This is a genomic window from Pseudomonas sp. 2957, assembly GCF_031456345.1.
GTDB lineage: Bacteria > Pseudomonadota > Gammaproteobacteria > Pseudomonadales > Pseudomonadaceae > Aquipseudomonas > Aquipseudomonas siliginis.
Genome location: NZ_JAVDUL010000004.1, coordinates 287523 through 401494 on the forward strand (window position 1 = coordinate 287523; position 113972 = coordinate 401494).

General features: G+C 59.4%; 103 protein-coding genes and 2 pseudogenes (1 of these 105 only partly in view). 62 read left to right on the forward strand and 43 right to left on the reverse strand.

Annotated elements, in window-relative coordinates; all coding sequences use genetic code 11:
* Positions 1-35 precede the first annotated feature (35 nt).
* Positions 36-311 carry an HU family DNA-binding protein gene (locus tag J2Y39_RS15930; protein WP_003213368.1) on the forward strand — a complete coding sequence of 92 codons (276 nt, stop codon included), beginning with the start codon at positions 36-38 and terminating at the stop codon, positions 309-311.
* 103 nt (positions 312-414) lie between these two features.
* On the opposite strand, the pseudogene J2Y39_RS15935 reads toward J2Y39_RS15930, so the two are convergent.
* The 6 genes and pseudogenes from J2Y39_RS15935 to tssI form a co-directional block, all read right to left on the reverse strand.
* Positions 415-576 (reverse strand): annotated as a pseudogene (locus J2Y39_RS15935) (phosphatidate cytidylyltransferase); the annotation flags it as partial.
* 44 nt (positions 577-620) lie between these two features.
* Positions 621-1241 carry a hypothetical protein gene (locus J2Y39_RS15940; RefSeq protein WP_130910094.1) on the reverse strand — a complete coding sequence of 207 codons (621 nt, stop codon included), beginning with the start codon at positions 1239-1241 and terminating at the stop codon, positions 621-623.
* Positions 1242-1267: 26 nt separating this feature from the next.
* Positions 1268-3598 (reverse strand): lipase family protein, encoded by a 2331-nt coding sequence (locus J2Y39_RS15945; RefSeq protein WP_310218719.1) that lies wholly within the window; start codon positions 3596-3598, stop codon positions 1268-1270.
* Positions 3595-4380 carry a hypothetical protein gene (locus tag J2Y39_RS15950; RefSeq protein ID WP_310218722.1) on the reverse strand — a complete coding sequence of 262 codons (786 nt, stop codon included), beginning with the start codon at positions 4378-4380 and terminating at the stop codon, positions 3595-3597. The genes J2Y39_RS15945 and J2Y39_RS15950 overlap by 4 nt, the downstream gene beginning before the upstream one ends.
* Positions 4377-5225 carry a DUF4123 domain-containing protein gene (locus tag J2Y39_RS15955; protein ID WP_310218724.1) on the reverse strand — a complete coding sequence of 283 codons (849 nt, stop codon included), beginning with the start codon at positions 5223-5225 and terminating at the stop codon, positions 4377-4379. Before J2Y39_RS15955 ends, J2Y39_RS15950 begins: the two co-directional genes overlap by 4 nt.
* Positions 5222-7246: a type VI secretion system tip protein TssI/VgrG gene (gene tssI / locus J2Y39_RS15960; protein ID WP_310218725.1), complete on the reverse strand. Its 2025-nt coding sequence runs from the start codon at positions 7244-7246 to the stop codon at positions 5222-5224. The genes J2Y39_RS15955 and tssI overlap by 4 nt, the downstream gene beginning before the upstream one ends.
* Before the next feature lie 698 nt (positions 7247-7944).
* On the opposite strand from tssI, the gene tssA reads away from it, so the two are divergent.
* From tssA to J2Y39_RS16120, 32 genes are all read left to right on the forward strand, one after another.
* Entirely contained in the window at positions 7945-9507 is a 1563-nt protein-coding gene (gene tssA / locus J2Y39_RS15965) for a type VI secretion system protein TssA (protein ID WP_056790892.1), read from the forward strand.
* A 32-nt stretch (positions 9508-9539) separates the two neighbouring features.
* Positions 9540-10043, forward strand: a complete 504-nt coding sequence (tssB, locus tag J2Y39_RS15970) for a type VI secretion system contractile sheath small subunit (protein ID WP_016772498.1) — start codon at positions 9540-9542, stop codon at positions 10041-10043.
* Between the two features lie 28 nt (positions 10044-10071).
* Complete coding sequence (tssC, locus tag J2Y39_RS15975) at positions 10072-11547, forward strand: type VI secretion system contractile sheath large subunit (RefSeq protein WP_016772499.1); 1476 nt, start codon at positions 10072-10074, stop codon at positions 11545-11547.
* A gap of 9 nt (positions 11548-11556) precedes the next feature.
* Positions 11557-11964 (forward strand): type VI secretion system baseplate subunit TssE, encoded by a 408-nt coding sequence (tssE, locus tag J2Y39_RS15980; RefSeq protein ID WP_007920274.1) that lies wholly within the window; start codon positions 11557-11559, stop codon positions 11962-11964.
* An 11-nt stretch (positions 11965-11975) separates the two neighbouring features.
* A complete protein-coding gene (locus J2Y39_RS15985) occupies positions 11976-12482 on the forward strand; it encodes a PAAR domain-containing protein (protein ID WP_056790890.1) in 507 nt (168 codons plus the stop codon).
* 4 nt (positions 12483-12486) lie between these two features.
* On the forward strand, positions 12487-13338 hold the full coding sequence (locus J2Y39_RS15990) for a hypothetical protein (RefSeq protein WP_095181221.1): 852 nt from the start codon (positions 12487-12489) through the stop codon (positions 13336-13338).
* Positions 13335-13712, forward strand: a complete 378-nt coding sequence (locus tag J2Y39_RS15995) for a hypothetical protein (protein ID WP_056790885.1) — start codon at positions 13335-13337, stop codon at positions 13710-13712. The genes J2Y39_RS15990 and J2Y39_RS15995 overlap by 4 nt, the downstream gene beginning before the upstream one ends.
* Before the next feature lie 79 nt (positions 13713-13791).
* A complete protein-coding gene (tssF, locus tag J2Y39_RS16000; RefSeq protein WP_056790882.1) occupies positions 13792-15579 on the forward strand; it encodes a type VI secretion system baseplate subunit TssF in 1788 nt (595 codons plus the stop codon).
* Positions 15543-16550: a type VI secretion system baseplate subunit TssG gene (gene tssG, locus J2Y39_RS16005; protein WP_056790879.1), complete on the forward strand. Its 1008-nt coding sequence runs from the start codon at positions 15543-15545 to the stop codon at positions 16548-16550. Before tssF ends, tssG begins: the two co-directional genes overlap by 37 nt.
* An 11-nt stretch (positions 16551-16561) precedes the next feature.
* The gene (gene tssH / locus J2Y39_RS16010; protein ID WP_024014823.1) at positions 16562-19219 is read left to right on the forward strand and encodes a type VI secretion system ATPase TssH; all 2658 of its coding nucleotides are present in this window, start codon (positions 16562-16564) and stop codon (positions 19217-19219) included.
* Between the two features lie 10 nt (positions 19220-19229).
* Positions 19230-20750 carry a sigma-54-dependent Fis family transcriptional regulator gene (locus J2Y39_RS16015; RefSeq protein ID WP_039757340.1) on the forward strand — a complete coding sequence of 507 codons (1521 nt, stop codon included), beginning with the start codon at positions 19230-19232 and terminating at the stop codon, positions 20748-20750.
* Positions 20751-21047: 297 nt separating this feature from the next.
* Positions 21048-21188: a hypothetical protein gene (locus J2Y39_RS16020; RefSeq protein WP_003229566.1), complete on the forward strand. Its 141-nt coding sequence runs from the start codon at positions 21048-21050 to the stop codon at positions 21186-21188.
* Positions 21189-21206: 18 nt separating this feature from the next.
* Positions 21207-22403: a type VI secretion system-associated FHA domain protein TagH gene (gene tagH / locus J2Y39_RS16025; protein ID WP_056790868.1), complete on the forward strand. Its 1197-nt coding sequence runs from the start codon at positions 21207-21209 to the stop codon at positions 22401-22403.
* A 5-nt stretch (positions 22404-22408) separates the two neighbouring features.
* Positions 22409-22909 carry a type VI secretion system lipoprotein TssJ gene (gene tssJ / locus J2Y39_RS16030; protein WP_016772509.1) on the forward strand — a complete coding sequence of 167 codons (501 nt, stop codon included), beginning with the start codon at positions 22409-22411 and terminating at the stop codon, positions 22907-22909.
* Positions 22910-22911: 2 nt separating this feature from the next.
* A complete protein-coding gene (tssK, locus tag J2Y39_RS16035) occupies positions 22912-24243 on the forward strand; it encodes a type VI secretion system baseplate subunit TssK (protein WP_256807612.1) in 1332 nt (443 codons plus the stop codon).
* A gap of 5 nt (positions 24244-24248) precedes the next feature.
* Complete coding sequence (icmH, locus tag J2Y39_RS16040) at positions 24249-25124, forward strand: type IVB secretion system protein IcmH/DotU (protein WP_016772511.1); 876 nt, start codon at positions 24249-24251, stop codon at positions 25122-25124.
* Between the two features lie 14 nt (positions 25125-25138).
* Positions 25139-28678 (forward strand): type VI secretion system membrane subunit TssM, encoded by a 3540-nt coding sequence (tssM, locus tag J2Y39_RS16045; protein ID WP_056790861.1) that lies wholly within the window; start codon positions 25139-25141, stop codon positions 28676-28678.
* Positions 28678-29406 (forward strand): PP2C family serine/threonine-protein phosphatase, encoded by a 729-nt coding sequence (locus tag J2Y39_RS16050; RefSeq protein ID WP_041476618.1) that lies wholly within the window; start codon positions 28678-28680, stop codon positions 29404-29406. Before tssM ends, J2Y39_RS16050 begins: the two co-directional genes overlap by 1 nt.
* Positions 29403-30404, forward strand: coding sequence for a serine/threonine-protein kinase (locus J2Y39_RS16055; RefSeq protein ID WP_310218734.1), 1002 nt, complete (start codon positions 29403-29405; stop codon positions 30402-30404). The genes J2Y39_RS16050 and J2Y39_RS16055 overlap by 4 nt, the downstream gene beginning before the upstream one ends.
* Positions 30405-30432: 28 nt before the next feature.
* Complete coding sequence (locus tag J2Y39_RS16060; RefSeq protein WP_310218736.1) at positions 30433-32469, forward strand: type VI secretion system tip protein VgrG; 2037 nt, start codon at positions 30433-30435, stop codon at positions 32467-32469.
* A gap of 5 nt (positions 32470-32474) precedes the next feature.
* The gene (locus J2Y39_RS16065) at positions 32475-33494 is read left to right on the forward strand and encodes a tetratricopeptide repeat protein (protein WP_236167779.1); all 1020 of its coding nucleotides are present in this window, start codon (positions 32475-32477) and stop codon (positions 33492-33494) included.
* 18 nt (positions 33495-33512) lie between these two features.
* Entirely contained in the window at positions 33513-36662 is a 3150-nt protein-coding gene (locus J2Y39_RS16070; RefSeq protein WP_310218738.1) for a hypothetical protein, read from the forward strand.
* Positions 36637-37218, forward strand: a complete 582-nt coding sequence (locus J2Y39_RS16075; protein ID WP_136493193.1) for a hypothetical protein — start codon at positions 36637-36639, stop codon at positions 37216-37218. Before J2Y39_RS16070 ends, J2Y39_RS16075 begins: the two co-directional genes overlap by 26 nt.
* Positions 37219-37676: 458 nt before the next feature.
* Entirely contained in the window at positions 37677-39071 is a 1395-nt protein-coding gene (locus tag J2Y39_RS16080) for a TIGR01777 family oxidoreductase (protein ID WP_310218740.1), read from the forward strand.
* Positions 39072-39080: 9 nt separating this feature from the next.
* On the forward strand, positions 39081-41531 hold the full coding sequence (locus J2Y39_RS16085; protein ID WP_310218742.1) for an alpha/beta fold hydrolase: 2451 nt from the start codon (positions 39081-39083) through the stop codon (positions 41529-41531).
* Positions 41528-42256 (forward strand): hypothetical protein, encoded by a 729-nt coding sequence (locus tag J2Y39_RS16090; protein ID WP_150637142.1) that lies wholly within the window; start codon positions 41528-41530, stop codon positions 42254-42256. The genes J2Y39_RS16085 and J2Y39_RS16090 overlap by 4 nt, the downstream gene beginning before the upstream one ends.
* Positions 42257-42344: 88 nt before the next feature.
* Positions 42345-42800 (forward strand): hypothetical protein, encoded by a 456-nt coding sequence (locus J2Y39_RS16095; RefSeq protein ID WP_191636995.1) that lies wholly within the window; start codon positions 42345-42347, stop codon positions 42798-42800.
* Between the two features lie 4 nt (positions 42801-42804).
* Entirely contained in the window at positions 42805-43668 is an 864-nt protein-coding gene (locus tag J2Y39_RS16100) for a type IV pilus biogenesis/stability protein PilW (protein WP_150637138.1), read from the forward strand.
* Between the two features lie 2 nt (positions 43669-43670).
* A complete protein-coding gene (locus J2Y39_RS16105) occupies positions 43671-44429 on the forward strand; it encodes a lysozyme inhibitor LprI family protein (RefSeq protein WP_310218744.1) in 759 nt (252 codons plus the stop codon).
* 58 nt (positions 44430-44487) lie between these two features.
* Positions 44488-45576 (forward strand): tetratricopeptide repeat protein, encoded by a 1089-nt coding sequence (locus J2Y39_RS16110; protein ID WP_310218746.1) that lies wholly within the window; start codon positions 44488-44490, stop codon positions 45574-45576.
* Positions 45573-46172, forward strand: a complete 600-nt coding sequence (locus J2Y39_RS16115) for a lysozyme inhibitor LprI family protein (protein WP_122880295.1) — start codon at positions 45573-45575, stop codon at positions 46170-46172. Before J2Y39_RS16110 ends, J2Y39_RS16115 begins: the two co-directional genes overlap by 4 nt.
* A 146-nt stretch (positions 46173-46318) precedes the next feature.
* A complete protein-coding gene (locus tag J2Y39_RS16120; RefSeq protein WP_163012154.1) occupies positions 46319-46480 on the forward strand; it encodes a hypothetical protein in 162 nt (53 codons plus the stop codon).
* Between the two features lie 116 nt (positions 46481-46596).
* Here J2Y39_RS16120 and J2Y39_RS16125 read toward each other — a convergent pair whose 3' ends face one another.
* Positions 46597-46968: a DUF6124 family protein gene (locus tag J2Y39_RS16125; RefSeq protein WP_252868473.1), complete on the reverse strand. Its 372-nt coding sequence runs from the start codon at positions 46966-46968 to the stop codon at positions 46597-46599.
* A 584-nt stretch (positions 46969-47552) separates the two neighbouring features.
* Here J2Y39_RS16125 and J2Y39_RS16130 point away from each other — a divergent pair.
* Both J2Y39_RS16130 and J2Y39_RS16135 read left to right on the forward strand, forming a co-directional pair.
* The gene (locus J2Y39_RS16130; RefSeq protein WP_056790828.1) at positions 47553-47936 is read left to right on the forward strand and encodes a hypothetical protein; all 384 of its coding nucleotides are present in this window, start codon (positions 47553-47555) and stop codon (positions 47934-47936) included.
* A 188-nt stretch (positions 47937-48124) separates the two neighbouring features.
* Complete coding sequence (locus J2Y39_RS16135; protein ID WP_310218749.1) at positions 48125-50689, forward strand: hypothetical protein; 2565 nt, start codon at positions 48125-48127, stop codon at positions 50687-50689.
* 88 nt (positions 50690-50777) lie between these two features.
* Here the strand turns inward: J2Y39_RS16135 and J2Y39_RS16140 are convergent, their stop codons facing one another.
* The 6 genes from J2Y39_RS16140 to exbB form a co-directional block, all read right to left on the reverse strand.
* The gene (locus J2Y39_RS16140) at positions 50778-52178 is read right to left on the reverse strand and encodes an HDOD domain-containing protein (RefSeq protein WP_310218751.1); all 1401 of its coding nucleotides are present in this window, start codon (positions 52176-52178) and stop codon (positions 50778-50780) included.
* Positions 52179-52257: 79 nt separating this feature from the next.
* Positions 52258-54333: an ATP-dependent DNA helicase RecG gene (recG, locus tag J2Y39_RS16145; RefSeq protein ID WP_024014806.1), complete on the reverse strand. Its 2076-nt coding sequence runs from the start codon at positions 54331-54333 to the stop codon at positions 52258-52260.
* A gap of 9 nt (positions 54334-54342) precedes the next feature.
* Positions 54343-55272, reverse strand: coding sequence for a hydrogen peroxide-inducible genes activator (locus J2Y39_RS16150; protein ID WP_024014805.1), 930 nt, complete (start codon positions 55270-55272; stop codon positions 54343-54345).
* A gap of 216 nt (positions 55273-55488) precedes the next feature.
* Positions 55489-56235: an energy transducer TonB gene (locus J2Y39_RS16155; protein WP_042608108.1), complete on the reverse strand. Its 747-nt coding sequence runs from the start codon at positions 56233-56235 to the stop codon at positions 55489-55491.
* Positions 56232-56660, reverse strand: a complete 429-nt coding sequence (gene exbD, locus J2Y39_RS16160; RefSeq protein ID WP_016772535.1) for a TonB system transport protein ExbD — start codon at positions 56658-56660, stop codon at positions 56232-56234. Before exbD ends, J2Y39_RS16155 begins: the two co-directional genes overlap by 4 nt.
* A gap of 6 nt (positions 56661-56666) precedes the next feature.
* Positions 56667-57620, reverse strand: a complete 954-nt coding sequence (gene exbB / locus J2Y39_RS16165; RefSeq protein WP_041476629.1) for a tonB-system energizer ExbB — start codon at positions 57618-57620, stop codon at positions 56667-56669.
* A 188-nt stretch (positions 57621-57808) separates the two neighbouring features.
* On the opposite strand from exbB, the gene J2Y39_RS16170 reads away from it, so the two are divergent.
* Positions 57809-58666: an SDR family oxidoreductase gene (locus tag J2Y39_RS16170; protein ID WP_310218753.1), complete on the forward strand. Its 858-nt coding sequence runs from the start codon at positions 57809-57811 to the stop codon at positions 58664-58666.
* Positions 58667-58806: 140 nt separating this feature from the next.
* Here the strand turns inward: J2Y39_RS16170 and J2Y39_RS16175 are convergent, their stop codons facing one another.
* The 6 genes from J2Y39_RS16175 to J2Y39_RS16200 form a co-directional block, all read right to left on the reverse strand.
* Positions 58807-59547: a hypothetical protein gene (locus J2Y39_RS16175; RefSeq protein ID WP_016772538.1), complete on the reverse strand. Its 741-nt coding sequence runs from the start codon at positions 59545-59547 to the stop codon at positions 58807-58809.
* A gap of 65 nt (positions 59548-59612) precedes the next feature.
* Positions 59613-59993 carry a RidA family protein gene (locus J2Y39_RS16180; RefSeq protein WP_310218755.1) on the reverse strand — a complete coding sequence of 127 codons (381 nt, stop codon included), beginning with the start codon at positions 59991-59993 and terminating at the stop codon, positions 59613-59615.
* A gap of 24 nt (positions 59994-60017) precedes the next feature.
* Positions 60018-62123, reverse strand: a complete 2106-nt coding sequence (gene spoT / locus J2Y39_RS16185) for a bifunctional GTP diphosphokinase/guanosine-3',5'-bis pyrophosphate 3'-pyrophosphohydrolase (RefSeq protein ID WP_007920338.1) — start codon at positions 62121-62123, stop codon at positions 60018-60020.
* A 57-nt stretch (positions 62124-62180) separates the two neighbouring features.
* Positions 62181-62444 carry a DNA-directed RNA polymerase subunit omega gene (gene rpoZ / locus J2Y39_RS16190; protein WP_008030604.1) on the reverse strand — a complete coding sequence of 88 codons (264 nt, stop codon included), beginning with the start codon at positions 62442-62444 and terminating at the stop codon, positions 62181-62183.
* A 168-nt stretch (positions 62445-62612) separates the two neighbouring features.
* Positions 62613-63233 (reverse strand): guanylate kinase, encoded by a 621-nt coding sequence (gene gmk / locus J2Y39_RS16195; protein WP_039757364.1) that lies wholly within the window; start codon positions 63231-63233, stop codon positions 62613-62615.
* A 12-nt stretch (positions 63234-63245) separates the two neighbouring features.
* Complete coding sequence (locus J2Y39_RS16200; protein WP_016770639.1) at positions 63246-64109, reverse strand: YicC/YloC family endoribonuclease; 864 nt, start codon at positions 64107-64109, stop codon at positions 63246-63248.
* Positions 64110-64377: 268 nt separating this feature from the next.
* Between J2Y39_RS16200 and rph the strand changes: the two genes are divergently transcribed.
* The 3 genes from rph (at position 64378) to gltS (ending at position 67073) form a co-directional block, all read left to right on the forward strand.
* On the forward strand, positions 64378-65100 hold the full coding sequence (gene rph, locus J2Y39_RS16205) for a ribonuclease PH (protein WP_027610407.1): 723 nt from the start codon (positions 64378-64380) through the stop codon (positions 65098-65100).
* 25 nt (positions 65101-65125) lie between these two features.
* The gene (locus J2Y39_RS16210) at positions 65126-65494 is read left to right on the forward strand and encodes a DUF4870 domain-containing protein (RefSeq protein WP_016772541.1); all 369 of its coding nucleotides are present in this window, start codon (positions 65126-65128) and stop codon (positions 65492-65494) included.
* Between the two features lie 370 nt (positions 65495-65864).
* Positions 65865-67073: a sodium/glutamate symporter gene (gene gltS, locus J2Y39_RS16215; protein WP_056791569.1), complete on the forward strand. Its 1209-nt coding sequence runs from the start codon at positions 65865-65867 to the stop codon at positions 67071-67073.
* 68 nt (positions 67074-67141) lie between these two features.
* Here the strand turns inward: gltS and J2Y39_RS16220 are convergent, their stop codons facing one another.
* Positions 67142-67921 carry an exodeoxyribonuclease III gene (locus J2Y39_RS16220; protein ID WP_016772543.1) on the reverse strand — a complete coding sequence of 260 codons (780 nt, stop codon included), beginning with the start codon at positions 67919-67921 and terminating at the stop codon, positions 67142-67144.
* An 82-nt stretch (positions 67922-68003) separates the two neighbouring features.
* Here J2Y39_RS16220 and pyrE point away from each other — a divergent pair, with 82 nt between their 5' ends.
* Positions 68004-68648, forward strand: coding sequence for an orotate phosphoribosyltransferase (gene pyrE, locus J2Y39_RS16225; protein ID WP_056791572.1), 645 nt, complete (start codon positions 68004-68006; stop codon positions 68646-68648).
* Between the two features lie 102 nt (positions 68649-68750).
* Here pyrE and J2Y39_RS16230 read toward each other — a convergent pair whose 3' ends face one another.
* From J2Y39_RS16230 to coaBC, 7 genes and pseudogenes are all read right to left on the reverse strand, one after another.
* Complete coding sequence (locus J2Y39_RS16230) at positions 68751-69143, reverse strand: hypothetical protein (RefSeq protein ID WP_310218758.1); 393 nt, start codon at positions 69141-69143, stop codon at positions 68751-68753.
* Positions 69130-69702, reverse strand: a complete 573-nt coding sequence (locus J2Y39_RS16235; protein WP_056791578.1) for a hypothetical protein — start codon at positions 69700-69702, stop codon at positions 69130-69132. The genes J2Y39_RS16230 and J2Y39_RS16235 overlap by 14 nt, the downstream gene beginning before the upstream one ends.
* A 15-nt stretch (positions 69703-69717) precedes the next feature.
* Entirely contained in the window at positions 69718-69930 is a 213-nt protein-coding gene (locus J2Y39_RS16240; RefSeq protein WP_056791581.1) for a hypothetical protein, read from the reverse strand.
* A 196-nt stretch (positions 69931-70126) separates the two neighbouring features.
* The gene (argB, locus tag J2Y39_RS16245) at positions 70127-71032 is read right to left on the reverse strand and encodes an acetylglutamate kinase (protein ID WP_016772548.1); all 906 of its coding nucleotides are present in this window, start codon (positions 71030-71032) and stop codon (positions 70127-70129) included.
* Between the two features lie 17 nt (positions 71033-71049).
* Positions 71050-72453: pseudogene (locus tag J2Y39_RS16250) on the reverse strand (phosphomannomutase/phosphoglucomutase); the annotation flags it as partial.
* Between the two features lie 302 nt (positions 72454-72755).
* Positions 72756-73211: a dUTP diphosphatase gene (dut, locus tag J2Y39_RS16255; RefSeq protein ID WP_041476635.1), complete on the reverse strand. Its 456-nt coding sequence runs from the start codon at positions 73209-73211 to the stop codon at positions 72756-72758.
* Between the two features lie 5 nt (positions 73212-73216).
* Positions 73217-74425: a bifunctional phosphopantothenoylcysteine decarboxylase/phosphopantothenate--cysteine ligase CoaBC gene (coaBC, locus tag J2Y39_RS16260; protein WP_016772551.1), complete on the reverse strand. Its 1209-nt coding sequence runs from the start codon at positions 74423-74425 to the stop codon at positions 73217-73219.
* Positions 74426-74558: 133 nt separating this feature from the next.
* On the opposite strand from coaBC, the gene radC reads away from it, so the two are divergent.
* Positions 74559-75233 carry a RadC family protein gene (gene radC / locus J2Y39_RS16265; RefSeq protein ID WP_056791587.1) on the forward strand — a complete coding sequence of 225 codons (675 nt, stop codon included), beginning with the start codon at positions 74559-74561 and terminating at the stop codon, positions 75231-75233.
* 145 nt (positions 75234-75378) lie between these two features.
* Here radC and J2Y39_RS16270 read toward each other — a convergent pair whose 3' ends face one another.
* On the reverse strand, positions 75379-76965 hold the full coding sequence (locus J2Y39_RS16270) for an ABC transporter substrate-binding protein (protein WP_056791590.1): 1587 nt from the start codon (positions 76963-76965) through the stop codon (positions 75379-75381).
* 446 nt (positions 76966-77411) lie between these two features.
* On the opposite strand from J2Y39_RS16270, the gene rpmB reads away from it, so the two are divergent.
* Positions 77412-77645, forward strand: a complete 234-nt coding sequence (gene rpmB, locus J2Y39_RS16275) for a 50S ribosomal protein L28 (RefSeq protein ID WP_007920377.1) — start codon at positions 77412-77414, stop codon at positions 77643-77645.
* 11 nt (positions 77646-77656) lie between these two features.
* The gene (gene rpmG / locus J2Y39_RS16280) at positions 77657-77812 is read left to right on the forward strand and encodes a 50S ribosomal protein L33 (protein ID WP_016772554.1); all 156 of its coding nucleotides are present in this window, start codon (positions 77657-77659) and stop codon (positions 77810-77812) included.
* A 203-nt stretch (positions 77813-78015) separates the two neighbouring features.
* On the opposite strand, the gene J2Y39_RS16285 is transcribed toward rpmG, so the two are convergent.
* Positions 78016-78378, reverse strand: a complete 363-nt coding sequence (locus J2Y39_RS16285) for a cupin domain-containing protein (protein ID WP_150742913.1) — start codon at positions 78376-78378, stop codon at positions 78016-78018.
* A 236-nt stretch (positions 78379-78614) separates the two neighbouring features.
* Here J2Y39_RS16285 and J2Y39_RS16290 point away from each other — a divergent pair, with 236 nt between their 5' ends.
* Positions 78615-80108, forward strand: coding sequence for an aldehyde dehydrogenase (locus J2Y39_RS16290; protein ID WP_310218759.1), 1494 nt, complete (start codon positions 78615-78617; stop codon positions 80106-80108).
* A 260-nt stretch (positions 80109-80368) separates the two neighbouring features.
* Entirely contained in the window at positions 80369-81511 is a 1143-nt protein-coding gene (locus J2Y39_RS16295; protein WP_041476639.1) for an MFS transporter, read from the forward strand.
* A gap of 87 nt (positions 81512-81598) precedes the next feature.
* On the opposite strand, the gene J2Y39_RS16300 is transcribed toward J2Y39_RS16295, so the two are convergent.
* On the reverse strand, positions 81599-83167 hold the full coding sequence (locus tag J2Y39_RS16300) for a phospholipase D family protein (RefSeq protein ID WP_150742914.1): 1569 nt from the start codon (positions 83165-83167) through the stop codon (positions 81599-81601).
* Between the two features lie 61 nt (positions 83168-83228).
* Entirely contained in the window at positions 83229-84650 is a 1422-nt protein-coding gene (locus J2Y39_RS16305) for a PLP-dependent aminotransferase family protein (protein ID WP_041476641.1), read from the reverse strand.
* A 175-nt stretch (positions 84651-84825) separates the two neighbouring features.
* Here J2Y39_RS16305 and J2Y39_RS16310 point away from each other — a divergent pair, with 175 nt between their 5' ends.
* Positions 84826-85068 (forward strand): DUF1127 domain-containing protein, encoded by a 243-nt coding sequence (locus J2Y39_RS16310; protein ID WP_150637114.1) that lies wholly within the window; start codon positions 84826-84828, stop codon positions 85066-85068.
* Positions 85069-85115: 47 nt separating this feature from the next.
* Here the strand turns inward: J2Y39_RS16310 and J2Y39_RS16315 are convergent, their stop codons facing one another.
* Complete coding sequence (locus tag J2Y39_RS16315) at positions 85116-86426, reverse strand: FAD-binding oxidoreductase (RefSeq protein ID WP_310218761.1); 1311 nt, start codon at positions 86424-86426, stop codon at positions 85116-85118.
* Between the two features lie 146 nt (positions 86427-86572).
* Between J2Y39_RS16315 and J2Y39_RS16320 the strand changes: the two genes are divergently transcribed.
* Positions 86573-86926 carry a YkgJ family cysteine cluster protein gene (locus tag J2Y39_RS16320; RefSeq protein WP_041476668.1) on the forward strand — a complete coding sequence of 118 codons (354 nt, stop codon included), beginning with the start codon at positions 86573-86575 and terminating at the stop codon, positions 86924-86926.
* 120 nt (positions 86927-87046) lie between these two features.
* Here J2Y39_RS16320 and J2Y39_RS16325 read toward each other — a convergent pair whose 3' ends face one another.
* Positions 87047-87535 carry an Lrp/AsnC ligand binding domain-containing protein gene (locus J2Y39_RS16325; protein ID WP_010465173.1) on the reverse strand — a complete coding sequence of 163 codons (489 nt, stop codon included), beginning with the start codon at positions 87533-87535 and terminating at the stop codon, positions 87047-87049.
* Positions 87536-87688: 153 nt separating this feature from the next.
* On the opposite strand from J2Y39_RS16325, the gene dadA reads away from it, so the two are divergent.
* The 6 genes from dadA to J2Y39_RS16355 all read left to right on the forward strand — a co-directional run bounded on the left by dadA (position 87689) and on the right by J2Y39_RS16355 (position 93810).
* Positions 87689-88993, forward strand: coding sequence for a D-amino acid dehydrogenase (dadA, locus tag J2Y39_RS16330; protein WP_056791607.1), 1305 nt, complete (start codon positions 87689-87691; stop codon positions 88991-88993).
* On the forward strand, positions 88965-89318 hold the full coding sequence (locus tag J2Y39_RS16335) for a RidA family protein (RefSeq protein WP_041476645.1): 354 nt from the start codon (positions 88965-88967) through the stop codon (positions 89316-89318). The genes dadA and J2Y39_RS16335 overlap by 29 nt, the downstream gene beginning before the upstream one ends.
* A gap of 93 nt (positions 89319-89411) precedes the next feature.
* On the forward strand, positions 89412-90485 hold the full coding sequence (alr, locus tag J2Y39_RS16340) for an alanine racemase (RefSeq protein ID WP_252877104.1): 1074 nt from the start codon (positions 89412-89414) through the stop codon (positions 90483-90485).
* Between the two features lie 88 nt (positions 90486-90573).
* Positions 90574-91122 (forward strand): cupin domain-containing protein, encoded by a 549-nt coding sequence (locus J2Y39_RS16345; protein ID WP_016772566.1) that lies wholly within the window; start codon positions 90574-90576, stop codon positions 91120-91122.
* A gap of 181 nt (positions 91123-91303) precedes the next feature.
* Positions 91304-91717: a cytochrome c5 family protein gene (locus J2Y39_RS16350; protein ID WP_039757383.1), complete on the forward strand. Its 414-nt coding sequence runs from the start codon at positions 91304-91306 to the stop codon at positions 91715-91717.
* Positions 91718-91887: 170 nt separating this feature from the next.
* A complete protein-coding gene (locus J2Y39_RS16355) occupies positions 91888-93810 on the forward strand; it encodes an acetyl-CoA hydrolase/transferase C-terminal domain-containing protein (RefSeq protein WP_310218767.1) in 1923 nt (640 codons plus the stop codon).
* Positions 93811-93941: 131 nt separating this feature from the next.
* Here the strand turns inward: J2Y39_RS16355 and J2Y39_RS16360 are convergent, their stop codons facing one another.
* Together J2Y39_RS16360 and rep are read right to left on the reverse strand one after the other, a co-directional pair.
* Positions 93942-94514: a xanthine phosphoribosyltransferase gene (locus J2Y39_RS16360; RefSeq protein WP_016772573.1), complete on the reverse strand. Its 573-nt coding sequence runs from the start codon at positions 94512-94514 to the stop codon at positions 93942-93944.
* 57 nt (positions 94515-94571) lie between these two features.
* Positions 94572-96581, reverse strand: a complete 2010-nt coding sequence (rep, locus tag J2Y39_RS16365) for a DNA helicase Rep (RefSeq protein ID WP_016772574.1) — start codon at positions 96579-96581, stop codon at positions 94572-94574.
* Between the two features lie 272 nt (positions 96582-96853).
* Between rep and J2Y39_RS16370 the strand changes: the two genes are divergently transcribed.
* Positions 96854-98527: a bifunctional diguanylate cyclase/phosphodiesterase gene (locus tag J2Y39_RS16370; protein WP_041476648.1), complete on the forward strand. Its 1674-nt coding sequence runs from the start codon at positions 96854-96856 to the stop codon at positions 98525-98527.
* 128 nt (positions 98528-98655) lie between these two features.
* On the opposite strand, the gene J2Y39_RS16375 is transcribed toward J2Y39_RS16370, so the two are convergent.
* A complete protein-coding gene (locus J2Y39_RS16375) occupies positions 98656-100050 on the reverse strand; it encodes a NorM family multidrug efflux MATE transporter (protein WP_252877102.1) in 1395 nt (464 codons plus the stop codon).
* 160 nt (positions 100051-100210) lie between these two features.
* Between J2Y39_RS16375 and J2Y39_RS16380 the strand changes: the two genes are divergently transcribed.
* From J2Y39_RS16380 to J2Y39_RS16390, 3 genes are all read left to right on the forward strand, one after another.
* Positions 100211-101131: a LysR substrate-binding domain-containing protein gene (locus J2Y39_RS16380; protein WP_024014781.1), complete on the forward strand. Its 921-nt coding sequence runs from the start codon at positions 100211-100213 to the stop codon at positions 101129-101131.
* Between the two features lie 188 nt (positions 101132-101319).
* Positions 101320-103296, forward strand: coding sequence for a methyl-accepting chemotaxis protein (locus J2Y39_RS16385; RefSeq protein WP_016772578.1), 1977 nt, complete (start codon positions 101320-101322; stop codon positions 103294-103296).
* 195 nt (positions 103297-103491) lie between these two features.
* Entirely contained in the window at positions 103492-104706 is a 1215-nt protein-coding gene (locus tag J2Y39_RS16390) for an aldose 1-epimerase family protein (RefSeq protein WP_310218769.1), read from the forward strand.
* Here J2Y39_RS16390 and J2Y39_RS16395 read toward each other — a convergent pair.
* Both J2Y39_RS16395 and J2Y39_RS16400 read right to left on the reverse strand, forming a co-directional pair.
* Positions 104703-106196, reverse strand: a complete 1494-nt coding sequence (locus J2Y39_RS16395; RefSeq protein ID WP_095181251.1) for a YifB family Mg chelatase-like AAA ATPase — start codon at positions 106194-106196, stop codon at positions 104703-104705. The genes J2Y39_RS16390 and J2Y39_RS16395 overlap by 4 nt on opposite strands.
* A gap of 383 nt (positions 106197-106579) precedes the next feature.
* Positions 106580-107044, reverse strand: a complete 465-nt coding sequence (locus J2Y39_RS16400; protein ID WP_082530345.1) for a hypothetical protein — start codon at positions 107042-107044, stop codon at positions 106580-106582.
* Positions 107045-107352: 308 nt separating this feature from the next.
* Between J2Y39_RS16400 and J2Y39_RS16405 the strand changes: the two genes are divergently transcribed.
* Positions 107353-107565, forward strand: a complete 213-nt coding sequence (locus tag J2Y39_RS16405) for a HigA family addiction module antitoxin (protein ID WP_258707337.1) — start codon at positions 107353-107355, stop codon at positions 107563-107565.
* Positions 107566-107777: 212 nt separating this feature from the next.
* On the opposite strand, the gene J2Y39_RS16410 is transcribed toward J2Y39_RS16405, so the two are convergent.
* A complete protein-coding gene (locus J2Y39_RS16410; protein WP_008086041.1) occupies positions 107778-108038 on the reverse strand; it encodes an accessory factor UbiK family protein in 261 nt (86 codons plus the stop codon).
* A gap of 394 nt (positions 108039-108432) precedes the next feature.
* On the opposite strand from J2Y39_RS16410, the gene glnK reads away from it, so the two are divergent.
* The 4 genes from glnK (at position 108433) to sutA (ending at position 111215) form a co-directional block, all read left to right on the forward strand.
* On the forward strand, positions 108433-108771 hold the full coding sequence (glnK, locus tag J2Y39_RS16415; protein ID WP_002555808.1) for a P-II family nitrogen regulator: 339 nt from the start codon (positions 108433-108435) through the stop codon (positions 108769-108771).
* Between the two features lie 37 nt (positions 108772-108808).
* Positions 108809-110146: an ammonium transporter gene (locus J2Y39_RS16420; protein WP_041476939.1), complete on the forward strand. Its 1338-nt coding sequence runs from the start codon at positions 108809-108811 to the stop codon at positions 110144-110146.
* A gap of 215 nt (positions 110147-110361) precedes the next feature.
* Positions 110362-110787 carry a secondary thiamine-phosphate synthase enzyme YjbQ gene (locus tag J2Y39_RS16425; RefSeq protein ID WP_110644492.1) on the forward strand — a complete coding sequence of 142 codons (426 nt, stop codon included), beginning with the start codon at positions 110362-110364 and terminating at the stop codon, positions 110785-110787.
* A 101-nt stretch (positions 110788-110888) separates the two neighbouring features.
* Positions 110889-111215 (forward strand): transcriptional regulator SutA, encoded by a 327-nt coding sequence (sutA, locus tag J2Y39_RS16430; protein WP_056791627.1) that lies wholly within the window; start codon positions 110889-110891, stop codon positions 111213-111215.
* A 190-nt stretch (positions 111216-111405) separates the two neighbouring features.
* On the opposite strand, the gene J2Y39_RS16440 is transcribed toward sutA, so the two are convergent.
* The 4 genes in view from J2Y39_RS16440 to dapF are tightly spaced (at most 13 nt apart) and all read right to left on the reverse strand, a layout consistent with a single transcriptional unit that may run on beyond the window.
* Complete coding sequence (locus J2Y39_RS16440; RefSeq protein WP_310218776.1) at positions 111406-112113, reverse strand: HAD-IA family hydrolase; 708 nt, start codon at positions 112111-112113, stop codon at positions 111406-111408.
* Positions 112110-113009 carry a tyrosine recombinase XerC gene (xerC, locus tag J2Y39_RS16445; RefSeq protein ID WP_095181255.1) on the reverse strand — a complete coding sequence of 300 codons (900 nt, stop codon included), beginning with the start codon at positions 113007-113009 and terminating at the stop codon, positions 112110-112112. Before xerC ends, J2Y39_RS16440 begins: the two co-directional genes overlap by 4 nt.
* A gap of 2 nt (positions 113010-113011) precedes the next feature.
* Positions 113012-113737: a DUF484 family protein gene (locus J2Y39_RS16450; RefSeq protein ID WP_041476935.1), complete on the reverse strand. Its 726-nt coding sequence runs from the start codon at positions 113735-113737 to the stop codon at positions 113012-113014.
* Between the two features lie 13 nt (positions 113738-113750).
* Positions 113751-113972, reverse strand: the 3' end of a protein-coding gene (dapF, locus tag J2Y39_RS16455) for a diaminopimelate epimerase (RefSeq protein WP_056791632.1). Its footprint extends 609 nt past the window's final position; only the last 222 of its 831 coding nucleotides appear in the window; its start codon lies beyond the right edge, outside the window — the gene reads right to left on this strand; it ends in the stop codon at positions 113751-113753.

Here is a 113972-nt window from a genome sequence, read left to right on the forward strand (position 1 = left end):
CATAACAACAAAAAACCGTCAAAGGGGCTTCACTAATGCGTAAACCAGAACTCGCCGCTGCAATCGCCGAAAAGGCAGACCTGACCAAAGAACAGGCCAATCGCGTCCTCAACGCCGTCCTCGAAGAAATCACCGGCGCCCTGCACCGCAAGGACAGCGTGACGCTGGTCGGCTTCGGCACCTTCCTGCAACGCCACCGCGGCGCCCGCACCGGCAAAAACCCGCAGACCGGCGAACCGGTCAAGATCAAGGCCAGCAACACCGTGGCGTTCAAGCCAGGCAAATCGTTGAAGGACAGCGTCAATCCTTGATGGCGGCGTGCTCCCCTGAATGACGGGGAGTACCGCAAATGAAAAATGGGCACACCGATTGCGGTCGGGTGCCCATTTTTTGTGGTTGGAGCATTCGTCTAGATCAGACGGAGAAGAAGTAACGCGTCAGGTGAAAGAAGAGCGGTGCCGCGAAGCATGTCGAGTCCATCCAATCGAGGATTCCGCCGTGACCTTTGATCATTGTGCCCCAGTCCTTCGCGCTCAGACTGCGTTTGATAGCGGACATGACCAAGCTGTCTAGCCAGCTTGCGGCAGTCATTGGGACTTAACCGTCGGGCAGCACGCCGACTACTCGGTCATCCGAACTGTTAATCGCAATGGCTTATCCTGGAATTGCTCAATTCGTAGCCTGCCCAAAATTTCATCGTTCGTACTCTGCCCTTTGCATACCAATTCATATTTGAAGACTTTACTTAACCGGGAGTCCGCATATTTACACTCGACTGAAAGCAAGTTCTCGTTCGACCCATGCTCGTCCAGTGGTTCATCTGCCAAGTCATTAATATGTATCCAGACGGCGCTTAAGCCAAGTTTCTCTGGATCCTCAGTCATGTCCATGATCCAGATCTTGATTTCGCTGAGGAGCGTGAGACAGCCCCCAATGCTGGGAAGTAATTTGACGTTGAACTTGGCGGTCTGCGCAGTGGGTTGCCAAGGTTGTTTAAATTTTTTGACTCCAAGGTTGGGGTCTCTTGCGTAGTTTTCTGGCGCGTAACAGTAATATGGGGAAAACGGCTGATAGTACGCTTCGGCGGTGACGCTAAAATTCGCAGGGATGTCCATGTTCAGTGTTGCCGAACTGGAGAACGAGTTGCATCCAGTTCCAAATATTATGAAGCTGGCCAATAACAAAGCGCGGATCGAGTGCGTTGCAGTGGCGAAGTTTAACTTGGGGGACAACGAGAGCATCGGTACTTCCTTGTTGACTGATTAAGTTAAATGAACGAATCAATATCCAGCTGAAACGGCTCGCCAACCGCATGCCCTCCGGTCATCGCGGCGATAGCGGCGTCGTGGTCTTCAGCGGCTGGCGGGATCATCGCCAGTTGTTCTTGAACAAGATTTTCCGCATGGCTGTTCCAGCGCAGCAGACTTTCCTCGACCCATTCGGGCTGGTCGGCATAGCTGCCGTAAACGTCGACCTCGGTGACCCGTTGACTGCGCAGCGCTGTCAGGCGGGCCTTGGTCATGCTGATCTTGTCTATTTCCTGATTGAGCATCAGCGTCTTGTGCGCGCGCTCCTGCTCTCGCACGTAAGAACGGTGGTTGTTTTGCAGATCGCGCTTAACGGCCCGCAGCTGTTGCTGAATATTCTCCAGGGCGCTGCTGATCCACTCGAATTCGCGATTGGTCACCAGCGAACGCTTGCGCTGCAGTGCTTCCTGCCAACGGCGCAAGCTGGCCCAGCAGCCGGGGATGTAGCTGCCGACCATTGAGTGGTGACCCCGGTCGAACAACTGCCGCAGAAACGATCCGCGTTCGGGCAAGCCGTTGGTAGCGCGCAGGGCCTTGGCGCAGCCGTGATCGACGATCGTGCTGCAACCCGGCTCCCAGAGAAGGGAGGATCGGTGGTCCTTGTCGAACTCAACGGGCATGAAATGGCGCAAAGCACCGTGATGCCCATAGTCGTCGCCAAAGAAATTGATGATTCCCCAGATCAGCAGGCCGAGGCCGGCGACCGGGTTGAAGCCCAGCACCACGGCGTTGGTTGCGTACATCGGCCCAGGCTTGGCGAAAGTATTCATCCATGTGGCGGGAACGCTCGGAACCGGGTCGTTCTGATTGACGATGCGGTGGTGGGCCAATGCTTTGGCGCTTTCGATGAACGTGGTGTCACCAGCGCGGGGGGCGCCGTAGGTGTAGAGCACGATTTGCGGGGAAAACTCCAGGTTGCGTCTCAGCATCTCGGACAGGATCAGTGCAACTGCACCGCCCAGACTGTGACCCGTGATCAGCAGCTTTTGCCCGCTGTAGAATTTTTCCAGATAAGTCACGATAAATGGATAAGCCGCCAAAGCGCCACCGTAGAAACCGCGGTGCACTTTGCCTTCGCCTTCGGCAAAGGGAACCTGATAGGCATCGCCGTCACGCCGGCCGTCGGGCCAGATCTCACTGGTACCTCGCACGCTGATCAGGATCAACTCGTCGTGGTGGCAGATGAAAGCTTGGGTATCAGTACTGTTGTCTTTGTTACGGTCATCGAGACAGTGCAACTTGGCCGGGTGTTCTTGTTCGTCGCCCAACGCGGGGTCATTCACTTCGGGGTAAAGGTTCGGGTCGAACGGCACCACTTCCAAGCGTTTCGAATACGGCACGTCTTCGTACAGTGGGTAGTATTTCTGCGTTTGCGAGTCATCGACCTTCCACAACTCGTCGAACTGCGGCAGCGCGTGGCCGAACCAGTTGCCGCTGCTGGGCTGTAGCGGAAAGCTTACCGTGTCGGTCTGCACCGGTTGAGTGTTGGGTTCCTGCCCGAAATCGGTGTAGCTCAGCGTCGCCATCACCGACAGCTGATAAAGGTTAAGCGCGCAGAACGCTTCGCCTGTCGACAGCATTGGCCGTAGCGCTCTCATCGGCCGTACTTCCAGCACATGGTGTTTGTTCGGTAGCAACGCGACGCCCTTGGGCGGTGGCGGGGAAAACCCCAGCTCGACGGTGGCCATTTCCGCCGAACTCAGGATTGCGTGCAGTCCGCCATCCGCAGAAGTTTTATCGACGACCGTGAAGTCTCTGGATTTCGCAGCGGGGCGCATGAGCTTGTGCGCCGCCCTTTTCGGAGGGTCGCGACGAGCAGCCAGCGGCGGCAAGTGGGCGATGTGTTTTACCAATTCACTGACTTCGACTTGGCAGTACGCATCGGTTTCGGGCAGGTCCTTGGCGGGGTTGGCCTGGGTGCGAGTGCCTGTTTTGTGGAAAAAGCGGGTTTTTTCGGCGCGGACCTGGAGTTCGGTGATGGGGAGGGGATAGTGGGGGCGCTTTTGCAAAAATGTGTAAGATTTTTCGCTGCCTTGATAGCGGCTCTTCAATTTGAGTACTAGTGGACCGCAATAATGATCGTCGATCTTTGCAGATCCAGTCGCATCAAGTTTTCCGCTATGGGCCGTGTCTTCGTAATCAATCACTTCGTAAGACAGACCAGCGTATGGCTTACCGTCGCCGAATTCGTCCACTAGCTGGAAGCTGGTACGATGGCCGCGTTTAGGGCAGGCATGTATGTCGCCCTGCATGAAGCGCAAATCGGTCGCCGAGAAAGTCTCAATGTTCATGGTGCCCCTTGCTCCGTGCATCCCGGATAGATGGTGCAAACCCGCCCATCGACCATTTTGAAAGTGCTGAAATTTGTGTCGTTGCCGTAGCAAAAGGCGTATTGATCCTCGAAGTTGTCACCCATACAGCGCTTCCAGCCGCGGGGTACTTTGATCCAGGTATCGCCGATGGCTGGAAGTTCTTCACTTGCCAGCCTGACCTTCAGCGTCACCGTTTTGCCCTCAAGTTGAGTCAATGTGTACGCCGTGGAAGGTCTCGTTCGCAGCACGTTGCCCTGTGCATCCAAGTTTTTGCAGGTCAGCAGTTTGATCAGGGACCGATGTGGACCGACGGTGCGGAATGACCACCTGCATTCACCATAAAACTCCCCTTCACCGTCCTCGTTGAAAGTGCCCTTTAGTCGTTCCAGCAACTCTGGGCGCACGAAAATCGAGGCGTAGTCCATGCTGAAGTTGCTTCGGCCTTTTCCATAAAAGCCGATGACCTTGATTTCCACTTTGTTGAGCGCCAACGGACAATCGCTGACGGTTTTGTACAACTCGATTTCCGCAGTGCTTACATATTCCATGGTGGGTTTATTGAAGCTCACCCAGAAATCCGGCTTTCCTGGCACGCGGCAGGTTTCACCCGCTGCGGGCAGGTAGATAGCCTTCAGCTCATATTTGAATCCAGGCGGAAAATCCGGAACAAACGTAAACGTGTTCGGGGTCTTCACCGTCGTACAACCCACCAGCAATCCCAGGCAACCACTCAGCAGAAACCCTCGTTTCAAGTGCCTCATCGACCTACCTCTCCCTGCCAATACAACGCTTCCTGATATACCCGCTCAAAATGCATCGCCGGATCTTCACCGGGTTTGGGCAGCCATGATTTGCCTGGCCGATATCCCGGTAACTGCAAACTGCGGGTCAGCAAGAAATGCACTTGCTCCGGTTGTTGCCAGCCCCATAAGTGCGTCAGTTGAATCAGGCCCCACAGCCACTCATCGACGTCCAGTTGTTCGGCCAGCGTGGCCATGGCTTCGGTGTGTTCGCCGACCAGGTAACGGCGGGTGTTGTCGAACAGCACGTTGGCGTAGATCAGCTCCGGGGTCGGCGTGTGCAGCCACGGCGGATCCATCGGCAGCGGGTGGTGGCCGGGGTCCGGGTTGTCGATGGCGTTCCATCGCTCTGCGTGCCAATAGCAGACGCTGTTGAATGGCCCGAGAAACGCCGCGCGGTGCTCGGGTTGCAGGTGCGCCAGCGCACGTCCCAGAACCCGGTTGTCATGCACGCGGTACACCGCCTGATTCGGGCGTTCGCCGGTTATCAGGCGATCACGCCAATGCGCCGCCAGCAGATCAAGTTCGACGTGACGGGCACTGGCCAGCCAGCCCCAATTGCGCTCGGGCGTGGCGAGCAAGGTCTGGATGGCGGGATGCTGCGCCGTATCGATTTGCAACAGTAGCGGGCCGGTCGGCACCAGCGACTCGGCCGGCGTGCCGCTGTAGAGCGGACGAAACCGCTCGGTGCCGAGGTCGCGGGTCAACGCAGCGTGCTCTGCGCTGTGGCCGTCGGTGTCGAGCATCAGATACAGTTCGCAGCCGGCGCGGGACTGAGCGTGCAACCATTGTTCGACCGGGCTCATGCGACTTCTCCCAGCTCGCACTGACCCGCCGCGCAGGCTTCGCACAGCGGGCAAAAATCCGCTGCCTGCTGGCGGGCGCTGTTGACGATCGACAGCGGTGTGGCGCTGCTCGGAAGAACCAGGCCAGCCTCTGCCTGTAGCGGTTGTAGCGGTGCGAGCCCCGGCAGTGGCGCTCCGCCCTGAACGATGGGCACGCTGCTGAAAATCCCGCCGGCATTGATCACGATGTGATGGCCGCCCGCTGACAGCGTCAGGCTCATGCCGGCATCGATCACCACGTTGCTTGCCGTGACATGCGCCTGCTGGCCGGCCTGGATCACCAGAGCGCCCAGGGTCTGGCTGCTGGTGCCGCTGACCTGCAACAAGTCGTCGGCGTTGATTACTGTGCTGCGCAGTCCTTGATGAGTGCGCGAATCCCTGCCTTCGATAAGGCTGGTGCTGTCATTGCCGACATGCTCATGGCGGTCGCGAGTGATCAGACTGCGGCTGTCATTGAGGATCAGTTGCTCGAGGTCGCGCTGCGCGCGCAGGTAGATCTTCTCCTGCCCGGCGCGATCCTCGATCGACAGTTCGTTGTAGCCGCCATTGCGCGGTGAGCTCTGGCTGCGTAATACCGTGCGGGTTTTACTCGCCGGCAAGGGATGAGCGACGGCATTGACCTTGTTGGCGACGCAGCCGGTAATCAGCGGTTGGTCCGGGTCGCCTTCCTGGAAGGTCACGACCACTTCCATGTCGACCCGGGGAATGGTCACCGCACCGAATCCGTCACCTGCCCAACTGGAAGCTACGCTTAACCAGCAGCTGCTTTTTTCGCTGTTGCGTTCAGCGCGATCCCAGGGAAACTCGACACGAACCCTGCCGTACTCATCGCAGAAGATCTCTTCTCCGGGAGGCCCGGTAACGCGCGCGGTCTGGCAGACCAGCAAGGGTCTTGGCGCGGGCAAAGGCGGACGGTAGACCACCTCTGCGGGAATGGCCCTGAAGGTATTGCGATAGCCCTGGGAAAAACCATCGGCAGGTTTCGCCTCGCTGCTGAAAGCCTCTTCGAGCACTGCCGGTTGCTTGCCTTCGTGACTGAGACTGACCAACAGCCACAACTCGTTGCACTCGGCCCTGGGATGTTCGCTCAGCTCGAACAGGTGACCGCTGCGCAAAATCGCCTGATCGCTTTTGCCTTCAATCCATTGATAGTCGCTGCGATGGCGCTCCAAGGCCTGACGCGCCAGCTGTTTGCCGTGCTTCTCGGACTTGATCAGCAGTGGATAGCGATAGTCCTCCAGAGCCGGCGTGAATTCTGCGGTGAAGCGGCTTTCCAGCAGCAGGCTTGGGCGCTTGAGGTCATAGTCGCGGCGGGTGACCGTGCTGGTACGGGTGTTGAAGCCCATGCTCAGGTGGTTGACCACCGGGTGTTCGGCGACCATGCCGCTATCGACCCTGAAGGGTGTGGTGCCCAATTTGCGCGCGAACACCGGGCTGTCGCTGAACACCAGCAAGTGCCTGTCGAGCGAATGCTGGTGGTGCCAGGCAATACCCTCTTCGGCGCACAGACGCTGAATGAATAGGAAGTCGCTTTCGCCGTATTGCGTGCAGTACTCACGAGGCTCACCGGCGGCGACATTGAACGTGAAGTCATCGGCCTGGATGCCATGGCCTTTGAGCACTTGCGCGACGATCTGCGGCACTGTCAGCTGCTGAAAAATCCGCTGATCGTGGCTCATTTGCAGATAATGCAGCGCCGGTACCAGTGACAGCTCATAGCGGGTCAGGCGCTTTCCCGATTCGCTGAGCATGACATTTTCGATCCGCCCGTGAATGCCTTCGCCCGCTAACCCGAATTGCAGAAAAGCAGGCTGGCTGAGCAAGCTTTCCAGATCGAAATCTGCGTGCTCGCTCACCAGCTCGATGCGAAATGCGTACAGCTGACTGATGGCTTCAGTGCCCGTGAACGCGAGCACCTTGAAGTCGTGACGAATGGCCGGGATATGCAGTGAGAATGGCGCGCAGTGGCCTTTGCCGAACATGGGCTTGTCCTTAAGCAAAGTGAGTCAAAGCGCGATACCGTCCTCCCTGATCGCCGCGCATGAAAAGTTGCCAGGGCAAGCTAGCGGCGCGGCAAACTAATTGATGTAAGAAGTATCCCTGAAATTTGTCAGAGTATTCCGGTGTGGAAGTCTTGGTTGGAATGCGAGAAGTGTCTGTAGGACGCGGCTCGGATAACTATCGAAGTGCCAGTATTTGCCGGGGGAGTAAAGTTTCAGAATAATGAAATGCCATCATTATAGTGGCACTTTTTGCATTGATCGTTGTCGCTGCAAACTTCTCGATGGAACCCGGTCATTTTAGGAAGTGTCCTACTTCTATTTTTTTTTGAATTTGGCATGCTGCACGCCGCTCGAGGGTGCGGGCGTCAGGTAAACTCGCCCGGCTGCGGCCGAGGCTCTGGGACAATGGTTTGGCGGGAGCCGGGAAAATGCGCTGATTTATAAACGGCATCAGGGAAACCCCTGCGACATATAGGGCGATCTCCTACAGATCGCAATGAACAGTTCGTCTTGTTGTTTAATCAGATGCTTGCTAGTGGCCATCATAGTGATTACGATGCGCCCACTTGAAAGAGCACATCTCAATTGGATGAGTCGCTGAACTGCTCTTCGATACTGTCCCGCGTTGCTGAAACTCCATTCACGCGCATGACTGTAATCCTTAATAAAGGCCATGGATGTCCTACTCAAGCAAACTTTCCGCCCATTACCTCGAACTCGCAAAAGTCTCTGTTTCCAAAGAGAATTTTGCGGGCGAAGACGTTCGTTTTTCGAGCGAATTCGAGGCGCTGGAAAGTGAGCTGGCCAAGGCTTCGTCGATGCACGAAAGCGGGCAGATCGACTGGCTGAAAATCCGCGAAAACAGCGAAAATCTGCTGCGTACCCAATCCAAGGATCTGCGTGTCGGCGCCTGGCTGACCTGGTCGCTGTACCAGCGCGAATCCTTCCCCGGGCTGCTTGCCGGCCTCGGTCTGCTGCACCATCTGTCGGAAAACAACTGGGCCGACGTCCACCCGCTCAAACCCCGCACCCGTGCCGCCGCGATCGGCTGGCTGGTGCCGCGTCTCGAGCAGGTCATCACCGAAAACATTGCGATCAAAGAGCAGTTGCCGATGTTCCGGCAGCTCTCCGAGCACCTGGCCGGTCTTGAGGCCGCGTGCACTGAACATCTGGGCGATGACGCGCCACTGCTGCTGCCGATCTCCCGCCGCCTGAAAACCATGATCCAGCGTGCCGCCGACAACCAGCCGGCACCCGGCGTGGTGGGGGCGGCGGTGGCGCAGGTCAAGCAGGCCGCGACCCAGCTGCTCACTCCTGGCGCACCGATCGACAACGAGCGGGATGCGCACAAAGCCCTGCGCGCCCAGCAGGACAGCGCCCGGCCGTTGTGTGCCTGGTGGCTCAAGCAGAAGGCTACCGATCTGCGTGCCCTGCGCCTCAATCGCACGCTGTTGTGGATGACCATCGACGCAGTGCCCGAGCGCAACGCCGAGCAGATCACCGTGCTGCGCGGTCTGCCGCTGGAAAAGCTCAAGCTCTATCAGGACCGTTTCGATCAGGGCAAATACGCCGATCTGCTGGTGGAACTGGAGGCGAGCCTGGCGAAGGCGCCGTTCTGGTTCGATGGCCAGAGGATGGTCTGGGAATGTCTCCAGAACCTTAACGCCGAGCTGGCCATGCGCGAAGTGGAAATCCACTTCGCGCTTTTGATTCAGCGCCTGCCGGGCATCATCGAGTTGCGCTTCCATGACGGCGCGCCGTTTGCCGATCCGTCCACCCGCGCGTGGATCGCCGCCAATGTCATGCCGCACCTGCAAAGCGCCAGCGCGCCGCGCAAGGTCGAAAGCGAGAACGTCGAAACCCAGCCGGCCTGGGAAAAAGCCCTCGAGGAAGTCCAGCCAATTCTGCGCAAGGAAGGTTTGAAGCCGGCCGTGCAGATTCTCAAGCAGGGTCTGCAATCGGCCCACGGTGGCCGCGAACGCTTCTTCTGGCAGTTCACCCTCGCGCGGCTGTGTTTCCTGGCCAAGAAATACGAACTGGCCAAGAACCAGCTCGAAACCCTCGATCAGACATTACAGGACTCAGGCCTGCACGCCTGGGAGCCCGATCTTGCATTGCAAGTGCTGCACCTGCTGCACAGTTGCTGCGAGTTGTTGCCGCAGAACCACGCCGTACGTGAAAGCAAGGAAGAGATTTATCGCAGGCTGTGCCACCTCGACCTCGAAGTGGTACTCGAATAGGCCCCAGGGCCACAACCGCAAGGAGAAAAGCCATGGCCAAAGAAGGCTCGGTAGCCCCCAAGGAACGCATCAACGTCACCTTCAAACCCGCCACCGGCGGAGCTCAGGAAGAGATTGAACTGCCGCTGAAGCTGCTGGCAATCGGTGACTACACCCACCGCAAGGACGATCGCAAAATCGAAGATCGCAAGCCGATCAGCATCGACAAGATGACCTTCGACGAAGTGTTGGCCAAGCAAGAGCTGGGTCTGACGCTGAGCGTGCCGAACCGTCTGCAGGAAGATGGCGAGGCTGAAGAGCTGGCCGTGCAATTGCGCGTCAATTCGATGAAGGACTTCAACCCGGCCAGCCTGGTCGAGCAAGTGCCTGAGCTGAAAAAACTGATGGAACTGCGCGATGCGCTGGTGGCCCTCAAAGGCCCGCTGGGTAACGCACCTGCGTTCCGTAAAGCGATCGAAGGCGTGCTCGCCGACGACGAATCCCGCGGTCGCGTACTCGGTGAGCTGGGCCTGAACGCCGCAGCCCCGGACGCCTGAGACTCCAGTAGCCAAGGAAGCCAACACAATGAGCACTAGCGCAGCACAAGAGAAGAGCGCCGCCAGCGGCGAATACAGCATTCTCGACAGCATCATCGCCGAAACCCGTCTGACCCCGGACGACGAAGCCTACGACATCGCCAAGCGTGGCGTGTCGGCGTTCATCGAAGAGCTGCTCAAGCCGCAGAACAACGGTGAGCCGGTCAAGAAAGCCATGGTTGACCGCATGATCGCCGAGATCGATGCCAAGCTCAGCCGTCAGATGGACGAGATCCTGCACCACCCGGATTTCCAGGCGCTGGAATCGTCGTGGCGTGGTCTGCAGTTGCTGGTCGACCGCACCAACTTCCGCGAAAACATCAAGATCGAAATCCTCAACGTCTCCAAAGAAGACCTGCTGGACGATTTCGAAGATTCGCCGGAAGTCATGCAGTCGGGCCTGTACAAGCACATCTACACCGCTGAATACGGCCAGTTCGGTGGTCAGCCAGTGGGCGCCATCATCGCCAACTACTACATGTCGCCAAGCTCGCCAGACGTCAAGCTGATGCAGTACGTGGCCAGCGTTTCGTGCATGTCCCACGCGCCGTTCATCGCTGCCGCCGGGCCGAAATTCTTCGGTCTGGAAAGCTTCACCGGCCTGCCGGATCTGAAAGATCTGAAAGACCACTTCGAAGGCCCGCAATTCGCCAAATGGCAGAGCTTCCGGACTTCGGAAGACTCCCGCTACGTTGGCCTGACCGTGCCGCGTTTCCTGCTGCGCAACCCGTACGATCCGGAAGAAAACCCGGTCAAGTCGTTCGTGTACAAGGAAACCGTTGCCAACAGCCACGAGCACTACCTGTGGGGCAACACCGCTTACGCGTTCGGCACCAAGCTGACCGACAGCTTCGCCAAATTCCGCTGGTGCCCGAACATCATCGGCCCGCAGAGCGGTGGCGCGGTTGAAGATCTGCCTCTGCACCATTTCGAAAGCATGGGCGAAATCGAAACCAAGATCCCTACCGAAGTATTGGTTTCCGACCGTCGTGAATACGAACTGGCCGAGGAAGGCTTCATCTCCCTGACCATGCGCAAAGGCTCCGACAACGCGGCGTTCTTCTCCGCAAGCTCGGTGCAGAAGCCGAAGTTCTTCGGCATCAGCGCAGAAGGCAAGGCGGCAGAGCTGAACTACAAGCTCGGCACCCAACTGCCGTACATGATGATCGTCAACCGTCTGGCTCACTACTTGAAAGTGCTGCAGCGCGAGCAACTCGGTTCGTGGAAAGAGCGTACCGACCTCGAGCTGGAACTGAACAAGTGGATCCGTCAGTACGTTGCCGACCAGGAAAACCCGAGCGCCGAAGTGCGTGGCCGTCGTCCGCTGCGCGCTGCGCAAGTGATCGTCAGCGACGTTGAAGGCGAGCCGGGCTGGTACCGCGTGAGCTTGAACGTGCGTCCGCATTTCAAGTACATGGGTGCCGATTTCACCCTGTCGCTGGTTGGCAAGCTGGACAAAGAGTAAGAGCGACTCATGGACGGATACGGCAGCCTGTTCGAACGCCTCAACGGCGACGCACAACTACGCAAGGGCAACAGCCTTGAGGCTTGCGCCATGGCGTCAGTGGCTGCCCATCTGGCCAAAATGCTCAGCACCCGGGCCGGCAGCGTGCAAACGCTGGCCGACTACGGGTTGCCCGATCTCAATGACATGCGTCTGAGCCTGCACGACTCGCTGAGTCAGGCCCGTCTGGCTATCGAAAACTTCATCGAAGCCTACGAGCCACGCCTGAGCAACGTGCGTGTCATTTCCCTGCCGCGTGACCACGATCAACTGCGCCTGGCCTTCAGTATCGAAGGCCTGCTGGAAGTCGAGGGTTTCAAGCGTCAGGTCAGTTTCTCCGCGCGCCTGGATGGCAGCGGTCAAGTCAAGGTCACCTAAGGAGATCCCCGATGTCTGGCAAACCCGCAGCACGCGTATCCGACCCCACCGCTTGCCCGCTCCCCGGCCACGGTACCAACCCGATCGCCGCCGGTTCCGGCGACGTGTTTTTCGATGGCCTCGCGGCCGCCCGCCAAGGCGATGCCTCGGCGTGTGGTGGTGCGCTGTCGGGCGGCTTGGCGACCACTGTTCTGATCAACGGCAAACCGGCTGCGACAGTAGGTTCGGTTGGATCTCACGGCAACAAGGTCACGGCTGGGTCCGGGACGGTGATTATTGGCAATTCGCATACGCCAGCGCCGTTTGTGCCGCCAGAGCCTGTTGTTATTCCCGGAGTCTTTAACCGTGTTTTTTCCTTCCATGCAGCGGATGGACAGCCCGTCGAGAACTTGAATTACAGAATGGTTTCTGAGAGTGGATTAGAAAAAGCAGGACGTTCATCGGCGGCCGGTGGCACGGGATGTTTCTCGACGGGTAAACAAGGCGAGATGGTTACCATCTACGTGTCGGCGGAGTAAGCACGTGGAAACCTCTATTGTTATCGATGGCATCGCACATATTTTCGAGACCTCCGATGGTAAAACGGAGTTGAAAATTGAAGGCGAAACTACGCCTAGCGAGGATAAAGAGCCGAAAAAGCTTCCTTTGCCAAGTATGTGGCTGATAACTAGAGGCAATGGCGTGCCTCTCTTCGCGGTAAAGCCGAATGCGACAGATGCACAGTTCAGAATCATGACGGCCGAAAAACTGTATGCGGAAGCCATTCAGTGGTTTGAGCCGTTAGCTGATAATTATCGGGAAAAATCTTGGATAAATCCCGAGTCCAAAGTCGCTGGCACCGATGCATACAATGCATATAAACAATTTACTTGGGCGGAAATTGCCAAGTTTGCAGCTGTTGACAGAATGTCGATTAGCTTCGCCGCTAAAATGCCGGGTGATTGGAAAAACAGTCCGGAGGGCGGTTCTGGATTCTTGTTGGTCATGATCGAGGGCGAACCTTACTGGGCTGACGGTGTAGGGCAAATACCATTCGCTACCGATACATACCGGTTATATCTGGAGGAAACCAAGTCCGTGGAAACGGCTATCAAGAAAACCGTTGAAACCGGCATGGAGTATGGCGATGGTCTTCCTATATTTCCGAAGGAGGACAAAACCAATGAATACGATAACTACATGGTGCTGCGCGGTGCTTTGTGGGCCTCCGAGAACTTTGATCTACGTACGGAAACGGTAAAAGTATTTGTGGGGCGAATGGGCTATCGCGAGAAAGTAATTACGAGCACGGTTTATCTCGGCGTTTCCGACCAGAAGTTGAAAAGCTTCATTACGCAGGGCTCTGTAGATACGTACGGAGAGTGGAAGAGATGATGACGAGAATAGCTGGGAGCTTGCTCGTCCATTTTTTTACCTGCGTAATTTACGTCGTTGTTAATTACTATGGTGTTTCTCTCTATAAATTTTTATTCGGCGGGTTAACGTCCCGTGGTGCTTCCATTGGAATTGCCATGTATATGGTTTTTTACTTATTCATTTTTGTTAATTTGCTCGTTGCTGTAATTCCGAATCGACGTTTTAAGTTGTGTGTTGTGTTTTTTATGGTGGCCTTGATATTGGTTTATCTGCTGCCGCTTTATCCCGTTCGAGCGTTGGCCTATATCGTTCTAACAGGCGGACTTACTACGCTGGCGATATTGGTGGCCGGCAAGTTTGAAAGGTTTTTGTTGGCCCGGGGTGCGAAATGATTTTTTTCGTTTTCCGCTATTAGTGCTTTTGGTCGATTAATTTTTCAAATCAAACGAATCAATACCCAGGCAGCCAGAAATGTCCTTTAACCACTACTACCAAAGCGAACTCACCGCACTGCGCCAGCTCGGTCGCCGTTTCGCCGAGCGTAGTCCGGCGCTGGCGCCGTATCTGGGGCAGGCCGGGCGGGATCCGGATGTAGAGCGGTTGCTCGAAGGCTTTGCATTCCTCACCGGGCGCCTGCGCCAGAAGCTCGATGACGAACTGCCGGAGCTCAGCCATTCGCTGATGCAGTTGCTGTGGCCGAACTACATGCGCCCGCTGCCGGCGTTCAGCATTTTGCAGTTTGATCCGCTCAAGCGTTCCGGCCCGGCGCTGCTGGTTGAGCGCGATACGCCGATCGAGAGCAAGCCGATAGAAGACGTGCGCTGCCGCTTCCGCACCTGCTATCCGACCGAAGTCTTGCCGCTGGATCTTGCCGCGCTGAATTACTCGGTGAAGGGCGACGGTTCGCTGCTCAGCCTGCGTCTGGAAATGAGCGCCGACGGCCACCTCGGCGAACTGGAACTGAGCAAGCTGCGCCTGCACTTTGCCGGTGAGCGTTACATCAGCCAGATGCTGTATCTGAGCCTGCTGCGCAACCTCGAAGGCATCGAGCTGATCCCGCTCGACGCCGCCGGCAAGCCGATTGATGGCGTCAGCGGCAAACCGATGGCGTTCAAGATTCCCGGTGATCGGGTCAAACCAGTGGGCTTTGCCGAAGAAGAAGCGTTGATTCCGTATCCGCTGAACACCTTCCGTGGCTATCGCTACCTGCAGGAATATTTCGCCTTCCAGGACAAGTTCCTGTTCGTCGACGTCAACGGTCTGGACATTCTCAAGGCGCTGCCGGAAGACACGCTCAAGCAGATGCGTGGTCTCGAACTGCGCTTCGACATCCGCAAGAGCGGCATCATGCGCATGCGTCCGACCCTCGATAACGTGAAGCTGTTCTGCACGCCGATCGTCAATCTGTTCGAGCACGACGCGCTGCCGATCCGTCTCGATGGCAAGCAGGACGAGTACCTGTTGCTGCCGGCGGAATACGACCTGGAGAACTGCGGTGTGTTCTCGGTGGAAACCGTCACTGGCTGGAAGCCCGGCGGTCTCGGTTATCAGGAATACGTGCCGTTCGAGTCCTTCGAGCACGACCCGAGTTTCGACGTGCCCAACAGCCGTCCGCATTACAGCATTCGCCAGCGTTCGTCCTTATTGCATGACGGCCTCGACACTTACCTGAGCTTCGGCATCCGCCACACCGAAGCCCACGAAACCCTGTCGATCGAGCTGATGTGCACCAACCAGAACCTGCCGAAAAAGCTCAAGCTCGGCGACATCTGCATGGCCAGCGAGCAGACCCCGGAATTCCTCAGTTTCCGCAACATCACCCCGGCCACTCCGAGTTTCGCGCCGCCGCTGAACCGTGACTTCCTGTGGAAGCTGATCAGCAACATGTCGCTTAACTATCTGTCGCTGGCGGACGTCAATGCGTTGAAGGTGATTCTGGAAACCTACGACCTGCCTCGCTACTACGACCAGCACGCGGAAAAGGTCAGCAAGCGCCTGCTCGGCGGCCTCAAGCACATCAAGCATCACCACGTCGACCGCCTGCATCGCGGTCTGCCGGTGCGCGGTTTGCGCACCGAACTGACCATCGACCCGGAAGGCTATATCGGCGAAGGCGACCTGTTCGTCTTCGCTTCGGTTCTCAACGAGTTTTTCGCGCTTTACGCCAGTCTCAATTCATTCCATGAACTGCGGGTAAAAAGCACACAGGGAGAGGTGTACCAATGGACACCACGTATGGGCCTGCAGCCCCTGCTTTAAGCGGGCTGACCAAGGTAATACGCGAGTACTCGCTGTTTCAGGCCGTGCTGCTGGTGATCGACCGGCTGCGCGAGGCACACCCGCATCTGAGCGAAGACGATCTGTACGACCAGGTCGAGTTCCAGGCCAACCCGAGCCTGGGCTTTCCGCGCAGCGACGTCGATCGCGTCGAGTTTTTCGAAGAGCACGGCAAGATGCGCGCGCGCATGCGCTTCAACCTGATCGGCCTGGTCGGCTCCGGTTCGCCGCTGCCAGCGTTCTATGGCGAACAAGCCCTGGGCGACAGCGAGGACGGCAACCCGACGCGCAATTTCCTCGACCTGTTCCACCATCGCCTGCAACGACTGATGCTGCCGATCTGGCGCAAGTACCGCTACCGCGCGAGCTTCCAGAGCGGCGCGATCGACCCGTTCTCGGCGCAACTCTTTGCGCTGATCGGCCTGGGCGGCGACGAGATCCGCAAGGCCAAGGAACTCAACTGGAAACGCCTGCTGCCGTACCTCGGTTTGCTCAGCTTGCGGGCGCACTCGGCGGCGTTGATCGAAGCCGTGCTGCGTTACTACTTCAAGCACGAAGACCTGGTCATCGAGCAGTGCATCGAGCGCCGCGTGGAAATTCTCGACGAGCAGCGCAATCGTTTGGGCCGCGCCAACAGCGTACTCGGCGAAGACCTGGTGCTGGGCGAGCACGTGCGCGACCGCAGCGGCAAATTCCGCATTCACATCACCGAACTCGACTGGCAGCGATTCCATGAATTCCTGCCGATCGGGTTCGGCTACCAGCCGCTCTGCGCGCTGGTGCGGTTCACCTTGCGTGACCCGCTCGATTACGACATTCGCCTGGTCCTGCGCCAGGAAGAAATCCGCGAACTGCGCATCGGTGAGCAGAACGCCTGTCGCCTCGGTTGGACCAGTTGGCTGGGACGCGAGAAAGCGGACGGCGTGGTAACCCTGGGCAGCAAAATTCATTAAGGACGTGAGCCATGATCAACGTAGACCTGCAACAACTCATCCAGGCGCTGGACGCCGAAACCCGTCGTGATCTGGAACGTTCGGCCGAGCGTTGCGTCGCCCGTGGCGGCAGCAAGATCCTCGTCGAAGACTTGCTGCTGGGCTTGCTCGAGCGCCCGAACGGCTTGCTGTCGCGCGCGCTGCAAGATGCTGACGTCGACGCCGGTGAACTGACCGCTGCATTGCAGTCGCGGGTCGAGCACAGTGCTTCGCGCAACCCGGTGTTCGCCCCGGAACTGGTGCAATGGCTGCAAGACGCACTGCTGGTGGCCAACCTCGAACTGGGCCAGACCCAGGTCGAAGACGCGGCGCTGATCCTGGCGTTGCTGCGCAACCCGATGCGTTATGCCGGCAGCCGCTATCAACCGCTGCTTGCCAAACTGAACATTGATCGCCTGAAAGAATTTGCCCTGTCGCAACAGGAGCAACCGGCGGCCAACGGCAAACCGGCCGCACAGGGCGAATCGCTGTTGCAGCGCTTCACCCACAACCTGACCCAACAGGCCCGCGACGGCAAACTCGACCCGGTGCTCTGCCGCGATGGCGCGATCCGCCAGATGGTCGACATCCTTGCCCGTCGGCGCAAGAACAACCCGATCGTCGTCGGTGAGGCCGGTGTCGGTAAGACCGCCATCGTCGAAGGCCTCGCCTCGCGCATTGCTGCCGGTGAAGTGCCGCAGGTACTCAAAGGCGTTGAATTGCTGTCGCTGGACATGGGCCTGTTGCAGGCCGGCGCCAGCGTCAAAGGTGAATTCGAGCGTCGTTTGAAAGGCGTGATTGATGAGGTCAAAGCCTCGCCAAAACCGATCATTCTGTTCATCGACGAAGCTCACACCCTGATCGGCGCGGGCGGCAATGCCGGCGGTTCCGACGCGGCCAACCTGCTGAAACCGGCACTGGCCCGTGGCGAACTGCGCACCATCGCTGCCACCACCTGGGCCGAGTACAAGAAATACTTCGAGAAAGACCCGGCGCTGGCGCGTCGCTTCCAGCCCGTGCAACTGCACGAACCGACCGTCAGCGAAGCGGTGACCATTCTGCGTGGTCTGGCTCAGGTCTACGAGAAGAGCCACGGCATCTACCTGCGCGATGACGCGGTGGTGTCCGCTGCTGAATTGTCTGCGCGTTACCTGGCCGGTCGGCAACTGCCGGACAAGGCTGTAGACGTCCTCGACACCGCGTGCGCCCGCGTGCGCATCAGCCTCGCTGCGGCCCCGGAAAGCCTCGAGCGCCTGCGTGGCGAACTGGCTGAAGGCGGCCGCCAGCGTCAGGCCCTGCGCCGCGATGCCGAGGCCGGTCTGCTGATCGACCACGAAGCGCTGGAGGCGCTGGAAGCGCGGCTGGACGAAGCCGAAAGCGAGATGGTTGCGCTCGAGACCCTGTGGACTGAGCAGAAAGAGCTCGCCGAGCGTCTGCTGGAACTGCGTCAGCAACTGGCCAAGGCCCGCGAGGCTGCAGCTGTTGAGCCGACCGTCAGCGTGGAAGAAGACGCCGAAGGCACCGTGATTGAAACTGTGGTCGCCGAAGTCGAAGAAGGCCAGAGCGTCGAAGCTCTGGAAGCTCAGCTGCATGAAACCCACGCCGCGTTGACTGCCGCGCAAGTCAAAGAACGCCTGGTCAGCTTCGAAGTCTGCCCGCGTCTGGTTGCCGAAGTGATCAGCGCCTGGACCGGCGTGCCGTTGGCGCAACTGGCCCGCGAGCACAACGCCAAGGTCGCCAGTTTCGCCACCGACCTGCGCACACGCATCCGTGGTCAGGAGCAAGCCGTGCACGCGCTGGATCGTTCGATGCGCGCGACCGCTGCCGGTCTGAACAAGCCTGATGCACCGGTCGGCGTGTTCCTGCTGGTCGGCCCGAGCGGTGTCGGCAAAACCGAAACCGCGCTGGCCCTTGCAGACCTGTTGTACGGCGGCGACCGCTTCATCACCACCATCAACATGTCCGAGTTCCAGGAAAAGCACACCGTCTCGCGCCTGATCGGTGCGCCACCGGGCTACGTCGGTTACGGCGAGGGCGGCATGCTCACCGAAGCCGTGCGCCAGAAGCCGTATTCGGTGGTGTTGCTCGATGAAGTCGAGAAGGCTGATCCGGACGTGCTCAACCTGTTCTACCAAATCTTCGACAAAGGCGTGGCCAACGATGGCGAAGGTCGCGAAATCGACTTCCGCAATACGTTGATCCTCATGACCTCCAACCTCGGTAGCGACAAGATCAGCGAACTCTGCGAAGACGGCGCGCGGCCGACCGCCGAAGTGCTCGAAGAAACCATTCGTCCGGTACTCAGCAAACACTTCAAACCGGCGCTGCTGGCGCGGATGAAAGTGGTGCCGTACTACCCGGTGGGCGGCCCGGTGCTGCGCGAGCTGATCGAGATCAAACTCGGCCGTCTCGGCGAGCGCCTGAACCGTCGTCAGTTGGAGTTCAGCTGGTGCCAGAACCTCGTCGATCACCTGTCCGAGCGTTGCACACAAAGCGAAAGCGGCGCGCGCCTGATCGATCATCTGCTCGATCAACACGTGCTGCCGCTGGTGGCCGATCGTTTGCTTGATGCGATGGCGACCGGCGAAAGCCTCAAGCGTGTGCATGCCACGCTCGACGGCAACTCCAGCGTGACCTGCGAGTTCGTCTGAGGTGGGCGTGATGTTCACTCAGGTGCCGCAGCCGCTGGTCTATGCCGAAGCGTTGCTGGCGCAGTTCGCCAGTCTTTCGCGCGCGGCGGACAGTGCTGCGCTGCTGGGTGAATTCGTCCGTGGCCTGGCCGAGCTGAGCGGCTGTGAATTGACGCAGCTGTATCTGCTCGATGCCACCCACACTTGCCTGGGGATGAACGCCGAGTGCCTCGACGGTGCGCTGCAACCGCGTCAGGCGGCGAGCCTGCCAGCGGATTACAACGGCGAGCAACTGCTGCAATTCGCCCTGTGCCAGAACCGCGTGGTGTGCCTCGACGACCTGACCGGCAGCCTGCACGAAACCAGTTTTCTACCGGCGGCGAGCACGCCGTGGCAGTCGCTGTTGTGCGTGCCGCTGGTCAATCAGCACAAGTCGGTCGAGGGCTTGTTGCTGTGTGCCAGTCGTCGTCGCACTGACTTGCAGGGTTTCGCCGACTCCCTCGGCCAGCTCGGCTCGTTCGTGCTCGGCCAACTGCATCTGCTGCAACGCCTGCGTCAGCCAGCCGCCGAATCGGCCACCGCCACACGCAGCGTGCCGAGCATCAGCGGCTACGGCCTGATCGGCAAAAGCGCGGCGATGCGCCAGACCTATTCGCTGATCAGCAAGATCCTTCACAGCCCGTACACCGTGCTGTTGCGTGGCGAGACCGGCACCGGCAAGGAGGTGGTGGCGCGGGCGATCCACGATTGCGGCCCGCGTCGCTCCCAGGCGTTCATCGTGCAGAACTGCGCGGCGTTCCCGGAAAACCTGCTGGAAAGCGAACTGTTCGGCTACCGCAAAGGCGCCTTCACCGGCGCCGATCGAGATCGCGCAGGGCTGTTCGACGCGGCCAATGGCGGCACGTTGCTGCTCGATGAAATCGGCGACATGCCGTTGTCGCTGCAAGCGAAGATTCTGCGTGTGTTGCAGGAAGGCGAGATTCGTCCGCTGGGTTCCAACGACACGCACAAGATCGACGTGCGCATCATCGCCGCGACGCACCGTGATCTGGCGGCACTGGTCAGCGAAGGCAAGTTCCGCGAGGACTTGTACTACCGTCTCGCGCAGTTCCCGATCGAGCTGCCGGCCCTGCGTCAGCGCGAAGGCGACATCCTCGATCTGGCCCGGCATTTCGCCGAGAAGACCTGCACCTTTCTGCAGCGTGATCCGGTGCGCTGGTCGGATTCGGCGCTGGAGCATCTGTGCGGTTACACCTTCCCCGGCAACGTTCGCGAACTCAAGGCACTGGTCGAGCGCGCGGTGTTGCTCTGCGAGGGTGGCGAGTTGCTCGCCGAGCATTTTTCCCTGCGCCTGGAAGCGATGCCCGAGGACAACAGCGGCCTGAATCTGCGCGAACGCCTGGAGCAAGTCGAGCGCACTTTGCTCCTCGATTGTCTGCGCAAGAACGACGGCAACCAGACCCTCGCCGCCCGCGAACTGGGCCTGCCGCGGCGCACGTTGCTGTACCGCCTCGGGCGCCTGAATATCAATTTGGGTGACTTTGATGGTTGAGCTACAGCACTTCTTCGAACCCAACACATACCCTGTGGCGAGGGGATTTATCCCCGTTCGGCTGCGCAGCAGTCGCAGTCCGGTACATACGGTTTCACTGAGAAATCGCGCTGGCAGGTTATGGGGGCGCTGCGCACCCCAACGGGGACAAGTCCCCTCGCCACGGGAGGTCGCCGTACCTCCAGGCTATGGCTCAAGGCCCCGATCTAGAGGCTTCGAGCCCACCTCAAAAACTTATTTCAGCGCCGCCCGCAAGGGTCGGCGCTTTGTGCTTTGTCTACACCTGGAGACCCTCTGATGTCTGTTCGTCACTGGCACGCTGTCCTGCTGACCCTCGTCGTTCTATGCGGCCTTGGCGGCTGTAGCGGCAATTACAAATTCAACGACAACGACTATCGCCCGTTGGGTGATCCGCAAGCGGTCAATCGCGGCAAGTGACCGCAAGGAGCATCAAACATGGAATTGGTTTTCGAAATGCTGAACACCAAGCAGTTCGTGCCCACCGAGCTGTGCCAGCGGACCTTCAAGCAGGCCGGCGGCGTGATCGGGCGCGGCGAGGACTGCGACTGGATCATCCCTGACCGCAAGCGGCACCTGTCCAATCATCACGCGATTGTCAGCTACCGCGAGGGCTCGTTCTTCCTCACCGACACCAGCAGCAACGGTGTCCAGGACGGCAGCAGTGGCGCACGCCTGCACAAGGGCGAGCCGGTGCGCATCGAGCACGGCAGCACCTACATTCTCGGCGACTTCGAGATCCGTGCGCGGCTGGTTCGTGATCCGGCGACCTTCGACGGCGAAGTCGGCCGCCCGCGCGCCGCTGGCAGCATCATTCCGGACGACGCGTTCCTCGACCTCGACCCGCTCAACGCCCTCGAACAGCAAGAGCGCGTGTACTCGGAAATCGACGAACTGCTGTCGCCTACCGCCAAGCCGGAAGATTCCCGTCAGCGTGCCGACTACGCGCGCATCGACATGGAAAGCCTGATGGTCCCGGAGCTAATTGCCGCCCCGGTCGAACCTGAGCCGGCGCCTGCACCGAAAGCCGTCGAGCGTCAGAGCGAAGGATTCTGGGAGCACTTCGGCGCGGCGCTGGGCGTCGACGTCAAAGGCCTCAGCCACGACGAACGTGAAGCGCTGGCGCTGAACGCTGCGCGCCTGCTGCGCCAGAGCATCGGCGGTTTGCAGCAGAGCCTGCGCACCCGCTCCGAGCTGAAAAACGAGCTGCGTTTGGCCCAGACCACCGTGCAAGGCACCAACAAGAACCCGCTGAAATTCGCCGTCGACCCGAGCGAAGCGCTACAGATTCTGTTGCAGCCAAGCAAGCCTGGGCACCTGCCGGCCGAGCAGGCGATCTCCCGCGCATTCCGTGATTTGCAGGCGCACCAAGTGGCACTGCTGACTGCCAGTCGCGCTGCCGTACGCGGCACGCTGGAGCACTTCTCGCCAGAGCAGCTGACCCTGCGTTTCGAGCGCGACAACAAGCCATTGATTGCAACATCGGGTGGGCGCTGGAGAGCGTTCGGCCGCTATCACCAGGCACTGCGTCAGGACGATGACTGGAGCGAGCGTCTGCTGGCCCGCGACTTTGCCCAGGCCTACGAAGAACAGATCCGCCTGATCTCCACCCTCCACACCGACCACCAAGGATGATGCGCATGTCTCGCCGCTCGACCGCTTTTTTCAAGACGCTGACTGCGCTCACCGTGCTGGTGCTGCTCGCTGGTTGCTCGTCGCTGTCGCCGTACTCGAAAGTGACCAAGATCAACCTCAAGCTGACCGGCAGCGATCAGCTCAATCCGGACCTCAACGGGCGGCCGTCGCCGATCGTCGTGCGCCTGTTCGAACTCAAGCACCCGGTGACCTTCGAGAACGCTGATTTCTTCAGCCTCTACGAGCGCGCCAAGGAATCCCTCAACCCGGATCTGGTGGCCAGCGAAGAACTCGAACTGCGCCCGGGTGAAACAGTGGAACTGAAACTCAGCGTGGAGGAGGGCAGCCGTTACGTGGGCATCCTCGCCGCCTATCGCGACCTGCCGGATACCCAGTGGCGCCACACCGTGCAGATCACTCCGCTGGAACTCACCGAGGCTGATCTGACCCTCGATCAGGCCGGTATCCGCAACACCCAACAAGTGCTCGCCAAGGCGGATGACTGATCATGAACACCCATAAAGTCATTTGGCAGGAAGGCATGCTGCTGCGACCGCAGCACTTCCAGCACAACGATCGCTACTACGATCACCAGATGAAAACCCGCACGCAATTGCTCGGTGGCTACACCTGGGGTTTTCTCAATCTGGAAATCGACTTGCAGTTCCTCAACATGGGCAAACTGGTGATCAGTGAAGCCTCGGGGATTCTGCCGGACGGCAGCCTGTTCGAACTCGGTGGCAACACTGAGCCACTGGCGCTGGACGTGCCGCCGAACACCGGCAACACGCCGATCTATCTGGCGCTGCCGCTGGTCACCGGCAACCACATCGAGGCCCGGCGCCCGGAGCAATCCGACGTGCTCGCGCGCTACACCGCGTATGACGCCGAAGTCGCCGACTCCAACGCCGGCGATGATTCCGCCAGTCAGGTCAGCTGCGGTCGTCCGGATTTCAAACTGTTGCTCGGCGAGCAGCAGAGCGATCAGGCCTACGTGAAGCTGAAAATCTGCGACGTGCTCGACACCACGCCCGACGGCGTGATCAGCCTCGATCCGGATTTCGTCCCGACCTACATTCAGGCCCACGCCTCGAGTTATCTGCTGTCGTGCCTGAAAGAAGTCATCAGCATGCTCAGCCACCGTGGCGACACCATCGCCGAGCGGATTCGCTCCAACGGCAAGGTCGGCGGCGCTGAAGTCGGCGACTTCATGATGTTGCAACTGATCAACCGCACCGAACTGCTGCTGCGTCACTATCTGGGTCTGGAGCAGGTGCATCCGGAAGAGTTGTACCGCACGCTGCTGACCATGCTCGGCGATCTGGCGACCTTCTCCGGCGAGAGCAAACGCCCGCGTCTGGACAGCCGCTATTCCCACGCCGATCAGGGCGCGAGCTTTCGCAAACTGATGGAAGCGATCCGTCAGGTGCTGTCGATGGTGCTCGAACAGCACGCCATCGAACTGATGCTGCAGGCGCGTCAGTACGGCATCATCGTCTCGCCGTTGCACGATCACAAACTGCTCGGCTCGGCCTCGTTCGTGCTGGCAGCCAGTGCCAACTGCGACTCCGAAGAACTGCGTCAGCGCTTGCCGCAGCACCTCAAGGTCGGCCCGGTGGAGCGCATCCGCCAACTGGTCAACCTGCACTTGCCGGGGATCAAGGTCAAACCGTTGCCGGTGGCCCCACGGCAGATCGCGTTCCACTCGAACAAAACCTATTTCATCCTCGAACTCAGTTCCGAAGACCTGGCACAACTCGAGCGCTCCGGCGGTTTCGCGTTCCACGTGTCCGGCGAATTCGCCGAGCTTGAACTGAAATTCTGGGCCATCAGGAACTGACCGACATGATCAAGGAAACGGATTACAACCAGGACGACAAAACCGTCCTGCTCGACCGTCAGGGCCACGGACCGGCATCGAGTCCGCTGACCGACTTCGCCGCGCCGCCGCGTTTCGAGCAACTGGAAGAACGCATGATCTACGCCGCGCGCCTGCGTCCGGCGGAGGCGTTCAACATCAGCCTCAACTCGCTGGTCGCCGCTTCGTCCGATCTGCTCTCGGAAGTGGTGCGTCTCAAGCACAGCGAGACCCGCGAAGATCTGTACGCGCTGAATGAGCGGCTGACCGCCGGGCTGAAGTTGTTCGAAGTGCGCGCCCTGCACAACGGTGCGGAAAGCAGCCAGGTAATGGCCGCGCGTTACGTGCTCTGCACCGTGGTCGACGAAGCCGTCGTGACCACGCCGTGGGGCAACGAAAGCGAGTGGTCGCAGATGAGCCTGCTGAGCAGCTTCCACAACGAAACCTTCGGCGGCGAGAAGTTTTTCCAGCTGCTCGATCGGCTGTCGAAAAACCCGGTCAAGCACCTGCCGATGCTCGAACTGATGTACCTGTGCCTGTCCCTCGGTTTCGAGGGCAAGTACCGCGTGCAGGCGCGCGGCATGCTTGAGCTTGAAGGCATCCGCGACGCCTTGTACCGGCAGATCCGTCAGTTGCGTGGCGACGTGCCGCGCGAGTTGTCGCCGCACTGGGAAGGCCTCAACGATCAGCGCCGCAACCTGGTGCGCATCGTGCCGGCGTGGATGGTGGTGCTCTTTACTCTGGTCTGTCTGGTGGTGATGTATTCGGGCTTCGCCTGGGTCCTGAGCGAACAACGCGACACCGTTCTGCATCCTTATCAGCCGCTTGATCCAGCCGCGGTGCAACCGCAGGCGCAGCCGTAAAACAGGGACGTGTGATGAAAAAGTTTTTCAAGAAAGTCGGCGCCTTCCTGCGCCAGACCTGGGTCTGGACTCTGCTGCTGGTGCTGTTCGTGGCGCTGCTGGTGTGGTTCGTCGGCCCGTTGTTGGCGGTGGATGATTACAAGTTCTGGGAAAGCGCGACCTCGCGTCTGCTGACCATCAGCGTGCTGTTCCTGATCTGGGGCCTGACCATGGTCTTCGTCAGCTGGCGCGCGGGTATCCGCAAGAAAGCCGAGGAAGAAAGCGAGGACGGTCAGGACCGCATTCGCCGCGAAGAGCTGATCGACGAAGAACAGAAAGAGTTGAAGGCGCGGTTCAAGGACGCGCTGAAAACCCTGAAGACGTCGAGCCTGTATCGCGGTCGCAGCGAGCGCTGGCGCAGTGACTTGCCGTGGTACCTGCTGATCGGTCCGCAGGCCTCGGGTAAGACCAGCCTGCTGGACTTTTCCGGTCTGGAATTTCCGATCAACAAGATCGACCGCAAGCTGACCCGCGACACCCTCGGCACCCGTCATTGCGACTGGTATTTCGCTGATCACGGTGTACTGATCGACACCGCCGGGCGTTACACCACTCAACCGGACGCCGAAGTCGACGGCAACGCCTGGACAACCCTGCTGGAGCTGCTGCGCAAGCGTCGTCGCGGACGTCCGTTGAACGGCGTGCTGGTGACCATTCCGGTGGAAACCCTCACCGGCGGCAGCGAGCAGGACATCGAAACCCTCGCACGCCAGGTGCGCAGCCGTTTGCAGGACGTGCATCAGAAGCTGCACGTCGACGTGCCGGTGTATCTGGTCCTGAGCAAGGCTGACAAGCTGCTCGGCTTCGACGAGTTCTTCGACCAACTGACCCGCGAAGAAAGCGATCAGGTGCTCGGCACCAGTTTCCGCAAGGATCAGGTCGGCACCGACGTCACGGTCCTGCGCAACGAGTTCGAAGAGCTGCTGCGCCGCCTGAACAGCCAAGTGATCATGCGCATGCACTCCGAGCGCGACACTCAGCGCCGTGGCCGCATCCTCGACTTCCCGCATCAGCTCGGGCAGATCGGCGAGCGCCTGTGCCTGTTCGTCGACATGGCGTTCACCGGCAACCGCTATCAGCGCGCCACGCAACTGCGCGGTTTCTACCTGACCAGCGCACCGCACCTGACTCAGGAAATGGATTCGACCACCGCCGGCATCGGCGCCAGCCTGGGCATGAACGCCGGCGTGCTGCCGACTCTGCGCAGCGGCCGTTCGCGGTTCATCCACCACTTGCTCAGCCAAGTGATTTTCCCCGAGGCCGATCTGGCCGGTCTGGACAAGCGCGAGCGCAGCCGCATTCATTGGGGCCAGCGTGCGCTGTACGTCGGTGCACTGGCGGCACTGGCACTGTTCGGCATGCTCTGGGCCGGTGGTTTCTCGGCCAACTACGAGCGTCTGGAAAACCTGCGCACGCTGGCGCAGAACTGGACCCAGCAACGCTCGGCCGTGACGCCGCGCGATGACGCCATGGGCGTGCTGAAAGTCCTCGACACCAGCTACGCCGCGACCCAGGTGTTCCCGAACAAGAGCGACGTGTCGTACCACGAGCGTGGCGGCCTGTATCAGGGCGAAGAGATCAACCCGGTGGTGAAAACCGCCTACGAGCGTGAGCTGGAAGCGCAGTTGCTGCCACGGGTGGCGACCATGCTCGAGGGGCAGATCCGCGCCAACATGAAGGACCGCGATCGCCTGCTCAACAGCCTGCGCGCGTACCTGATGCTGAACATGAAGGATCGTCGCGACGCGGCGTGGCTCAAGGACTGGGTCGCCACTGACTGGTCGCAGCGCTACACCGGTAACACTGCGGTGCAGAATGGTCTGAACACGCACCTTGAGCGCTTGCTCAAGCAGCCGTTCATCTACCCGCTGAACGATCAACTGGTGACGCAGGCGCGTCAGGTCCTGCGCAGCGAATCGTTGGCCAACGTGGTTTACCGCATGCTCCGCGAGCAGGCGCGCAACCTGCCGGACTACCGCTTCAGCCAGCACCTCGGCCCGCAAGGTTCGTTGTTCATCGGCACTGAATACGTGATCCCGGGTTTCTACACCCAGCAGGGTTATCAGCAGTATTTCTCGGTGCAGGGCGCGGCGCTGGTCACCGACATCCTGCGTGACAACTGGGTGCTGGGCGAAGGCGCGGGCATCAGCGACATGGATTTGCGTCGCCTGATGGTCGAGCTTGAGCAGCTGTACTTCCGCGACTACGCCAACTACTGGAGCGAAGCCGTTGGCCAGGTCGCACTGCCACCGATCAGCGACGCTGGCGAAGGCGCCGAGCAACTGGCGGGCCTGACTTCGGCGAACTCGCCGGTCCTCGCGCTGCTCACCGAAGTGCGTGAAAACACCCGCTTCGAAGCCGCGGCTGATCCGGTCGATGAAGCCGGCGAAGCTGCCGATGCGCTGGCCGGACAGAAAGGCAAACTGGGCAAGGTCGGCAAACTCGCCGCCGCTGCCGCCGACAAGGCTTCGGCGCTGAACGTGGCGAAGAACCTGCCGGACACCGCGAAGAAATCCCTGCAACGCCGCTTCGAACCACTGCATCGTCTGCTCGACGACAACAACGGCCCGGGCGCCGACCTGACGCCAGCGTTCAGCGCACTCAACGACCTGCAACTGCAACTGGCCGGTCTGGCCCGTTCCAGCACGCCGGAGCAAGCCGCGTTCGAGATGGCCAAGACGCGCATGAGCGGCCAGCGTGATGCGCTGACCAACCTGCGCAATGCCTCCGGTCGTCTGCCGCGTCCGCTGAGCGTGTGGTTCAACGTGCTGGCCGAGGACTCGTGGCGTCTCGTGCTCAACGATGCCTATCAATACCTGAACGGCCGTTATCAGAACGAGCTGTACAGCGTGTACGGCAAAACCATCAGCAAGCGTTATCCGTTCAGCGCCAGCAGCACCAGCGATGTGGCGATCAGCGACTTCCGCGAGTTCTTCCGTGCTCAAGGTACCGTCGACCGTTTCTTCGACAGCTACATGCGTCCATTCGTCAGCGGCGATCCGGGCAACTACCGCATGCGCAGCGTCGACGGTCACAGCCTGCCGGTATCGAAGGTCTACCTCGATCAGATGGCGGCGGCGCAGACCATTCGCCAGAGCTTCTTCTCGATCAACCCGGCCGAGCCGACGGTGCAGTTCAAGCTTGAGCCGTACACCCTCGATCCGGCGGTCAGCCGTTCCGAATTCAAGTTCGGCGACAAGACCATGGAATACCGCCACGGCCCGATCCTGCCAATGACCTTCAAGTGGCCGACCGATGCTGAAGACGGTCGCACCAGTCTGGTCATGGACAAGATGGCGGGGCGTCCGATCGGCATCGAGAAGAATTCCGGCCCATGGTCGCTGTTCCGTTTGTTCGACCTGATGCAGACCGAGTACCTGAACGGTCGTGACGTGCTGGTACTGAAAGCCGACGTGGGCGGCCTGCGCGCCAACTACCTGCTGACCAGCCAGCGCACGCCGAACCCGTTCGACATGGGCGTGTTGCGCACCTTCCGTATGCCGGTGCAGCTCTGATGCTGGTGGCCAGTCCCTGGCGCAGCGCGGCGCGTACCGACCCGGGCAAGGTGCGGGCGCGCAACGAAGATGCCTTCCTCGACTCGCCGCAGCATGGGCTGTGGGTGGTCGCGGACGGCATGGGCGGTCATCAGGGTGGCGACATCGCCAGCCAGTTGATCGTTGCCAGCCTGGCTGAGTTGCCGCAACACGAGGACTTCGACGAACGCCTCAAAGCCATCCGCCAGTGCCTGCACTGGCTGAACCGGCGCTTGGGGCAGGAGTTGACCGTCACCGCCGGACGCCACGACAGCATCATGGGCAGCACCGTCGTCGCGCTGCTGGTGGAAGGCAATCGCGCGGCCTGCATCTGGGCCGGCGACAGTCGTTGCTACATGTGGCGCGGGCAGCGGCTGTATCAGCTGTCCAAGGACCATTCGCTGCAACAGCAGCTGATCGACGAGCAGCAAATGAGCGTCGAACAGGCGGCAGCGCACCCAGCGGCTCAGGCACTCACCCGAGCCGTCGGCGCCGCCGACACACTGACCCTGGATGTGCTTGAACTCGAGGTCTACCCGGGCGATGTGTTTTTGCTCTGCAGCGATGGTTTGTATCAGGGCCTGAGCAGCGATGCCCTCGGCAACGCCCTCAGCCTCAGCGCGCCGCACGTGGCGCTGGAACGTTTGTTCGACGGCGCTCTGCGGGGCGCCGCTCGCGACAACCTGACTGCCGTGGTGATCCGCCAATGAGTGAACTCGAATCGCCCATCGATGACCTGCTGATCAGCGAAGAACAGGCCAACAACCTGACCTACTTCGCCTTCGCCAAGGGCAACCAGGCCGAACCGTTGCTGGCGCCGACCAAGGCCAGCATCGGTGCGCTGCCGGATGTACTCGCCGGTCGCTACCACCTCGAGCGTCTGCTCGGGGCCGGTGGCATGGGCGCTGTTTACCGGGCGCGGGATCTGCTGCATGAGCAGTTCGGCGATCCCGACCCTTACATTGCGCTGAAAATCCTCAGCGAAGAATTTGCCGAATCGCCGGATGCCAGTGCCTTGCTCTACAGCGAGTTCGCCCTGACCCGACGCCTGCGCCACGACAATGTCGTGCGTGCGCACACCTTTGAAGTCGACACCGACTGCCAGCGGGCCTTCATCACCATGGAATACATGCGTGGCCTGACCCTGGACAAATTGCTCTGCGAGCGGCCTCTCGGCCTGCCGTGGCAAGAATTGCGTGACATCGTCCTGCCGCTGCTCGACACGTTGGCCTACGCCCACGGTCGCGGCGTGCTGCACGGTGACCTGAAACCGAGCAACGTCATGGTCAGCGAAGACGGCCTGCGCCTTTTCGACTTCGGTCTGGGACAGGCAGAGGAGGGCACCTTGCCCGGTCTGCCGCACCTGAGCCGCGAGCGTTTCAACGCCTGGACCCCGGGCTACGCCGCCCCCGAACTGCTTGAGGGCCAACCATTGTCGGCCAGCGCGGACGTGTACGGCGTGGCCTGCGTGATCTATGAACTGGCGGGCGGCAAACACCCGTTCCGCCGCTTGCCCTCGACCCAGGCCCGCGACGAGCACCTGGAGCGCGAACTGCGCGCCCCAGCCAATCTACCCCAGCACGGCTGGCACGCGCTGCGAACCGCGCTGAGCTTCAACCCGGCAGAACGCACCATCACTGCCCGACAATTGCGTGACGCCTTGGGCGCCACTTCGTCCTGGCTGCAACGTCTGCGACTTCGGGCGTAACGGATGACATTCGAACAGGGAGCACACGATGTTCAACTCAGCTAACGAAACCCACTTCAGCCTCAAGGTCGAAGACTACGTCGGCGACCTGCAAGTGCTGTCCTTCACCGGCACCGAAGGCATCAGCCAGGCGTATCGCTTCGACCTCGAACTGGTCAGCGAAAACCCCGATCTGGACCTCGAACAACTGCTGCACAAGCAGGCGTTTCTGGCATTCGATCCACAGGGCTCGGGCATTCACGGGCAGATCTACCGCGTCGCCCAGGGCGATGCCGGCAAGCGCCTGACCCGCTACAAAGTCTCGATCGTGCCGCAACTGCAATACCTGCATCACCGCACCAACCAGCGCATCTACCAGCAGATGTCGGCGCCGAAAATCATCGCGCTGATCCTTGAAGAGCACGGCATCAAGAGCAACGCCTACAGCTTCCAGCTCAGCCAGCCGTGCCCGGATCGCGACTACTGCGTGCAGTACGACGAAACCGACCTGCATTTCGTCCAGCGCCTGTGCGAAGAAGAGGGCATTCACTACCACTTCCAGCACAGCGAAAAGGCCCACCTGCTGGTGTTCGGCGACGACCAGACCGTGTTCCAGAACCTTGGGCAGCCAACCGCCTACGTGCAGGGCAGCGGCATGGTCGCGGACGAGCCGGTAATCAAAGCCTTCAAACTGCGTCTGGAAACCCGCACCACGCGCACCACTCGCCGTGACTACGACTTCGAAAAACCGCGCCTGCGAATGGAAGCCGCATACAAACCGGACGGCGACAGCACTGAACCGGATCTCGAAGACTACGACTACCCCGGCCGCTTCATCGACCGCGCGCGCGGCAAGTTCCTCAGCCAGCGCGCCCTCGAACGCCACCGCGCTGACTACCGCCAGGCGGAAGGCCGCGGCGACCAGACCAGACTGGTCAGCGGCCACTTCATGGAAATGTCCGACCACCCGCGCAGCGAGTGGAACGACCTGTGGCTGCTCACCGAAATCTTCCACGAAGGCAAACAACCGCAAGTCCTCGAAGAAGGCGTGACCAGCGACACCACCGACAACAAAGACGACTTCCACCAGGGCTACCGCAACACTTTCCTCGCCACTCCGTGGGACGTGTTCTACCGCCCGGCCCTCGAACACCCGAAACCACGCGTACTCGGCAGCCAGACCGCCATGGTCACCGGCCCCAAAGGCGAAGAAATCCACTGCGACCAATACGGCCGCATCAAAGTGCAATTCCACTGGGACCGTGAAGGCCTCGCCGACGACAAAACCAGCTGCTGGCTGCGCGTCTCCAGCTCCTGGGCCGGCGACCGCTACGGCGCCATCAGCATCCCGCGCATCGGCATGGAAGTCCTCGTCACCTTCCTCGAAGGCGACCCCGACCAACCGCTTGTCACCGGCTGCCTGTACCACAAGGAAAACCCGGTGCCGTACGCACTGCCGGCGAACAAGACTCGCAGCGTGTTCAAAACGCTTAGCTCGCCGGGTGGTGGTGGGTACAACGAACTGCGTATTGAAGACAAGAAAGGTGCGGAGCAGATCTACATCCATGCGCAGCGCGATTGGGATGAGAACGTTGAGCACGACCAGAAGATTCGGGTCGGCAATGAACGCCACGACACGGTGGTGAAGAACACTTACACCGAGCTGAAGGCTGAAGAACACCGCACCACCATCAGCGATCGCAAGGTTGAAGCGAAGCTGGATGATCACCTGACGGTTGGGCAGAACCAGCATGTGAAGCTGGGGACTGCGCAGCTCACCAGTGTGGGGAAAGAGATTCACCTCAAGGCTGGGGACAAGATTGTTATTGAGGCGGGAACAGAGCTGACCATTCTTGGGGGTGGGAGCTTTATCAAGCTCGATGGCGGTGGGGTTACGGTGGTTGGGCCGGTGATCAAGATCAATGCCGGGGGCTCGGCTGGGTCGGGTACTGGCATCGGGATTAAACCGCCGGTGCTGCCGGGTGCGGCGGATAAGGATAAGGCGGGGAGTTTGATGGATAAGGCGTTGGGGAATGCACCGCCAGAGAAGGTTAAACCGAAGGCTTTTTTTGTGTTTTCCGAGTGATCGACATGAATCGTGTTTTGAAGAAGAGCAATGGCATCGCGATAGCGGTTTTCACCGCGTCGCTGTTGAGCCTGTTTCATGGCAGCGCTTATGCGGATGAATGCCCGTCCGAGGATTTTTCCCAGTTTCTGCCGGCGTTTTCTGCGAATGCTGAAACCCAGCAGCGTTTGACTGCGATGACGGTGAAGTCGCTGGTTTTGAAACCGGTGGGAGATCATGGGGTTTTTGAGCCTAAAACGATGGGGCTTACTAGCACCAATTTAGCGTTTCCGTTGATGGCGCCTGTAGGCGCGGACAAGACTGAAGGCGTAGAGGTTGAGGAGATTGACGATAATCATTTCAACGTAGTGGATAAGCGAGCAGGTAATAGCAACATCAAGATTTTTAATTTTTCTCGCCAAGCGTGTTGGGTGCTTGAGGGGGTTGAAGATTGGTCGATCAGTGAGAAAGATCTCGTAGAGACGAGCAAGCCCCGCATGAGCGAGGCAGAGAATTTTTGCTTTCAACGTGCAGAGGCCTTTAGAGGCCTAGGGGGGCTGGAGCAGTACCGACTCACAGGTGAGTTGTTTGAAGCTTCCTTGGAAAACTATCTATGCGCAGCCGCTTCCGGTGATCCCCAGGCTAGTTTGAATGCAGCAAGCTTGAGTCTTTCCGGAATGGCTCCGCAGTTGCAAACGGAGAAGGTTGAGCAGCTATTCAAGGCAGCAGCGACCACTCTGCCTGAGGGGGCGATGAGCCTCTCGTTGTTTTATTGCGATGGAAACAACATTTCCTCCAATGGCCCTTGCCAGCATCCAGCACAGGCCGAGGAAGCGCTGACGCAAGCGGCCCGTATGGGAAGTGCTTTTGCGATAAATGCACTCGGGCGTGCCTTTGAAACTGGAGAGCTGGTAACGAAGGACATGTCCCGGGCGGTTGCGTGCTACCAAGTGGCTGCCAAAAAAGGCAGCAAAGGGTCTATCGCACATTTGGAACGTCTAAATAAACAGACCGCTGAAATTACTAAAGCGAGCTATTGCTACTGATTATTGCAGGAAGCAGAAATGACAGAGCCACTAGATTTATCAAGTAACTATACGAGTGCTAACTATAGATATAAGGAAGGAGGAGATGGTTTCGTCGTAGAAAATGGCAAAAAAATCGTCGATTGCTCTCATATGGTAAACCTGTTGCTCACAGGCGCTGGATATCAAGTTCCTTACCAGAATACGGCGGGGCTAAATAGTGCAGCCGCACTTCAATACTATGATGTAATTAGTCCTGCTAATGTGAGGCGAGGAGATATCGTACTCTGGATTAACGTAATCTCTAATCGAGATAATAAAACGCTAAATCATACGGGTATCGTAGAGCACTATGATAGTACGCTGGACTCTCAATATGGTGAGTTTTTTGGGGCGCAAAGCTCTGGTCCAGCTACTGCAAAGTTTGGTGCCTATAGCAAAGCATATTTTTGGCCAGTCCCTACAAAATTTCTAAGGGTTAAGGAATCGACTCGGACGGGGGAAGGATCCGCACCTGCGCCCGCACCTGCACCTGCACCTGCACCGGTAGAATCTACACCATTAATGAATTTTCAGTACCCGTTTAGAAAAGCGGACGGATCGCAATTTAAGGATGCTGAAGAAATCTTTAAAGCACTTGAGAGTGAAAGCTCAGGTAACTTTTTACTTGGGAATCATGGATTTTGGCATGGCGGTATTCATATCACGCATAAGACTGCTCCGCAGTGTGTGAGAGATGAACCTATTCGTTGTATTGGAGATGGTGTCGTCGTAGCCTATCGGTTGAATGAGGATTATTTAAAGACTGAGTTTGAAGGTTCGAGTACTACAGAGGAATTGAAGTACTCAAATTCATTCTGCCTTGTCAAGCACGACTATAAATCACCACCTAATAAAGAGGTCGTGCCCAATACTAGTAATGAACTCGTATTTTATAGCCTGTATATGCATTTGCTACCATACCAGAGGTACGCGGATGAACCAGAACAGACGGGCCATCAGAAAATAAAGATGATCGCAAGTGGGTTTAAAGCTCGAAGCGATGTTGCTGGTGCGACTGGCTGCATCGAATACGGTTCGATTTCTGCTGGAACTCAAATTGAAATACTTGAAGAGCACTCTGATCACATCCACGCGAAAGGCAAACTAATTAAAGGTACAGTAGGTGGACGCACGCCAGGACAGGATTTCTGGTTCGCCTACAAGCAAAACGGTGTTGCATACCCAAGAGGTGATGGCAGTGCGAGCTGGAAAGCAATAACTGCACCGGAGCGAAAGAAGCCAGATTATTGGAAGGGCAAGGTCAGAGCTATAGTTACCGGCTCTGGGCTTACCTTAAGGGTAGCCCCCTCACCGCAGAGTAACGGCGCTTTAGCTGGGGCTGCAATGAGACAGGTAAATAGTCTGGGGCAAAACGAAGATTTAGTACTTTGTACAAATAGCGTAATAGAATTTGATAGTGGGAAAGTTTTTAGCCTGAAGATTGGCTCTAAGTCATACAAAATGGCGGAATGTTGCTTCGTGCCAAGTACTTCTGGCACTGCAACCGGTTTGAAAAGCCATTCCACTCCTGTCCCAGCAACTTTTTGGGCTTGTGTTGAAAAGCCTTATGTTCAACTGCTTGGATTGATTCCTACGGAGTTTGACAAGGTCGTAGCTATGGATACGGCAATTAAGGCAGGTGACGTAATCGGCTTTCTTGGTTTAAATGAAACATTGGCAGGTCCTGATGGAGGGGTTTCGAGAAGTTATCAAGTCCATGTGGAAATTTTTTCGGCAGATCCGAGAATTGAGGATTTCTTGAAAAACAAGGCAGCAGTGAAGCAAGGAAAGCAATACTTGCACTTGCCAGCGAATACAACTTTGAAAAGTAAGCCCCCTCTAACTGGGGTTGTGACAATTTCGAATGAAACCTTTGTGGAGCTTGGGAAAACTGTTATCTATAAGGACCCTGAAGAGTGGTACGAAGTAACCGTAGTTGATGAATCAGAAAGCAAATCGGGTTTGCTCAAAAAAGAAGGGGCGGAGCTTATTGCTCAGCACGACTGGGAAAAACTAGGCTTTCGCGTCGTTAAGGAATCAAATTCAAATTCTGATGGTTTTCTGGATCCTGATAATATGCCAGAATTCTTCCAGACCTTATATAACGACTTGGATCGATTTGGTAACAGAGATCAAAAAGTCACTCCCGAAGATTTCCCGATTGCACTCAAGAATATTGAGTTCAGGGATCATTGGTCAAAGCTCATTGCATATCACCCTACGGAGTGGAAATCTAAGTCGGACTCTTCCAAATGGGCGCGGCTGGATACATTGCTGGAGAATTACCCATCTGTTCTAAATCACGAAAAAGAACGAATAGATAGTTTAATATTTTGGGATGATTCAGTTATACAGTCTAAAGGCTTAGGTGATGGCGTTTTATGGCATTTTCATCCAATTGCATTTCTTGGTAATCAGATCGGTAGTCGCGGAAAAATAAAGATCACCGTCGAGATGTTAAAAAGGGTATTTGAAGGACTAAAAAATACCTCCGAACAAGATGTCTTATTGGCGGAAGTTGCCACCCAGCTAAATGAAAACTGTGAAAGATATAAATTAGATACTCCGTTGAGGTTGAGTCACTTTTTTGCTCAGGTAAGGCAGGAAATTGGATCGAAGTGCGCGGTGGTAGAGGACTTTACCTATGGAGTGCCTGGCCTAAAGGGTACATTTAAGTATTTTAGGGATCACCCTGATGAAGCAACACTTTATGGATATCCAGGATCTAATAAATATGTGTCTCACGAAAATCAGATCGCGATAGCGAATCGAGCATATGGCGGGAAATTAGGTAACGGCAATATATCGTCTGGTGAGGGGTGGAAATATCGTGGTAGAGGTCTTAAACATTTAACGGGTAAAGCAAACTATCAAGCCTTTAAGGATTATCATAAAACGTTCTGGGATGAAGAAGTTGATTTTGTTGGTCAGCCGGATATCTTGCATACACAGTTTAAATACTCTGTTCGTTCGGGTGTTTATTTCTGGCTTAAAAACAATATTTTTGTAGAAGCGGATAAGGGTGATGCGGACGAAAACGTAGATGCTGTTACTCGTATTATTAACAGAGATACTGATAGTTATGATGAACGTCGGAAGCATTTCCAGAGGATATATAAAAATGAAAAAATATTTGAAACTGTCTAAAATTCGTTGCATTTTTGCGATGGTCATAAGCTTGGTCGTATCCAATGTGTTAGCAGATGCGGCACCTACATTGAGTGAGTTTCATCCAGCGGTCGTGGCTTCAGTAGGAGAAAAAAAGATTGCAGTGTTCTTTTTAAAAAATAGTCTGAAAAAACTGGTGAACGGAGAGTATGTTGCTGACGCCGAAATATATTATTCTCCGATTGGTTCAGATAAAACATTTTTCAAATATGTTTGGAAAGTTGAGGGTGATCAAATTGCCTCCGTCTTCTTCTACGATTGGAAATCTCCGGAGCGACGCGGTAAATCAATGTATGTCTTGGTGAAGAGCAAGCTGTCTGACTCCGCGTTTGATGGTTTTTCGTATTCAGTCATGGAGCTTCCGCTCAGGGTCGATGGTGAAAACGCTTCATTGCTCTATTTCACAGGTGACCCATCTGATCCAGCTTTGGAAAACTGCAAGGATGGAAAGGACTTAGTTTCTGGAGCGAAGGTGGTTTGCAGTTATAAAGACGCTGCAAGTATTAAAAAATATTTTACCGCGCAGGATAAATGAAATTTCGAAGTCGCATGGGGGTTCGGCTTTGTTAGTTTCGTGCGATGGCTATTTTATCGTTGAGCATGAGTAAATCTGCCCCGTTTGGGTGAAATGGAGACATGGGTGAAATGGGGACAGTGAAATGGGGGCAGACCACGATTTTAGCAATTACCCGAAAAACGCGGTCTGTCCCTTTTTTCTTTTATGGTCTGTCCTCTTTTTCTTTTAGCCTGTTATCAAATGGCGGCTGACAAAGGTGACCAGTTGGGCGTCTTCAACGTGGGGCGATTGGGATCGTCAGCCACGGCGCCGATCAAAGCCAGCCACTGCATTTGAATTTCGAGGGGCTGTTTGAGGCGGTTTTTGCAAAAGTTTTGTCTGAATCCCTCACGCTAAAACGTTTAACGCTTGAGCATCTGACGACCGCGATTTTCCTTTAAACTCCCCACCCCCAAGGAACGCGCTCAGGACACGGAATGCCAGCCTCTTCTTCCTCGCTTCGCCCAGCGTTGGTGCTTTGGCTATATGCCGCTGCGATCACGCATATCCTCGCCGGTCTTACCCTGACCTGGGCCGGTGACTCCGGCTTGCTCGATGGCTACCTGCAAGTCCTCGAACTGTCGTTCTGGGGTGCCGATGCGGTTCCCACCGCCGGCCGCGAACAACAAGTCTGGTGGCTCGCGCTGTTCGGCGCGACGTTGCAAAGTTATTCGCTGTACATGTTCGCGCTGGTGCACTTGGGCAATCGCTTGAAAGCTCCGGCCATCTGGGGCTGGTTGATCGCCGGCATCCTGTTATGGGCGCCGCAGGACATGTGGCTCTCGGCGCAACAGCAGGTCTGGTCGCACGTGTGGCTCGACGGTTTTGCGTTGCTGGTTTTACTGCCACCGTTGTTTTGGCTGTATCGGCATGACCGCCGAAACTCCCCTTCAGTAAAGACTCCGAGCCAATCCAACCCGTTTGCCGGCGGCGCTTTCAAGCGTGTGCTGATCACTGGCGGCACCGGGTTTATCGGTGAAGCCTTGGTCAACCAACTGCTAGACGCCGGCCATTCGGTCAGCGTCCTAACGCGCGATCCGTTGGACGCGGCCAACCTGTTCAACGGCCGCGCTCGCTGTGTGCATTCGTTCAGCGAGCTCAGCCACGACGAAGCCTTTGACGTAGTGATCAATCTCGCCGGCGCCCCTGTCGCCGGCCCGCGCTGGACTCCCAAACGTCAGGCGCAACTGCTCGCCAGTCGAGTCGGCACCACCGAAGCGTTGATAACCTGGCTGAAACACACCAAGCACAAACCAACGCTATGGATTCAAGCATCAGCCATCGGTTTCTACGGCGTGCGCGATGCCAGCGAAAGCCTCGACGAACACGCCAGCAAGGGCGATGGCTTCATGGCCGAACTCTGCGCGCGTTGGGAAGCCGCCGCGCAACCGGCCACCGAGTTTGGCGTGCGTCAGGTGGTGCTGCGTCTCGGTGTGGTGTTCGGCCCGGGCGGTGCGTTGACGCCGCTGCTGATGCCGTTACGCCTGGGTTTCGGCGGGCGCATGGGCGACGGTCGGCAGATCATGAGCTGGGTGCATCGCGACGATGTGCTTCAGGTGATCGCGCGGGCTTTCAACGACGACACTCTACGTGGCATCTACAACATGGTCGCGCCCGAAACGGTCAGTCAGGCCGCGTTCGCCGAGCAGGTCGGCAAGGTCCTCAAGCGCCCGGTGTGGTTGCACATTCCCGCCGCGCCAGTGCGTGCATTGGCGGGGGAGATGGCGCAGTTGTTCTTCGACGGTCAGCGCGTGGTGCCGCAGCGTTTGACCGAGGCCGGCTACACATTCCGTTATCCAACTCTCGACGCTGCTCTGCGCGATCTGACCTGAGGATCGTCCATGAGCAAACCCTTGATGTATCTGCTGGCCGGCAACGGCAGCGCTGCCGATTGGTGGGATGACGCGCTGCCGCACTTCCAGCGCTACGAAGTCGTGCCGCTGGAGTTGCCGGGCTTCGGCGCGAATCCGCAGCCGCCTTGCGAGGATCTGGCGGACTACGCGCAGACTTTGTTGGCGATGACGCAGAAGGGCAGCGCGATCATGGCGGTCGGGGTCAATGCCTTGCTGGTGCTGCACGCGTTGCAACGTCGGCCCGGGCACTTTTCCCGCAGTGTTCTGTTGGCGCCGGTTGGGGCATTTTTGTGGCAGCGGCGCTTGCCGGCACTGATGTCGCCGCTGCCGATCCGCAAGACCATCCACTGGCTGCTGTCGAACAAGCCCACGCTGTTCGCGCGCAAGTTTTCCAACCAGACCTGGACGCCTGCGCAGTACCAGCGCATGGGCGCCGGTTATGCGCGCTGCCGTGCGTTTGTGCCGCACTGGGATCTGATTCGCGCCGATACCGCGTTGCCACTGCTGGAGTGGATCACCGATCCGGTCGAGCTGGTCTGGGGCGATCAGGACGCGGTGCTCGGCATCGAGCAAGCGGCGGCGTGGTCGGCGATTCTCGCCCGCGCAGATCTGACCATCAGCCTCAAACCCGGTTGGGGTCATTACCCGTGGATCGACTCGCCCGCGCAGTTCGCGCAGTGGCTGGAGTCGGGCGAGCGCGGGTTTGTCGCGCACACCAAGGGCGGGCGTTTGCGCTTGGCTGAACTGGCGGGGCAAGCGGTACCGGCAGCACTGACGCTCAACGATTGCAGCGATCCGCGCCTGCCGGCATTTCTCGCTGCTCAACCTGATGTGACCTGGGCGGTGCGCTCCTCCAGTTATGGCGAGGATCAGGCCGATTCGGCGAATGCCGGTTTGAGCACGACTTATCTGCGCGAGCCGACCGCCAATGTGCCGAAACGCATCGCCGAACTGACGGCCGAGGGCGTCGAGGAAGTGGTGGTGCAGCGCTTCATCACGCCGGTCGTTTCCGGCATCGCTTTCGTGCGCCATCTCTCGGTAGAACTTGAGTGGGTGGAAGGCCATCTCGAATCGCTGGCCGACGGTCACGTCAGCCCCTCGCGGGCAACGCTTTCGCGGCTCGGCGATGCCTGGCGCAGCGGCACGTTCACGCCGTCCCACGGTTTGACCGAAGACCTGCTCTGGCGCTTTTTGCAAGACGTACTGCGCGTGTTCCACTACGTGCCCGGCGATGTCGAATGGGCCTGGGACGGCTCACAACTGTGGCTGCTGCAATACCGGCCGATCAGCGATTACGGCTGGCGCCGGCACCTGACCGCCGCCAACATCGCCGAGATCCTGCCGCCGCAACCGAGCGTGCTGGTGGAATACGTTCAGCGCCGCGCGGCAGCGAGTATCCCTGCGATCATGGCGCGTTGGGATGCGCGGGTGTTGCAGGACAACGAGCCGTTCACCGCCGTGTTCGGCGGCGCGTCCTATATCAACAATGATCTGTTTCTTGCCCGGCTGGCCGACTGGGGCATCAGCGCCGCTAACTACGCCGGTGAAGTCGGCGGCGCGACTCCGCATCTGCCGTGGCAACCGCTCAAAATGCTGCGTTCGTTGCCGCTGTTTTTGCGCATGCAACGCAGCGCTCGCAGCCATTTGCTGAACCTTGAAAACGGCTTGCAGCGCTTCGATCGGGAACTGGCCGAACTCGTCGCCCAGAGTGCCGATGGCCAACAACTCGCGGACTGGTTCACCCGGTTTTACGTGTTCGTGGTGCAAGGCAATCTGTGCATCGCCACAGCGCTGGCGAGCAGCGGCGGTGATTGGCTGGGCCGCCCGCCAACCGCTTACGACAACCTTGAAAACAGTCCGCATCGATTGCCGTGGGAAACCGATCCGGCCACCCCTCGGCCCGCGTCGAGCGATCTGCCGCTACAGCCATTCCCGCAATGGTCAGGGCTGATCCGCCTAGCGCATTCGACCGGCCTGCCGGGCCTGCGCGGTTACTACCTGCAAGTGCGCGAGTGGTATCGCGACAACCTGATGCGCATCTTCTTCCGTCTGCACCACGCCATGCCGCTGGCGGATCGCGAGCACTGGTTCGCACCGCATCCGGACGTGCGCACCCGCGACGGCAGCTTCTGGCAGGACGGTCGCGAAGGTGCTGAGCAGGCCACCGGGTTCATGATTTATCCGGGGCAGGTGCAGGGCATTCTGGGCGAGGATATTTTGCTCGAAGACACCCTCGATCCGGGGCGACATGCGCACTATCAAACAGCGAGAGCGGTGATTGCGCGGATGGGTGGGCGCTTGTCGCATGGCTCGACGTTGCTGCGTGAGTTGCGAAAGCCGTCGGCGGTGATGCCACAGGTTGATCCGGCGTGGGTGGGGTGTGAGGTGTTATATCGCGATGGTGAGTTGGAATTGATCAATTCGAAGGATGTGACGTGAAACTACGATGCCTCCGCGAATTGATCATTGGTCTGGTCGTGCTTTTACAGATGGGTTATGTGACCGCCGCAGCTGCTGTGTTGGTCGGTAACGAACCCGGTCAGTCGCCGGTTGCCCAAGGCCCGACCGAGACAGTTGTCGACATGGGGTCGTGTCGGTTTTCCATGCCGTTGCTGCAGGACCAATGGTTGAAGTTCAACGACTTCTATTCGATTTTTGTCGCGGCCAAACAACTGCCAAAACCGTCCAGCGCTCCCAGCCTGTGGCAAGCGCAGACTTCGAGTGGTGCCGACTGGCACTTCGAGAAACACGGCGACCTGAGCCAGCCGTGGTTTGGTTTGATGTGTGAAAACTCGGAGTACTTTTCGCTTCTCACCGACTGGAAACCCCCGGTAGACGATGCGTTTGCGGTGCAAGTCCTGCGTGACGACAACGACCGCAGGTGTCCGGCGACCCTTACCGATCAGGGCTGGGTGCCCAATTCGCTGGCCGGTCGTGCGAACACCTACACCTTCGAGCAATGGGGCGGGGAGAGTTCTTCGGGTTTCATCTTCGGTTTCCACGACAAGTCACGACGGCACATTACCCGCATCGCTTTTTGCTTGCTGAGGGGCAAAGACGTGCTGATCGGCTCGGCGGAATCGGGTTCATCCACCCCGTTGGCGATCAGCAACGAAGGATTCGAACAAATCAAGAAAGCGGTGCGCGGCATTGCCTTCGAATGAACATCCCCAAAATGCATTACGTCGACGGAGCTACAGCGTGAAAGGATTTTCGGTTCTTCTCGGCAGCCTGTTATTGGTTGCCGCATCCATGGCATTCGCTGCCGATCCAACCTTCAAGGATTACACCGTCACGCCAGTTTTCACCGGCCCCAACCATAAGCTGGTGCCGCAAGAAAACAGCAGCCCAATGATGGATCAGGCACGGGTGCAAGCCCTGAAAGGCAAGGTCAACTTCGCCGGCCATTACATCCTGCACAGGCTCGGCTGTGGCGGCAGCGCCATTTGCGGCGAAGTGATGGACGCTCAGACTGGGGAAGTCGTTGGCGGTCTACCGAATGCTTACGACGGCAGCACGTTCGGCATGGTTTTCCAGCCCGACAGCAGCTTGATTATCGTGTCCGGCATCACGCTCGACGGCGAAGAAGATGCGCAGGGGAATGCTTTGGAGAGCGGCAACCGGGATCGTTACTACGAGTTTGTGAGCAACGAATTCCGGCTGCTGAGCATGACCGACGTTGAATCGTCGCCGATGGATGAGGAGTGAGTGGATGAACCGTCTTCTCGCGGGCAGTCTTAAGTGGTTGATGATTGTCATGAGCCTGTCAGCTTCAGCCAATGCCTTGTCTGAAAATATTCAGATCGTGGGGGTTGGCGGGCACTTAGTGACGCTGAAGGACAAGACATGGGGCAGGCCTGCTGCGGAGTCGGCGGTTGCCTCGTTTACCGCCAATGGAAAAACGTTTCCCCTCTATGTACCCGCGGTGGGTACTGAGACGCATGAGGCTTGGTTAAGTCCCGACAAGAAAACATTGCTCCTCCTTCAGACACTGTATGGCGTTGTCATTGGCCAGGAGGGTGAAGAAATCCCGACAGAGGAAACTGGTTGCGGGGTCATTTCAATGGAGACCGGTTGCGTGCTCAGTCAGCCGGCAGCCAGGTTTTGCTACGGCAAGTGGAAGGGCAATCGGTGGACTTCCGGGGAAGAGGATGCGCCTGACCTCGTCATGCAGACGCCGTCTCCAAAGGACTTATTGAAGCAGGTCTCAAATATTGAGATGCCACAATCTCGCGTGGAAGAACTCGCATTCAATCTTCGCACTATAAGTCCAGAGTCCTATATGGCTTGTCACCCACCGTCGCGCAATGTTCAAGCGTTCAACGACCTGGCTTTCTACTTGGCCGAGGGCGGTAGAGATGAGCTAGCGCTGAAGTTTTATCGCGGCGTTGAGGCCGTTGGTAAACGGACGGTGCTGATGTTGAACATTGCCGACTCGCTCTGGCGCCTTGATCGCAAAGATGAAGCGCAGCGCTATTACAGCCAGTACCGCGACGCGATGAGCGCCGATGGCAAGGCGCAGAAAATACCTCAACGTGTCGTTGAGCGATCCGTCATTCAGGGAATGAAAAATTGAACATGTTTGCGCGTTTTATCGCGTTGTCCTTTGGATGCCTGTTTGCCTCTTTTGCGATGGCCGAGGACGACTGCAAAGAAATCACCGTTAGCGCCCAGGTTGATCGGTGTGTGGAGGCAGCTCGCAAAGAAGCCGACACGCAACTCAATGCCAGCTACAAGAAACTGCTGGGACGGTTTGAGGCTCAACAGCGGCGCGACCCTGAGCAGGGTAAGGCGCTGGTCGCCATGGCCAGAGAATCCCAGCGCGCCTGGATCAAGCTACGCGACACCACGTGCCCGCTTGAAGCCACGGAAATCGAGCCTGGGGTGGCAGCGCATGTCACGACGATCAGCAACTGCATGGCCAGAATAAGTCTGGAGCGTGCGGCCTACCTGGACACAATCGTCGCTGATGAGCCGGGTAATGTGGTCGATCTCAACAAGGTGTACCTGTCCGGCTCTCAGCGCTTCGGCGATGTCGTGGCACGTTATGTCAGCACCTTTGGCAGCCCATGCCTGACGGTCCAGATACTGGCGCCCAACGGCGGTTGGAGAGTGCTGTCCTCCAAGCGGTTTTGCAGTTTCGAGGGCAAGGCATTTTGGACGGACTATGCCGATGGCGGGTTTGAGGATCATGCGTTTGCCGATGATGGATTGCACGTGACGCTCAGGTTGACGGAGCTTCGTGGGCTCGGAGAGAAGCGCCTCGCTTGTGTGATTCCGATCAAGAACGAGCAAATCAAAGAGCTGAGATGCGGCGCGCCTGAAGCCGGTGCCTAATCGGGGCTCAATTGGGACGTATTTGGACATCATTTGATTGAATCAAGGATTGAAGAAAGTGACACGCGTATTGCAGAGCGTTCTCTGCGCTCTAACTTGTTGTCTCGCTGTACCAGGTTCTCCCGCGCTTGCTGCGCCCCAAGTCCTCAAGGAAATTCCGGCAAGCTTGCTGGGTGATGCATCACGGCAAAACGTATTTGTTCTGGCAGGAGATGCGGACGAGGCCTCCAACCGGTTGTTGATCGCGCCGGTGCAGGCACGTAATGAGGAAATTTTGCTCGATTCGTCGAAGGCGCTGCCTCTGATCAAAAGTCAGTACTCATCTGCGCTTCAGGGTGTATTCAGCGTCCATGTACTTAAAGGTCGCCCCGGCGTCATGACTGTCATTGATCCGCAGGCTGAGGAAGCTGTCGTCAAGCAGCCGTTCGTTGAGGAAGGGGATTACATCGCGCTGGTAACCAGTGAAGAAGATAACGCGGTTTACAACTTCAACCTGTTGTTCGCCTTCAACAAAGGTTCAAAGCAGTTTGAGCTAAAGCAAATATTGCAGTTGGTTAACAACGAGTATTGCGATCGCTCGCTCATCAGCGTGGCGGAGTTGCCGGTGCGGACATTGGGCTCTATCACTCTGGCGTCCTTCGATGGGTTCGAGGCTCTTCAAAAGCTGCGGGCTGCGAACATTAGCGGGCCTCAGGGTGGTTATAAAAAACTCATGACTGTCTATTCGGCGGACCTGCTGGATACGGCGCTGGCGGCGTATCGGAAGGGTGACAGCAGCTCTTTCAAAAGAGTGATGAGTGAGGCACTGATGGGCGATGATTCACATGGCGCGTGCTCTCCTGAGAGTTATATCACCGGAAAGTACTACTTCCGACAGCATCCTGGCTGGTCCAACGACCTCGGTTTTCTGCTCGGCGAGGCGGGTTACTACGCTGAGTCGATTGAACTGTTGAATGCTGTAATTGCACATAACCCAGAGCGGACGGTGGCTTACCTGAATCTCGCCGATAGCTATTGGGGTATGAACGATAAAGAGCGAGCGGTGCCGGCGTACAAGCAATACGCATCGCGTATGTCGGAAGCGGGAAAGGCGTCGAAGATTCCTGCGCGGGTAGCTGAGCGCAGTGTTGGCGGATCCGAATCATGATCAAACTCAAGACGTTCTTTGAGCTGATCGCGGGTGTTTTTTTGGCTGCTTCGCTGGTTCCAGCGCATGCGCAGGAAGCCTGCAATCCTGACAGCTTTACCAATCGCGATTTGATCATCTGCGGTCAGCAGACTTTCGAGAAAGTCGATGCAATGCTGAATGAGCAATATAAGAAAGCGCTGGTCAGTTTGGCGCCTGCGGAAAAGATGCAACTCAAAGAAGTGCAGAAGAAATGGGTGCGCTTCAAAGAAGGATTTTGCGAGGAGATCTATCAAGGCACGTTCCCGGGTGCCGAAGCGCCGATTGATAGGCTTGGGTGTCTGGTGCAAACAACCAACGCACGTTTGGGAGAGTTGATTGCTCTGCAAACCGGGTTACCGCTGGACGGTTTTTACAAAGCCGCCACGGCCATGGCTGGGCAGGACCGGGAAAAAGGTTTGGCGACTTCGATGGAGCGATTGGGTGGAGCCGCCTTCGACGATCCGCTTTGGAAACAATACGCTGATGGGCACTGCGAAATGGCTGGTCGGCTGTTTCGTGAAGACTTTGCTTATTGCATTGTTCGTATGCGTTTTCAGTTGCCTATGAATCGTTGATGCAATGATTGGTTTAAAAGCGTTTCCTGCGTTTTGTTTACCTGCCCGCTGACAGAAAAGGACTCAATATTCCCTTGTAGTTGACTTGTTATTGGGGGAGCCGCGCCTCTAATATCCGGTCAAAGCGCGATATCCGCAGGGTCTCTATGAAAAAGTCCAAACATGAACCCAAGCCTATGATGGCTGCTCGGTTCCAGGCTGAAGCTCGTGAAGTTTTGGCCAAGCGCTCTGGTAAGCGCAGCCGCTTTCTGGATGTTGCGTTGGCCAAAGGTTCTGATTTTGAGCCAGTCGGTCGACTGGCTGGTTGAAGGTTTTCGGATTCTCAATAAAGCTGCCGTGATTGGCAGTTTTTTTTGTGCCTGGATTTTTACAGACAGTTGCAGAAAGGGGACTTAACGTCCCCTTTTTTCATCCTCAAATCTCGCTACGGCTTGGCCGCCACGCTTCGCACTTCAATCTGGTCGAGCGTCCCTTCCACCATCAGTCGCACCCCGTCCGCCATTCGGCTCAGGGCCAGTGCCACCGAGCGGCGTGAGCCGTGCAGATCGTCAGCCAGGTCGCAGGCGATGACGCTGATGGACAGCAGGTCTTCGGAGGCGTTGGCCATGAGGGCTTCGGCATCGGTGCCGGGGGAGAGTTTAAAGAGGCCGGTTTCGCGCTTGGGGTGTGGTTCGGTGGGCGGTTTGAAATGGTGGTCGAGGGCGCGTTCGGCGGCTTCGTGGAATTTCTTCGATTCCAGAGATTCGTAGGGCGATATGTCCGGGATTTCCGGGGGGTTGGGTGTTGGTTTCTTCATTCGGTCTTACTCCAGTTTCAGGAGCTGGCACCGTTTCGCTCGCACTTCGAAAGGGGTGGCAGCTGTGCATAGGTGTGCAAGACCGGTGGAGTCACCCGGCAGACCCGAAGGCCTCCCATACACAGCAGCCATAACGATCCGCGAGCATAGGAAAACGCTCGGCGAATTGCCATAACCAATGTGTACTCCCGCCGGACTTGCACGTCCGTATCGCCGGTTTAGCGGCGACACACACAGCCTATCCCTAGCGCACCAACTCGCCTAGTTCACGGACAGCCCCGCACTTCGCAGGAAATTTCCCATGGATTCGCGGGCCGGAAGATCAAAAGATCGCAGGCTTCGCCAACTCCTACAGGGATGTGTTTCAACAGGTGTAGGAAAGGTGAGCGGTGAGACGCGGAGCGTCTCGGGATGCGTTTCCACGCGTAGCGGGGGAACGATCAGGGGTGAACGTAGAATCGTGACTTGGCGGTCATCGTGCGGGAAATGGTCTGCATCCTCTTCCAACAGCTTCAGATACTGGCGTTATCGTCCGAATCCCTTACACTGCCCCGGCCGTTCATTTTCCTTTTGAGGCTGTGCGCATGAAATTTCGTTTTCTCCTGTGGATGATGGGTTTGTTGATGGGTAAGGCCAGCCGGACAAATCCTGCGTTCCAGCAGCAGTTGGGTGACAAGGATCTGGTGTTTCAGCTGCAGACGCTGGACGGGAAAGTGGCGCGGCATTTCGTGGTCAAGGATCAGCGCATCACCAGCAAGTCTGGCGTGGTGCCGGAGCCGGCGTTTGCGATTGCGTTTAAAGACGCGGGTTATGGCTTTGCCACGATGCAGGCGAAGAACAAGCAGTTGGCGTTTATGCAGGGGATTCAGGACAAGTCGATCCAGCTCAAGGGCAACCCGGCGCTGGTGATGTGGTTTCAGGGGTTGATGAAGTATTTGAAGCCGAGGAAGGCAAAGGCCAAGGCTTGAGATTTTTTTGGGTTGGCTTCAAGCGAAGCACAATGAAGAATCGTGCGTTCTTTGGCTCGCAAAGTCTTTATTCAGGCCTGTAAAGACGGTCGAACTGTCATTTCTGTCAGGTGCTTTGCTCATCTTCGCGATGCTCTACTCAAGCTCCGGTCCCGTAAAGGACGCCACGCACTTGATGGAGCAAGAACATGACTCAGGCTCAGGACTTGACCACGCCAGGTACCCCCGATCCCTCTTTTGCCCTGAATGGTTTATTGAAATTACCGATACCGGGCATTGCGAGCCATGAGGCTGCGGCCGTTTTGGCCCTTCCCGACGGGAAGTTGCTGGTCGCTCTTCCTCTGGAAGGAAGTGACGCGCTGCTGGCCATCGCCCGATTGAACGAAGACGGTACGCTCGACAAGTCCTTCGGAAGTCATGAGACGGGTTTCGTCGAGATATCTTTGAACGGCGCTAGCATCAGCACCGTGTTTGGGCTCGATGCGTTGCGGGACGGCGGCTGGCTGGTGCGCGTTCAATACTTCACACAGAAGGCCGTCGATGCCGGCCAAGCAATGATCCGCTTGAAAGGCGACGGTGAGCTGGACGATTCGTTCGGCGATAAAGGCGTGAGTTTATTTTCTTTCTACAAGATCCCGGGCTCCACGCTTGCGTCGTCGGCAGGGGCGAAGTCAAGCCAAAAGTCCCCCGCTACAAATGCCTCTACCGTCTCTGCAGTTCAGCAGGCCGATGGCAAAATCGTCCTGCTCCATTTCCTGCTGATCGATGAGCCATGGCCATCGCCCGTCGTGATGCGTCTTTTGGCGAACGGCTCGCTCGATCCATCATTTGACGGCGCGGGGTACGTCTTGGTGGATGTCGGTGCCACCTCGAACACCGCCGGCGCTATCGCTGTTCAAGCCGATGGCAAAGTATTGGTTTGCGGCGTTTTTCAGAGTGGTGAGACAGCCTCCGGAGTTTTTCTGGCACGTTTGGACGTAGCGGGGAAGCTGGATAAGGATTTCAACAACGGCCAGGCGAAGCTGATTTTCGACGAGGATGGCGAGAGCTCTTTGAACGCTGTTTCGGTGCGCGAAAGTGATGGCAGGATCGTTGCGGTGGGTGACGCCTGGCAAAAGAACGTCCATGGCGGGTTGGTGGTTGTGCTGAACGCCAGTGGAGCATCCAATCTTGTATTCAATAATGGCCAGCCTCTGTTTTCCCCGTTACTGCCAGACGGATTGACGTGGCGGCATACATCACAGCTCGACGGCTCGATCATTGTCGTTGGAGCCGGTGATTCCGCGGTAATTACCGCGCGCTTTCTCGCAGACGGCAAGCTGGACACGGCCTTCAACGGTATTGGCTATACGCTCTTCGATAACGTAGCGGGGCCAGTGTTTCCTCATGATCTGGCAATCATGGAGGACGGTCGGATAGTGGTGTCCATGACCCACACCAGCCTTTCTGACCCTTCCCGGGTGGATGGTTGGATCACTCGCTATCTAAGCGCAAACCTGACGAGTGGCACGCTGAATTTTGATCCGTCTTTTGGCGAAAACGGCATTGTCAGATTTCCGCTTGGAGGATTGTCTGAGTTTGACGTAAGAGCGGTATTGGCTCTGCCGGACAACAAGTTGCTGGTGGCTGTTCGTCGACGCAAGGATGGCCTGGAAACGCTGATCGCCCGGCTTCTGGAGGACGGCCAACTAGACCTCGGTTTTGGTGAAGAAAAGACCGGATTCGTCGAGATTTCACTCAAGGACGGTTTGTATATGCACTCGATGCTCGAGTTGACGCCGTTCCCGGATGGCGGTTGGCTCGTTCGTGCCGAGTACCAGAACAATGGGCCTGATGTTTCTGCCGGGCTGGTTGTCGTGAAACAAGACAAAGATGGACGGCTGGATCACAACTTTGCTGACCAGGGTGTGCGTTACATTCCTTATGGGCAGATGGGGAGCGCGGGTCATGGCGACAATGTCTTGCGGCAAGACGAGAAAATCCTGCTGGTCGGCTCCGTCGAAGACGACACTGGCCGTGTGAGCGGCATCGTCATGCGGCTCAATGCGGATGGCTCCGACGACACCACGTTCAATGGCACGGGTTTCGCGCTTGTCGAGCTCGCTGGCATTGCATACCAACACAGTTCTGCGCAGCTGGTCGTGCATCAACCTGACGGCGCTGTGGTGGTTGGTGGCAGCTATAGCGGGCCATCTTCGGGCGCTTACGTCATTCGATTCGACGCTAACGGCAAGATCGACAGGGAGTTTGGCGAGAGCGGTAACGGAGTCGTGATCATCTCTGGTGAGGATGAGATCCACCTGTCCGCCATTTCAATTGTGGATAGCAAGATTGTTCTTGCAGGGGCTGCCGTAAGGGACGGTGGCATGCGTGGAGTGATTGCGGTCCTCACGTCCAAAGGCTCCTACAATCTCGTATTCAATAATGGTAAACCGTTGTTATCCGACTTCGTCCCGCAAGGTTTGAGATGGTTGCGCTGTGTAGCGCGACCTGACGGTTCAATCGTCGTCAGCGGCGACACCGGAATCGGAGTCACCGACGATGATCCGAGTGCGATCACGGCGAAGTTTTTGGCGGACGGAACACCGGACCTGTCATTCAACGGCACAGGGTTCAGCATCTTCGACGAGGCCGGGGTCCTGGAGGCTCTTCATGACATGACGGTACTGGGGGACGGCCGAATTGTAGTGGGAGGGTATTTCATTGGAAGCTTCCCGAATCCGCAGGGCTGGGTGATTCGGTACCGCGGTTGATTACGCCAATAATCAACAGTTGGCCGCAACGCACCCGCTCCTGAAGATCGCATCGATCTTGTGGGAGCGGGCTTGCCTGCGAAGCTTTTCAGGCCTGGCTGAACTGCGAAGCCAGTTCACGCAGCAGCACTTCAGCCTCAAGCACTTTGCTGACGATATCGTTGGCTTTGTCACGGCTCAGGCCGACGCGTTCAAGCAGGGCATCCGGAATATCTTCATCCGGCCCGGAGCCAATCCCGCGGCTGCGTAGCAGGCGTACGGCCAGGCAGACGAGGTTCGGGTATTCGGCGTAGGCGCCGTCGTAGCTTGGGTCGTGCTGGAAGCGCAGGGCGGTGGCCAGTTCATCCGGCATGTCCCAGTAGCGCATCAGCCACGAGCCGATCTGTTCACGGCTGATACCGAGCAGGTGTTGCTCGATGTAGCTGTGGCAAAGGTGCGGGTTGACCTCCAGGTGGCGGCAGATCAGCGAGAAGTGCGGCGGAAACACGTGGGCCAGCAGCAGGTAACCGAAGTTATGCAGCAGACCGGCCAGATACGTCAGGCCGGCTTCCGGGCGCTGGGCGCGCGGCATGGCGCGGGTCAGGCCTTCGATGACGGCGGCGGTGTAGATCGACTGCTGCCAGTACGGCGTGGTGTGTTGCGGGTGGTCTTTCGGCAGGCTCAGGGTCTTGCCGAGGGCCAGGCCCAGCGCGAGGTTGATCACCAGATCGAAGCCCAGCACGCGGACGATCGCGTCTTCCACCGAACGAATCTTGCCCGGCGAGGCGTAGTACGGCGACGCCGCCCAGCTCACCACTTGCGCGGCCAGCGCCGGGTCGGTTTCAACCACGCCGGTGATGTCGTCGATGGTGGCATTGGGGTCAACGCGCAGCTTGATGATTTTTTGCGCGGTTTCGGCCAGCGGCGGAATCTCGATGGTCGCTTCCAGACGCTGCTGAATGCGGCGTGCGGTGAACGCCTGCACGGCCTGGGTGATTTCCTCGCGGTCATCGTCCGGGCGGTCGAGGTTCGGGCGGATGCTGCTCAGGGCTTCGCCGAAGTTGGCGGCGCTGGCCTTGGTCAGCATCGATTTGAAGTCTTCGCTGCTGATTTCCAGCAGCAGGCCCGGCTCGCCGGAGTTGATCAGCAGCTTCGGCTCGCGCAGCAGGCTTTCTTCGTAGAGGCACGGCGAACTCGTCAGCGCCGGCAGGCCTGGGAGCAGGCTCAGATTGTGTTTGCCGAGCATCTTTTCCAGGCGTTCGGTGGACACGGCTGTGAGTCGGCGACCAGTGAGTTCGGCGAGGCGATTGAGATCCAGCAACTGGCTCTGTGGAAACAGCACCATCAACGCGCCCACGGCGTCGTCCAGCAACACGGCCTGCACTTTGCGCGAGGCATTGAGGCCGTGGTGGTCGAGCACTTCTTCGTAGGCAACGCCCAGCTTGTTGAGCAGCAGCCGAATAACAGACGGAGCTTGCGGAGATTCGGGGACGAGAGCAGCTTCGATCATGGTCTGTATCCGTTTTTGAAACAATGGCAGGAGTATAACCAGCTCTGTAGGAACGATCCTGCACAAACTGCGACGGTGCTCACACTTGGCCGTATTGCTGCCCATGCCGCAGCCAACGGTCAAGCAATGGGCTGACGTGGGTCGGCCAGCGCTCCAGCAAAGCCTGGGCAGCATCGCGCACGGCGGGCAATAAATCGGCGTCGCGCATCAGGTCGGCGACCTTGAATTGCAGCAGGCCGGTCTGGCGGGTGCCGAGCATTTCCCCGGGGCCACGCAGTTCGAGGTCCTTTTCGGCGATGACGAAACCGTCGTTGGTCTCGCGCATGATGCCCAGGCGCTGGCGACCGATCTGCGACAGCGGCGGATGGTAGAGCAGTACGCAATGGCTGGCGGCGCTGCCCCGGCCGACGCGACCGCGCAACTGGTGCAGCTGCGCGAGGCCGAGGCGCTCGGGGTTTTCGATGATCATCAGGCTGGCGTTGGGCACGTCGACGCCGACTTCGATCACCGTGGTCGCCACCAGCAGTTGCAGGTTGCCGGCCTTGAACTCGGCCATCACCGCAGCTTTTTCGACCGGTTTCATGCGGCCGTGAATCAGCCCGACTTTCAATTCGCCGAGGGCGGCAGTGAGGTCTTCGAACGTGGTTTCGGCGGCCTGACAGGTCAGCTCTTCCGATTCTTCAATCAGCGTACACACCCAATAGGCCTGACGACCTTCGGCACAGGCGCTGCGCACCCGTTCGATGACTTCGACGCGGCGGGTGTCGGTGACCAGCACGGTGTTGACCGGGGTACGCCCGGGCGGCAATTCATCGAGGATCGAGGTGTCGAGGTCGGCGTAGGCGCTCATCGCCAGCGTCCGTGGAATCGGTGTGGCGGTCATGATCAGTTGGTGCGGGCACATGCGCCCGCCAACGCCTTTCTGCCGCAGCGCCAGACGCTGCTGCACGCCGAAGCGGTGCTGTTCGTCGATGATCACCAGCGCCAGATTCTTGAACTGTACTTCGTCCTGAAACAGCGCGTGGGTGCCGACCACCATCGGTGTGCCGCTGGCGATTTGTTCCAGCGCGGCGACGCGGTTCTTGCCCTTAAGCTTGCCGGCCAGCCACGCGACTTCAATGCCCAGCGGTTCGAGCCAGCGTTTGAAGGTGATGAAGTGCTGTTCGGCGAGGATCTCGGTCGGCGCCATCAGCGCGACTTGATAACCGGCCTCCAGCGCTTGCAGGGCGGCGAGGGCGGCAACCACGGTTTTGCCGGCGCCGACGTCGCCCTGAATCAGGCGCAACATCGGTTCGTGCTGGCTGAGGTCGTAGGCGATTTCGTTGCCGACGCGCTGCTGAGCACCGGTTGGGCTGAAGCCGAGGTTCTTCAGGTATTTCGGCGGCAGCCTGGTGGCTTTCGGCATCGCTGGCGCGCGCAGGGAACGCATGCTTTCGCGCAGACGCTGCTGCGACAGTTGATGGGTGAGCAACTCTTCGAACGCCAGACGATGCTGCGCCCAGTGATGGCCAAGGGCGAGTTCATCGACGTCGGCATCGGCGGGCGGGTTGTGCAGGTAACGGATCGCGTCGGCCAGCGGCGCCAGTTGGTAGTCGCGGGCCAGTTCGGTCGGCAGCCAGTCCGGCAGGGTGCTCGGCTTGAGCAGCGTCAAGGTCTGCATGCACAACTGGCGCAGGCGCTGCTGGGTCAGCCCTTCGGTGAGCGGGTAGACCGGGGTCAGGGTTTCATCCACTGGCGGCGGTTCGTCGCCGGTGATGGCGCGGTATTCGGGGTGGTAGATTTCCAGGCCTGAGGCGCCGGGCCGGGCTTCGCCGTAGCAGCGAACCCGCGTGCCACGCTTGAGCCCTTCCTTCTGCGCGTTGCTGAAATGGTAGAAGCGCAGGCTCAGCCCGCCGGTGCCGTCCTGCAAGCGCACGACCAGACTGCGGCGGCGACCCATGACCACGTCGGCACCGCTGACGGTGCCTTCGACCACGGCGTCCTGCCCCGGTCGCAATGCGCCGATCGGCACCACGCGGGTGCGATCCTGATAACGCAGCGGCAAGTGGAAGAGCACGTCCTGCAGATTCTCGAGGCCGACCTTGGCCAGTTTCTCGGCCATGGCTTCGCCGACACCCTTGAGTGCCGTCACCGACACTTGCGACAGCTCCGTCATGACGCTCGCTTAACCGGCCGTGACCGGCGCCGCTGGCTTGGCCACCGAGCACAGGCGAATGGAGTCGGCGAGGATCTCGATGGCTTTCGGCCGTGGGAAGCTGGCGCGCCAGGCGATCGCCACGGTGCGGAACGGCACCGGCGCGGTCAGTGGGCGCACTTCGATCACGCCGGGGGCGTAGTGATGGCTGTCCACCGCCGACAGCGGCAGGATCGAGATGCCCAGGCCGGACGCGACCATGTGGCGAATGGTTTCCAGCGAGCTGGATTCTACCGTGGTGTGCTTGGCGCCGTCATTGCCCTTGGTCAGGGTCGGGCAGGCTTCGAGCACCTGATCGCGGAAACAGTGACCTTCACCGAGCAGCAGCAGGCTCTTGTCGTTGAGCAGGCCGGCGTCGATGGATTCTTTCTTGGTCCACGGATGCTGGGCCGGCATGAGCACGTAGAACGGCTCGTCGTAAAGCGGCAGGGTCAGCACGTCGGCTTCATTGAACGGCAGGGCGATGATGATCGCGTCGAGCTCGCCGTTGCGCAGTTTGTCGCGCAGCACGTGGGTAAAGTTTTCTTCGATGTACAACGGCATCTGCGGGGCGACCCGGTGCAGTTGTGGAATCAGATGCGGGAACAGGTACGGGCCGACGGTGTAGATGGCGCCGACTTTCAGCGGTGCGGTCAGCTGGTTCTTGCCGGCCTGGGCCAGTTCGCGAATGCCTTGGGCTTGTTCGAGGACTTTCTGCGCCTGGGCGACGATGCCCTCGCCGACCGGGGTCAGGCGCACGGCGCTTTTGCTGCGCTCGAAAATCAGCACACCGAGTTCGTCTTCAAGTTTTTTCACGCCCACCGACAGCGTCGGCTGACTGACGTGGCAACGCTCGGCGGCATGGCCGAAATGCTGCTCTTGGGCGAGGGTAACGATGTAGCGTAATTCTGTGAGGGTCATAGCAAGCGTCCATGAAGATGCGCGCCAAGCATACCGGCTGCAATCGATAGACGCACGTTATCAGACTGCGGGCTGAGTGCGACACCGGTCGAGGTCGGTTTGCCGCTGGCAGATATGCAAAAGGCACCTTTCGGTGCCTCTTGGCTTGGTTCTCTCGGCTGGCGGAGAACCTTGTGGGAGCTGGCTTGCCAGCTCCCACAGGTATTGCGGTGTTGCTTAGCGGCGGCGTTCGAGCGAATAAACAAACGGCGCAACAATTTCGATCGAGCCGTTGTTGAGCATGTCGGCCGGCGGCTTGGGCAGCGGTTGCGCGCGGCGGATCATGTCCAGGGTGGCCCGGTCCAGATCAGCGTTGCCAGAGCGGCCCACCAGTTCGAACGACAGCACATTACCTTCGCCATCGACCACGAAGCGCAGACGATTCAAGCCTTCCTTGCCCCGCGACTGCGCACTCTGCGGGTACTTCTTGTACTTCTGCAGATGCGCGAGCAGAGTGCCTTGCCAACTGGCCTTGGCCGCCAACTGAGCCGGCGACGGACCTGGTGCAGGCTGGGCGGATTTCTCCGTCGGTGCCTGGGTCGGCTGGGTATCGGCCGGTTTCTCCTCGGAAGGTTTCTCCTTCGGCGGCTCGGGCAGCTTTTTCTCGACCGGCTTCGGCGGTTTTGGCTTGGGCTTCGGCTTGGGTTTCGGTACCGCGATTTCCGCTTTTGGTGCTTCAGCCAGTTTCGGGATCGGCAACTCTTCAACCGGAGCCGGTGGCTGCGGCGGTGTGACGACTTTCGGCGGAGCCGGCGGTGGCGGGGCAGGCAACGGGGCCAGCTCGACCATCATTGCCTGCGGCGGCAATTCGATGGGCGGGCGGGCGGTCCAGTTCAGCGCCAGCGCGATGGCCAGCGCGTGCACGCCCAGCACCACGGCCAGGCTACCGCTGTAACGCGTCAGCTTATGGCGCGTCGTGATCATTTCTTGGCTGCCGTCTCAAGTCCGACCAGACCAACCTTCAGGTAACCGGCGGCGCGCAGGCTGTCCATCACGCTCATCAGGTCGCCGTAATCCACGCCTTTGTCGGCCTGGAAGAAGATGGTGGTGTCTTTCTTGCCTTGGGTCTTGGCGTCGAGGGTGGCGCCGAGGGTTTCGGCTTTCACTTCGTCGTCACCGAGGAACAGGCGCTGGTCCGCTTTCACACTGAGGAACACCGGTTTCTCTGGCCGCGGCGCCGGTTTGGCGGTCGAGGCCGGCAGGTCGACTTTTATGTCCACAGTGGCCAACGGCGCGGCCACCATGAAGATGATCAACAGCACCAGCATCACGTCGATGAACGGCGTGACGTTGATTTCGTGGTTCTCGGCCAGATCGTCGTCTGCGCCTTCTTTCAAATGCAGGCCCATGGCCGATTACCCCACTTTAACCATGTGCGGCTGCGAGCTGCGCTCAGGCTGGTGGTCGAGATCGCGGCTGACCAGCAGCAGGACTTCTGCCGAGGCATCGGAGACCTGCGCCTTGTAACCGGCGATGGAACGGGCGAAGACGTTGTAGATCACCACCGCAGGAATCGCCGCAACCAGACCCAGTGCAGTGGCCAGCAGCGCTTCAGCGATGCCCGGTGCGACAACTGCAAGGTTGGTCGTCTGGGTTTTGGCGATGCCGATGAACGAGTTCATGATGCCCCACACGGTACCGAACAGACCTACGAACGGTGCGGTGGAACCGATGGTGGCGAGGACGCCGGTGCCGCTGCTCATGTTGCGACCGCAGGCAGCAACGAGGCGCTCGAGGCGGAAGCTGACACGCTCCTTGATGCCTTCTTTCTCGCGGCTGTTGACCGACAGGCGCATCTCTTCGAGCGCGTCATGCACCAGCAGGTTGGCGAGGGTGCCTTCTTTACCAGCGGTGGCGCTGGCTTCCTTGAGGGTGGTGGCTTTTTTCAGTGCAGCGATTTCGCCACGCAGACGACGCTTGGCGCCCATCAGCTCGAAGCCTTTGGCGATCCAGATAGTCCAAGTGATGATCGAAGCGATGGCCAGACCGATCATCACGATTTTCACGATGATGTCGGCGTTCTGGTACATACCCCACGGCGAAAGGTCGTGGGCCATGCCCAAGGTGTTGTCGGCTTCGAGGGCTTCAGGTGCGTCGGCGGCGTCGACAGCCTGCACCGGATCGGTGGCGGCTGGTGCAGCCGGAGCGGCAGCGGGTGCGCTCTGCTCGGTGGCGGCTGGGGTGGCGGGTGCTTGAGCGTCGGCGAAGGCGGCGGTCGGTGCCAGCATCAGGCTGAGCAACAGAGCCGCGACGGCGCTCCAGGCGCGAGGTCGAGTGGTTGGCGAAGCGGGAGTTTGATTACGTGTCATGCTGGCCGGACCTGAGATAGAAAAACGTTGTTGCTCTTCCAGGCCTCGTGAGGCCGAGAACAAAAGTGGCGTGCATTATTGCAAGTAATTCTTGTTAACAAAAGTAATAGAGTAACTTTTTTTCCTTCATTGCTAGCCGTTCGTCCTGTGCCAGAGCTAGTCTGTGCCTTTCTGATGGGAGTTTTCTGATGTCCGCGCCTTCTGTTTTGATTGCCGGTTGTGGTGATGTCGGCAGTCGTCTGGCCACGCAATTGCTGGCGGCTGGCTGGCAAGTTCATGGCCTGCGCCGCGACGTTTCCAAGCTGCCGGAGGGTGTCATCGGCGTCGCCGGCGACCTGTTCGGCGAAGAGTGTCCGGCGACCTGGCCGGTAGGCGCTGTCGATTATCTGGTGTATTGCGCCGCGGCCACCGATCACGACGAAGAGGGCTATCGCAAGGCCTACGTGCAGGGTTTGCAGAATGTGCTGAGCTGGCTGGGTGACTATGGGCAAGTGCCCGAGCGGCTGATCTTCGTGTCCAGCAGCAGCGTGTACGGCCAGCAGGACGGAGCATGGGTGGATGAGACCTCCGAGACGGTCGCGGCCGGATATTCAGGTCGCTTGATGCTCGAAGCCGAGCAGGTCGCGCTCTATAGCGGCATTCCGGCAAGTGTGCTGCGGCTGACCGGCATTTACGGCCCGGGCCGCGAGTGGCTGCTGACTCAGGTGCGTCGCGGCTATCGCGTAGCTACGGAGCCACCGCTGTATGGCAATCGTATTCATGCCGATGATGCAGCGGGGCTGCTGGCGTTTTTGCTGGAAAAAGACCGCGAGGGTGTCAAGCTGGACGAGCTCTATATCGGTGTGGATGACGCGCCGGCGCCATTGGCTGAGGTGGTGGGCTGGTTGCGCGAGTATCTGGGTGTGACTGAATGGGCGGACGACGCCAGTGTGCGCCGCACCGGCAGCAAGCGTTGCAGCAATGCGCGGGCGAAAGCGTTGGGGTGGGTGCCGAAGTATTCGAGTTATCGCGAAGGCTATGCAGCGATTCTTGAAGGTAAGTGCTGAATTTCCAGCAACACAAAAACCACTGTGGGAGCGAGCCTGCTCGCGAATGCGGTATGTCAGTCATTATCAGTTTGACTGACCCACCGCGTTCGCGAGCAGGCTCGCTCCCACATTTGATCTTCTGAGATTTCGGAGGCAGGTTACTGTTTCTCCAGCAACCACTTGCGCTCACCTGCGGCGAACTGCGGTTGCTCATCCGCCAGCGCAGCGTTCACTGCCTGCAGAATCTCCAGCTCCTTGCCCTTGCGCACAAAGATCCAGTTGTTGCCCTGGCCATTGAGTTGCAGCCACATGCTGTCGTTGCCATTGCTCATGGACGCGCAATCGCCGGCCAGACACAAGGCATAACGATCAACGCCCGGCAGGCCGGTCACCTGGCCGTCGGCCTGGAACTGCACGGTGCCGCCTTCACCCTGGCCGCTGGCGATGATCCAGTTACCGCCCAGATATGCCGAATACAGCGCGCGTTCGAAGCTGGCCCCGATTGGCGCGCCTTCCGGCACCGGGATCTGTGCGCGATCGAAGACTTGTTCGGGTTCGTTGTCGCTGGCAGCTTGCTGCAGGCGCCCGCCATCGCGTTTCAGTTCGCTGGCGGAGCTGCCGTAGAAATCGACTTTCCAGGCGCCGGACTCTTCGCCCAGCAGCCGTCCTTCGACGTTCTCAAAACCGTTGGTATAGCGGGCCTGGCCGGCCTTGGTGTTGACGTCCCACTCCAGATTCGGGCCGTAAGCCTGCAGCGCTTCACGCAGGGGACCGCCCTTGGCGGCGGCATCGATCGCCACCTGGTTGATCCAGGTGCCGCTGATGTCACGGTCGGCAGGGTCGCTGGCGCAGCCGCCGAGAAACAGGGCGAGCAGCGAGAGAGCTAGCGCTTTGCGCATGGTGAAATCCTTTCAAAACCTTTTCTTGCAGCAGTCGGCGCGGCGTGAAGGCCGCGCCGTGCGCATCACTCGATGACCAGAATGGCATCCATTTCAACCTGCGCACCCTTCGGCAGGGCGGCCACGCCAATGGCGGCGCGGGCAGGGTATGGCTGGTCGAAGTACTTGCCCATGATCTCGCTGACCTTGGCGAAGTGGCTCAGGTCGGTGAGGAAGATGTTCAGTTTGACGATGTCCTTGAACGAACCGCCGGCGGCTTCGGCCACGGCTTTGAGGTTCTCGAAGACCTGGACGGTCTGGGCTTCGAAGCCTTCGACCAGTTCCATGGTTTTCGGGTCCAAAGGAATCTGGCCCGACATGTAAACGGTGTTGCCTGCCTTGATCGCTTGGGAGTAAGTGCCGATGGCGGCCGGGGCCTTGTCGCTGGTGATGACGGTTTTGGTCATGTAGGACTCCTTGTAATAGGCAGGTTATGCGCGCATGCGGGTGATGCGGATCACCCCGGTCAAGGCGCGCAGTTTCTTGATCACGCGGGCCAGGTGCACACGGTCGTGGACGCTGACCACCAACTGCACGACGCTGATGCGACCATCGCGTTCGTCCATGCTGATTTTCTCGATATTGCCGTCGGCCGCGTTGACGCTGCTGGCCAGCAGGGCGATCAGGCCGCGCTGGTGTTCCAGCTCGACGCGCAACTCGACGTTGAATTCGCCGGTGACATCCTTGGCCCACGAGAGCTGGATGCATTTTTCCGGGTTGTGCCTGATTTCGCTGATGTTGCGGCAGTTATCCAGGTGCACGACCATGCCTTTGCCCGCAGACAGATGTCCGACAATCGGGTCGCCGGGGATCGGTGTACAGCACTTGGCGTAGCTGAGCACCAGGCCTTCGGTGCCGCGAATCGCCAGCGGACCTTCCGGGCTCGGCAGCTGCTCGCCTTCGCCAAGCAGGCGACGGGCGACCACGTACGCCATGCGGTTGCCCAGGCCGATGTCTTCGAGCAGGTCTTCGATCAGTTCGAGGCGGTACTCGGTAAGCATTGCTTTGACGCGCTCTGCCGGGATCTTCTCCAGGGAGCTGTCGAAACCGTTGAGGACCTTGTTCAGCAGGCGTTCGCCAAGACTGATGGACTCGGAGCGGCGTTGTAGCTTCAGCGCATGACGAATGTGCGTACGCGCCTTGCCGGTAACGACGAAGTTGAGCCATGCCGGGTTCGGCCGGGCGCCGGGAGCGCTGACGATCTCGACCGTGGAGCCGCTTTGCAGCGGTTCGGACAGCGGCGCGAGACGACGATTGATCCGGCAGGCGATGCAGCTGTTGCCGACATCGGTGTGCACTGCGTAGGCAAAGTCGACCGCCGTGGAGCCTTTTGGCAGCTCCATGATCCGGCCTTTGGGCGTGAACACGTAGACCTCGTCCGGGAACAGGTCGATCTTCACGCTTTCGATGAATTCCAGCGAGTTGCCGGCGCGTTGCTGCATTTCCAGCACGCCTTTGACCCACTGGCGAGCGCGGGCGTGCGTGCCTTTCGGTTGCTCGTCACCGCTGGATTTGTACAGCCAATGGGCGGCGATGCCGTTGTTGGCCATCTCTTCCATTTCGCGGGTACGGATCTGGATCTCGATCGGTACACCGTGCATGCCGAACAGCGTGGTGTGCAGCGACTGATAGCCGTTGGCCTTGGGGATCGCGATGTAATCCTTGAAGCGCCCTGGCAACGGTTTGTACAAATTATGCACAGCACCCAATACGCGGTAGCAGGTATCGACCTTGTCGACGATGATCCGGAACGCGTAAACGTCCATGATCTCGTTGAAGGCCCGACGCTTGCCGCGCATTTTCTTGTAGATGCCGTAGAGGTGTTTCTGCCGACCGCTGACTTCGCCCTGGATGCCGTCGATGGCGAGGCAGTGACCGAGGGACTCTTCGATCTTGTTGACGATTTCCTTGCGGTTGCCCCGGGCGCGCTTGACCGCCTGGTAGATCCGCGCGGAACGCATCGGGTGCATGGCCTTGAAGCCGAGGTCTTCGAATTCGATGCGGATCGCGTGCATGCCCAGCCGGTTGGCAATGGGCGCGTAGATCTCGAGAGTTTCCTTGGCGATGCGCCGGCGTTTTTCGCCGGACAGCACTTCCAGCGTGCGCATGTTGTGCAGGCGGTCGGCGAGCTTGACCAGGATCACCCGGATGTCGCGCGCCATGGCCATGGCCATTTTCTGGAAGTTTTCAGCCTGTGCTTCGGCCTTGGTCTCGAAGTTCATCTGGGTCAGTTTGCTGACCCCGTCGACCAGTTCGGCCACGGTTTCACCAAACTGCGCTTGCAGCGCTTCCTTGGCGATACCGGTGTCTTCGATCACGTCATGCAGCATCGCGGCCATCAGGCTCTGATGGTCCATGTGCATGTCGGCAAGAATATTGGCCACGGCAAGAGGATGCGTGACATACGCCTCGCCGCTGCGACGGCGTTGACCGTCATGGGCTTGTTCGGCGTAGAAATACGCTCGGCGGACCAGGTTGACCTGGTCGTTGCCGAGGTAGGTCGATAAGCGATCGGCGAGGGCGTCTATGCTCGGCATGATGATTCCTGCCGAAAGCTGTGACCCCGCGCCGTGCTACGTCGACCAGGCATAGGCTTAGACGGCCTCGTTCGACTCGTCCTCGAACGCTGCGAACAGCGGTTCATCCTGGACGATTTCCTGCTCGGCGATGAACTCGTAGCTCATCAGGCCTTCAGCAATTTCACGCAGCGCGACAACGGTCGGCTTGTCGTTTTCCCACTGCACCAATGGCTCTTTGCCGCCGGTGGCCAGTTGACGGGCACGCTTGGTAGAGAGCATGACCAGCTCAAAGCGGTTTTCCACGTGTTCTAGGCAGTCTTCAACGGTTACGCGGGCCATGGTATTCCTCGGAGCGAATGCAATATGCGCGCTGCCCGGTTGGGCGAGCGGACTGAGCAGTTTAAAAAATCACCAGCGATTAGGGAAGCGCTGATTTTTTGACCAGACCCTTCAACGCGCTGCAAGCACCAATGTAAAGCGCTTGCAGGCATTTTGGGAAGTGCTGTTTTAGCCGAGCAATTCAGCCAGCAATTTGCCGAAACGCACTTGCTGGCGTTTCTGTTGCAGCTGATTGGCGCGGAAAATCGCTTTCAGATCGTCGAGCGCGTGGGCGAAATCGTCGTTGATGATCAGGTAATCGTAGTCGACGTAATGGCTCATCTCGCTGACCGCTTCGCGCATGCGGCCGTCGATGATCTCGTCGCTGTCCTGGCCGCGGTTGGTCAGGCGCTGGTGCAGGGCTTGCAGCGATGGCGGCAGGATGAAGATCGAGCGCGCTTGCGGCATCAGCTTGCGCACTTGCTCGGCGCCTTGCCAGTCGATTTCCAGAATCAGGTCGTGACCTTCGTCCAGGGTCTGTTGCAGGCGGCTTTGCGAGGTACCGTAGAAATTGCCGAAGACTTCGGCGCGTTCAAGGAAGTCGCCGTGCTCGCCCATCTTCACGAACTCTTCGCGGGTCACGAAGTGGTAGTTCACGCCATCCACTTCGCCCGGGCGCATGGCGCGGGTGGTGTGCGAAACGGAAACGCGAATCTCCGGATCGGCGTCGGTCAACGCCTTGACCAGACTGCTCTTGCCCGCGCCCGATGGCGCGGAAATGATGTACAGGGTGCCGGTGTGTTGGGTCATGTCAGGGTAGCCTTACTCAATATTCTGCACTTGTTCGCGCATCTGCTCGATCAACACCTTGAGGTTGACGGCGGCCTGGGTGCTGCGCGGGTCGAAGGCTTTGGAGCCCAGTGTGTTGGCCTCGCGGTTGAGCTCCTGCATCAGGAAGTCCAGACGCCGCCCGGCGGCACCACCGGACTTGAGCACCCGGCGGACTTCGATGATGTGAGTGCTCAGGCGATCCAGTTCTTCGGCCACGTCGCTTTTTTGCGCGAGGATGACCATTTCCTGTTCCAGGCGCTGCGGGTCGAGCTCGGCCTTCATGTCGGCAAAGCGGTCGAGGACCTTCTGGCGCTGGGTGGCGAGCATCTGCGGCACCAGTTCACGCAGGGTCACCACGTCTTCTTCGATGGAAGTCAGGCGGTCGTTGATCAAGCGAGCCAGCTCCGCGCCTTCGCGCTCGCGACCAGCCTTCAGATCCTTCAAGCCCTGATTGAACAGCGCCAGCGCTTCGGCGTTCAGCGCTTGCGGGTCGGTCGCATCGGCCACCAGCACGCCGGGCCAGGCCAGCACTTCCAGCGGATTCAGCGCAGCAGGATTCTTGATCAGCCCGGCAACGGTTTCCGCAGCGGCCACCAGTTGTGCGGCGCGTTCGCGGTCCACTTGCAGCGGTTTGCCGGTGCTTTCTTCGGTGAAGCGCAGCGTGCATTCCAGTTTGCCCCGCGACAGGCCCTGACGCAGTGCTTCACGCACGGCGCCTTCGAGGTCGCGAAACGATTCGGGCAAGCGCAGGTGCGGTTCCAGATAGCGGCTGTTGACCGAGCGCAGTTCCCAGCTCAGGGTGCCCTGAACGCCGGCTTTCTCGACGCGGGCGAAGGCGGTCATGCTGTGCACCATGGCGGTGACCTCGCAATGCAGATCGGCGCGAAACGCTGTTTCGCAGGCGCGATTTCAATGAATTTAAGCCGACTGGCAGCAAAGGCGCAGGATTGTAGCGCAGTGCGGCGAATGCGCCCAAACACACGGTGTGACAAAGCGCTGCAGCCCGTCGGTTATGCGCGCTCGAGGGGCTTCGGTCGTCGGCCGGCGGTTTTAACCAGTGCCCACTCGCGGTGCAGGGCTCTATAATGCTCGGCAGTTTTCCGTCCTCAGTACAGGTATCCCTATGAAACGTCCAAGTGGTCGCGCTGCCGATCAGCTCCGCTCGATCCGCATCACCCGCAACTACACCAAACACGCCGAGGGATCCGTACTGGTCGAATTCGGTGATACCAAAGTCATCTGCACCGTCAGCGTCGAAAATGGCGTGCCGCGCTTCCTCAAAGGCCAGGGCCAGGGCTGGTTGACTGCCGAGTACGGCATGCTGCCGCGCGCCACCGGTGAGCGTAACCAGCGTGAGGCCAGCCGTGGCAAGCAGGGCGGTCGTACTCTCGAAATCCAGCGTCTGATCGGCCGCTCCCTGCGCGCGGCGCTGGATATGTCCAAGCTTGGCGACGTGACCCTGTATGTCGATTGCGACGTGATCCAGGCCGATGGCGGTACTCGCACCGCGTCCATCACCGGCGCCATGGTTGCGCTGGTCGATGCCCTGAAAGTGATCAAGAAGCGCGGCGGCCTGAAAGGCGGTGACCCGCTCAAGCAGATGATCGGTGCAGTCTCGGTGGGCATGTACCAGGGCGAGCCGGTGCTGGATCTGGACTATCTTGAAGATTCCGCTGCTGAAACCGACCTGAACGTAGTGATGACCAGCACCGGCGGTTTCATCGAAGTGCAGGGCACTGCTGAAGGCGCGCCGTTCCAGCCTGAAGACTTGAACGCCATGCTGGAACTGGCGAAGAAAGGCATGAACGAGATCTTCGAACTGCAGAAGGCTGCACTGGCCGACTGAGGTTTTCGACCACAAGGAGGACATGATGAGTGACGAGCAAGAGTTGCTGCCCAAACCGAGCCAGGAGGTTCGCCAGTGGGCAATGTTCTGTCACCTGTCCGCCTTGCTGGGGATCTGGATTCCGTTCGGCAATCTGATCGGGCCGTTGATCCTATGGCAGATGAAGCGCGAGAAAGACCCTTTTATCGATGCACAGGGCAAAGAGGCGTTGAATTTTCAGATCACGGTGGCGATAGCCTCAATGATCTGCTTCCTGCTCATGCTGCTGATCATTGGTTTCTTCCTGTTTGGTTTGTTGGCGATCGCCGCACTGGTCCTGACGATCATTGCAGGGGTCAAAGCCAACGAAGGTTTCCCATACAGATATCCGTTCACCTGGCGATTGATCAAGTGAAAGTCTGTTGTGTCGCAATATGAAAATACCCCGACTTATCGGGGTATTTTTATTTGTGCAACTTAATAATTGGTTTTTGTTGTAGGACTAGTCTGTTAACGATGTGCGGTTTGGCATTTATTTGCTGATGTTCCTCTATTACATCTTTGGTCACAACTGATCGGTCCAGTGCTTATTCCCGTTCTTGTTATTGGCGCGAGCTGGTTGTTAAAGTTGCCCGATGTAATGTTTCGGTTGAAACATTCCGATATGTTCAAGCCATCGATGGCACTTGAATTCCCCAGTAATCAGTGTTGAGAAAATCAGCCGGTTCACCCGTCGAGCCCAGGTAAACGCTCGCCTCGTGAATACTTAGCCAAGAATAATCCACATGATTGAGCTCGATTTCTACGGCACGCTCGTGGCCGCTTCTTTAGTACTGCTGCTCGGACGCGGACTTGTTACGCGTGTCGGCTTTCTGCGAAGTTACAATATTCCTGAACCGGTAGCAGGCGGCCTTGTGGTTGCCGTGCTCCTGTTGATATTGCGCACTTTCGACATTGAAGTCCGCTTCGATACATCATTGCAAACCCCCCTGATGTTGGCTTTCTTTGCCACCATTGGCTTGAGTGCTGACCTTGCCAGTCTGAAGAAGGGCGGCCGCATTGTCGGTATCTTCCTGCTGGCGGTCATTGGCTTGCTGGTGGTGCAGAACGCCATGGGCATCGGGTTGGCAACCCTGCTCGGGCTCGACCCTTTGATGGGCTTGCTGACGGGCTCGATCACGCTGGCCGGCGGCCACGGCACTGGCGCTGCATGGGGCGCGGTGTTCAGCGAGAAATATGGCCTGGCGTCGGCTTCAGAGCTGGCGCTGGCCTCAGCGACGTTCGGTCTGGTGCTGGGTGGTCTGATCGGTGGGCCCGTTGCCCGGTTGCTGATCAAGCGCGTGCAAGTGCCGGGTTGCAATCCGCAACAAGCGCCGCGACTGCCAAGAGGTTTTGAACAGCCAAACAAGGAACGCTCAATCACGCCGTTTTCGTTCGTCGAGACGCTGGCGCTGATTGCCGTCAGCCTGCTCGCTGGCAACCTTCTGAATGGCGTTCTGCATGGCACTGCGTTCGAACTGCCGACGTTTGTTTGCGTGCTGTTTGTAGGTGTGGTGTTGCGCAACAGTCTGTCAGCACTTGGCTTGTATCAGGTGTTCGAGCGTGAAGTTTCCGTGCTCGGCAATGTCAGCCTCTCGCTGTTTCTGGCGATCGCGCTGATGTCGCTGAAGCTTTGGGATCTGGCGGCGTTGGCATTGCCGATCTTCATCATTCTGGCCGTGCAGGCGCTGGTCATGGCGCTGTTCGCGATTTTCGTAACGTTTCGGGTGATGGGCAGCAACTATGATGCCGCCGTACTCGCTGCGGGACACTGCGGCTTTGGGCTGGGTGCCACGCCTACGGCCATTGCCAACATGCAAGCGGTGACGCAGCGCTATGGCCCTTCGCAAATCGCGTTTCTGGTGGTGCCGATGGTAGGAGCGTTCTTCATCGATATCGTTAACGTCATCGTGATCAAGCTGTACCTGGCCTTGCCATTCTTCGCTGCGGTTTAGGAAGCACGGCGCATAAAAAATGCCCGCATCTCACGATGCGGGCATTTTCTTTGGCTGCGATACGACGCTTAGATGGTCAGCGTCCAGTCGTAGTCGACGATCAACGGCGCGTGCTGCGAGAACCGTGGCTGACGCGGCAGGCGTGCACTGCGCACCGAGCGACGCAGGCCCGGGGTCAGGATCTGATAATCGAAACGCCAGCCCAGATTGAGCATCTCGGCCTGTTCGTTATCCGGCCACCAGCTGTACTGATCGCCTTCTCGGCTGACTTCGCGCAGCGCATCGACATAGCCCATGTTGCCGACAATCTCGTCCATCCAGGCGCGTTCCGGCGCCAGGAAGCCTGGAGATTGCTGGCTGTCGCGCCAGTTCTTGATGTCGAGTTTCTGCTGCGCAACGTACAGCGAGCCACAATAAATGTACTCGCGACGTTTGCGTCGCTGTTTGTCCAGGTACTTGCCGAAATCGTCCATGAGCTTGAACTTCTGGTTCAAGTCCTCATCGCCGTTCATCCCCGAAGGAAACAGCAAGGTGGCAATACTGACTTTGTCGAAATCTGCTTGCAGGTAGCGCCCGTAGCGGTCGGCCGTCTCGAAACCGAGACCGCTGATGACAGCCTTCGGTTGCAACCGCGAATACAAAGCCACGCCGCCTTGGGCAGGGACTTCAGCATCGCAGGCATAAAGGAAGTAGCCATCCAGTTGGAAGGCTGGGTCATCCAGTTCAAAGGCGGAGGCACGGGTGTCCTGCAGGCAGATGACGTCGGCATTCTGGGCTTGCAGCCAACTGAGCAAACCGCGCTCGACTGCCGCCTGAATACCATTGACGTTCACACTGATGATCCGCATAAATGGCCCCAAAAATCGCGTGCGTGTATGATACACGGCGTCAAGCTAATTAGCTAAATCCGTGGTATTTGGGGTTTTTTTCATGCAAGCGTATCAGCGCGATTTCATTCGTTTTGCCATCGATCGCGGCGTTTTGCGCTTCGGTGAGTTCACCCTGAAGTCCGGGCGCACCAGTCCCTACTTCTTCAACGCCGGCCTGTTCAACTCGGGTTCGGCCCTGGCGCAGCTGGGGCGTTTCTACGCCGCCGCCATCACCGAGAGCGGCATCCCCTTCGACGTTCTGTTTGGCCCGGCTTATAAAGGTATTCCGCTGGCGGCCACGACCGCCGTTGCGCTGGCCGAGCATCACGATCGTGACCTGCCGTGGTGCTTCAACCGTAAGGAAGCCAAGGCCCACGGCGAGGGCGGCAGCCTGGTTGGCGCGCCGCTGACTGGCGAAGTCTTGATCATCGACGACGTGATCACCGCCGGCACCGCCATTCGTGAAGTGATGCAGATCATCGCTTCCCAAGACGGCGCCAAAGCCGCCGGTGTGCTGATCGCGCTGAACCGCCAGGAGCGTGGCAACGGCGAATTGTCGGCCATCCAGGAAGTCGAGCGTGACTTCGGCATTCCGGTGATCAGCATCGTCTCGCTGAATCAGGTGTTGGAGTTCCTCGCCGACGATCCGCAGCTCAAGCAACACCTCCCAGCCGTGGAAGCGTACCGCGCCCAATTTGGCGTGTGATACGCACCTGTAGGAGCTGCCGAAGGCTGCGATCTTTTGATCTTGTTTTTCAGGATCAAGATCAAAAGATCGTCCGATCGCGGCCCGAGCCTTCGGCAGCTCCTACAGTGGTCTACGCAGTTTTTGCCATTTGATCAGCAGTCTCAGCGCCAGTCCCGCATTGACCAGCGCAAACACCAGCAGCGCTACAACCACCATCACGTACAACGTGCGATCCACATCGAAATCCCACAAATCCAGCGTGCTGCTGTCGATGATGCCAACCGCAGCTGGCAAGTTGACGTAAAACAGCGCCACAAACGCGCACGTCAATGGCAATGCTCGCCAGTAGAAAGCAGCCATCACCTTGTCTCGACTGCGCTTGCGGGCCTGCGAACCTTTTTGAAATTCATCTTCAGCCAGCGCTTCATTGAGCGCCGGCCACGCCAGATTGAACATGAACGTGGTCAGGGTCAGCAGCAAGCCACTGACCGCGACGATGTCACTGAACGGCATTCAGACCCAGCGTTGCACAGAGCAATGCGTGGGAATCTTCGCTGATCTCGAATTGCCCGGCGCTGCCCTTGCGTTTGGTGATGGGTTTGAAGGTCGGCTCGTTCTGGGTGATGAGCATGTTCAATTCATCGCGAATCACATCCGAGCTGATCACCACCAGAAACACGTTCTGCGCGTGTTCGGCGGAAACGATGACGGCGCGCATGCTGTGCTGCAGGATGTCGTCGAGCTGATTGCGAAAACGCGAAACGGTGTTCTTCAGCAGGGTTTTGCTTTGGCTCTGGGTCAGTTGAAAGATCGTCGAGATCTGCGATTCGGTCGGCAGGGTTTGCCCGAAGTAACTCTGAATGAGATACAGCAGGCGATCCTGCTTGGCTTCGTCGGCCCGGCTGGGCATGCCGCCCTCGACCAGCATTTTCAGGTATTCGGTCAGGCTGGCTTTGGCGATGCGCTCCAGCGCATGGGCGATTTCCGCATCGCCGATGCGCAAGGTCTTTTTCACCGGTTCCTTCTGTTCCTGCTCGAAAGCATCGGCGTCGATCGTGAACGAGATCTGCATGAGTCGCCGCTCCGGTTATTTGTCGCTGGCGGCTGGGTAGGGATCCTGGGGTGCATCTCCTTGGCCGGTGAGCACTTTCCAGCCCTTGAGTGGGTGAGAGGCTTCGGTGAAGTCAGGGCAGGGCGGCATCGAAGTCTGCGAAGGGGCTGAATACTCTCGGCCGCAGTCCACGCAGGCGTAAGTGCCAGCCGAAATGTCACTGCCGTAAGGAACGCTGTTTTTTTGCATGGGAAGATCTCCGTTGGATGAGGGGAAGATCCTATGGAGATTTGTTCTGGAGGGATGTCGGACGTTTCGCTGTGTCGAGTCAGGCGTTTCCTGCGCGCACAAAAAAGATCGCAGCCTTCGTCAGCTCCTACAGAAATTTCGCATCAACGAAATTTGCAGGCGCTGCCGCAGATTGCGATCTCCGGTGTATCAGCGATCAAGGACGCTTGCGATTACTGATCAGCGTGCCCACGCCGGTATCAGTGAAGATTTCCAGCAGAATCGCGTTAGGCACACGACCGTCGATGATCAACGAACTGCCAACCCCACCCTGAACCGCTTCCAGTGCGCAGCGGATCTTCGGCAGCATGCCGCCGTAGATCGTGCCGTCAGCGATCAGGTCGTCGACCTGCTGCGTGCTCAGGCCGGTCAGCACGGTGCCCGACTTGTCCATCAGGCCGGCAATGTTGGTCAGCAGCATCAACTTTTCAGCTTTCAGTGCTTCGGCAACCTTGCCCGCTACCAGGTCGGCGTTGATGTTGTACGACTCGCCGTTCTCACCGACGCCAATCGGCGCGATGACCGGGATGAAGTTGCCTTTGACCAGCAGATTCAACAGCTCGGTATTGATGCCGACGACTTCGCCGACATGGCCGATGTCGATGATTTCTGGTTGGGTCATCTCCGGGGTCTGGCGGGAGACGGTGAGCTTCTTCGCCCGGATCAGCCCGGCATCCTTACCGGTCAGGCCGATGGCGCTGCCGCCATGGCGGTTGATCAGGTTGACGATGCTCTTGTTGACCTGACCGCCAAGGACCATTTCCACCACGTCCATGGTCGCCGCGTCGGTAACGCGCATGCCGTCGACGAAGTGGCTTTCGATCGACAGGCGCTTGAGCAGATCACCGATCTGCGGGCCGCCACCGTGCACGACCACCGGGTTGATGCCCACGGCTTTCATCAGCACGATGTCGCGGGCGAAGCCGGTTTTCAGCTCCTCGCTTTCCATCGCGTTGCCGCCGTATTTGATCACCAGGGTCTTGCCGACATAGCGTCGGATGTAAGGCAGCGCTTCGGACAGGACCTTGGCAGTGTTGGCGGCGGCTTCGCGTTCGAGGGTCATTCAGGGCTCCGGGTGGATCAGAACGGTAGTTGGAGATCAGGTGCAACGCGTTTCAGTTGGGCGTGGAACACATCCTTGATGCGCTGCAATTCAGCCTCGTCATCGGCCTCGAAGCGCAGCACCAGCACCGGTGTGGTGTTGGACGCGCGCACCAGGCCCCAGCCTTTGGCGTAATCGACACGCACGCCGTCGATGGTGGTCAGGTCGGCGCCTTCACCCCACTGAGCATCGTGCAGTGCATCAATGATGCTGAATTTGCTCTCTTCGGTCACATGGATATTGATTTCCGGCGTGGAAATATCGTTCGGGAAGGTCGCAAACAGCTCTTCCGCGGTGGATTTTTCCTTGCTGAGGATCTCCAGCAGACGTGCGGCGCTGTAGATGCCGTCGTCGAAACCGAACCAGCGTTCCTTGAAGAAGATGTGCCCGCTCATTTCGCCGGCCAACAGTGCGCCGGATTGTTTCATTTTCTTTTTGATCAACGAGTGACCGGTCTTCCACATTAGCGGCCGACCACCGTATTCCTTGATCAATGGCACCAGGCGACGGGTGCATTTGACGTCGAAGATGATTTCCGCGTCCGGGTTGCGCGCCACTACGTCGCGAGCGAACAGCATCAGTAGGCGATCCGGGTAGACGATGCTGCCGGTATTGGTCACCACGCCAACGCGGTCGCCGTCACCGTCGAAGGCCAGGCCGATATCGGCGTTGGTCTCTTTGACTTTGGCAATCAGGTCTACGAGGTTTTCCGGTTTGCCCGGATCCGGGTGATGGTTCGGGAAGTTGCCGTCGACTTCGCAGAACAGCGGGATGACTTCGCAGTTCAGCGCTTCGATCAGTTGCGGGGCGATCACGCCGGCCGCGCCGTTGCCGCAGTCGACCACGACTTTCAGGCGGCGGGCCAGTTTGATGTCCTGGACGATTTCGGTGTTGTAGCGGTCGAGGATTTCGACCTGGGTGACGCTGCCCTGGCCGCTGCTCAGGTCGTTGTTCTTGATGCGCTCGTGGAGCACCTGAATCTGTTCGTTGGCGAGGGTGTCGCCGGCGATGACGATTTTGAAGCCGTTGTAGTTCGACGGATTGTGGCTACCGGTGAGCATCACCCCGGACTTGCCGGCCAGCACGTTGGCGGCGTAGTACAGTGCCGGCGTTGGCACCAGGCCGACATCGCTGACGTGGCAACCGCTCTCGGCGATGCCGCGAATGAGTTCCGCGACCAGCTCCGGGCCGGACAGGCGACCGTCACGACCGACCGACACGTTCGGCTCGCCCTGGGCCAGGCTCTGCGAGCCGATGGCGCGACCGATCCAGTAGGCGGTTTCACCGTTGAGGAATTCCGGCACGGTGCCACGAATGTCGTAGGCGCGGAAAATGCTGTCAGGCAGCGTCGGGGCGATCTTGGCGGGGGTGCTCATCTGTGGACATGCTCCATCTCGAAAAGGGCGGGACAGACCGGCGAAAGATTCGACGGCAGGCTCAAACTGAAGGGTATGACGGCGTTTTCCACAGAGAGTTCGTGCTATGAAAGGGCCATGACGCCCCGGCTGGCGTGGCTTTCGGCCGGCAAAACCTTGATTTACGGTGTTAAAACCTGCTGCCGATATAGCGCATTTTTTGTGGCGAGGGGATTTATCCCCGATGGGCTGCGCAGCAGACCCAAAATCTTGGGGCCGCTTCGCAGCCCAACGGGGATAAATCCCCTCACCCCATAATTTCTATCCGGTTATTTGGTGCCAGTGTGGCCAAAGCCGCCGGTACCGCGCTCGGTCTCGACAAACTCTTCAACCATTTCGAAATGCGCCTGCACCACCGGTACCAGCACCAATTGCGCCAGGCGTTCGCCGACGGTCATGGTGAAGTCGCTCTGGCCGCGGTTCCAGCAGGAGACCATCAGCGGGCCCTGGTAATCGGAGTCGATCAGGCCGACCAGATTGCCCAGCACGATGCCATGTTTGTGGCCCATGCCCGAGCGCGGCAGGATCAGCGCGGCGAGATTCGGGTCGCCGATGTACACCGACAGGCCGGTAGGAATCAGCACGGTTTCACCCGGTTTGATCACGATGTCCTGTTCCAGCATGGCGCGCAGGTCGAGGCCGGCGGAGCCCGGCGTGGCGTATTGCGGCAGCGGGAATTCGCTACCGATGCGTGGATCGAGGATCTTGGCTTGCAAAGCGTGCATGTAAATTAAACCTGGTTCAGACGTTCGGCGATAAAAGTGACCAGTTGGCGAGCGATCTTGCTCTTGCTGGTCTGGGCGAAAACCGTGGCGTGCAGCTCACGGTCGATGACGCTGCAGGCGTTTTCTTCGCTGTTGAAACCGATGCTCGGGTTGGCGACGTCGTTGGCGACGATCAGATCGAGATTCTTGTCCTTCAGCTTGCGTGCAGCGTAGTCGAGCAGGTGTTCGGTTTCGGCGGCGAAGCCGACACTGAACGGACGGTCGGGACGGGTCGCGATAGTGGCAAGGATGTCCGGGTTGCGCACCATTTGCAGGACGAAGCCGTCACCGCTCGTAGGATCTTTCTTGAGTTTATGCGGGGCGACGACTTCAGGGCGGTAGTCCGCCACCGCTGCCGACGAGATGAACACGTCGCAAGGCATGGCCGATTCGCAGGCGGCGAGCATGTCGCGGGCGCTGACCACATCGATCCGCGTCACGCGATCAGGCGTCGGCAAGTGCACCGGGCCGCTGATCAAAGTGACACGGGCGCCGGCTTCCACGGCTGCTTCGGCGAGGGCAAAACCCATTTTGCCGGAGCTGTGGTTGGTGATGTAGCGCACCGGGTCGATGTTTTCCTGAGTCGGGCCGGCGGTGATCACCACATGCTTGCCGGTCAGGGCCTGGCGCTGGAAGCAATCAGCGGCGAGCAGCGCCAGATCGGTGGCTTCCATCATGCGGCCCATGCCGACGTCGCCGCAGGCCTGGCTGCCCGAGGCCGGGCCGAAAGTCTTCAGGCCACGGCTCTCCAACAGTTGCAGGTTGGCCTGGGTCGCCGGGTCGCGCCACATCGCCTGGTTCATCGCTGGTGCGACGGCAACCACGGCATCAGTGGCCAGCACCAGCGTGGTCAGCAGATCGTTGGCAATGCCTTGGGCCAGACGGGCGATCAGGTCGGCGGTGGCCGGGGCGATCAGCACCAGATCGGCCCATTTCGCCAGCTCGATATGGCCCATGGCGGCTTCGGCGGCAGGGTCGAGCAAGTCGAGGTGAACCGGGTGGCCCGACAGGGCCTGCATGGTCAGCGGGGTAATGAATTCGGCGCCGCCATGGGTCATGACCACGCGCACTTCGGCACCCTGGTCGATCAGGCGGCGAACCAGATCGGCGCTCTTGTAGGCCGCAATGCCGCCGCCGACGCCCAGAACGATGCGTTTCCGATACAGCCGCTGCATAGGTCTGCCTTTCATTTCGTTGATGACGGCGGTGCGATGCCCCTCCCCAGGGTTGAATCGACCGCCAAAAAGATGGGCTACGATATCACAGCGACCGCTACGGAACAGCGGCGCCCACAGACAAGGAGGTGCTATGAGTATTCGCGATTGGCCGGCGGCGGAACGGCCGCGGGAAAGGCTGTTGGAACACGGCGCAGGGAGTCTTTCGGACGCTGAGTTGTTGGCGATTTTTCTGCGCACCGGATTGCCCGGAAAAAGCGCTGTCGACCTCGCCAGACATCTGCTGACGCAATTCGGTGGCCTGCGTTTGCTGCTCGAGGCCGATCAGGACGCATTCAGCAAACAATTGGGCCTCGGTCCGGCCAAGTTCGCCCAGCTGCAAGCCGCGCAGGAAATGAGCAAGCGCCATCTGGCCGAGCGCTCACGGCAGAAACCGGCGCTGGAGAACCCTCAGGTCGTCCGCGATTACCTCAAGGCGATGCTGCGGCATGAGCCGCACGAGGTGTTCGGCTGCCTGTTTCTCGATTCAAAGCACCAGGTGCTGAATTTCGAGGCGCTGTTTCGCGGCTCGATCGACAACACCAGCGTGCATCCTCGGGAGGTGGTGAAGCGCGCGCTGGCCAATAACGCCGCAGCGGTGATCCTGTGTCACAACCACCCGTCCGGCAACACCGATCCGAGTCAGGCCGATCGGCTGCTGACCAAGCGCCTGCAGAAAGCGCTGGAGCTGATTGACGTGCGAGTGCTCGATCACTTCATCATCGGCGACGGCGAGCCGCTGTCGATGGCGGAGTGTGGTTGGATGTAGTTCTCGGCGCCGATTCTGGACCTTGTGGGAGCGAGCCTGCTCGCGAAGGCGTGTTATCAGTCAGCATCATTGTTTGCTGAATGACCGCTTTCGCGAGCGGGCTCGCTCCCACAGATTGTTTCCATCCACCGGTGTGTCAGGCAGGTTATTTGAGGCTGACCTTGGAATAATCCTGGCGGCCGAACGGGCTGACGGAATAACCCTGAACATCCTTGCGCGTCAAAGCGTAGGCCGTCGGGTGCGCCAGTGGCAGCCACAATGCCTGCTGCTGGATCTGCGCTTGTGCCTGCTCATACAGCTTGGTGCGCACGCCTTGCTCGCTGGTGGTCTTGCCGGCGCTGATCAGCTTGTCCAGATCGGCGTTGCAGTACCGCGCGAAGTTGGTCCCGGACTTCACTGCTGCGCAGGAAAACTGCGGAGTGAGGAAGTTGTCCGGGTCGCCGTTGTCACCGGCCCAGCCCATGAACAGCAGATCATGTTCGCCGGCCTTGGCGCGACGAATCAGCTCGCCCCATTCGATCACACGAATTTCTGCCTGGATGCCGATCTCGGCCAGATCCGACTGCAGCATCTGCGCGCCGAGGCTTGGGTTCGGGTTGAGCAGGCTGCCCGATGGCCGCGTCCAGATCGTGGTCTGGAAGCCGTCCTTCAAGCCGGCCTTGGCCAGCAGCGCCTTGGCCTTGGCCACGTCGTGCGGATAGCCCGGCAGGTTCTTGGCATAGCTCCAGGTGTTCGGTGGGTATGGCCCATTGGCTGCCTCGGCGGTGTCTTCGAACACGGCTTTGATGTAGTTGGCCTTGTCGAAAGCGAGGTTGATCGCCTGGCGCACTTCCGGCTTGTCCAGCGGCGGATGCTGGCTGTTAATGCCCACGAAAGCGGTCATGAACGCGTCAGTCTTTTCGACTTTCAGCGTCGGTTCCTTCAGCGCGGCCTGTACATCCAATGGTTTCGGCGACAGGGCGATCTGGCATTCATTGCGCCGCAGCTTTTGCAGGCGCACGTTGGCGTCCGGCGTGATGGCGAAGATCAACGGGTCGACGGCAGGCTTGCCACGGAAATAGTCCGGATTGGCCTTGTAGCGAATCGCTGCATCTTTTTGGAAGCGATTGAACACGAACGGGCCGGTGCCGATCGGCTGGCTGTTGAGTTTGTCGGTGGCGCCGGCCTTCATCAGTTTGTCGGCGTATTCGGCGGAATAGATCGAGGCGAAGCCCATGCTCAGGGTCGCGAGGAAGGTCGAATCCGGATGATCAAGCGTGAAACGCACGGTGAGCGGGTCAAGGGCGTCGATCTTCTTGATCAGGGTTGGCAGTTGCATCGACTGCGCATGGGGGAAGCCGCTCTGGGCGACTTTGTGCCACGGGTTGGCCGGGTCGAGCATGCGGTCGAAGCTGAATTTTACGTCTTCGGCACTCAGCTCGCGGCTCGGCTTGAAGTAATCGGTTGTGTGAAATTTCACCTGCGGGTGCAGTTTGAACACATAGGTGAGGCCGTCGGTGCTGACTTCCCAGCTGTCGGCAAGGCTCGGAATGACCTTGCCGCTGGCGGTGTCGAAATCCACCAGGCGGTTCATCAATACGTCAGCCGAAGCATTGGTGGTGGTCAGTGAGTTGTACTGCACCACGTCGAACCCTTCAGGGCTGGCCTCGGTGCACACGCTCAACGCGGCGGCCTGGGCAAGGGGGCTCAGCAGGAGCGGGGCGAGCAACAGGGGTAGGGCAGCGAGGCGCATGGTCGGTTTCCTTTACAGATCGAAGGCCCATCTGCAAGTGCAGTCTGGAAAAGTCCTACCCTAGAGCTCTGAATTGCAAATGACTATCCCCTTTTTGCATTTTCAGGCGCACTCTTGCGCGGTTTCGAGCGTGGGCAGGGGGATGAAAAGTCTGAATCGCCTGTAGGACGGGATTTCTGCGACGAGTGGTCAAAACTGGCCGCAGCCTTTGTCCAAGGCGTCTGCGGCGGAAAAAATCGCCCTTTTGCCGATTGATTGCACACCGATTGTTGTTGCACCCCGGTCTTTCTGGTATAAAGCAGCGCTCTTTTCTAGGGGCCCGGTTCCTTCACTGTAGGTGTAGCCGGTAAGACCTCTAAAGAAACGCGGCGCCTGGCGCCAAATGACTGAGAGATTAAGCGGCCAACCCATGCCGGGTTGGGCATGTGGTTTTAGAGGGCTGAGGCATGTCGAGAGTATGTCAAGTTACCGGTAAGGGTCCGGTGACTGGGAATAACATTTCCCACGCAAACAACAAAACCCGTCGTCGTTTCCTGCCGAACCTGCAGCATCACCGCTTCTGGGTTGAAGAAGAGAAACGTTTTGTGCGTCTGCGCGTATCTGCCAAAGGCATGCGTATCATCGACAAGCGTGGCATCACTGTCGTGCTCGCCGAACTTCGCCGCGATGGCAAGATTTAAGGGAGCTAATCATGCGTGAATTGATTCGTTTGATCTCGAGCGCCGGTACTGGTCACTTCTACACTACCGACAAGAACAAGCGTACTACCCCGGACAAAATCGAGATCAAGAAATATGATCCGGTTGTTCGCAAGCACGTGATGTACAAGGAAGGCAAAATCAAGTAATTGATTTTTCCTGACTGCGAAAAAGGCCCGTATCGTGAGATACGGGCCTTTTTTTTGCCTTGGATTCTGCGGTGACCGGTTAGGCCTTATCGCTGGCAAGCCAGCTCCCACATTGATTGCCGGTCTTCACAGAACCTGTGTCATGCACAAAACCTGTGGGAGCTGGCTTGCCAGCGATGAGGGCCGATCAGCAAGCAAACATCTCAAGCCTTCTGTTCAAAGATCACATAAACCTTGCGGCAAGCCTCCAGCACTTCCCAGGTTCCGCGAAACCCCGCCGGGATCACGAAGCGATCGCCAACGCGCAAGGTCTTGGCATTGCCATCGCTGTCACGCAATACCGAAACCCCCTGCAGAATCTCGCAGTACTCATTCTCGGTGTAATTCACCGTCCACTGGCCCACCGCGCCTTCCCACACACCAACACCCATTTGCCCACAAGGGCTGTCGTATTGATGAAACACCGCCTGCTCAGGATCGCCCTTGAGCACTTTCGCCGGGTCCGGGCGATAACGCTCGGCTTCGCTGCTGGCGAGGCTGATGTCGACGACGTTCTGGATGTTCATTGTTGTTTTCTCCGTTAATGACGGCGCGTTGGCTGGAATGAGCCAAAGTCTATGTTTATTAAAATGAACACCGCAAGGCCGTATGGCCAGCTTATGTCAAATATATTGAAACAAACCCGGTCGCTGGTTTAGGGTGGCGGGTGCCTCGGGCCGAAAGTGCAGGCTGGCCGGGCAGAATTCTTGAACAGCGCCGCAGCGCTTGCGGTGCTCGTATTCAATAAGAGGAGGACACCCGAATGACCACCCTGACTCGTGCCGACTGGGAACAACGCGCCCGCGATCTGAAAATCGAAGGCCGCGCCTTCCTGAATGGCGAATACACCGACGCCGGTTCCGGCGAAACCTTCGAATGCATCAGCCCGGTCGATGGCCGCTTGCTCGGCAAGATCGCCAGCTGCGACGCCGCCGATGCTGACCGTGCTGTAGAAAACGCCCGCGCCACCTTCAACTCCGGCGTCTGGTCGCGCCTGGCGCCGACCAAACGCAAAGCCACCATGATCCGCTTCGCCAGCCTGCTGAAACAGCACGCCGAAGAACTCGCGCTGCTGGAAACCCTCGACATGGGCAAGCCGATCAGCGATTCGCTGTACATCGACGTGCCGGGTGCGGCGCAGGCGCTGAGCTGGAGCGGTGAAGCGATCGACAAGATCTACGACGAAGTCGCCGCGACCCCGCATGACCAACTGGGCCTGGTGACTCGCGAGCCGGTGGGCGTGGTCGGCGCTATCGTGCCGTGGAACTTCCCGCTGATGATGGCTTGCTGGAAACTCGGCCCGGCGCTGTCGACCGGCAACTCGGTGATCCTCAAGCCGTCGGAAAAGTCGCCGCTGACCGCCATCCGTATCGCTGCGCTGGCCATTGAAGCCGGTATTCCGAAAGGCGTGCTCAATGTGCTGCCGGGCTATGGCCACACCGTCGGCAAGGCGCTGGGTCTGCATAATGATGTCGACACGCTGGTCTTCACCGGCTCGACCAAGATCGCCAAGCAACTGATGGTCTACGCCGGCGAATCGAACATGAAGCGCGTCTGGCTGGAAGCCGGCGGCAAGAGCCCGAACATCGTCTTCGCCGATGCGCCGGATCTGCAGGCCGCCGCTGAATCCGCCGCCAGCGCCATCGCCTTCAACCAGGGCGAAGTCTGCACCGCCGGTTCGCGTCTGCTGGTCGAGCGCTCGATCAAGGACAAATTCCTGCCGATGGTGATCGAGGCGCTGAAAACCTGGAAGCCGGGCAATCCGCTGGACCCGGCGACCAACGTCGGTGCGCTGGTCGATACCCAGCAGATGAACACCGTGCTGTCGTACATCGAATCCGGCCATAGCGATGGCGCCAAACTGGTCGCCGGCGGCAAGCGCATCCTCCAGGAGACCGGTGGCACTTACGTCGAGCCAACCATTTTCGATGGTGTGAGCAATGCGATGAAGATTGCTCAGGAAGAGATTTTCGGCCCAGTGTTGTCGGTGATCGCTTTCGACAGCGCCGAAGAAGCCATCCAGATTGCCAACGACACGCCATACGGTCTGGCCGCAGCGGTGTGGACCCAGGACATCTCCAAGGCGCACCTGACCGCCAAGGCTTTGCGCGCCGGTAGCGTGTGGGTCAACCAGTACGATGGCGGCGACATGACCGCGCCGTTCGGTGGCTTCAAGCAGTCGGGCAACGGTCGCGACAAATCGCTGCACGCCTTCGACAAGTACACCGAGCTGAAGGCGACGTGGATCAAGCTGTAAGACGTTAGCGAGCCCGGTCACTCCGGGCTTCCTGACCAAACAGAGATCCGCTGTGGGAGCGAGCCTCTGTGGTGAGGGGATTTATCCCCGTTCGGCTGCGAAGTAGTCGCTAAACCATTGCACGCGGTGTACCTGGTACATCGTGGTTGCAGGTTTTGGGGCCGCTGCGCGACCCAACGGGGATAAATCCCCTCGCCACAGGGGCTCGCTCCCACAGTGATTTTGTGGTGCATATAAAAATATCCACAGGAGCGTGGAACATGCGGTGGGCGACGTATTTCGCCGTGTTGGCGTCTGTCTTGAGTGTCGGTCTGGCCCTGGGGGTCAGCATGCCGCTGGTGTCGTTGCGTCTGGAGGGCTGGGGCTACGGCTCGTTCGCCATCGGTGTGATGGCAGCCATGCCGGCAATCGGCGTGCTGCTCGGGGCGAAGGTCTCCAGCCATCTCGCTGCGTATTTCGGCACGGCGAACCTGATGCGCCTGTGCCTGTGGGCCGGGGCATTGTCGATCGGCCTGCTGGCGCTGCTGCCGAGTTATCCGATCTGGTTGCTGCTGCGGTTGCTGATCGGTGTGATTCTGACCATCGTGTTCATTCTTGGCGAGAGCTGGATCAATCAGCTGGTGGTCGAGCAGTGGCGCGGGCGTCTGGTGGCGCTGTATGGCAGCAGCTATGCGCTGAGCCAGCTGTCCGGTCCGTTGCTGCTGGGTGCGCTGGGTACCGAGCATGATTACGGTTTCTGGGTCGGGGCCGGTCTGCTGACGCTCTCGCCTTTCCTGCTGCTGGGGCGCAGCGGCGCGCCGAGCAGCGAGGCCAACAGCGTCACGTTTGGTGATCTGTGGGGCTTCGCCCGTGAGCTGCCGGCGATTGCCTGGGCGGTGTCATTGTTCGCCGCGTTCGAGGCGATGATCCTGACGCTGCTGCCGGTGTACTGTCTGCAACAGGGGTTCACCGCCGAAATCGCGCTGGCCATGGTCAGCACCGTGGTGGTCGGCGATGCGCTGCTGCAATTACCGATCGGCGCGTTGGCCGATTACCTGTCGCGGCGCACGCTGTTTGCCGGGTGCGCGGTAGTGTTAATGCTGTCGAGTCTGGCCATTCCAATGCTGCTCGACACGCTGCTGATCTGGCCGCTTTGGGTGCTGTTCGGCGCCAGTGCTGGCGGCTTGTTTACCCTGTCGCTGATTCTGATTGGCGAGCGTTATCGTGACGATGCGCTGGTGCGCGCCAATGCGCATATTGCCCAGTTGTGGGGTGTCGGTTGTCTGGTCGGGCCATTGGCGGCGGGGGCGGGGAGTCAGTGGATCAACGGGCATGCGTTGCCACTGTTGATGGCGGCGGGGGCTTTCGGGTTGGTTATCCTGTTGTTGCGCCAGGGCGCCTTCGGCAAAATCCAGACTGCTTGAGATCAAAAGATCGCAGCCTTCGGCAGCTCTTACAGGGCAAACGCATTTCCAACTGTAGGAGCTGCCGAAGGCTGCGATCTTTGCTTTTTACAGCATCCGCTCCAGGCCGACGCTGGTGCTGAACCATGAGTTGAAGCGCCGCCACCAGCTCCCCGGCTCCTTGGTCAGGGTGTGCATCTGGCCGTTGTCTTCGGTGACCCAGACGACCTTGCCGTCCTCGAGTTTCGCCTGATAACTCAAGGTCGGCGCCATGCCTTGCAGTGCCAGTGCGCGCACATGCTCGGCCAGTTCCGGGCTGTCGACCAGGACGCCGACTTCGGTGTTCCACAGCACCGAGCGCGGGTCGAAATTGAACGAACCGATAAACGATTTGCGTCGATCAAAGATCATCGCCTTGCTGTGCAGGCTGGAATCCGAGCCGCGAAACGACTTGCTGTAGAACACGCGTGGCCCGCTGCCGTAGTTATCCCCAGGCTGGCGGCGCAACTCATAGAGTTTCACTCCGTGTTCAAGCAACGCCTTGCGATAGGGCGCGTAACCGCCATGCACCGCCGGCACGTCGGTAGCCTCCAGCGAATTGGTCAGCAGACTCACTGAGACCCCGGCATCGGCGCGCCCGGTCAGATAGACCAGCCCTGGCTGACCCGGCACGAAGTAGGCGGAAATCATGATCAGCTCTTTGCTGACGCCGGTCAGTTCCGGCGCCAGTTGTGTGGTCAGCAGCAGATGCGGATCGGGTTCGCCCTTGGACAGGACCTTGCTCGGCGCATCCCACAGCGCCTGGTTCCAGGCCCAGATCAGCTCTTTGCGCCAGATGTCCATGCGCGGGTCGGTAGTGAATTTCATCAACTGTTGATAGAGCGCGTGGTTCTGCTTGCGGGTTTCTTCCAGCGATTCTTCCAGGCGCGTGCGCGTGTTTTGCAGGTCGACGGCGGTCGGTTGGCTGGAGAGGAATTCGTCGATCGGCTTGCTCAGCGCGCTGTTCCAGTACTGGTCGAAACTGTGCCCGAGCTGCTCGGCCACCGGGCCGATGCTGAGCATGTCGATGTCGGTGAAATTCAGGTTGGCTTCGGCGTCGAAATATTCATCGCCCAGATTGCGCCCGCCGACGATGGCTGCGCTGTTGTCCGCCAGCCACAACTTGTTGTGCATGCGCCGATGCTGCACGGACAGATTGAACAGTCGCCCGGCCGCGCGTGTTACGCCGGTGCTGCGCCCCAGGTGCAACGGATTGAACAAACGAATCTGGATCTGCGGATGTGCCGCAAGGGTCGCGATGATCTGGTCGAGGCCGTCGCTGGTGGTGTCGTCGAGCAGGATGCGCACGCGCACGCCACGGTCGGCCGCCTTCAACACTTCCTCCACCAGCATCCGCGTGCTGATGCCGTCGTGGACGATGTAGTACTGCAAATCGAGGCTGACCTGCGCATGACGAATCAGCTCGGCGCGGGCGGTAAAGGCCTCGCCACTGTCCGAGAGCAGGCGAAACCCCGACTGCCCTTTGTAGGGCGCGGCCTGAGCCTGAATCGAACGGCCGAAGCTGGAGTCCGACGCCGGCAGGGCCTGGCTTGGTTCGCGCGGCACATCAAGGCTGGCGCAGCCGCTGAGGAACGAGGCGAGTATCAGTAAAGCGAGTAGGGGCTGTCTGAAGCTCACGTAGGGTCGTTCCGGTTGGCGGCTGAGGTCGGCAATTTGGACGCCGGGCGCGCAAAAAAGGTCAGTCGGTCTCGGCGAGTAATTTGATTGCCGCAGCGCCGACCTTGCGCACCGCTTCTTCGATTTGCGCTGTTGGTTTGGCAGCGTAGTTCATCCGCAAACAATTGCGGTACTTGCCCGAAGCGGAAAAGATGCTGCCGACGGCAATCTGTACGCCCTGATCGTGCAGCGCGCGATTCAGTTTCAGCGTGTCGAAACCTTCCGGCAGCTCCACCCAGAGCATGAAGCTGCCCTGCGGGCGACTGGCGCGGGTGCCGGCCGGGAAATAGCGCGTCACCCAGTCGATCATCGCGTCACGATTGCGTTGGTACTGCATGCGCATACGCCGCAAGTGCGGCTCGAAATGGCCGGCCTTGATGAATTCGGCGATGGCGATCTGCGGTTGTGGCGCGGTGGAGCCGGTGCTGATGTATTTCATGTGCAGCACTCGCTCCAGATATCGGCCCGGCGCCACCCAGCCGATGCGCAGCCCTGGCGCCAGGGTCTTGGAGAACGAGCTGCAGAGCAACACGCGGCCGTCTTCGTCGAAGGATTTGATCGTACGCGGGCGCGGGTAGGTATAGGCCAGCTCGCCATACACATCATCTTCGATGATCGCCACGTCGAAACGCTGGGCGAGCGTCAACAACGCGCGTTTGCGCGACTCGGGCATGACGTAGCCGAGCGGGTTGTTGCAGTTTGGGGTGAGCTGAATGGCTTTGATCGGCCACTGCTCCAGCGCCAGCTCCAGGGCGTCGAGGCTGATCCCGGTGAGCGGATCGGTGGGAATCTCCAGGGCTTTCATGCCCAGGCCTTTGAGGGTTTGCATGGCGCCGTGGAAACTCGGCGAGTCCACCGCGACGATGTCACCCGGCTCGCAGATCGCATGGATGCTGGTGGACAGCGCTTCGTGGCAGCCAGTGGTGATCACCAGATCGCTGGCGCTCAACTGGCAGCCGGAATCGAGCATCAGCCGTGCGATCTGTTCGCGCAGTTCGAGGTTGCCGTGGATGTTGTCGTAATACAGACCAGGCATGTCCTGCCGGCGACTGATTCGCGCCAGTCCGCGCAGCAGCGGCTTCATGGTCGGCGAGCCGACATCGGGCATGCCCCGACCCAATTGCACGACGTCCTTGCGCGGTACGGCGCGAATGAGTTCCAGCACCTGATCCCATTGCGAAATCTCTACCGGCCGTTGCGCGGGGCGGCCTACTGCGGGCAGCTCCGGCAATTCGCGTCCTACGGGGACAAAATAGCCGGACTTGGGTTTTGGCGTGGCCAGACCGCTGTCTTCAAGCACGCGATACGCCTGCTGCACCGTGCTCAGACTGACTCCGTGTTCGACGCTCAAGGCACGCACCGACGGCAAGCGGTCGCCGGGACGATAGAAGCCTTGTTCGATGCGGGTGCCGAGCAATTCGGCGAGGTTTACATACAGAGTCATGGTGGCCTCGGTGCGTCTTGGTGAAAACCAGTACAGATGCGGCAAAAATCAATCATTCAGTCGGCGAATCGGCAAATCTGTATGGATTTAATACTGGTTCTTTGAGTCTGTAATGGTTTTGCTCGCCCGCGCATCATGGAATCTCTGGCTACCCAAGTAAACAGGAGCAACGAAAATGAACGGCTTGAGCGATGTGCGGCTGACGTTACACAGTCAGGAACTGGCGGCAGGGCAAAAGGACAACGCGCGCAATCTGCTGCGTAATGCGCCGTCCGGCCTCAGTCGCTGGGAGCTGTTCTGGCATCGTCTGCACACGCGCAAGGCATTGCTCGGCCTGACACCGGAGCAGCTCAAGGATGTCGGGTTGACGCGGGAGCAGGCAAGGGAGGAGGGGTTGAAGCCGTTTTGGCGGATATGAATACCACAGATCGTTCCCACGCTCTGCGTGGGAACGATCCTGATTCGTCAGACCAACTCTTTCAGCCGATGCCACAACATCCCCAACGCCAACAACGGTGAGCGCAAGTGCTTGCCGCCGGGGAAGGTGATGTGCGGCACCTGGGCGAACAGATCAAAGCCGCCGCCATGCTGCCCGCTGATCGCCTCGGCCAGCAGCTTGCCGGCCAAGTGCGTGGCATTCACCCCATGCCCGGAATAGGCCTGGGCGTAATACACATTCGGCTGGTCGACGAGCCGGCCAATCTGCGGCAAGCGGTTGGCACCGATGCCGATCATTCCGCCCCACTGATAATCGATTTTCACCTCGGCCAGTTGCGGGAACACTTCAAGCATCTTCGGTTTCATATAGGCGCCGATGTCTTTCGGATCGCGCCCTGAATAATGGCAGGCGCCACCAAACAACAAACGTCGATCCGCCGAGAGCCGGTAGTAATCGAGCGCCACCCGCTGGTCGCAGACCGCCATGTTCTGCGGCAGCAGGTTGTGCGCCTGCTCTGCGCTCAGCGGTTCGGTGGCGATGATGTAGCTGCCGGCGGGCAGGACCTTGCCGCTCAGTTGCGGGTTGAGGTCATGGAGATAGGCATTGCAGCCCAGCACCAGAGTCTTCGCCCGCACCGAGCCTAGCGCGGTGTGCAGCTTCACTTCGGGGCCGTAATCGATGCGCGTCACTGCCGATTGCTCGAACAATTGCACGCCCAGTTGCTGCGCCGCTGCCGCTTCGCCCAGCGCCAGATTCAGCGGGTGCAGATGCCCGGAGCCCATGTCGATCAAGCCGCCGACATAGCGTTTGGAGCCGACCACAGTGTGCATTTCACTGGCCCGCAACAGACGGGTTTCGTAGCGATAACCCAGGCTGCGGAGTTCTTCGGCATCTTCGGCGAAACCGTCTAGATCGGAAGGTTTGTTGGCAAGATCGCAGTAGCCCCAGGTCAGGTCGCAGGCAATGCCGAAACGCTCAACGCGCCGACGGACAATCTCCACCGCTTCCAGGCCCATGAGTTTCATCTCGCGCACGCCCTCGGCACCGATGACATTGGCGAACTGGTCAAGGCCGTGACCGACACCGCGAATCAACTGCCCGCCGTTGCGACCGCTGGCGCCCCAGCCGATCCGGTGCGCTTCCAGCAACACTACGCTGAAACCGCGTTCGGCCAGTTCCAGCGCCGTGTTCAACCCGGAAAAGCCACCGCCGACCACGCAGACATCCGCCACCACCTCGCCTTGCAGCACGGGATGGTCAGGCTGCTGCAGGCTGCTGGCGGCGTAATAAGAGGCAACGTGGGGTTGGCTCGCGGTGGTCGGGGCGCGGGCGGTCATGGGCATCATCCAACGGCTGAGTGTCGAGAAAATTTGACGGAGCATAAGCCGCGCGCCCGAACGTGGGCAACATCGGTCGGCCTGCGGTGTCTGGATCCGGACTTTTGCGGCACAATCATCAGCCCGCCACTTTGGTCACCGTTTCGATGAGCTGCAACAGTCAGAAAATCCGCACCCTGCGTCAGCAGATCCCCACGTTCGACTGCGTGCCGGGCTGCCACGACTGCTGCGGCCCGGTGACCACGTCGCCCGAGGAAATGGCCCGGCTGCCGCGCAAATCCCGCGCCGAGCAGGATGCCGCGCTGGAAGAACTCAACTGTGTGCACCTGGGGCCGAATGGCTGCACGGTGTATGAAGAGCGGCCGCTGATCTGTCGATTGTTTGGTACGACCAAGACCCTGCCGTGCCCGAACGAGCGGCGGCCGGTGGAGTTGATACATCCACGGGTCGAGAAGCAGATTTTCGAGTACATGGCGGCGAATCGGCAGGTGTTGGTGTAAGCGATCGTTCCCACGCTCTGCGTGGGAATGCCTCTTCGGACGCTCCGCGTTCGGCCTTTGGGACGCAGAGCGTCCCGGGCTGCATTCCCACGCAGAGCGTGGGAACGATCATTGCGGTGATCAGTCCGGAATCGGCAGGCAAAGGCTCTCTTTCACCTCTTCCATGACGATATAGCTCTTCGATTCACGCACATGTGGCAGCTTCAACAGAATGTCGCCGAGCAGTTTGCGGTACGAGGCCATCTCGGAAATCCGCGCCTTCACCAAATAGTCGAAATCTCCTGAGACCAAATGGCACTCCAGCACATGGGGCAGCTTCAGCACCGCGCGTCTGAATTCTTCGAATGTGTCGCCGGATTTGTAGTCGAGGCTGATCTCGACAAACACCAGCAAGCTACCCTTCAAGTGCTGCGGATTGAGCCGGGCGTTGTAGCCCATGATGATCCCCTCGCGCTCCAGGCGCCGCACGCGCTCGGTGCAGGGCGTGGTCGAGAGACCGACCTTTTCCCCGAGTTCGGTAAAGGAAATCCGCCCGTCCGCCTGGAGGATGCGCAGGATGTTGCGGTCGATCTTGTCCAGCTCACGTTTGGTCTGAGTGTTGGTACGCATAGGGGATGCGCCTCCGTGAAAAGGGTTTTTGCCGAGAATTGTCGCCAAATATAGGCGCTTATATAGTGAAAAGCACTGGCATTTCTTTTTTACACTGCGCCCATCATTGCTCTAACAAACAGTTCGGCGAAAAGCCGCGATGAGGGATTGAAAATGCGCGTCATGGTCTTGGGTAGCGGCGTCATCGGTACCGCCAGTGCTTACTATCTGGCCCGTGCCGGGTTTGAAGTGGTGGTGGTCGACCGGCAGCCTGCTGCGGCCATGGAGACCAGTTTCGCCAACGCCGGCCAGGTCTCGCCGGGTTACGCCTCGCCCTGGGCCGCGCCGGGCGTGCCGCTCAAGGCCATCAAGTGGTTGCTGCAACGCCATGCGCCATTGGCGATCAAGGCCACCGCTGATATCGACCAATACCTGTGGATGGCGCAAATGCTGCGCAACTGCACCGCCAGCCGTTACGCGGTGAACAAGGAGCGCATGGTGCGTCTGTCCGAGTACAGCCGCGACTGCCTCGATGAATTGCGCGCCGAAACCGGTATCGCCTACGAAGGCCGCAGCCTCGGCACCACGCAGTTGTTCCGCACCCAGGCGCAACTGGATAACGCCGCCAAAGACATCGCCGTGCTGAAAGAATCCGGCGTGCCCTTTGAAGTCCTCGACCGCGCCGGCATTGCCCGCGTCGAACCGGCTCTGGCAGGCGTAACTGACATTCTCGCTGGCGCGCTGCGTCTGCCCAATGACCAGACCGGCGACTGCCAGATCTTCACCACCCGTCTCGCCGAAATGGCGCGCAAGCTCGGTGTGGAATTCCGTTTCGGCCAGGACATCCAGAGGCTCGATTACGCCGGTGACCGCATCAACGGTGTGTGGATCGACGGCAAGCTGGAAACTGCGGATCGCTACGTACTGGCGCTGGGCAGCTACTCGCCGCAGTTGCTCAAGCCGCTGGGCATCAAGGCCCCGGTGTATCCGCTCAAGGGCTACTCGCTGACCGTGCCGATCACCAATCCGGACATGGCGCCGACCTCGACCATTCTCGACGAGACCTACAAGGTCGCGATCACCCGCTTCGACAACCGCATCCGCGTCGGCGGCATGGCCGAGATCGCCGGTTTTGACCTGTCGCTGAACCCGCGTCGGCGCGAAACCCTGGAGATGATCGTCAACGACCTTTATCCTCAGGGCGGCAATCTGGCCGAAGCGAGTTTCTGGACCGGCCTGCGTCCGACCACGCCGGACGGTACGCCGATCGTTGGCGCCACGCCGTTCAAGAACCTGTTCCTCAACACCGGTCACGGTACGCTCGGCTGGACCATGGCCTGCGGTTCCGGCCGTTTGCTCGCCGACCTGATGGCGAAGAAAAAGCCGCAGATCAGCGCCGAAGGCCTCGATATTTCCCGTTACGGCAACCAGACCCAGGAGTCCGCAAAACATGTCAATCCAGCGCCAGCTCACCAATGAGCGCATGAGTCAGATCGTCAGCCACAATGGCACCGTGTATCTGGCCGGGCAGGTCGGCGACGACTTTGACGCCGGAATTGAACAGCAGACCCGCGAGGTGCTCGCCAATATCGAGCGCCTGCTCGATCTGGCCGGGACGGACAAGCAGCATCTGTTGTCGGCGACGATCTACCTGAACGACATTGAAGCGCACTTCGCCGGGATGAACGCGGTGTGGGACCAGTGGCTGCCAAAAGGCGCCGCACCGGCCCGTGCCACCGTCGAAGCGAAGATGGCCAAGCCAAGCATTCTGGTGGAGATATCCATCGTCGCCGCGCTGCCATAACGTTTTACAGATCCCTCTCCCGGTGCTGTTGGCGGTTCACGTCGTCAGTCAGCGCCGGTTTTTCTTCCCATGACCGCCCAGAAGTCTGCCGCCATGCGTCCTGCCCGTGCCCTGATCGACCTCCAAGCCCTGCGCCACAACTACCGAATTGCCCGCGAAGTCACCGGCGCCAAGGCGCTCGCCGTGATCAAGGCGGACGCCTACGGCCATGGCGCGGTACGTTGCGCCCAAGCGCTGGAAGCCGAAGCGGATGGTTTTGCCGTGGCCTGCATCGAAGAAGCATTGGAGCTGCGTGCTGCCGGAATTCGCGCGCCGGTACTGCTGCTGGAAGGCTTCTTCGAAGCCGATGAGCTGGCGTTGATCGTCGAGCATGATTTCTGGTGCGTGGTGCATTCGCTGTGGCAGCTCGAAGCGATCGAACAGGCAGTCCTGAGCAAACCGATCACGGTGTGGCTCAAGCTCGATTCCGGCATGCATCGCGTCGGCCTGCATCCGAAAGATTATCCAGCGGCCTATCAGCGTCTGCTGGCCAGCGGCAAGGTGGCGAAAATCGTGCTTATGAGCCACTTCGCCCGCGCCGATGAACTGCATGCGCAAAGCAGCGCCGAGCAGGTCGCGGTGTTCGAAGCGGCGCGTCAGGGTCTGGCGGCGGAAGTCAGCCTGCGCAACTCGCCAGCCGTGCTCGGTTGGCCAGAAATCCAAAGCGACTGGGTACGCCCGGGCATCATGCTCTACGGCGCGACCCCCTTCGAAGAAGTCAACGCCGTGGCCGAACGCCTGCAACCGGTGATGACCCTCGAATCGAAAGTCATCAGCGTGCGTGAATTGCCGGCCGGCGAACCGATCGGTTATGGCGCCAGATTCATCACCGACAAGCCGATGCGCATCGGCGTGGTCGCCATGGGTTACGCCGACGGTTACCCGCGTCAGGCGCCGACCGGCACGCCGGTGCTGGTGGCCGGCAAACTCAGCCGCCTGCTGGGGCGTGTGTCGATGGACATGCTCTGCATCGACCTGACCGACATACCGGAAGCGGGCCTCGGTTCCAACGTCGAACTGTGGGGCAAAAACATCCTCGCCAGCGATGTGGCGAAGTGGGCCGATACCATCCCGTATCAGATCTTCTGCAACCTGAAACGTGTGCCAAGGCTCTATTCCGAGGGTTGACGCCGCTGCGGGGGCCAAGTGTTGTAAATACTGAACGCTGTCGCCATGATAACGCTCAATATTCTTACAACATCAGGAGGCTCCCGCCTTGGACGTCGGTGAACGACTGCAATCGATCCGCAAGCTCAAAGGGCTTTCCCAGCGTGAACTCGCCAAACGCGCGGGCGTCACCAACAGCACCATTTCGATGATCGAAAAGAACAGCGTCAGCCCATCGATCAGTTCGCTGAGAAAGGTGCTCGGCGGCATTCCCATGTCGATGGTCGAGTTCTTTTCCGAAGAGATCCTGCAGGACCAGCCGACCCAGATCGTCTACAAGGCCAATGAGCTGATCGACATCTCCGACGGCGCCGTGACCATGAAACTGGTCGGCCGCGCCCACCCGAGCCGCGCCATCGCCTTCCTCAACGAAATCTATCCGCCGGGCGCCGACACTGGCGAAGAAATGCTCACCCACGAGGGCGAGGAAACCGGAATTCTGGTCGAAGGCCGCCTCGAACTGGTGGTGGGTCTGGAAACTTTTATCCTCGAAGCCGGCGACAGCTACTATTTTGAAAGTACCAAGCCGCATCGTTTCCGTAACCCGTTCGACGTGCCGGCGCGACTAATCAGCGCAGCCACGCCGGCGAATTTCTAAGCAGAGGGCGCCAGGCCAATATGGCAAAGGCCCCCGAACCGTTTTACCGATGGGCAACAAGACCCCTCTAACCATGGGGTTGTTTCAGTACAGCGGCCTACCCGCTATACTTGCGCCCGCCTGCGAACCGTGGCCGCAGGCGTGAATAGCCACCATTGAGGGTGAACGCGTGAACCTAATTATGAAAATGCTGGCTGCACCAGCAACCGTACTGGCCCTCTGGGCTGTCAGCGCTCAAGCTGCGACAAATGACGACATCGCCAAACGCCTCGAGCCCGTCGGCCAGGTGTGTGTTCAAGGGCAGGAATGCAAGGGTATGGAAGTGGCTGCTACCGCTGGCGGTGGCGGGGGAGCAAAGGCCCCTAAAGACGTGATCGCCAAGCACTGCAACGCTTGTCACGGCACGGGCCTGCTCGGCGCGCCGAAGATCGGCGACAAGGCAGCCTGGAAGGAACGGGCCGATCATCAGGGTGGTCTGGACGGCATCCTCGCCAAGGCCATCACCGGCATCAACGCCATGCCGCCAAAAGGCACCTGCGCCGATTGCTCCGATGAAGAGCTCAAGGGCGCGATCAAAGAGATGTCCGGTCTGTAATCAGCGCCGGCTTTGAAAAAAAACCGTCTTCGGACGGTTTTTTTGTGTCTGTGGTTTCTGGTTTCCGATTCATTCAGGCCCTGATCCCTCCAAACCAAACACTGTCCTTTGCAGCAAACTCAAGGCAATCTCGGTCTACCCCTATCAACAGAACGGGCGGGAGGCTTCAGATGGTGCAGTTGTGTTCGATCGAACAGGCGGTGGACGATGTGCTGGCGCGTTTGCCTGCGCACATCCACATGGGCCTGCCGCTGGGGTTGGGCAAGCCGAATCACTTCGTTAACGCGCTATACCGGCGCATCAAGGAGCTGCCCGAGCGGCAGCTGACGATCTATACCGCGCTGTGCCTCGGTCGGCCGAATCTGGGCGATGGCTTGCAGAAGCGCTTTATCGAGCCCTTTGTAGAGCGGGTGTTTGGTGATTATCCGGAGTTTGATTTTCTCGCCGATCTGCAGCGCGACAGTCTGCCCGCCAACATCCGTATCCAGCAGTTTTTCATGCAGCCTGGCAGTCTGCTCAACAGCGCGCCGGCGCAGCAGGATTACGTCAGCAGTAATTACAGCCATGCCGCCCGCGACATCAATGCGGCGGGCCTGAACCTTGTGGCGCAACTGCTGGCCAGCAACAGTGAGCATCCCGATCGTCTGAGTCTGAGCTGCAACCCGGACATCACCCTCGACCTGTTGCCGATGATCGCCAAGCGCCGCGAGGCGGGGGAGACCATTGTGCTGGTCGGCCAGGTCCATACGGATCTGCCGTACATGCCCGGCGATGCGGAAGTCGATATCGACACGTTTGATCTGCTGATCGACGAAAAGGACAGCAGCACGCTGTTTTCCACGCCGAATATGCCGGTGGGCTTTCAGGATCATTTCATTGGTTTGCACGCCAGTGCGCTGGTGCGCGATGGCGGCACGTTGCAGATTGGCATCGGTTCGATGGGTGATGCCCTGACCGCCGCGTTGCTTGCCCGTCAGGCCGATAACGCCGGTTATCAGGCGTTGCTCGATGACATCAACCTCAGCCAATGGGCGCAATTGATTCAGCGCGAGGGCGGCACCGCGCCATTTGCCAAAGGCCTCTACGGTTGCAGCGAGATGTTCGTCAACGGGCTGCTGGTTTTGGCGGATGCCGGGATCATCCGGCGCAAGGTCTATCCGGATGTGCCGACCCAAGAGCAGGCCAACGCCGGCAGCCTAGATGAAGCGGCACAGCCTGACGGTATCTCGGTGCACGGCGGCTTCTTCCTTGGCCCGCGCAGTTTCTATGAGCGGCTGCGCGAGTTGCCGCAAAGCAAGCTGCTGGAATTCAACATGACCCGTATCAGCTACATCAACGAGCTGTACGGCCAGGAAGAGCTCAAGCGCTTGCAGCGCATCGATGCGCGCTTCATCAACACCGTGTTCACCATGACTCTGCTCGGCGCCGGCGTGGCTGATCAATTGGCAGACGGACGCGTGCTCAGCGGTGTCGGTGGGCAGTACAACTTTGTTGCTCAGGGCCACGCACTGGAAGGCGCGAGATCGATGTTGATCCTGCGCAGCTGGCGCGAGTCCGGCGGCGAGGTCAATTCCAATATCGTCTGGGACTACGGCCACTGCACGATCCCGCGGCACCTGCGCGACATCGTCGTCACCGAGTACGGCATCGCCGACCTGCGCGGTAAGTCCGACGCGGCGGTGATTGAAGCGCTGCTCAATATCAGCGATTCGCGCTTCCAGCCGGGGCTGATCGAACAGGCGCAGAAAGTCGGCAAGCTGCCAAAGGATTTCCGTATCGATCCACGGTTTGCCGATAACACACCGCAACGCTTGCAGGCGATTGCCGCGCGACATCCGAACCTGTTTCCGGAGTATCCGCTGGGCTGTGATTTCACTGTGATCGAACGGGATCTGCTGCGGGCGCTGAACTGGCTGAAGAGCAAGTTCAAGCTGACGGAGATTCTGGAATTGGGCAAGGCAGCGCTGGATGCGCCGGAGGCCTCAACGTTCCCGGAACACCTTGAGCGGATGCAGCTGACCAATCCGGAGGGCCTGAAGGAGGACCTTTTCCAACGCCTGCTGCTCACAGGCCTCAAAGCTACCGCGCAATAACTGCCCACACCAGAACCCACTGTGGGAGCGAGCCTGCTCGCGAAAGCGGTGTGTCATTCACTCAACAGGGTGACTGACACAATGCATTCGCGAGCAGGCTCGCTCCCACAGGGGAAACTCGGTGCCGCTGGTTACTCGATGAAGGTAACGACGCCATCCTTCAGCGATTGCACCCGGGCCAGGGACTCAACGCGGTAGCCCTGCGAGTCCAGTTCGGCGCGGCCGCCCTGGAACGACTTCTCGATGACGATGCCCAGACCGGCAACGGTGGCGCCGGCCTGTTTGATGATCGAGATCAGCGCTTGCGAGGCCTTACCGTTGGCCAGGAAGTCGTCGATGATCAGCACGCGGTCGCTGCTGGTCAGGTGGCGCGGGGAAATGGCCACGGTGCTTTCGGTCTTCTTGGTGAACGAGTAGACGGTCGCCGAGAGCAGGTTTTCAGTCAGGGTCAGCGACTGTTGCTTGCGGGCGAAGATCACCGGCACGCCGAGGTTCAGACCGGTCATGATCGCCGGGGCGATGCCCGAAGCTTCGATGGTGACGATCTTGGTGATCCCGGAATCCTTGAAGAGCGCGGCGAATTCGTCACCGATCAGCTTCATCAGGGCCGGGTCGATCTGGTGGTTCAGGAAAGCGTCGACTTTCAGGACCTGATCGGAAAGCACGATGCCTTCTTCGCGGATTTTTTTGTGCAGTGCTTCCACAACAGCTTCCTCTGTTGGCGCGATGGGCGCCGAAGGTAGATTAAAAAGTAGTCGATTCTAGCGCTTTAACATCGCGCGTATATCGGCCAATGCGCTATTGCCACGCACGGCTTTGACTTCAGTCGGGGTGTCGTCGTTGCCTTCCCAAGCCAGATCGTCCGGCGGCAGTTCATCGAGGAAGCGGCTCGGCGCGCAGTCGATGATTTCGCCGTACTGCTTGCGCTTGGCTGCGAAGGTGAAGGCCAGGGTCTGGCGGGCGCGGGTGATGCCCACGTAGGCCAGGCGACGCTCTTCTTCGATGGTGTCGGCTTCGATGCTGGAACGGTGCGGGAGGATTTCCTCTTCCATGCCCATGATGAACACGTAAGGAAATTCCAGCCCTTTGGACGCATGCAGCGTCATCATCTGCACACCTTCGGCACCGTCCTCTTCTTCCTGCTGGCGCTCAAGCATGTCACGCAGCACCAGTTTGCCGATGGCGTCCTCGACGGTCATTTCGCCGTCTTCGTCTTTCTCGAGGGTGTTTTTCAACGCCTCGATCAGGAACCAGACGTTGCCCATGCGGTAGTCCGCCGCCTTGTCGCTGGAGCTGTTGGTGCGCAGCCAGTTCTCGTAATCGATGTCCATGACCATGCTGCGCAGCGCAGAGATCGGATCTTCGCCGGCGCACTGCTCGCGGACCTTGTCCATGAAGCGCTTGAAGCGCGCCAGGCGATCGGTGAAGCGGCTGTCCAGGTGCTCGCCCAGGCCAATTTCGTCGGTGGCGGCGTACATCGAGATCTTGCGTTCGGTGGCGTAGTTGCCGAGCTTTTCCAGGGTGGTCGAGCCGATCTCGCGACGCGGCACGTTGATCACGCGCAGGAAGGCGTTGTCGTCATCCGGATTGACGATCAGGCGGAAGTAGGCCATCAGGTCCTTCACTTCCTGACGACCGAAGAAGCTGTTGCCGCCGCTCAGGCGATACGGCACTTGGTGGTGCTGCAGCTTCAATTCGATCAGCTTGGCCTGGTAGTTACCGCGATAGAGAATGGCGAAATCGCTGTACGGGCGGTCGGTGCGCAAGTGCAGGCTGAGGATTTCCATGGCCACGCGCTCGGCTTCGGCGTCCTCGTTGCGGCAGCGGATCACGCGGATCTCGTCGCCGTGGCCCATCTCGCTCCACAACTGTTTTTCGAATTCGTGCGGATTGTTCGAGATCAGCACGTTGGCGCAGCGCAGGATGCGGCTGGTGGAGCGGTAGTTCTGCTCGAGCATGACCACTTTCAAGGACGGGTAGTCGTCCTTGAGCAGCATCAGGTTTTCCGGGCGCGCGCCACGCCAGGCATAGATCGACTGGTCATCGTCGCCCACCACGGTGAACTGGTTGCGCTTGCCGATGAGCATCTTCACCAACAGATACTGACTGGCGTTGGTGTCCTGGTATTCGTCGACGAGCAGGTAACGGACCTTGTTCTGCCACTTTTCGAGAATGTCGGCGTGTTCTTCGAAGAGCTTTACTGGCAGCAGGATCAGGTCATCGAAGTCCACCGCGTTGAACGCCTTGAGCGTGCGCTGGTAGTGGGTGTAGACGATCGCGGCGGTCTGTTCCTTGGGATTGCGCGCGTTTTCCAGGGCCTGGGCGGGCAGGATCAGGTCGTTTTTCCAGGCGCCGATCATGTTCTTGATCTCGTCGACGCCGTCGTCGCCCGCGTATTCCTTCTGCATGATGTCGGTCATCAGGGCTTTGACGTCGGTCTCGTCGAAGATCGAGAAACCGGGTTTGTAGCCCAGCCGCGCATGCTCCTTGCGGATGATGTTCAGGCCCAGGTTGTGGAAGGTGCAGACGGTCAGGCCACGCCCTTCGCCGGCACGCAACAGGGTGCCGACCCGCTCTTTCATTTCGCGCGCGGCCTTGTTGGTAAAGGTCATGGCGACGATGTACTGGGCGCGGATGCCGCAGTTCTGGATCAGGTGCGCGATCTTGCGCGTGATCACGCTGGTCTTGCCGGAGCCAGCACCGGCGAGCACCAATAGAGGGCCGCCGACGTAGTTCACGGCTTCTTGCTGCCGGGGATTGAGTCGGGACATACGAAAATTCGGGAGTCGTTGACGAAATGGGCCGGCATTTTAACAGGCTCAGCGATTTGTGCTGCTCTGTCCGACTTGTGACGCAACACGCGATTCAAATTTGCCGGTTTTGTTACTTTCACGCAGGATACGCGGGGATTTTGCGGCTAATGTTCTCATTCGTGACACAAAATAACGTTTCGATGCCGTTGTCATCAGACAACGCATTGGTCATTGTTCAGCACACCGGCATAATGCCCCGCCTACATCATTGCAGAGTCTAGGGAGTCAGCTTGTCTACGCCTGTCGAACCCTTGCGTTTGCTGCTACTGGCCGAAGAGCCAGCGTGGACAGCGTTGTTGCGTGAGTGTCTGGCTCCGATGGGGAGCGCGGCGGTGCTGATCAGCGCGCCGAACTGGGATTCGGTCAGCCGCCTGTTCGAAGACAACCGCCACGCGGTACTGCTGACCCTGCCAGCGTTGCAACCGGCGCCCGGGCGTTGCAGCCTGCCGACCGTTCTGCTGCTGGAGCACGAACCGGCCACCGCGCCGGTCGGTGTCAGCGACTGGCTGGTATTCGACGCCCTCGACGCCGGCATGCTCCAGCGTTGCCTGCGCCATGTGCGCGAACGCGGCGTGCTGGAAAACACTCTTCAGCGCCTCGCCGAACAGGACCCGCTGACTGGCATCGCCAATCGCCAGGGCTTTCAGACCCTGCTTACTGCGCGTCTTGCCGAGGGCGACGGGCGCGGTCTCGCCCTCGGCCATCTTGATCTCGACAATTTTCGCCATGCCAACGACGCCCTCGGGCATCAGGCCGGCGATCGCTTGATCCTGCAAGTCGTCGCGCGGCTGAAAAGTCAGCTGGAGGCCGGCGATCAACTGGCACGGCTGGGCAGCGATGAATTCGCTCTGCTGATCGATACCCGCCGCGCGCCGCAACGCGCCGAGTGGATGGCCGAACGCATCACTGAGGCGTTGGCCGAACCTTATTGGGTCGACGGCGAGAGCCTGCTGATCGGCTCCAGCCTTGGCATCGCCCATGCCCGCGCCAATGGCGGCGCCGATCCATTGATGTGGCACGCGCACATCGCCATGCAGCAGGCCAAGAGCACGCAGGGCTGCACCTTTCATATCTTCAACGAACGCATCAATCGCAACGCGCGGAGCATGGCCGATCTCGAAAGCGAGCTGCGCCGGGCCTTGCGCCGCGATGAGCTGGAACTGCATTACCAGCCACGCCTGAATCTTGAGGACGGCCAGATTGTCGGCCTCGAAGCGCTGGTGCGCTGGCGTCATGGCGAGCGCGGTCTGTTGCCACCGAGCGAGTTCGTCCCGCTGGCCGAGCAGAGCGGTCTGATCGTGCCATTGGGTTACTGGGTGATTTCTCGCGCCTTGCGCGACATGCAGGCTTTGCGCGAGCAGGGTCTGCCGGCGCTGCACATGGCGATCAACCTGTCGTTCCGCCAGTTTCAGGACAGCCAGTTGCTGCCGACACTCAGCCGTCTGATTGCCGAGCGCGGCGTCGAGGCGCAGTGGCTGGAATTCGAACTGACCGAAACCGCGGTAATGCGGCGCAGCGATCTGGTCAAACAGACCATGGATGCGCTCGGCCGCCTCGGTGTGCGCTTCTCCCTGGACGATTTCGGCACCGGGTTTTCGTCGTTCGTGCACCTCAACAGCCTGCCCATCACCTTGCTGAAGATCGACAAGAGTTTTGTCGGCGGCATGGAACAGCGCGAAGAGAACCGCAAACTGGTGCACGCGATGATCAACCTCGCGCACAACCTGCATCTGGAAGTGGTCGCCGAGGGCGTCGAGACGCCGGAGCAACTGGAGTTGTTGCGCGGGTTCGGCTGCGATCAGGTGCAGGGTTATCTGATCAGCCGGCCGTTGCCGTTGGATGAGCTGGTGGAATATCTGACGTCTGGATCGAACCAGCAGCCGGCCCTGGAAATCGTCGGTTGATCACAATTGTTGCGGCCGGCGCAAATCCCCGTGGGAGCGAGCCTGCTCGCGAAGGCGTTATGTCAGCTGGATGATCTGGGCCTGACACTCGGTCTTCGCGAGCAGGCTCGCTCCCACAAAGGAAACCCTCATTCGGCCTGGGGGATGTTGAAACCTTGAGCTTGCGGCTCGCGCCGAATCATCCGCTGCATCTTCCATTCGAATGCCAGCGTCAAACTCACCGCCGCACACGCCAGGCCCAGCGCCAATCCCCACCAGACGCCCGTCGGCCCCCAGTTCAAATGGAACGCCATCCACCACGCCGCCGGTGCGCCAATCAGCCAATAGCAAGCCAGTCCGACCAGAAATGTGGTTTTGGCATCCTTGAGCCCGCGAATACAGCCCATGGCAATCGTCTGCGTGCCGTCGAACAGCTCGAACCACGCCGCTACGGCCAGCAGGCTCACCGCCAGACGGATCACCTCGGCAAACGCCGGGTCATTATGGTCCAGGAACAGGCCGACCAACTGGTTCGGCCACAGCCAGAACACCAGGGCGAAGCCGAGCATCACCACGGCGCCGAAAGCGATACCGACACGCCCGGACATCCGTGCATCGACCAGTTGCCCGGCGCCGTAGTGTTGGCCGACGCGCATGGTGATGGCATAGGACATCCCGGCCGGGACCATGAAGGCCACCGACACGATCTGCAGGGCGATCTGATGCGCACCCATTTGCGTACTGCCCATGGTGCCCATGCACAACGCGGCAAAGGCAAACAGCCCGACTTCCACCGCATAGGTGCCGCCAATCGGCAGGCCCAGGCGCCAGAGTTCTTTCAGGTATTTCCGGTTCGGCCGCGACAGACCGGCGCGCAACGGATAAGCGTCATAGGCCGGATGCCGGCGGATATGCCAGGCCAGCGCCAGTGCCATGCAGTTGGCGACAATCGCCGTGACCAGACCGATGCCGGTCAGACCCAGTTGCGGCAGGCCGAACATGCCGGTGATCAGCGCGTAGTTGAGCAGGAAGTTGGCCACCGTGCCGGCGAGGCTGATGACCATCACTGGCGTCGCCCGGCCGATTGCACTGGTAAAGCCGCGCAGAGCCATGAAGCTCAGATAACCGGGCAGGGCGAAAGGCAGGGCGATGAGGAATTGCCCGGCGGCGTTGACGTTGGTTTCGGTCTGGCCAAACAGCAGCAACACAGGTTTGAGGTTCCACATCAGCAGCCCGGCGCCGAGGGCCATCAGCCACGCCAGCCACAACCCGGCCTGCGTCAGCCGCGCCGCGCCGATGATGTCGCCGGCACCCTGACGGATCGCCACCAGTGTGCCGACCGCTGCAATCACGCCGATGCAGAAAATCGACACGAACGAGTAGCTCGCCGCACCGAGGCCGCCACCGGCCAGCGCTTCGGGACTGAGGCGCGCCATCATCAGGGTATCGGTCAGCACCATCAGCATGTGCGCCAACTGCGAAGCAATCAGCGGCCCCGCCAGCCGCAGGATGGCCCAGAGTTCGGTACGCACAGGATGCTGCATGGTCATCACCACCCAAATATCAGAGGAAGCAGAAGAGCGTCGATTCTCGGCGCTTGGCAGGCTTTGCACAAAGGGATAAAAAGGATGGGTGGCATGATTAATACTCATCCTGAAACGTACCCGCCGAATTGGCTACATCCCCGCTACTGGAGCTTTTTGTATGTCCCGACGCCTTCCGCCGTTGTATGCCCTGCGCGCATTCGAAGCGGCAGCGCGACACAGCTCGTTCACCCGCGCGGCGGAAGAATTGTCGATCACCCAGAGCGCGGTCAGTCGGCACATGCGCACCCTTGAAGAACACTTCGCCTGCCGGCTGTTTCATCGCAGCGGGCGCAACCTGCAACTGACCGAATCGGCACGGCTGCTGCTACCCGGAATCCGCGAAGGCTTCGCCGCCCTTGAGCGCGCCTGCAATACCTTGCGTGCCGAGGACGACATCCTGCGCATGAAAGCGCCATCTACCCTGACCATGCGTTGGCTGCTGGCGCGGTTGAGTCGCTTCCGCCATTTGCAGCCGGGCAATGAGGTGCAATTGACCAGCGCATGGATGGATATCGATTCGGTGGACTTCAACAACGAACCGTTCGATTGCGCGGTGTTGCTCAGTGACGGGCATTTCCCGCCGGACTGGGAAGCGAGCCTGCTGTTTCCCGAGGAATTGATCCCGGTCGGCGCGCCGAACCTGCTCAATGATCAACCTTGGGACGTAGCGCGTCTGGCGACCGCCGAACTGCTGCACCCGACCCCGGATCGCCGTGACTGGCGCAGTTGGCTGGAGCGCATGGGCCTGTCCGATCAGGTCTCGCTCAAGGGTGGGCAAGTGTTCGATACGCTGGAGCTGGGCATGATCGCCGCGGCGCGCGGTTACGGCGTTTCGATGGGTGATCTGTTGATGGTTGCCGAAGATGTTGCGCAGGGGCGCTTGAGCCTGCCGTGGCCAACGGCCGTCGCCAGTGGCCTGAATTATTACCTGGTCTGGCCAAAGCCGCGCCCGGGAGGTGAACGTTTGCGCCGCCTCAGCGATTTTCTCCAAGGCGAAGTCCGCGCCATGCAATTGCCGGCGGTAGAGCGCTTGAGCTGAAACGTTCGAGCCGGCACAATGCCACTACTGCGCCATACCCACGCAATCCGCTCAAGTATTCGGTTTTACCGCCGACTACGAGCATGTGGAACCGTCGTGCCGGTTCCGCGTTACACCCCACTATTAGAATATTTTCCGGGCAATTACCGCGATCAAGGAGGATTCGGTGGCTCGGCCAGGAGCTGTTCATGTCTCAACCTCGTGCTCGGATCGCCTCGCAGCTGGGTCTTGCCCTTGCTGTGATACTGGCGATAGTCATCAGCGGCAGTACGGTGTTCGCCTTGCGTTCGCTGGATTCCGCCAACCTCGCCACCCGTGAAGAGCATCTGGCCAGTGAGGCCCGGCTGCTGGCCGATCAGCTGAGTACCTTCCACGGTACGCTGCGCGAAAGCACCCTGCGCCTGAGCGGTCTGTTCGAAAAACGCTTCGGCAGTGGCCTGAGTGTGCACCCTGATCAGCCAGTGACCGTGGCCGGCGTGCAGACCCCGGGTCTGCATCTGGGCAACGAAGTGCTGAACAACAACTTCAAGGAAGTTGACGAGTTCAAGCAGATGACTGCCGGCGTGGCTACGGTATTCGTGCGCAGCGGCGAAGACTTCATTCGCGTCAGCACCAACGTCAGCAAGCAGGACGGCACCCGTGCCATCGGCACCGTGCTCGATCATGCCAACCCGGCCTACGCGAAGTTGATGGCGGGGCAGAGTTATGTCGGTCGCTCGCTGCTGTTCGAGCGCTACTACATGTCGCAGTACACACCGGTGCGCGATGCGGGCGGCAAGATCATCGCCGTGTTGTACGTAGGTTTCGATTACACCGACGCGCAGAACGCGCAGTTCGCCAATCTCAAGCGCTTCCGCATTGGCAAGACCGGCTCGCTGGCGCTCCTCGACGAGCAGAACAAATGGCTGGTGCCGATTGCCGGCGTCGAAAACCTGGATCAAGCCGCCCCGACCATTAACAACCTCGTCAAAACCCCGGGCAAGGGTGAGTTCTGGAGCGACAAGGGCGAGGACTTCTACAGCATCGCCGTGCCGTTCGAAGGTGGCCCGTGGTCGGTGGTGGCGAGCATGCCGAAAGCCGAGATCCGCGCGGTGACCTGGAGCGTCGGTACGCAACTGGCGATCGGCAGCCTGCTGGCGATGTTGCTCGCGGTCGGTTCCGTAGTCTGGCTGCTGCGCAGCAAACTCGCGCCGCTGGGCGATCTGGTGCGTCAGGCTGAGGCCTTGGGTGCTGGTGATCTGAGCGTGCGTCTGAACGTATCGAGCCACGATGAAATCGGACAGCTGTCCCGCGCGTTCAACCAGATGAGCCAGGCGCTGTCGACCATGGTCGAGCACATCCGCCGCGCTTCGGAAGAGGTCAACAGCCGTGCGCAGGCGCTGTCCGGTTTGTCCGGCGGTGCGTATGAGGGCATGGAGCAACAGTCGGGCGAAATCACCAGCATGGCCGGCGCCGTGGAAGAGTTCAGCGCGACGTCGTTGAACATCGCCGACAACATGGGCGCGACCCAGCGCCTGGCGCAGGAAAACGCTCAGCAAACGCAGATCGGCCGAAGCTCGATGGAAGAAGCGTCGTCGTCGCTGGAGCAGATCGCCGGTGCGCTGAACAGCACCGCCAGCGTGATCAACACGCTGGGGCAGCGTTCTCAGGAAATCGGCGGCATTGTCGGTGTGATCACCTCGATCGCCGAGCAGACCAACCTGTTGGCGCTCAACGCTGCCATCGAAGCCGCTCGTGCCGGTGAACAAGGTCGCGGTTTTGCCGTGGTCGCGGACGAAGTGCGCAGCCTCGCCTCGCGTACCCGTCAGGCGACCGATGAAATCTCCAGCATGATCCACAGCATCCAACAGGAAACCGGCAACGCGATCAGCACTATGGAACAGGGCAACGTGCTGATGCAGGAAGGCCTGTCGCGCAACGCCAATGTCGCCTCGGCGCTGGCGCGGATTGACGAGCAGAGCCGTTCGGCAGGCCAGCAGTTTGCTGCGATCACCACCGCCACTCAGGAACAAAGCAGCACTGCGACGTTGCTGAGCAGCAATTTGCAGAGCATCGCCTTGGCCAACAGCGAGCAGCGTGAGGTGGTGTCGAACCTGGCTGTCACCGCGAAAGAGCTGGAGAAGCTGGCGGCGGATCTGCGTTCCGAGGTTGACCGCTTCCGTTGATGCATCTTTGAAACAGCTATCGCGAGCAGGCTCGCTCCCACAGTAGTCGGCGTAATTCACAAATATTGTGAAGGCCCGATGTCCCTGTGGGAGCGAGCCTGCTCGCGAATGCTTTTCTCCCACCGCTTCTTTGCACTTGCTGAAACGTTTCCGCAGCGCTATAAAAATGGCACAACTCCAATAAAGGCTGCTGCCATGACCCCGCTCAAACTCCTCGTCGCCCTCGGCGCATTCTCTGCCGCTTCTCATGCCATGGCCTGGGACTATGTCCTGCTCGACGCCAACACTCCGGCAAAAAACCGGACGATCACCAGCGAGCAACTCGGTGTAAAAACCGCCAAACCGTTTTCCGTGACCTTGCGTACTCTGCATGGCGGTCGTCAGGAGGGCGTCAGCATCGTCGACATCGATAACGGCACGATGAAACTCTCGGTGGTGCCAACCCGTGGCATGAACGTGTTGCAGGCTTCGGTGGGCGACGTGCGCATGGGCTGGGATTCGCCGGTCAAGGACGTGGTCAACCCAGCGTTCATCGAACTCAACGGTCGCGGTGGTCTGGGCTGGCTGGAAGGCTTCAATGAGCTGGTCACCCGTTGCGGTTACGAGTGGGTTGGCCATCCCGGCATGGACAACGGCGAACTGCTGACCCTGCACGGTCGCGCCGCCAACATCCCGGCCAGCACCGTCACTTTGCACATCGACGAGAAGCCGCCGTATGCCATCACGCTGCGTGGCGAGCTGAAAGAGCAGGCATTCAAGAAAGTCGATTTCTCGGTAGCGACCGAACTGGTCACCGAACCGGGCAGCGCAAGCTTCGCCCTTAACGACACTCTGACCAACAACGGCGACTATGCGAAGGAATATCAGGCGCTGTATCACAGCAATTTCAGCACGCCGTTTCTTGAGCAAGGGGCAAAATTCGCTGCGCCGGTGAAGCAGGTATCGCCGTTCAACGACAAGGCCAAGGGTGACCTGCCCGACTGGCAGACCTATCGCGCGCCAACCAAGGACTACGACGAAACTGTCTACAACGTCGTGCCGTATGCGGACGCCAAGGGTGACACCCTGACCGTGCTGCACAACAAGGCCGGTAGCCTCGGCGTTGCGGTTGGCTTCAATACCCAGCAGTTGCCAGTGTTTTCGCTGTGGAAAAACACCGACACCCAAGGGCAGGGCTACGTCACCGGGCTGGAGCCGGGAACCAGTTTTTCCTACAACCGTCGCTATCAGCGGCCGTTGAATCTGGTGCCGACCATTGCGCCGAAAGAACATAAACAGTTCCAGATCAGCTACAGCCTGCTGGCCGACAAAGGGGCGGTGGACAAGGCCCTCAAGCGCGTGACTGAAATTCAGGCCGGGCGCGATACTGAAGTGCGCCAAGCACCGCTGGTTGATCTGACCGAGCATTAAGGTGTCGCCGGCCGGTATTGCAGTGCCTCGGCCAAGTGTTCGCGCTTGATTGCATCGACTTGCTCGAGGTCTGCCAGAGTGCGGGCGACCTTGAGCAGGCGATGGGCCGAGCGCAGCGAAAGCGTCAGCCGTTCACAGGCTGATTCCAGCCATGTCTCATCGGCTGTGGATAACTTGCAGTGCCGCTTCAATCCCGGCAGATCGAGAAACGCATTGGCACAGCCCTGACGCTTCTGCTGTCGTTCGCGAGCCTCGGCCACCAAAGCCGCAGCGCTGGCGCTGTTTTCGCCGGGCTTGGCTGCCGGATTCAACGCGGTTGCCTCCCGCGCCACGGTCAGGTGCAGATCGATACGATCCAGCAGCGGCCCTGACAACTTGTTGCGATAGCGTTGGACCATATCCGGTGTGCACGAGCATTTGCCGCTGGGTTCGCCAAGATATCCACAGGGACACGGATTCATCGCGGCAACCAATTGAAATCGCGCGGGGAAACGTACGCGATCCTTGGCCCGCGCGATGACGATATGTCCCGACTCCAAAGGCTCGCGTAAAACTTCCAACACCTTGCGATCAAACTCCGGCAACTCATCGAGAAACAGCACGCCATGGTGGGCGAGGGTGATCTCGCCGGGTTGCGGTTTCGAGCTGCCACCGACCAATGCCGGCCCTGAAGCCGAATGGTGCGGTTGCCTGAACGGCCGCTGCGGCCAGTGAGTCAAGGGAACCCCGCTGGCGACCGATTGAATCGCTGCCACTTCCAGCGCCTCGCATTCGGAAAGCGGCGGCAGCAAACCCGGCAGACGACTGGCCAGTAATGTCTTGCCGGTTCCCGGTGGCCCGCTGAACAACAAATTGTGAGCTCCCGCTGCGGCAATCAGCAGTGCGCGCTTTGCGGCTGTTTGACCCTGCACTTCGTTGAGGTCGGGATAGGGCTTGGCAGCGTGCATCAAACCATCGGAAACGTAAGGCTCGACCGGCGTGTGCCCATTGAAATGCGCCACCGCTTCCAGCAAATGATCGACCGCAAACACCTTGAGCCCGGATGCCAGGCACGCCTCTTCTGCATTCGCTCGAGGCACCACCAGCGCCCGCCCGGCCTTGCGCGCCGCCAGTGCCGCCGGCAGCACACCACGCACCGGCCGCACGGCACCCGACAGCGCCAACTCACCCAGACATTCCACCTCGTCCAGGGTCAGGCAGGGCACCTGCACACTCGCCGACAGAATCCCCAAGGCAATCGCCAGATCAAACCGCCCGCCATCCTTGGGCAGGTCCGCCGGCGCCAGATTCAAGGTGATCCGCCGCGCCGGAAATTGCAGTCCGGAATTGATGATCGCGCTGCGTACGCGATCCTTGCTCTCCTTCACCGCCGCTTCAGGCAGGCCGACCATGGTCAGCGACGGCAGACCGTTGGCCAGATGGACTTCGACGGTAACAGCGGGGGCTTCCACGCCAATCTGGGCGCGACTGTGGACAATGGAGAGGGACATGGTCGTTCCTTGAGCTGAATCGGGGAGCCGCTTCCTGCGGGTTTTTGAAGGGTAGTTGAGCCGGGTTTCGGTGCTGAAATAGAGGTTTACAAGACGTATCCAGACCCGATGGGCTGTCACTGCTTGCCTGAATTAGAGCGTTGACTCTCGCACGGCATTGAAGGATCATCCCATTCGAGGACTGCAACTGCGCATTCGTCGGGACTGGGCACCAGCAAAAGCTCCCCCGCATTTTTGGCAGCAGAGAAAGCTGGTTTCTCTGAAGTAGTGACGACGGGCTAGCCTGTCGGATTCTGAACCCAAGGCCGTAAAGCCAGGAGCTAAAGAATCGCTGCGACTACTCCTCAAAAAATACTTAAAAGGCGTCCATCGGACGCCTTTTTTTATTTCTGATTTGGTGGTGCTCGTGGTATCTGCCCCACTAACGTGCCATGTGCACGTTTTTGCGGGTACCAAGTCACCACGAAGTAACCAAATCCTGTGGCGCGCTCGTGTCGCGGTTCAAGAATCAGTGTTCCCATAGATGTCCTCAGTACCGCGACCCTGTTTCCACATCGTTGTTCTTTGAACTCACAATAGATTTGCGCCCCCGGGACGATCATTTTCGCAACAATCGCTGCTACCCCATCGGCAGTCTGGCAACCATGCTTGAGCAAATCGGCACTATGGGCTTCCCAAATGTGCACTACGCCAAAACCACTATTCGCTCGACGGTGAATACCTACCCGCAGATAAATCTTCCCGCCTGGCAAGCCGAATTTTGGCATATCGGGGATCGTGCCAAAGATGTAACCACCATCTGGATGCTGAACCAGCGTGTTTTCTTTGAGCTTGAGCAAATCAGACAAGAGGGATCCAGAACCAGAGTGTCTGGCGATCAATGTGTATCGCCTGGAACTCGACGAATAGGATCGACCAGCGCAGGCGAAAGCCACCAGCCTAATCACAGCGAAGAGCTCACGGAATCAGGCGCAGACGCTGATGTTTGTAGAGCCATGCCCTAATATGTGTAGGACGCTGGCGAAAGGGGTGTGAAGGTCTTGTATCCGGGAGTCGGATGCTCCAGTTGGCCACTCAACGCAGCCTCTGGAGGCGAAAAATGGACCGCAATGGTATGCGCCCGATTCATCCGGGCGAGGTTCTGAATAAGTAATTCATGGAGCCGTTGGGCATGGCCGTCATGGAACTGGCCATGCCCACCAACTGGCCCGAAAGTGAGATCGAAAAGCTTGTGAAATGCCAGCTCAGGATCTGCGCCGATCTGGCAATCAGCCTCGCCATTCAGCTCAACACTACGCCTGAGTTCTGGATGAATCTTCAGTCGACTTACGATTTGCGCAGAGCCCAGCTCCGGCATGCGGGCTCATAGCGATTGCAGCATCCGCGAAGCCCTTTTCCACCATGGCCCTGCCCGGGTCGCCCAACCCTCTGCTGAACATTCAGTATCAGATGAGCTTAGAAACCTGGGCTTTTTGGCGCAATCGGACGGCGGTCATTGAGGTTGTAGGACGTTGCGGGGATGGTTCAAGGGCTGAAGATCAAAAGATCGCAGCCTTCGGCAGCTCCTACAGGGGACGCGAATTATTCAGCGGGCGGTGTCAGCTTCGCTTCCATCTCGGCAACCTTGGCTTCGAGGCTTTCGAGGCGGGCGCGAGTACGCGCCAGCACTACCATCTGACTATCGAACTCTTCCCGGCTGACCAGATCGAGTTTGCTGAAGGCACTTTGCAGCAGCATTTTGAACTGGCTTTCGATTTCGGCTTTCGGCAGCGGGGTGTCGCCGTTGAAGAGGCGGGAGGCGGTGCCGCTCAGGGCGTCGAGGAAGTCTTTGGGCGCGAGCATGGGAAATGTCCTGGAAACAATGGCCGGCAGTGTATCACGCAGTGTCTATAGTCAATCCCGTTGCACGGATGCACGCTTTTCGCGCAGGGGGACGGACGGTGGCGCACCGTTGTTGTGCGTATCGGCAAAAGCTTTTCTGCCCGAGCGCGTGCAACAGGGGCCAAGCGATTGAAATGCAGGGTTTTTGCCGAGCTGGCAAGGTTTCTGCTTAGTCACCCTCGACCCATGCACTGATGCAGTCGCTGTGACGAATGCAGTGCGGCAGACGAAGCGGGGAGTTTCGTCTGATGCGGTTAGCTGGCGTCAACGATGCGTTACAAAGCCAGGCACTGCGCTTAGACTTGAGACGGGTTTGTTTTCCTGGGGCAAGTCCACCAATTCGGGAGAGAGTTTCATGAAGCTAGTCACTGCCATCATCAAGCCGTTCAAGTTGGACGACGTGCGCGAGTCGCTGTCCGAAATCGGCGTGCAGGGCATTACCGTCACTGAAGTCAAAGGCTTCGGCCGGCAGAAGGGTCACACCGAGCTGTATCGCGGCGCGGAATATGTGGTCGATTTTCTGCCCAAGGTGAAAATCGACGTGGCCATCGACGACAAGGATCTGGATCGGGTTATCGAGGCGATAACCAAAGCGGCCAACACCGGCAAGATCGGTGACGGCAAGATCTTCGTGGTCAATCTGGAACAGGCGATCCGCATCCGTACCGGCGAAACCGATACCGACGCGATCTAAGCGCCGCCACAAACCCAACGCCCCAGGAGAAAACAATATGACTCTGCGTAAATTCGCAGGGCTAGGCGCCCTGTTGTCCATCGTAATGCCCGGCATCGCCATGGCGGCAGACGAAGTGGCAGCGCCAGTCCTCAATTCCGGCGACACCGCCTGGATGCTCACCTCGACAGCGCTCGTGCTGTTCATGACCATCCCCGGTCTGGCGCTGTTCTACGGCGGTATGGTTCGCTCGAAAAACATTCTTTCCGTGCTGATGCAGTGCTTCGCCATTACCGGCCTGATCAGCATCCTGTGGGTCATTTATGGCTACAGCATTGCCTTCGACACCACCGGCATGGAACAGGGCGTCGTCAACTTCAATTCGTTCTTCGGCGGCATGGGCAAGGCGTTCCTCGCTGGTGTCACGCCTTCGAGCATCACCGGCCCGGCGGCGCTGTTCCCTGAGGCGGTGTTCATCACCTTCCAGATGACCTTCGCGATCATCACCCCGGCGCTGATCGTCGGTGCGTTCGCCGAGCGTATGAAGTTCTCCGCGATGCTGATTTTCATGGGCATCTGGTTCACGCTGGTTTATGCACCGATCGCGCACATGGTCTGGTCCGGTAACGGCGGCCTGATGTGGGACTGGGGCGTGCTCGACTTCGCTGGCGGCACCGTGGTGCACATCAACGCCGGTATCGCCGGTCTGGTCGCGTGCCTGGTACTGGGCAAGCGCAAAGGCTTCCCGACCACACCGATGGCTCCGCATAACCTCGGCTACACGCTGATGGGCGCGGCGATGCTGTGGGTCGGCTGGTTCGGGTTCAACGCCGGTTCCGCTGCAGCCGCCAACGGCACTGCCGGTATGGCCATGCTGGTTACCCAGATCGCCACTGCCGCTGCGGCACTGGGCTGGATGTTTGCCGAGTGGGTCACCCACGGCAAGCCAAGCGCACTGGGCATTGCTTCGGGTGTGGTCGCCGGTCTGGTCGCGATCACTCCGGCCGCTGGCACTGTAGGCCCGATGGGTGCACTGGTGATCGGTCTGGCCGCAGGCGTGGTGTGCTTCTTCTGCGCCACCACCCTGAAACGCAAACTCGGCTATGACGACTCCCTGGATGCCTTCGGCGTGCACGGTATCGGCGGTATCCTCGGCGCGATCCTCACTGGTGTGTTTGCCGCACCGGCACTGGGCGGCTTCGGCACCGTGACTGACATCGGCGCGCAGGTCTGGATTCAGATCAAAGGCGTCGGCTTCACGGTGATCTACACCGCGATCGTGACTTTCATCATCCTCAAGGTGCTGGACGCCGTCATGGGTCTGCGCGTAACCGAGGAAGAAGAGTCGGTCGGCCTCGATCTGGCACAACACAACGAACGCGGCTACAACCTGTAAGTACGCGCGATAAAAAAACTGCCCGGTTCGCCGGGCATTTTTTTGTCCGGGATTTGTCATTCAAGGTGCGGCTGAAAGGATTTTTCTTACGGCTTTGGTCGTCTTTACGACGAGGCTTTTTCTGCGGGCAATCGCTTACATCGCTGCAGGAATATTAGGGCCTTTGTTTTTTTTCAGAGCACGCTAGAATGCGCCCCGAACGAGCGGAGAACTGTATGTGGCAACAGACTCTGATAACCCTGCGGGCAAGGCCCCGGGGCTTTCATCTGGTGACGGACGAGTTGCTCGCAGGCTTGCCTGAACTCAAGGCCTGTCGGGTCGGTCTGTTGCATTTGTGGCTGCAGCACACGTCGGCATCGTTGACCATCAACGAGAACGCCGATCCGGCAGTTCGTCGCGACTTCGAACGATTTTTCAATCGTCTGATCCCACAAGGAACAGACGGCTACGAGCACAACGACGAAGGCCCGGATGATCTCCCGGCGCACTTCAAGGCCAGCGTGCTCGGTTGCCAGGTCAGTCTGCCGGTTGCGGCAGGGCGGCTGGCACTGGGTACCTGGCAAGGGATTTATCTGGGCGAGCACCGTGATCATGGCGGTGCCCGTAAAGTCCTCGCCACCTTGCACGGTGAACAGGCATGAGCCGCTGCCGGGCAGCGGCAGAAGATTTTTCAACGGCGGCTTCGACAGCCGCCAAAGCTGGTCTATAACTAATCTGCTTTTGGCAAGTCATGAGGTAGAACATGAGCGACGATGATCTGGAAAACGACGACCTCGAAGTAGGCGACGAAGACGAGGCCGAGGAAGGCCTGGAAGCGGCAGCGGAAGACGTTACCGAAGACGATGGCGGTGACGACACGCCGGCCCCGGCTGCCAAAGGCAAAGCCAAGGCTGCGGTCTCGGTCGACGAGTTGCCGAGCATCGAAGCCAAGAACAAGGAGCGCGACGCCCTGGCCAAGGCCATGGAAGAATTCCTTGCGCGCGGCGGCAAGGTGCAGGAAGTGGAGGCCAACGTGGTCGCCGATCCGCCCAAGAAGCCGGATAACAAGTACGGCAGCCGCCCTATCTGAGGCGCGTCGCTCGCTTGCTGAAAAAGCCCGCCGTCGCTGCGGGCTTTTTTATGCCTGGAATAAATGCGTTGAAAACAAATGCAGTCCCCTGTGGGAGCGAGCCTGCTCGCGAAGAGGGCATGTCAGCCGACATACATGTTGGATGACACACCGCATTCGCGAGCAGGCTCGCTCCCACAGGGTTTGTGGATTATTTCGAGGTGGCATTCCAGCGCGAGAGCACGACGGGCAATTCGGTCAGGCTGCGAATTTCCGCATCCGGCAAGTGCTCCGCCTCCCAGACCTTGCCTGTCGGGTTGAACCACACCGCGCGCAACCCCGCCTGCTGCGCCCCGGCGATGTCATCGCCGGGATGATCGCCGACATGCACCGCCGCTTCAGCACCCACACCGCCGCGCTGCAACGCTTCATGAAACAGCCGCGCATCCGGTTTGGCGATGCCGATGTCTTCGGCGCACAAGGCGAACTTGAAGTAATCCGCCAGCCCCAGCCGACGCACGTCGGCATTGCCATTGGTGACCACGCCGAGGGCGTAATGATTGGCGAGCAGCTCCAGCAGCGGCTCGACCTCCGGGAACACTTCGATCTGATGCCGCGCATGCAGGAACACTTCAAAAGCCTTGTCAGCCAGATCCGACGCCTCGCCGTGGGCATATCCGGCTTCTTCCAGCGCATGGAACAGCACGCGTCGACGCAGCGCGCTGATGCGGTGCTTGAGTCCCGGTTCGCCCGCCAGCACACGCTCGCGAATCGACCATAAATGCTCCACCGGCACCGCGCCCAGGTTCGACGCATGCTCGCTCAGCCATTCGCGCAACACGGTTTCGGCGCTGGCGATCACCGGAGCGGTGTCCCACAGGGTGTCGTCGAGGTCGAAGGTGATCAACTGAATGCTCATGAATCATCGCCTTTCATGCGTTTGGCCCGGGGATGGGCGCTGTCGTAGACCGCCGCCAGATGCTGGAAGTCGAGGTGGGTATAGATCTGTGTGGTTTTGATATCGGAGTGGCCGAGCAATTCCTGCACCGCGCGCAGATCCTGCGAGGACTCGAGCAAATGGCTGGCGAAGGAGTGCCGGAGCATGTGCGGGTGCAGGTTCTGCCCCAGTTCGCGCTCGCCAGCCAGTTTGACCCGCACCTGAATCGCGCGCGGGCCAAGGCGTCGGCCCTGCTGGCTGACAAATACGGCATCGTCTGCCGGGTTGGTCATTGCGCGTAGCGGCAACCAGTGTTCGAGGGCTTCGCGGGCCTTGGCGCCGACTGGCAGCAGCCGGGTCTTGCTGCCCTTGCCGAGCACCTGAACCATGCCGTCGGCGAGATCGAGTTGATCGAGATTGAGCCCGGTCAGCTCGGACAGGCGCAGGCCAGAGGAATAGAAAAGCTCCAGAATCGCCTGATCGCGCCGGGCGAGAAAATCGTCCTCGACCGCACCTTCCAGCAGCTGCAATGCGCGATCGGTATCAAGGGTTTTCGGCAGGCGTCGTTCGCCTTTCGGTGGGGCCAGGCCAGTGGCCGGGTCGTGGTCGCACAGGCCTTCGCGATTCAAATAGTGATAGAGCCCGCGCACCGCCGAGAGCAGGCGGGCGAGGCTGCGCGAGGACTGGCCTTGCGCATGCAACCGGGCAATCAGGCTGCGCAGGCGCTGGATATCCAGCGCGGCCCAGCTGCCGATGTTCTGCTTGATGCACCAGCCAAGGACTTTATCGAGGTCGCGGCGATAAGCCGACAGGGTGTGCGGCGACACCTGTCGCTCACTGCGCAGATGTTCGCAGTAAGCGTCCAGTTGTCGTTCCATGGTCAGCGTACCGAGCGCAGCGAGCTGTTGACTCGTGGCAGCACACGGCCCATGACCTCGGCGATGTAGCTCAGGAACAGGGTGCCGACCGAACTCTTGTAATGCTGCGGGTCGCGGCTGGCGATGGCCAGAATACCGTGAATGCCCTGATGGCTGATGGCAACCACGGCGGTCGAGCCGATCTGCTGGCGCTGTTCTTCGCCGAAGAGGAAATCCAGCTCATGTTCACGGAGGCTGCCGCTGACGCTTTTGCCTTCGGTGAGCAGGCCGCCGATCGCGGTTTGCGCGTCGGCGTGAGTCACCCAGCGGCCGACCGGTGCGGGGTTGTCGCCGAGCAGGATAAGGCTGACGAAAGGCACCTGGAAATCCTGACGCAGGCTGTCCTCAACGCTGATGACCACGTCTTCCAGGGTCGATGCATCCATCAGCGCGAGAATCAGGCGGCGGGTTTTTTCAAACAGGCGATCGTTGTCACGAGCCACGTCCATCAGATGCGAAAGGCGATGGCGCATCTCGATATTGCGGTCGCGCAGGATGGTCATCTGCCGCTCGACCAGCGACACGGTGTCGCCGCGTCGGTGCGGGATGCGCAACGACGGCAGCAGCTCTTCGTGCTCGACGAAAAAGTCCGGATGAGCCTCCAGGTAGGCGGCAACCGCGGCTGCCTCGAGGCTCTCGGACGCTGATTCGTCGGCTGGTCGGGCGGGTACCTGTGGCTTGTCGGTCATGATTTCTGCTCGCTCAAAGACGCACTTGTCCTTCGTATACACGCACTGCCGGACCGGTCATCAACACCGGTTCGCCCGGGCCGGCCCACTCGATGGACAGACGCCCGCCGGGCAGGTCGATCAACAGCGGCGAATCCATCCACCCCTGACTGATGGCCGCCACCGCCGCCGCACAGGCGCCGGTGCCGCAGGCCTGGGTTTCCCCGGCGCCGCGTTCCCAAACACGCAGTTGCGC

What these genes read in the sequence shown, in the direction of transcription:
- J2Y39_RS15930 (WP_003213368.1), top strand. Translation starts at nt 36, where the DNA reads ATGCGTAAACCAGAACTCGCCGCTGCAATCGCCGAAAAGGCAGACCTG.
- J2Y39_RS15940 (WP_130910094.1), bottom strand. Translation starts at nt 1,241, where the DNA reads ATGCTCTCGTTGTCCCCCAAGTTAAACTTCGCCACTGCAACGCACTCG.
- J2Y39_RS15945 (WP_310218719.1), bottom strand. Translation starts at nt 3,598, where the DNA reads ATGAACATTGAGACTTTCTCGGCGACCGATTTGCGCTTCATGCAGGGC.
- J2Y39_RS15950 (WP_310218722.1), bottom strand. Translation starts at nt 4,380, where the DNA reads ATGAGGCACTTGAAACGAGGGTTTCTGCTGAGTGGTTGCCTGGGATTG.
- J2Y39_RS15955 (WP_310218724.1), bottom strand. Translation starts at nt 5,225, where the DNA reads ATGAGCCCGGTCGAACAATGGTTGCACGCTCAGTCCCGCGCCGGCTGC.
- tssI (WP_310218725.1), bottom strand. Translation starts at nt 7,246, where the DNA reads ATGTTCGGCAAAGGCCACTGCGCGCCATTCTCACTGCATATCCCGGCC.
- tssA (WP_056790892.1), top strand. Translation starts at nt 7,945, where the DNA reads ATGTCCTACTCAAGCAAACTTTCCGCCCATTACCTCGAACTCGCAAAA.
- tssB (WP_016772498.1), top strand. Translation starts at nt 9,540, where the DNA reads ATGGCCAAAGAAGGCTCGGTAGCCCCCAAGGAACGCATCAACGTCACC.
- tssC (WP_016772499.1), top strand. Translation starts at nt 10,072, where the DNA reads ATGAGCACTAGCGCAGCACAAGAGAAGAGCGCCGCCAGCGGCGAATAC.
- tssE (WP_007920274.1), top strand. Translation starts at nt 11,557, where the DNA reads ATGGACGGATACGGCAGCCTGTTCGAACGCCTCAACGGCGACGCACAA.
- J2Y39_RS15985 (WP_056790890.1), top strand. Translation starts at nt 11,976, where the DNA reads ATGTCTGGCAAACCCGCAGCACGCGTATCCGACCCCACCGCTTGCCCG.
- J2Y39_RS15995 (WP_056790885.1), top strand. Translation starts at nt 13,335, where the DNA reads ATGATGACGAGAATAGCTGGGAGCTTGCTCGTCCATTTTTTTACCTGC.
- tssF (WP_056790882.1), top strand. Translation starts at nt 13,792, where the DNA reads ATGTCCTTTAACCACTACTACCAAAGCGAACTCACCGCACTGCGCCAG.
- tssG (WP_056790879.1), top strand. Translation starts at nt 15,543, where the DNA reads ATGGACACCACGTATGGGCCTGCAGCCCCTGCTTTAAGCGGGCTGACC.
- tssH (WP_024014823.1), top strand. Translation starts at nt 16,562, where the DNA reads ATGATCAACGTAGACCTGCAACAACTCATCCAGGCGCTGGACGCCGAA.
- J2Y39_RS16015 (WP_039757340.1), top strand. Translation starts at nt 19,230, where the DNA reads ATGTTCACTCAGGTGCCGCAGCCGCTGGTCTATGCCGAAGCGTTGCTG.
- J2Y39_RS16020 (WP_003229566.1), top strand. Translation starts at nt 21,048, where the DNA reads ATGTCTGTTCGTCACTGGCACGCTGTCCTGCTGACCCTCGTCGTTCTA.
- tagH (WP_056790868.1), top strand. Translation starts at nt 21,207, where the DNA reads ATGGAATTGGTTTTCGAAATGCTGAACACCAAGCAGTTCGTGCCCACC.
- tssJ (WP_016772509.1), top strand. Translation starts at nt 22,409, where the DNA reads ATGTCTCGCCGCTCGACCGCTTTTTTCAAGACGCTGACTGCGCTCACC.
- tssK (WP_256807612.1), top strand. Translation starts at nt 22,912, where the DNA reads ATGAACACCCATAAAGTCATTTGGCAGGAAGGCATGCTGCTGCGACCG.
- icmH (WP_016772511.1), top strand. Translation starts at nt 24,249, where the DNA reads ATGATCAAGGAAACGGATTACAACCAGGACGACAAAACCGTCCTGCTC.
- tssM (WP_056790861.1), top strand. Translation starts at nt 25,139, where the DNA reads ATGAAAAAGTTTTTCAAGAAAGTCGGCGCCTTCCTGCGCCAGACCTGG.
- J2Y39_RS16050 (WP_041476618.1), top strand. Translation starts at nt 28,678, where the DNA reads ATGCTGGTGGCCAGTCCCTGGCGCAGCGCGGCGCGTACCGACCCGGGC.
- J2Y39_RS16055 (WP_310218734.1), top strand. Translation starts at nt 29,403, where the DNA reads ATGAGTGAACTCGAATCGCCCATCGATGACCTGCTGATCAGCGAAGAA.
- J2Y39_RS16060 (WP_310218736.1), top strand. Translation starts at nt 30,433, where the DNA reads ATGTTCAACTCAGCTAACGAAACCCACTTCAGCCTCAAGGTCGAAGAC.
- J2Y39_RS16065 (WP_236167779.1), top strand. Translation starts at nt 32,475, where the DNA reads ATGAATCGTGTTTTGAAGAAGAGCAATGGCATCGCGATAGCGGTTTTC.
- J2Y39_RS16070 (WP_310218738.1), top strand. Translation starts at nt 33,513, where the DNA reads ATGACAGAGCCACTAGATTTATCAAGTAACTATACGAGTGCTAACTAT.
- J2Y39_RS16075 (WP_136493193.1), top strand. Translation starts at nt 36,637, where the DNA reads ATGAAAAAATATTTGAAACTGTCTAAAATTCGTTGCATTTTTGCGATG.
- J2Y39_RS16080 (WP_310218740.1), top strand. Translation starts at nt 37,677, where the DNA reads ATGCCAGCCTCTTCTTCCTCGCTTCGCCCAGCGTTGGTGCTTTGGCTA.
- J2Y39_RS16085 (WP_310218742.1), top strand. Translation starts at nt 39,081, where the DNA reads ATGAGCAAACCCTTGATGTATCTGCTGGCCGGCAACGGCAGCGCTGCC.
- J2Y39_RS16095 (WP_191636995.1), top strand. Translation starts at nt 42,345, where the DNA reads ATGGCATTCGCTGCCGATCCAACCTTCAAGGATTACACCGTCACGCCA.
- J2Y39_RS16100 (WP_150637138.1), top strand. Translation starts at nt 42,805, where the DNA reads ATGAACCGTCTTCTCGCGGGCAGTCTTAAGTGGTTGATGATTGTCATG.
- J2Y39_RS16105 (WP_310218744.1), top strand. Translation starts at nt 43,671, where the DNA reads ATGTTTGCGCGTTTTATCGCGTTGTCCTTTGGATGCCTGTTTGCCTCT.
- J2Y39_RS16115 (WP_122880295.1), top strand. Translation starts at nt 45,573, where the DNA reads ATGATCAAACTCAAGACGTTCTTTGAGCTGATCGCGGGTGTTTTTTTG.
- J2Y39_RS16120 (WP_163012154.1), top strand. Translation starts at nt 46,319, where the DNA reads ATGAAAAAGTCCAAACATGAACCCAAGCCTATGATGGCTGCTCGGTTC.
- J2Y39_RS16125 (WP_252868473.1), bottom strand. Translation starts at nt 46,968, where the DNA reads ATGAAGAAACCAACACCCAACCCCCCGGAAATCCCGGACATATCGCCC.
- J2Y39_RS16130 (WP_056790828.1), top strand. Translation starts at nt 47,553, where the DNA reads ATGAAATTTCGTTTTCTCCTGTGGATGATGGGTTTGTTGATGGGTAAG.
- J2Y39_RS16135 (WP_310218749.1), top strand. Translation starts at nt 48,125, where the DNA reads ATGACTCAGGCTCAGGACTTGACCACGCCAGGTACCCCCGATCCCTCT.
- J2Y39_RS16140 (WP_310218751.1), bottom strand. Translation starts at nt 52,178, where the DNA reads ATGATCGAAGCTGCTCTCGTCCCCGAATCTCCGCAAGCTCCGTCTGTT.
- recG (WP_024014806.1), bottom strand. Translation starts at nt 54,333, where the DNA reads ATGACGGAGCTGTCGCAAGTGTCGGTGACGGCACTCAAGGGTGTCGGC.
- J2Y39_RS16150 (WP_024014805.1), bottom strand. Translation starts at nt 55,272, where the DNA reads ATGACCCTCACAGAATTACGCTACATCGTTACCCTCGCCCAAGAGCAG.
- J2Y39_RS16155 (WP_042608108.1), bottom strand. Translation starts at nt 56,235, where the DNA reads ATGATCACGACGCGCCATAAGCTGACGCGTTACAGCGGTAGCCTGGCC.
- exbD (WP_016772535.1), bottom strand. Translation starts at nt 56,660, where the DNA reads ATGGGCCTGCATTTGAAAGAAGGCGCAGACGACGATCTGGCCGAGAAC.
- exbB (WP_041476629.1), bottom strand. Translation starts at nt 57,620, where the DNA reads ATGACACGTAATCAAACTCCCGCTTCGCCAACCACTCGACCTCGCGCC.
- J2Y39_RS16170 (WP_310218753.1), top strand. Translation starts at nt 57,809, where the DNA reads ATGTCCGCGCCTTCTGTTTTGATTGCCGGTTGTGGTGATGTCGGCAGT.
- J2Y39_RS16175 (WP_016772538.1), bottom strand. Translation starts at nt 59,547, where the DNA reads ATGCGCAAAGCGCTAGCTCTCTCGCTGCTCGCCCTGTTTCTCGGCGGC.
- J2Y39_RS16180 (WP_310218755.1), bottom strand. Translation starts at nt 59,993, where the DNA reads ATGACCAAAACCGTCATCACCAGCGACAAGGCCCCGGCCGCCATCGGC.
- spoT (WP_007920338.1), bottom strand. Translation starts at nt 62,123, where the DNA reads ATGCCGAGCATAGACGCCCTCGCCGATCGCTTATCGACCTACCTCGGC.
- rpoZ (WP_008030604.1), bottom strand. Translation starts at nt 62,444, where the DNA reads ATGGCCCGCGTAACCGTTGAAGACTGCCTAGAACACGTGGAAAACCGC.
- gmk (WP_039757364.1), bottom strand. Translation starts at nt 63,233, where the DNA reads ATGACCCAACACACCGGCACCCTGTACATCATTTCCGCGCCATCGGGC.
- J2Y39_RS16200 (WP_016770639.1), bottom strand. Translation starts at nt 64,109, where the DNA reads ATGGTGCACAGCATGACCGCCTTCGCCCGCGTCGAGAAAGCCGGCGTT.
- rph (WP_027610407.1), top strand. Translation starts at nt 64,378, where the DNA reads ATGAAACGTCCAAGTGGTCGCGCTGCCGATCAGCTCCGCTCGATCCGC.
- J2Y39_RS16210 (WP_016772541.1), top strand. Translation starts at nt 65,126, where the DNA reads ATGAGTGACGAGCAAGAGTTGCTGCCCAAACCGAGCCAGGAGGTTCGC.
- gltS (WP_056791569.1), top strand. Translation starts at nt 65,865, where the DNA reads ATGATTGAGCTCGATTTCTACGGCACGCTCGTGGCCGCTTCTTTAGTA.
- J2Y39_RS16220 (WP_016772543.1), bottom strand. Translation starts at nt 67,921, where the DNA reads ATGCGGATCATCAGTGTGAACGTCAATGGTATTCAGGCGGCAGTCGAG.
- pyrE (WP_056791572.1), top strand. Translation starts at nt 68,004, where the DNA reads ATGCAAGCGTATCAGCGCGATTTCATTCGTTTTGCCATCGATCGCGGC.
- J2Y39_RS16230 (WP_310218758.1), bottom strand. Translation starts at nt 69,143, where the DNA reads ATGCCGTTCAGTGACATCGTCGCGGTCAGTGGCTTGCTGCTGACCCTG.
- J2Y39_RS16235 (WP_056791578.1), bottom strand. Translation starts at nt 69,702, where the DNA reads ATGCAGATCTCGTTCACGATCGACGCCGATGCTTTCGAGCAGGAACAG.
- J2Y39_RS16240 (WP_056791581.1), bottom strand. Translation starts at nt 69,930, where the DNA reads ATGCAAAAAAACAGCGTTCCTTACGGCAGTGACATTTCGGCTGGCACT.
- argB (WP_016772548.1), bottom strand. Translation starts at nt 71,032, where the DNA reads ATGACCCTCGAACGCGAAGCCGCCGCCAACACTGCCAAGGTCCTGTCC.
- dut (WP_041476635.1), bottom strand. Translation starts at nt 73,211, where the DNA reads ATGCACGCTTTGCAAGCCAAGATCCTCGATCCACGCATCGGTAGCGAA.
- coaBC (WP_016772551.1), bottom strand. Translation starts at nt 74,425, where the DNA reads ATGCAGCGGCTGTATCGGAAACGCATCGTTCTGGGCGTCGGCGGCGGC.
- radC (WP_056791587.1), top strand. Translation starts at nt 74,559, where the DNA reads ATGAGTATTCGCGATTGGCCGGCGGCGGAACGGCCGCGGGAAAGGCTG.
- J2Y39_RS16270 (WP_056791590.1), bottom strand. Translation starts at nt 76,965, where the DNA reads ATGCGCCTCGCTGCCCTACCCCTGTTGCTCGCCCCGCTCCTGCTGAGC.
- rpmB (WP_007920377.1), top strand. Translation starts at nt 77,412, where the DNA reads ATGTCGAGAGTATGTCAAGTTACCGGTAAGGGTCCGGTGACTGGGAAT.
- rpmG (WP_016772554.1), top strand. Translation starts at nt 77,657, where the DNA reads ATGCGTGAATTGATTCGTTTGATCTCGAGCGCCGGTACTGGTCACTTC.
- J2Y39_RS16285 (WP_150742913.1), bottom strand. Translation starts at nt 78,378, where the DNA reads ATGAACATCCAGAACGTCGTCGACATCAGCCTCGCCAGCAGCGAAGCC.
- J2Y39_RS16290 (WP_310218759.1), top strand. Translation starts at nt 78,615, where the DNA reads ATGACCACCCTGACTCGTGCCGACTGGGAACAACGCGCCCGCGATCTG.
- J2Y39_RS16295 (WP_041476639.1), top strand. Translation starts at nt 80,369, where the DNA reads ATGCGGTGGGCGACGTATTTCGCCGTGTTGGCGTCTGTCTTGAGTGTC.
- J2Y39_RS16305 (WP_041476641.1), bottom strand. Translation starts at nt 84,650, where the DNA reads ATGACTCTGTATGTAAACCTCGCCGAATTGCTCGGCACCCGCATCGAA.
- J2Y39_RS16310 (WP_150637114.1), top strand. Translation starts at nt 84,826, where the DNA reads ATGAACGGCTTGAGCGATGTGCGGCTGACGTTACACAGTCAGGAACTG.
- J2Y39_RS16315 (WP_310218761.1), bottom strand. Translation starts at nt 86,426, where the DNA reads ATGACCGCCCGCGCCCCGACCACCGCGAGCCAACCCCACGTTGCCTCT.
- J2Y39_RS16320 (WP_041476668.1), top strand. Translation starts at nt 86,573, where the DNA reads ATGAGCTGCAACAGTCAGAAAATCCGCACCCTGCGTCAGCAGATCCCC.
- J2Y39_RS16325 (WP_010465173.1), bottom strand. Translation starts at nt 87,535, where the DNA reads ATGCGTACCAACACTCAGACCAAACGTGAGCTGGACAAGATCGACCGC.
- dadA (WP_056791607.1), top strand. Translation starts at nt 87,689, where the DNA reads ATGCGCGTCATGGTCTTGGGTAGCGGCGTCATCGGTACCGCCAGTGCT.
- J2Y39_RS16335 (WP_041476645.1), top strand. Translation starts at nt 88,965, where the DNA reads ATGTCAATCCAGCGCCAGCTCACCAATGAGCGCATGAGTCAGATCGTC.
- alr (WP_252877104.1), top strand. Translation starts at nt 89,412, where the DNA reads ATGCGTCCTGCCCGTGCCCTGATCGACCTCCAAGCCCTGCGCCACAAC.
- J2Y39_RS16350 (WP_039757383.1), top strand. Translation starts at nt 91,304, where the DNA reads ATGAAAATGCTGGCTGCACCAGCAACCGTACTGGCCCTCTGGGCTGTC.
- J2Y39_RS16355 (WP_310218767.1), top strand. Translation starts at nt 91,888, where the DNA reads ATGGTGCAGTTGTGTTCGATCGAACAGGCGGTGGACGATGTGCTGGCG.
- rep (WP_016772574.1), bottom strand. Translation starts at nt 96,581, where the DNA reads ATGTCCCGACTCAATCCCCGGCAGCAAGAAGCCGTGAACTACGTCGGC.
- J2Y39_RS16375 (WP_252877102.1), bottom strand. Translation starts at nt 100,050, where the DNA reads ATGCAGCATCCTGTGCGTACCGAACTCTGGGCCATCCTGCGGCTGGCG.
- J2Y39_RS16380 (WP_024014781.1), top strand. Translation starts at nt 100,211, where the DNA reads ATGTCCCGACGCCTTCCGCCGTTGTATGCCCTGCGCGCATTCGAAGCG.
- J2Y39_RS16385 (WP_016772578.1), top strand. Translation starts at nt 101,320, where the DNA reads ATGTCTCAACCTCGTGCTCGGATCGCCTCGCAGCTGGGTCTTGCCCTT.
- J2Y39_RS16390 (WP_310218769.1), top strand. Translation starts at nt 103,492, where the DNA reads ATGACCCCGCTCAAACTCCTCGTCGCCCTCGGCGCATTCTCTGCCGCT.
- J2Y39_RS16395 (WP_095181251.1), bottom strand. Translation starts at nt 106,196, where the DNA reads ATGTCCCTCTCCATTGTCCACAGTCGCGCCCAGATTGGCGTGGAAGCC.
- J2Y39_RS16405 (WP_258707337.1), top strand. Translation starts at nt 107,353, where the DNA reads ATGGAGCCGTTGGGCATGGCCGTCATGGAACTGGCCATGCCCACCAAC.
- J2Y39_RS16410 (WP_008086041.1), bottom strand. Translation starts at nt 108,038, where the DNA reads ATGCTCGCGCCCAAAGACTTCCTCGACGCCCTGAGCGGCACCGCCTCC.
- glnK (WP_002555808.1), top strand. Translation starts at nt 108,433, where the DNA reads ATGAAGCTAGTCACTGCCATCATCAAGCCGTTCAAGTTGGACGACGTG.
- J2Y39_RS16420 (WP_041476939.1), top strand. Translation starts at nt 108,809, where the DNA reads ATGACTCTGCGTAAATTCGCAGGGCTAGGCGCCCTGTTGTCCATCGTA.
- J2Y39_RS16425 (WP_110644492.1), top strand. Translation starts at nt 110,362, where the DNA reads ATGTGGCAACAGACTCTGATAACCCTGCGGGCAAGGCCCCGGGGCTTT.
- sutA (WP_056791627.1), top strand. Translation starts at nt 110,889, where the DNA reads ATGAGCGACGATGATCTGGAAAACGACGACCTCGAAGTAGGCGACGAA.
- J2Y39_RS16440 (WP_310218776.1), bottom strand. Translation starts at nt 112,113, where the DNA reads ATGAGCATTCAGTTGATCACCTTCGACCTCGACGACACCCTGTGGGAC.
- xerC (WP_095181255.1), bottom strand. Translation starts at nt 113,009, where the DNA reads ATGGAACGACAACTGGACGCTTACTGCGAACATCTGCGCAGTGAGCGA.
- J2Y39_RS16450 (WP_041476935.1), bottom strand. Translation starts at nt 113,737, where the DNA reads ATGACCGACAAGCCACAGGTACCCGCCCGACCAGCCGACGAATCAGCG.